The sequence below is a fragment of the Nocardia sp. NPDC004151 genome (assembly GCF_042874235.1).
In the GTDB taxonomy this organism is placed as follows: Bacteria; Actinomycetota; Actinomycetes; order Mycobacteriales; family Mycobacteriaceae; genus Nocardia.
Map to the genome: position 1 here is coordinate 1 of NZ_JBIAMR010000010.1, position 112,542 is coordinate 112,542.

General features: G+C 68.7%; 110 protein-coding genes, 1 tRNA gene and 3 pseudogenes (1 of these 114 only partly in view). 65 read left to right on the forward strand and 49 right to left on the reverse strand.

What is annotated here, in order from left to right; all coding sequences use genetic code 11:
- Positions 1–412: integrase core domain-containing protein (locus tag ACFYTS_RS22415; RefSeq protein WP_387306910.1), on the forward strand; the 412-nt coding region annotated here is incomplete at its 5' end.
- 7 nt (positions 413–419) lie between these two features.
- Here the strand turns inward: ACFYTS_RS22415 and ACFYTS_RS22420 are convergent.
- Positions 420–551: a hypothetical protein gene (locus ACFYTS_RS22420; protein WP_387306911.1), complete on the reverse strand. Its 132-nt coding sequence runs from the start codon at positions 549–551 to the stop codon at positions 420–422.
- Between the two features lie 265 nt (positions 552–816).
- Between ACFYTS_RS22420 and ACFYTS_RS22425 the strand changes: the two genes are divergently transcribed.
- Positions 817–1,152 carry a hypothetical protein gene (locus ACFYTS_RS22425; protein ID WP_387306913.1) on the forward strand — a complete coding sequence of 112 codons (336 nt, stop codon included), beginning with the start codon at positions 817–819 and terminating at the stop codon, positions 1,150–1,152.
- A 183-nt stretch (positions 1,153–1,335) separates the two neighbouring features.
- Positions 1,336–1,749, forward strand: coding sequence for a hypothetical protein (locus tag ACFYTS_RS22430; RefSeq protein ID WP_387306914.1), 414 nt, complete (start codon positions 1,336–1,338; stop codon positions 1,747–1,749).
- A gap of 166 nt (positions 1,750–1,915) precedes the next feature.
- Here ACFYTS_RS22430 and ACFYTS_RS22435 read toward each other — a convergent pair whose 3' ends face one another.
- From ACFYTS_RS22435 to ACFYTS_RS22445, 3 genes are all read right to left on the reverse strand, one after another.
- A complete protein-coding gene (locus tag ACFYTS_RS22435; protein WP_387306916.1) occupies positions 1,916–2,326 on the reverse strand; it encodes a DUF4189 domain-containing protein in 411 nt (136 codons plus the stop codon).
- A 541-nt stretch (positions 2,327–2,867) separates the two neighbouring features.
- Positions 2,868–3,257 (reverse strand): hypothetical protein, encoded by a 390-nt coding sequence (locus ACFYTS_RS22440; protein ID WP_387306918.1) that lies wholly within the window; start codon positions 3,255–3,257, stop codon positions 2,868–2,870.
- Between the two features lie 2 nt (positions 3,258–3,259).
- Positions 3,260–4,099, reverse strand: coding sequence for a MerR family transcriptional regulator (locus tag ACFYTS_RS22445; protein WP_387306920.1), 840 nt, complete (start codon positions 4,097–4,099; stop codon positions 3,260–3,262).
- A 461-nt stretch (positions 4,100–4,560) separates the two neighbouring features.
- On the opposite strand from ACFYTS_RS22445, the pseudogene ACFYTS_RS22450 reads away from it, so the two are divergent.
- Both ACFYTS_RS22450 and ACFYTS_RS22455 read left to right on the forward strand, forming a co-directional pair.
- A pseudogene (locus ACFYTS_RS22450) lies at positions 4,561–5,478 on the forward strand (IS30 family transposase); the annotation flags it as partial.
- Positions 5,479–5,500: 22 nt separating this feature from the next.
- Complete coding sequence (locus ACFYTS_RS22455) at positions 5,501–6,283, forward strand: dienelactone hydrolase family protein (protein ID WP_387306922.1); 783 nt, start codon at positions 5,501–5,503, stop codon at positions 6,281–6,283.
- Positions 6,284–6,331: 48 nt separating this feature from the next.
- Here the strand turns inward: ACFYTS_RS22455 and ACFYTS_RS22460 are convergent, their stop codons facing one another.
- Positions 6,332–6,571: a hypothetical protein gene (locus ACFYTS_RS22460; RefSeq protein WP_357283251.1), complete on the reverse strand. Its 240-nt coding sequence runs from the start codon at positions 6,569–6,571 to the stop codon at positions 6,332–6,334.
- A gap of 850 nt (positions 6,572–7,421) precedes the next feature.
- On the opposite strand from ACFYTS_RS22460, the gene ACFYTS_RS22465 reads away from it, so the two are divergent.
- The 3 genes from ACFYTS_RS22465 (at position 7,422) to ACFYTS_RS22475 (ending at position 9,662) form a co-directional block, all read left to right on the forward strand.
- Positions 7,422–7,934 carry a nucleoside deaminase gene (locus ACFYTS_RS22465; RefSeq protein ID WP_387306924.1) on the forward strand — a complete coding sequence of 171 codons (513 nt, stop codon included), beginning with the start codon at positions 7,422–7,424 and terminating at the stop codon, positions 7,932–7,934.
- 305 nt (positions 7,935–8,239) lie between these two features.
- A complete protein-coding gene (locus ACFYTS_RS22470) occupies positions 8,240–8,923 on the forward strand; it encodes a GNAT family N-acetyltransferase (RefSeq protein WP_387306926.1) in 684 nt (227 codons plus the stop codon).
- A 193-nt stretch (positions 8,924–9,116) separates the two neighbouring features.
- A complete protein-coding gene (locus tag ACFYTS_RS22475; protein WP_357283256.1) occupies positions 9,117–9,662 on the forward strand; it encodes a hypothetical protein in 546 nt (181 codons plus the stop codon).
- Here ACFYTS_RS22475 and ACFYTS_RS22480 read toward each other — a convergent pair.
- The gene (locus tag ACFYTS_RS22480) at positions 9,659–10,135 is read right to left on the reverse strand and encodes a hypothetical protein (RefSeq protein WP_357283257.1); all 477 of its coding nucleotides are present in this window, start codon (positions 10,133–10,135) and stop codon (positions 9,659–9,661) included. The genes ACFYTS_RS22475 and ACFYTS_RS22480 overlap by 4 nt on opposite strands.
- A gap of 149 nt (positions 10,136–10,284) precedes the next feature.
- Here ACFYTS_RS22480 and ACFYTS_RS22485 point away from each other — a divergent pair, with 149 nt between their 5' ends.
- From ACFYTS_RS22485 to ACFYTS_RS22500, 4 genes are all read left to right on the forward strand, one after another.
- Positions 10,285–14,151 carry a BTAD domain-containing putative transcriptional regulator gene (locus ACFYTS_RS22485; protein ID WP_387306929.1) on the forward strand — a complete coding sequence of 1,289 codons (3,867 nt, stop codon included), beginning with the start codon at positions 10,285–10,287 and terminating at the stop codon, positions 14,149–14,151.
- Between the two features lie 39 nt (positions 14,152–14,190).
- Complete coding sequence (locus ACFYTS_RS22490) at positions 14,191–14,835, forward strand: CHAP domain-containing protein (protein ID WP_387306931.1); 645 nt, start codon at positions 14,191–14,193, stop codon at positions 14,833–14,835.
- Between the two features lie 155 nt (positions 14,836–14,990).
- The gene (locus tag ACFYTS_RS22495; RefSeq protein WP_357283262.1) at positions 14,991–16,223 is read left to right on the forward strand and encodes a hypothetical protein; all 1,233 of its coding nucleotides are present in this window, start codon (positions 14,991–14,993) and stop codon (positions 16,221–16,223) included.
- A 286-nt stretch (positions 16,224–16,509) separates the two neighbouring features.
- The gene (locus ACFYTS_RS22500; RefSeq protein ID WP_387306933.1) at positions 16,510–17,235 is read left to right on the forward strand and encodes a DUF1906 domain-containing protein; all 726 of its coding nucleotides are present in this window, start codon (positions 16,510–16,512) and stop codon (positions 17,233–17,235) included.
- A 133-nt stretch (positions 17,236–17,368) separates the two neighbouring features.
- Here ACFYTS_RS22500 and ACFYTS_RS22505 read toward each other — a convergent pair whose 3' ends face one another.
- Together ACFYTS_RS22505 and ACFYTS_RS22510 are read right to left on the reverse strand one after the other, a co-directional pair.
- Positions 17,369–17,734, reverse strand: coding sequence for a hypothetical protein (locus ACFYTS_RS22505; RefSeq protein WP_357283263.1), 366 nt, complete (start codon positions 17,732–17,734; stop codon positions 17,369–17,371).
- A gap of 107 nt (positions 17,735–17,841) precedes the next feature.
- Positions 17,842–18,624, reverse strand: a complete 783-nt coding sequence (locus tag ACFYTS_RS22510) for a hypothetical protein (protein WP_357283265.1) — start codon at positions 18,622–18,624, stop codon at positions 17,842–17,844.
- A gap of 247 nt (positions 18,625–18,871) precedes the next feature.
- Between ACFYTS_RS22510 and ACFYTS_RS22515 the strand changes: the two are divergent.
- A pseudogene (locus ACFYTS_RS22515) lies at positions 18,872–20,101 on the forward strand (mannosyltransferase); the annotation flags it as partial.
- A 146-nt stretch (positions 20,102–20,247) separates the two neighbouring features.
- Positions 20,248–21,468, forward strand: a complete 1,221-nt coding sequence (locus tag ACFYTS_RS22520) for a mannosyltransferase (protein WP_387306936.1) — start codon at positions 20,248–20,250, stop codon at positions 21,466–21,468.
- On the opposite strand, the gene ACFYTS_RS22525 is transcribed toward ACFYTS_RS22520, so the two are convergent.
- Positions 21,410–21,703, reverse strand: a complete 294-nt coding sequence (locus ACFYTS_RS22525; protein ID WP_379273396.1) for a 4a-hydroxytetrahydrobiopterin dehydratase — start codon at positions 21,701–21,703, stop codon at positions 21,410–21,412. The two genes, ACFYTS_RS22520 and ACFYTS_RS22525, sit on opposite strands and share 59 nt — an antisense overlap.
- A 21-nt stretch (positions 21,704–21,724) precedes the next feature.
- Positions 21,725–21,901, reverse strand: coding sequence for a hypothetical protein (locus tag ACFYTS_RS22530; protein WP_357091493.1), 177 nt, complete (start codon positions 21,899–21,901; stop codon positions 21,725–21,727).
- A gap of 168 nt (positions 21,902–22,069) precedes the next feature.
- Here ACFYTS_RS22530 and typA point away from each other — a divergent pair, with 168 nt between their 5' ends.
- The 6 genes from typA to ACFYTS_RS22560 all read left to right on the forward strand — a co-directional run bounded on the left by typA (position 22,070) and on the right by ACFYTS_RS22560 (position 28,927).
- Positions 22,070–23,965 carry a translational GTPase TypA gene (gene typA, locus ACFYTS_RS22535; RefSeq protein WP_357283269.1) on the forward strand — a complete coding sequence of 632 codons (1,896 nt, stop codon included), beginning with the start codon at positions 22,070–22,072 and terminating at the stop codon, positions 23,963–23,965.
- A gap of 261 nt (positions 23,966–24,226) precedes the next feature.
- Positions 24,227–25,987, forward strand: coding sequence for an ABC transporter family substrate-binding protein (locus ACFYTS_RS22540; RefSeq protein WP_357283685.1), 1,761 nt, complete (start codon positions 24,227–24,229; stop codon positions 25,985–25,987).
- A complete protein-coding gene (gene mshB, locus ACFYTS_RS22545; RefSeq protein ID WP_387306939.1) occupies positions 25,984–26,874 on the forward strand; it encodes an N-acetyl-1-D-myo-inositol-2-amino-2-deoxy-alpha-D-glucopyranoside deacetylase in 891 nt (296 codons plus the stop codon). The genes ACFYTS_RS22540 and mshB overlap by 4 nt, the downstream gene beginning before the upstream one ends.
- Before the next feature lie 12 nt (positions 26,875–26,886).
- Positions 26,887–27,045, forward strand: a complete 159-nt coding sequence (locus ACFYTS_RS22550) for a hypothetical protein (RefSeq protein WP_167333469.1) — start codon at positions 26,887–26,889, stop codon at positions 27,043–27,045.
- Complete coding sequence (locus ACFYTS_RS22555) at positions 27,042–27,539, forward strand: hypothetical protein (RefSeq protein WP_387306941.1); 498 nt, start codon at positions 27,042–27,044, stop codon at positions 27,537–27,539. Before ACFYTS_RS22550 ends, ACFYTS_RS22555 begins: the two co-directional genes overlap by 4 nt.
- An 83-nt stretch (positions 27,540–27,622) precedes the next feature.
- Positions 27,623–28,927: an FAD-binding oxidoreductase gene (locus tag ACFYTS_RS22560; RefSeq protein ID WP_387306943.1), complete on the forward strand. Its 1,305-nt coding sequence runs from the start codon at positions 27,623–27,625 to the stop codon at positions 28,925–28,927.
- Positions 28,928–28,933: 6 nt separating this feature from the next.
- Here ACFYTS_RS22560 and ACFYTS_RS22565 read toward each other — a convergent pair whose 3' ends face one another.
- From ACFYTS_RS22565 to ACFYTS_RS22575, 3 genes are all read right to left on the reverse strand, one after another.
- The gene (locus tag ACFYTS_RS22565; RefSeq protein ID WP_387307183.1) at positions 28,934–30,475 is read right to left on the reverse strand and encodes a PH domain-containing protein; all 1,542 of its coding nucleotides are present in this window, start codon (positions 30,473–30,475) and stop codon (positions 28,934–28,936) included.
- Between the two features lie 116 nt (positions 30,476–30,591).
- Positions 30,592–31,098: a PH domain-containing protein gene (locus ACFYTS_RS22570; RefSeq protein ID WP_357283276.1), complete on the reverse strand. Its 507-nt coding sequence runs from the start codon at positions 31,096–31,098 to the stop codon at positions 30,592–30,594.
- A gap of 95 nt (positions 31,099–31,193) precedes the next feature.
- Positions 31,194–32,687: a hypothetical protein gene (locus ACFYTS_RS22575; RefSeq protein ID WP_387306946.1), complete on the reverse strand. Its 1,494-nt coding sequence runs from the start codon at positions 32,685–32,687 to the stop codon at positions 31,194–31,196.
- A gap of 174 nt (positions 32,688–32,861) precedes the next feature.
- Here ACFYTS_RS22575 and cofG point away from each other — a divergent pair.
- The 7 genes and pseudogenes from cofG to ACFYTS_RS22610 all read left to right on the forward strand — a co-directional run.
- Positions 32,862–34,211, forward strand: a pseudogene (cofG, locus tag ACFYTS_RS22580) (7,8-didemethyl-8-hydroxy-5-deazariboflavin synthase CofG); the annotation flags it as partial.
- Positions 34,212–34,320: 109 nt separating this feature from the next.
- Positions 34,321–34,644, forward strand: coding sequence for a ferredoxin (gene fdxA / locus ACFYTS_RS22585; RefSeq protein WP_040812194.1), 324 nt, complete (start codon positions 34,321–34,323; stop codon positions 34,642–34,644).
- A 9-nt stretch (positions 34,645–34,653) separates the two neighbouring features.
- A complete protein-coding gene (dapC, locus tag ACFYTS_RS22590) occupies positions 34,654–35,760 on the forward strand; it encodes a succinyldiaminopimelate transaminase (RefSeq protein ID WP_357283279.1) in 1,107 nt (368 codons plus the stop codon).
- Between the two features lie 70 nt (positions 35,761–35,830).
- Positions 35,831–35,904, forward strand: a tRNA-Asp gene (locus tag ACFYTS_RS22595).
- A 353-nt stretch (positions 35,905–36,257) separates the two neighbouring features.
- Complete coding sequence (locus ACFYTS_RS22600; protein WP_357283281.1) at positions 36,258–37,745, forward strand: GMC oxidoreductase; 1,488 nt, start codon at positions 36,258–36,260, stop codon at positions 37,743–37,745.
- Between the two features lie 231 nt (positions 37,746–37,976).
- Complete coding sequence (pruA, locus tag ACFYTS_RS22605; protein ID WP_387306949.1) at positions 37,977–39,611, forward strand: L-glutamate gamma-semialdehyde dehydrogenase; 1,635 nt, start codon at positions 37,977–37,979, stop codon at positions 39,609–39,611.
- On the forward strand, positions 39,611–40,570 hold the full coding sequence (locus ACFYTS_RS22610; RefSeq protein WP_387306951.1) for a proline dehydrogenase family protein: 960 nt from the start codon (positions 39,611–39,613) through the stop codon (positions 40,568–40,570). Before pruA ends, ACFYTS_RS22610 begins: the two co-directional genes overlap by 1 nt.
- Before the next feature lie 17 nt (positions 40,571–40,587).
- Here ACFYTS_RS22610 and ACFYTS_RS22615 read toward each other — a convergent pair whose 3' ends face one another.
- On the reverse strand, positions 40,588–41,451 hold the full coding sequence (locus ACFYTS_RS22615) for an oxygenase MpaB family protein (protein WP_357283286.1): 864 nt from the start codon (positions 41,449–41,451) through the stop codon (positions 40,588–40,590).
- Positions 41,452–41,599: 148 nt separating this feature from the next.
- Between ACFYTS_RS22615 and ACFYTS_RS22620 the strand changes: the two genes are divergently transcribed.
- Positions 41,600–42,232 (forward strand): TetR/AcrR family transcriptional regulator, encoded by a 633-nt coding sequence (locus ACFYTS_RS22620; protein ID WP_357283287.1) that lies wholly within the window; start codon positions 41,600–41,602, stop codon positions 42,230–42,232.
- Between the two features lie 13 nt (positions 42,233–42,245).
- Here the strand turns inward: ACFYTS_RS22620 and ACFYTS_RS22625 are convergent, their stop codons facing one another.
- Positions 42,246–43,100: an oxygenase MpaB family protein gene (locus tag ACFYTS_RS22625; protein ID WP_387306954.1), complete on the reverse strand. Its 855-nt coding sequence runs from the start codon at positions 43,098–43,100 to the stop codon at positions 42,246–42,248.
- Between the two features lie 157 nt (positions 43,101–43,257).
- Here ACFYTS_RS22625 and ACFYTS_RS22630 point away from each other — a divergent pair, with 157 nt between their 5' ends.
- The 3 genes from ACFYTS_RS22630 (at position 43,258) to ACFYTS_RS22640 (ending at position 45,485) form a co-directional block, all read left to right on the forward strand.
- Entirely contained in the window at positions 43,258–44,667 is a 1,410-nt protein-coding gene (locus ACFYTS_RS22630) for an acyl-CoA synthetase (RefSeq protein WP_387307184.1), read from the forward strand.
- 34 nt (positions 44,668–44,701) lie between these two features.
- Positions 44,702–45,073, forward strand: a complete 372-nt coding sequence (locus ACFYTS_RS22635; RefSeq protein ID WP_387306956.1) for a PPOX class F420-dependent oxidoreductase — start codon at positions 44,702–44,704, stop codon at positions 45,071–45,073.
- Positions 45,074–45,173: 100 nt separating this feature from the next.
- Positions 45,174–45,485, forward strand: coding sequence for a hypothetical protein (locus ACFYTS_RS22640; protein ID WP_387306958.1), 312 nt, complete (start codon positions 45,174–45,176; stop codon positions 45,483–45,485).
- Positions 45,486–45,562: 77 nt separating this feature from the next.
- Here ACFYTS_RS22640 and dapD read toward each other — a convergent pair whose 3' ends face one another.
- A complete protein-coding gene (gene dapD, locus ACFYTS_RS22645) occupies positions 45,563–46,525 on the reverse strand; it encodes a 2,3,4,5-tetrahydropyridine-2,6-dicarboxylate N-succinyltransferase (protein ID WP_357283294.1) in 963 nt (320 codons plus the stop codon).
- 109 nt (positions 46,526–46,634) lie between these two features.
- On the opposite strand from dapD, the gene dapE reads away from it, so the two are divergent.
- The 6 genes from dapE to ACFYTS_RS22675 all read left to right on the forward strand — a co-directional run bounded on the left by dapE (position 46,635) and on the right by ACFYTS_RS22675 (position 53,009).
- Positions 46,635–47,741 (forward strand): succinyl-diaminopimelate desuccinylase, encoded by a 1,107-nt coding sequence (gene dapE / locus ACFYTS_RS22650; RefSeq protein ID WP_357283295.1) that lies wholly within the window; start codon positions 46,635–46,637, stop codon positions 47,739–47,741.
- Positions 47,742–47,806: 65 nt separating this feature from the next.
- A complete protein-coding gene (locus ACFYTS_RS22655; RefSeq protein ID WP_357283297.1) occupies positions 47,807–48,610 on the forward strand; it encodes a TIGR00730 family Rossman fold protein in 804 nt (267 codons plus the stop codon).
- Positions 48,604–49,155 carry a TIGR00730 family Rossman fold protein gene (locus ACFYTS_RS22660; protein WP_387306961.1) on the forward strand — a complete coding sequence of 184 codons (552 nt, stop codon included), beginning with the start codon at positions 48,604–48,606 and terminating at the stop codon, positions 49,153–49,155. Before ACFYTS_RS22655 ends, ACFYTS_RS22660 begins: the two co-directional genes overlap by 7 nt.
- A gap of 99 nt (positions 49,156–49,254) precedes the next feature.
- The gene (locus ACFYTS_RS22665) at positions 49,255–51,024 is read left to right on the forward strand and encodes a long-chain-acyl-CoA synthetase (protein ID WP_387306963.1); all 1,770 of its coding nucleotides are present in this window, start codon (positions 49,255–49,257) and stop codon (positions 51,022–51,024) included.
- A 192-nt stretch (positions 51,025–51,216) separates the two neighbouring features.
- Positions 51,217–52,089 (forward strand): dihydropteroate synthase, encoded by an 873-nt coding sequence (folP, locus tag ACFYTS_RS22670; protein WP_357283301.1) that lies wholly within the window; start codon positions 51,217–51,219, stop codon positions 52,087–52,089.
- Positions 52,086–53,009 (forward strand): glucosyl-3-phosphoglycerate synthase, encoded by a 924-nt coding sequence (locus ACFYTS_RS22675; RefSeq protein WP_357283302.1) that lies wholly within the window; start codon positions 52,086–52,088, stop codon positions 53,007–53,009. Before folP ends, ACFYTS_RS22675 begins: the two co-directional genes overlap by 4 nt.
- 19 nt (positions 53,010–53,028) lie before the next feature.
- Here ACFYTS_RS22675 and ACFYTS_RS22680 read toward each other — a convergent pair whose 3' ends face one another.
- The 5 genes from ACFYTS_RS22680 to sigE are packed head-to-tail and all read right to left on the reverse strand — an operon-like array spanning position 53,029 to position 57,098.
- A complete protein-coding gene (locus ACFYTS_RS22680) occupies positions 53,029–53,868 on the reverse strand; it encodes a hypothetical protein (RefSeq protein WP_357283304.1) in 840 nt (279 codons plus the stop codon).
- Between the two features lie 59 nt (positions 53,869–53,927).
- A complete protein-coding gene (gene tatB, locus ACFYTS_RS22685) occupies positions 53,928–54,365 on the reverse strand; it encodes a Sec-independent protein translocase protein TatB (protein WP_357283306.1) in 438 nt (145 codons plus the stop codon).
- Positions 54,366–54,378: 13 nt separating this feature from the next.
- Positions 54,379–55,938, reverse strand: coding sequence for a S1C family serine protease (locus tag ACFYTS_RS22690; RefSeq protein WP_387306966.1), 1,560 nt, complete (start codon positions 55,936–55,938; stop codon positions 54,379–54,381).
- A 10-nt stretch (positions 55,939–55,948) separates the two neighbouring features.
- Positions 55,949–56,353, reverse strand: coding sequence for a hypothetical protein (locus tag ACFYTS_RS22695; protein WP_357283308.1), 405 nt, complete (start codon positions 56,351–56,353; stop codon positions 55,949–55,951).
- Positions 56,354–56,408: 55 nt separating this feature from the next.
- A complete protein-coding gene (gene sigE, locus ACFYTS_RS22700) occupies positions 56,409–57,098 on the reverse strand; it encodes an RNA polymerase sigma factor SigE (protein WP_387306969.1) in 690 nt (229 codons plus the stop codon).
- Between the two features lie 236 nt (positions 57,099–57,334).
- Between sigE and ACFYTS_RS22705 the strand changes: the two genes are divergently transcribed.
- The 6 genes from ACFYTS_RS22705 to ACFYTS_RS22730 all read left to right on the forward strand — a co-directional run bounded on the left by ACFYTS_RS22705 (position 57,335) and on the right by ACFYTS_RS22730 (position 62,451).
- The gene (locus tag ACFYTS_RS22705; RefSeq protein WP_357283310.1) at positions 57,335–57,982 is read left to right on the forward strand and encodes an O-methyltransferase; all 648 of its coding nucleotides are present in this window, start codon (positions 57,335–57,337) and stop codon (positions 57,980–57,982) included.
- A 205-nt stretch (positions 57,983–58,187) separates the two neighbouring features.
- On the forward strand, positions 58,188–58,820 hold the full coding sequence (locus tag ACFYTS_RS22710; RefSeq protein WP_387306971.1) for a TetR family transcriptional regulator: 633 nt from the start codon (positions 58,188–58,190) through the stop codon (positions 58,818–58,820).
- A gap of 43 nt (positions 58,821–58,863) precedes the next feature.
- Complete coding sequence (locus ACFYTS_RS22715; RefSeq protein WP_387306973.1) at positions 58,864–59,799, forward strand: ATP-binding cassette domain-containing protein; 936 nt, start codon at positions 58,864–58,866, stop codon at positions 59,797–59,799.
- Complete coding sequence (locus ACFYTS_RS22720; protein WP_357283315.1) at positions 59,796–61,457, forward strand: ABC transporter permease; 1,662 nt, start codon at positions 59,796–59,798, stop codon at positions 61,455–61,457. The genes ACFYTS_RS22715 and ACFYTS_RS22720 overlap by 4 nt, the downstream gene beginning before the upstream one ends.
- 214 nt (positions 61,458–61,671) lie before the next feature.
- Positions 61,672–61,908: a hypothetical protein gene (locus ACFYTS_RS22725; protein ID WP_357283316.1), complete on the forward strand. Its 237-nt coding sequence runs from the start codon at positions 61,672–61,674 to the stop codon at positions 61,906–61,908.
- Positions 61,909–61,968: 60 nt separating this feature from the next.
- Positions 61,969–62,451, forward strand: coding sequence for a hypothetical protein (locus tag ACFYTS_RS22730; protein WP_387306975.1), 483 nt, complete (start codon positions 61,969–61,971; stop codon positions 62,449–62,451).
- 33 nt (positions 62,452–62,484) lie between these two features.
- On the opposite strand, the gene ACFYTS_RS22735 is transcribed toward ACFYTS_RS22730, so the two are convergent.
- Complete coding sequence (locus ACFYTS_RS22735) at positions 62,485–63,675, reverse strand: hypothetical protein (RefSeq protein ID WP_387306977.1); 1,191 nt, start codon at positions 63,673–63,675, stop codon at positions 62,485–62,487.
- A 98-nt stretch (positions 63,676–63,773) separates the two neighbouring features.
- On the reverse strand, positions 63,774–64,988 hold the full coding sequence (gene glgC, locus ACFYTS_RS22740; protein WP_387306979.1) for a glucose-1-phosphate adenylyltransferase: 1,215 nt from the start codon (positions 64,986–64,988) through the stop codon (positions 63,774–63,776).
- A 211-nt stretch (positions 64,989–65,199) separates the two neighbouring features.
- On the opposite strand from glgC, the gene glgA reads away from it, so the two are divergent.
- Entirely contained in the window at positions 65,200–66,369 is a 1,170-nt protein-coding gene (gene glgA, locus ACFYTS_RS22745) for a glycogen synthase (RefSeq protein WP_387307186.1), read from the forward strand.
- Between the two features lies 1 nt (position 66,370).
- On the opposite strand, the gene ACFYTS_RS22750 is transcribed toward glgA, so the two are convergent.
- Positions 66,371–66,874, reverse strand: a complete 504-nt coding sequence (locus tag ACFYTS_RS22750; RefSeq protein ID WP_387306981.1) for a GNAT family N-acetyltransferase — start codon at positions 66,872–66,874, stop codon at positions 66,371–66,373.
- 69 nt (positions 66,875–66,943) lie between these two features.
- Between ACFYTS_RS22750 and ACFYTS_RS22755 the strand changes: the two genes are divergently transcribed.
- Positions 66,944–67,882 carry a LysR family transcriptional regulator gene (locus ACFYTS_RS22755; protein ID WP_387306983.1) on the forward strand — a complete coding sequence of 313 codons (939 nt, stop codon included), beginning with the start codon at positions 66,944–66,946 and terminating at the stop codon, positions 67,880–67,882.
- 7 nt (positions 67,883–67,889) lie between these two features.
- Here the strand turns inward: ACFYTS_RS22755 and ACFYTS_RS22760 are convergent, their stop codons facing one another.
- The 9 genes from ACFYTS_RS22760 to ACFYTS_RS22800 form a co-directional block, all read right to left on the reverse strand.
- A complete protein-coding gene (locus tag ACFYTS_RS22760) occupies positions 67,890–69,098 on the reverse strand; it encodes a methyltransferase domain-containing protein (protein ID WP_387306985.1) in 1,209 nt (402 codons plus the stop codon).
- Between the two features lie 62 nt (positions 69,099–69,160).
- Complete coding sequence (locus ACFYTS_RS22765) at positions 69,161–69,328, reverse strand: DUF3117 domain-containing protein (RefSeq protein WP_083869218.1); 168 nt, start codon at positions 69,326–69,328, stop codon at positions 69,161–69,163.
- A gap of 165 nt (positions 69,329–69,493) precedes the next feature.
- Positions 69,494–70,066 (reverse strand): DNA-3-methyladenine glycosylase I, encoded by a 573-nt coding sequence (locus ACFYTS_RS22770; protein ID WP_387306987.1) that lies wholly within the window; start codon positions 70,064–70,066, stop codon positions 69,494–69,496.
- Entirely contained in the window at positions 70,063–70,449 is a 387-nt protein-coding gene (locus ACFYTS_RS22775; protein WP_357283329.1) for a DivIVA domain-containing protein, read from the reverse strand. Before ACFYTS_RS22775 ends, ACFYTS_RS22770 begins: the two co-directional genes overlap by 4 nt.
- An 83-nt stretch (positions 70,450–70,532) precedes the next feature.
- Positions 70,533–71,669, reverse strand: coding sequence for an Mrp/NBP35 family ATP-binding protein (locus tag ACFYTS_RS22780; RefSeq protein ID WP_357283330.1), 1,137 nt, complete (start codon positions 71,667–71,669; stop codon positions 70,533–70,535).
- Positions 71,670–71,722: 53 nt separating this feature from the next.
- Positions 71,723–72,592 carry a lytic transglycosylase domain-containing protein gene (locus ACFYTS_RS22785; RefSeq protein ID WP_387306990.1) on the reverse strand — a complete coding sequence of 290 codons (870 nt, stop codon included), beginning with the start codon at positions 72,590–72,592 and terminating at the stop codon, positions 71,723–71,725.
- Positions 72,593–72,768: 176 nt separating this feature from the next.
- Positions 72,769–74,235, reverse strand: coding sequence for a lytic transglycosylase (locus ACFYTS_RS22790; protein WP_387306992.1), 1,467 nt, complete (start codon positions 74,233–74,235; stop codon positions 72,769–72,771).
- Between the two features lie 156 nt (positions 74,236–74,391).
- Complete coding sequence (locus ACFYTS_RS22795) at positions 74,392–74,979, reverse strand: DUF1003 domain-containing protein (RefSeq protein WP_387306994.1); 588 nt, start codon at positions 74,977–74,979, stop codon at positions 74,392–74,394.
- Positions 74,976–76,301 carry a magnesium transporter MgtE N-terminal domain-containing protein gene (locus ACFYTS_RS22800; RefSeq protein ID WP_357283334.1) on the reverse strand — a complete coding sequence of 442 codons (1,326 nt, stop codon included), beginning with the start codon at positions 76,299–76,301 and terminating at the stop codon, positions 74,976–74,978. Before ACFYTS_RS22800 ends, ACFYTS_RS22795 begins: the two co-directional genes overlap by 4 nt.
- 61 nt (positions 76,302–76,362) lie before the next feature.
- Here ACFYTS_RS22800 and ACFYTS_RS22805 point away from each other — a divergent pair, with 61 nt between their 5' ends.
- The 3 genes from ACFYTS_RS22805 to ACFYTS_RS22815 are packed head-to-tail and all read left to right on the forward strand — an operon-like array spanning position 76,363 to position 78,424.
- Positions 76,363–77,298 carry a CoA ester lyase gene (locus tag ACFYTS_RS22805; protein ID WP_357283336.1) on the forward strand — a complete coding sequence of 312 codons (936 nt, stop codon included), beginning with the start codon at positions 76,363–76,365 and terminating at the stop codon, positions 77,296–77,298.
- A 51-nt stretch (positions 77,299–77,349) separates the two neighbouring features.
- A complete protein-coding gene (locus ACFYTS_RS22810; RefSeq protein ID WP_357091391.1) occupies positions 77,350–77,844 on the forward strand; it encodes a general stress protein in 495 nt (164 codons plus the stop codon).
- A 4-nt stretch (positions 77,845–77,848) separates the two neighbouring features.
- Complete coding sequence (locus ACFYTS_RS22815; protein WP_357283338.1) at positions 77,849–78,424, forward strand: suppressor of fused domain protein; 576 nt, start codon at positions 77,849–77,851, stop codon at positions 78,422–78,424.
- A 16-nt stretch (positions 78,425–78,440) separates the two neighbouring features.
- On the opposite strand, the gene corA is transcribed toward ACFYTS_RS22815, so the two are convergent.
- Positions 78,441–79,517, reverse strand: coding sequence for a magnesium/cobalt transporter CorA (corA, locus tag ACFYTS_RS22820; RefSeq protein ID WP_387306997.1), 1,077 nt, complete (start codon positions 79,515–79,517; stop codon positions 78,441–78,443).
- Positions 79,518–79,579: 62 nt separating this feature from the next.
- Here corA and ACFYTS_RS22825 point away from each other — a divergent pair, with 62 nt between their 5' ends.
- From ACFYTS_RS22825 to ACFYTS_RS22845, 5 genes are all read left to right on the forward strand, one after another.
- Positions 79,580–80,434, forward strand: coding sequence for a PHP domain-containing protein (locus ACFYTS_RS22825; protein ID WP_357283340.1), 855 nt, complete (start codon positions 79,580–79,582; stop codon positions 80,432–80,434).
- A gap of 314 nt (positions 80,435–80,748) precedes the next feature.
- On the forward strand, positions 80,749–82,305 hold the full coding sequence (locus tag ACFYTS_RS22830) for an FAD-binding protein (protein WP_387306999.1): 1,557 nt from the start codon (positions 80,749–80,751) through the stop codon (positions 82,303–82,305).
- A gap of 468 nt (positions 82,306–82,773) precedes the next feature.
- Positions 82,774–83,991, forward strand: a complete 1,218-nt coding sequence (locus tag ACFYTS_RS22835) for an NADP-dependent malic enzyme (protein WP_387307001.1) — start codon at positions 82,774–82,776, stop codon at positions 83,989–83,991.
- A gap of 126 nt (positions 83,992–84,117) precedes the next feature.
- A complete protein-coding gene (locus ACFYTS_RS22840) occupies positions 84,118–85,278 on the forward strand; it encodes a sensor histidine kinase (protein WP_387307003.1) in 1,161 nt (386 codons plus the stop codon).
- On the forward strand, positions 85,275–85,919 hold the full coding sequence (locus tag ACFYTS_RS22845) for a response regulator (protein ID WP_387307005.1): 645 nt from the start codon (positions 85,275–85,277) through the stop codon (positions 85,917–85,919). Before ACFYTS_RS22840 ends, ACFYTS_RS22845 begins: the two co-directional genes overlap by 4 nt.
- 22 nt (positions 85,920–85,941) lie before the next feature.
- On the opposite strand, the gene ACFYTS_RS22850 is transcribed toward ACFYTS_RS22845, so the two are convergent.
- Together ACFYTS_RS22850 and ACFYTS_RS22855 are read right to left on the reverse strand one after the other, a co-directional pair.
- The gene (locus tag ACFYTS_RS22850) at positions 85,942–86,805 is read right to left on the reverse strand and encodes an Ig-like domain-containing protein (RefSeq protein ID WP_387307007.1); all 864 of its coding nucleotides are present in this window, start codon (positions 86,803–86,805) and stop codon (positions 85,942–85,944) included.
- A gap of 180 nt (positions 86,806–86,985) precedes the next feature.
- Positions 86,986–87,600: a TetR-like C-terminal domain-containing protein gene (locus ACFYTS_RS22855; RefSeq protein ID WP_387307009.1), complete on the reverse strand. Its 615-nt coding sequence runs from the start codon at positions 87,598–87,600 to the stop codon at positions 86,986–86,988.
- 118 nt (positions 87,601–87,718) lie between these two features.
- Here ACFYTS_RS22855 and ACFYTS_RS22860 point away from each other — a divergent pair, with 118 nt between their 5' ends.
- Positions 87,719–88,510, forward strand: a complete 792-nt coding sequence (locus tag ACFYTS_RS22860; protein ID WP_387307011.1) for a hypothetical protein — start codon at positions 87,719–87,721, stop codon at positions 88,508–88,510.
- Between the two features lie 60 nt (positions 88,511–88,570).
- On the opposite strand, the gene ACFYTS_RS22865 is transcribed toward ACFYTS_RS22860, so the two are convergent.
- The 8 genes from ACFYTS_RS22865 to ACFYTS_RS22900 form a co-directional block, all read right to left on the reverse strand.
- On the reverse strand, positions 88,571–88,906 hold the full coding sequence (locus tag ACFYTS_RS22865; RefSeq protein ID WP_357087298.1) for a hemophore-related protein: 336 nt from the start codon (positions 88,904–88,906) through the stop codon (positions 88,571–88,573).
- Positions 88,907–88,998: 92 nt separating this feature from the next.
- Positions 88,999–90,351 (reverse strand): sensor histidine kinase, encoded by a 1,353-nt coding sequence (locus ACFYTS_RS22870; RefSeq protein WP_387307013.1) that lies wholly within the window; start codon positions 90,349–90,351, stop codon positions 88,999–89,001.
- A complete protein-coding gene (locus ACFYTS_RS22875) occupies positions 90,348–90,872 on the reverse strand; it encodes a response regulator transcription factor (RefSeq protein WP_387307015.1) in 525 nt (174 codons plus the stop codon). The genes ACFYTS_RS22870 and ACFYTS_RS22875 overlap by 4 nt, the downstream gene beginning before the upstream one ends.
- 206 nt (positions 90,873–91,078) lie before the next feature.
- Positions 91,079–91,501 (reverse strand): CBS domain-containing protein, encoded by a 423-nt coding sequence (locus tag ACFYTS_RS22880; RefSeq protein ID WP_357283357.1) that lies wholly within the window; start codon positions 91,499–91,501, stop codon positions 91,079–91,081.
- A 50-nt stretch (positions 91,502–91,551) separates the two neighbouring features.
- The gene (locus ACFYTS_RS22885; protein ID WP_357283705.1) at positions 91,552–92,262 is read right to left on the reverse strand and encodes an ABC transporter permease; all 711 of its coding nucleotides are present in this window, start codon (positions 92,260–92,262) and stop codon (positions 91,552–91,554) included.
- Positions 92,259–92,900: an ABC transporter permease gene (locus tag ACFYTS_RS22890; RefSeq protein ID WP_357283360.1), complete on the reverse strand. Its 642-nt coding sequence runs from the start codon at positions 92,898–92,900 to the stop codon at positions 92,259–92,261. Before ACFYTS_RS22890 ends, ACFYTS_RS22885 begins: the two co-directional genes overlap by 4 nt.
- The gene (locus ACFYTS_RS22895; protein WP_357283363.1) at positions 92,897–94,042 is read right to left on the reverse strand and encodes an ATP-binding cassette domain-containing protein; all 1,146 of its coding nucleotides are present in this window, start codon (positions 94,040–94,042) and stop codon (positions 92,897–92,899) included. Before ACFYTS_RS22895 ends, ACFYTS_RS22890 begins: the two co-directional genes overlap by 4 nt.
- A gap of 16 nt (positions 94,043–94,058) precedes the next feature.
- The gene (locus ACFYTS_RS22900) at positions 94,059–94,955 is read right to left on the reverse strand and encodes an ABC transporter substrate-binding protein (RefSeq protein ID WP_387307188.1); all 897 of its coding nucleotides are present in this window, start codon (positions 94,953–94,955) and stop codon (positions 94,059–94,061) included.
- 404 nt (positions 94,956–95,359) lie between these two features.
- On the opposite strand from ACFYTS_RS22900, the gene ACFYTS_RS22905 reads away from it, so the two are divergent.
- Both ACFYTS_RS22905 and ACFYTS_RS22910 read left to right on the forward strand, forming a co-directional pair.
- Entirely contained in the window at positions 95,360–96,265 is a 906-nt protein-coding gene (locus tag ACFYTS_RS22905) for a glycine betaine ABC transporter substrate-binding protein (protein WP_387307018.1), read from the forward strand.
- 102 nt (positions 96,266–96,367) lie between these two features.
- Positions 96,368–97,114, forward strand: a complete 747-nt coding sequence (locus ACFYTS_RS22910) for a Crp/Fnr family transcriptional regulator (RefSeq protein ID WP_387307020.1) — start codon at positions 96,368–96,370, stop codon at positions 97,112–97,114.
- Between the two features lie 204 nt (positions 97,115–97,318).
- Here ACFYTS_RS22910 and ACFYTS_RS22915 read toward each other — a convergent pair whose 3' ends face one another.
- Complete coding sequence (locus tag ACFYTS_RS22915) at positions 97,319–97,945, reverse strand: TetR/AcrR family transcriptional regulator (RefSeq protein ID WP_387307022.1); 627 nt, start codon at positions 97,943–97,945, stop codon at positions 97,319–97,321.
- Between the two features lie 130 nt (positions 97,946–98,075).
- On the opposite strand from ACFYTS_RS22915, the gene ACFYTS_RS22920 reads away from it, so the two are divergent.
- The 4 genes from ACFYTS_RS22920 (at position 98,076) to ACFYTS_RS22935 (ending at position 103,314) form a co-directional block, all read left to right on the forward strand.
- Complete coding sequence (locus tag ACFYTS_RS22920; RefSeq protein WP_387307024.1) at positions 98,076–99,596, forward strand: flavin-containing monooxygenase; 1,521 nt, start codon at positions 98,076–98,078, stop codon at positions 99,594–99,596.
- A gap of 37 nt (positions 99,597–99,633) precedes the next feature.
- Complete coding sequence (locus ACFYTS_RS22925; RefSeq protein WP_357283374.1) at positions 99,634–100,464, forward strand: SDR family NAD(P)-dependent oxidoreductase; 831 nt, start codon at positions 99,634–99,636, stop codon at positions 100,462–100,464.
- Between the two features lie 27 nt (positions 100,465–100,491).
- Positions 100,492–101,406, forward strand: a complete 915-nt coding sequence (locus ACFYTS_RS22930; RefSeq protein ID WP_387307027.1) for an alpha/beta hydrolase — start codon at positions 100,492–100,494, stop codon at positions 101,404–101,406.
- Between the two features lie 111 nt (positions 101,407–101,517).
- The gene (locus ACFYTS_RS22935; RefSeq protein ID WP_387307029.1) at positions 101,518–103,314 is read left to right on the forward strand and encodes an AMP-dependent synthetase/ligase; all 1,797 of its coding nucleotides are present in this window, start codon (positions 101,518–101,520) and stop codon (positions 103,312–103,314) included.
- Positions 103,315–103,386: 72 nt separating this feature from the next.
- On the opposite strand, the gene ACFYTS_RS22940 is transcribed toward ACFYTS_RS22935, so the two are convergent.
- Complete coding sequence (locus tag ACFYTS_RS22940) at positions 103,387–104,256, reverse strand: alpha/beta fold hydrolase (protein ID WP_387307031.1); 870 nt, start codon at positions 104,254–104,256, stop codon at positions 103,387–103,389.
- A gap of 140 nt (positions 104,257–104,396) precedes the next feature.
- Here ACFYTS_RS22940 and ACFYTS_RS22945 point away from each other — a divergent pair, with 140 nt between their 5' ends.
- The 3 genes from ACFYTS_RS22945 to ACFYTS_RS22955 all read left to right on the forward strand — a co-directional run bounded on the left by ACFYTS_RS22945 (position 104,397) and on the right by ACFYTS_RS22955 (position 107,314).
- On the forward strand, positions 104,397–104,828 hold the full coding sequence (locus ACFYTS_RS22945) for a VOC family protein (protein ID WP_357087266.1): 432 nt from the start codon (positions 104,397–104,399) through the stop codon (positions 104,826–104,828).
- A gap of 66 nt (positions 104,829–104,894) precedes the next feature.
- Positions 104,895–106,448: a molybdopterin-dependent oxidoreductase gene (locus ACFYTS_RS22950; protein ID WP_387307033.1), complete on the forward strand. Its 1,554-nt coding sequence runs from the start codon at positions 104,895–104,897 to the stop codon at positions 106,446–106,448.
- 245 nt (positions 106,449–106,693) lie between these two features.
- Positions 106,694–107,314 (forward strand): Uma2 family endonuclease, encoded by a 621-nt coding sequence (locus tag ACFYTS_RS22955; RefSeq protein ID WP_357283386.1) that lies wholly within the window; start codon positions 106,694–106,696, stop codon positions 107,312–107,314.
- 108 nt (positions 107,315–107,422) lie between these two features.
- Here ACFYTS_RS22955 and ACFYTS_RS22960 read toward each other — a convergent pair whose 3' ends face one another.
- Together ACFYTS_RS22960 and ACFYTS_RS22965 are read right to left on the reverse strand one after the other, a co-directional pair.
- Positions 107,423–108,919, reverse strand: coding sequence for a DHA2 family efflux MFS transporter permease subunit (locus ACFYTS_RS22960; RefSeq protein WP_357283388.1), 1,497 nt, complete (start codon positions 108,917–108,919; stop codon positions 107,423–107,425).
- Positions 108,920–108,931: 12 nt separating this feature from the next.
- Positions 108,932–109,588: a PadR family transcriptional regulator gene (locus tag ACFYTS_RS22965; protein WP_387307035.1), complete on the reverse strand. Its 657-nt coding sequence runs from the start codon at positions 109,586–109,588 to the stop codon at positions 108,932–108,934.
- Between the two features lie 222 nt (positions 109,589–109,810).
- Here ACFYTS_RS22965 and ACFYTS_RS22970 point away from each other — a divergent pair, with 222 nt between their 5' ends.
- Together ACFYTS_RS22970 and ACFYTS_RS22975 are read left to right on the forward strand one after the other, a co-directional pair.
- Complete coding sequence (locus tag ACFYTS_RS22970; protein ID WP_357283393.1) at positions 109,811–109,939, forward strand: hypothetical protein; 129 nt, start codon at positions 109,811–109,813, stop codon at positions 109,937–109,939.
- Between the two features lie 86 nt (positions 109,940–110,025).
- Positions 110,026–110,874, forward strand: coding sequence for a GNAT family N-acetyltransferase (locus ACFYTS_RS22975; protein WP_387307038.1), 849 nt, complete (start codon positions 110,026–110,028; stop codon positions 110,872–110,874).
- Between the two features lie 58 nt (positions 110,875–110,932).
- Here the strand turns inward: ACFYTS_RS22975 and ACFYTS_RS22980 are convergent, their stop codons facing one another.
- A protein-coding gene (locus tag ACFYTS_RS22980; protein ID WP_387307190.1) for a multifunctional oxoglutarate decarboxylase/oxoglutarate dehydrogenase thiamine pyrophosphate-binding subunit/dihydrolipoyllysine-residue succinyltransferase subunit crosses the window boundary here: on the reverse strand, positions 110,933–112,542 show its end. It continues 2,068 nt past the right edge of the window; only the last 1,610 of its 3,678 coding nucleotides appear in the window; its start codon lies off the right edge, out of view — the gene reads right to left on this strand; its stop codon occupies positions 110,933–110,935.

The following is a 112,542-nucleotide window of genomic DNA, read 5'->3' on the forward strand; positions in this document are numbered from 1 at the left end:
CTCAATCGTCGACGAGCACACCCGCGAATGCCTCGGCGGCCTGGTCGAACGCTCGATCACCGCCGACCGGCTCATCGACGAACTCGACCGCATCGGCCTCGACCGCGGCTATCCGGCCGCGCTGCGCTGCGACAACGGACCCGAATTCGCGTGCGCGGCGATGGCCGATTGGGCCGGTGAACGGGTCGGTTTGGCGTTCATCCCACCCGGCCAGCCCTGGCGCAACGGCTACATCGAATCGTTCAACGGCCGCCTGCGCGACGAATGTCTCAACATCAACAGCTTCTGGTCGCTCACCCAGGCCCGCGTCGTGATCAGCGACTGGAAGGACGAATACAACCACCGCCGAAGACACTCCGCCCTGGGCTACAGCACCCCGGCCGGATACGCTGCAATCTGCATCCACCGATAACCGGCTCTCACACCCGGTGGACCGAATCACGGGGTCCCGTCACGCCCGCAGCGTTGAGGTACGCGGAATAGATTGCACGATAGGCGAACTCGTCCTGATCATCGTGAATCTGAGCTAGCCAGGCGTCGAACTTCTCCATGATCTGGATTAGACCATTCGGCTGCCCTGATCTGAAGCTGGCCAAACGTCCGCTACTGCCGCGTGGCGCGCCTGTTCGAACCGGCCAGCCCGCGGTCGCCAGAACGCACCATCCCGAGTTGCGTGCACTTCGATCCAGATGAACCCATACGGGGTGAACCTAGGATGCATTGGTGCGTTTCCATGCCATTGAGCCCGAAGTAGCTGGTGGGCACGGGCCTCGGACCGAGTACGACAGGTCGACAGTGCCGGTGACCGTTACGAGGTTGGAGTACGAGTTCGCCGACTGGCTGGGCGATGCGTTGGTCGAATCGAGCCCGTGCTTCATCGTCACTCAGGACCTTTCACAGCGCATTGAGCAGGAGGGCCTGACCGGTGTGTGCTTCGATGACGTACTTGTCTCGGTGTCAGCCAAGGGTGAGGAGCTGATCGACACCGAGCTCCCGCCCTGGAGATGGATGAAAGCCATTGGGCGGCCAGGTGAATCGGACTTCGGTGTGACCCGCGGCTTGTGCTTGGTGGTTTCAGACCGCGCTCTCGACTTACTCAACGATGCCGGGACTGCCAATGCCGACGTGACGGAGTTTCGAACATCCCAGTGAATACCGGGATGTAAGCAACGTGCTACGCACTCTCTGCCGCATACCGCGCTGACCGAACCGGCCGGCGCGAGGCGCCGACGGCCGGAACCTGGTGCGGCACAGAACGCACGCTCATGCCGATGAGCGTGTGAGCATTTGATCCGAGCGCGTCGCACAAGCCGCTTGTCGATTACCGTCTCGATCGTGTCTGTGAACATTGCGATCCACTTCCTCATTGCTGACCTGGCCGACGGCGCTCAGGCTGAAGCTGTGGAGGAAGCCATCGATGAGCTACTCGAGCAAGAGAGCATCGATGGTGACGTGGCGGTCTACCGTCACGAACTTGCCGAGGGCGGCTGGGCCGTCTTCGGCCTCTCTTACAGCTTGATCATCATGAGCCGCTTCTGGTCGTGGGAACCCGAGTTCGAAGAGTCGTTTGTTGACTGCGTGGGCGCCATCGCACCCGATGCCGAAGTGGATCTGCACATGTTTGACGTGGATGAAGAACGAGAGCAGCAAGAAGGAGCCGAAGCTATTCGCGGGCAGCTGATCTCGTGGTTGCCCGATGGCGAGAAGGCCTACTTCCGGGCCGCCCTCCGGTCGACTACTGGTAGCTGAGGGCTCGCGGCCTCTGCCGCCCGCATGCCACACCGATTTGAGCGCCGCAGACGTCCGCTACTGCCGCATACCGCGCTGACCGAACCGGCCAGCGCGGGGCGTCGGCGGCCGGATCCCGTTGCGGTGCAGAACGTCCGCTACTGCCGAGGACCGTGCTGGAACCGGATCAAGGCTGGGTGCAGGCATGTTCGCGATTGAACGAGCCGACGCTTCCGGTGCCGGTGGGGAGGTTGCGGGTGGCGTCTGCGTATGCCTCCGCCGGGGTCGCCCCCTTACCGAAGCCCACGATCGGGAACCCTGCGACGATCGCGAGCGGACTCGTCACGACTGCACCGCAGCCGTTCGCGAACGTCACCATCATCCGGCAGTCGATGATGCCTTGACCCTTGCACGCTCGGTCGGCGGCTCGAATAGCGTCGGCCTCCGTCGGGTGGTTGACCGAAAACGCGAAGACGTTGCCCCACGCGCTGAGGGAAACGGCGCCCCAATTGACCGGGTCGGCGGCGGCAGTCGGTGCCGCAAGAACGGCAGCGGCGCTCACCGAGAGGGCGGCGGCCGCAAAGGATTTGTTGAACAAGTGGCATGCTTCCTCTGCGCGCCGACCAGGGTGCGGCGATCGCATGGAAGATACCGCAGCGCATGGACTCGTGATCGCCCCAAGTCTTGGGGGCACGGCAAAGACCATCACGAACTGCGGTGTTCGTGACGGATCCACTGAAACCGATCTAGTCGCCCTTGACTGCGGGAGCGCCCTCGTCGGTGGCCATCGCCTCGCGCAGCGACGGACGCGGTCAACTATGACGACGTGTGGCCCGGGCGAGAGCCGTGGCTGCGGCGGATTCGGTCATCCCTCGACGAGGTCGCCTTGCCGAACACACTCTTCTGCCGCCATACCGCGCTGACCGAACCGGCCAGCGCGAGGCATCGGAAGATCAACTGGCCGCGCCGATCCGAGGCCGGCGGAACGTCCGCGACTGCCGAATGCGGTGCGCTGACCGCTACGCCCTCTCTGCTCGGCGGTATCGGTCCGGCGGTGAGTGGTTTGGGATCCGTGCTTGTATTTCACGGTCGTTATCGAACTGCCGCTGCTGGCGAGATCAACCGATGAAGGGATTACCTCAGCCCTCGAGGCATGCGGAGATGATCATTATTGTGCCGAAATAGCAGGGGATGATCCCGAACCCGGCCAAGAATCGAATCGTGGCGGAGTTCCAGCCTCGAAAGTGCATGCGTACTGTGCTGACGATCGCGGTCACTGCCCAAATAGCCAGCGCAAGAATCGATCCCACCGGTAGAGCCCAGAAGGACAGGAAGTCGACCAGCGCCAGGATGCAGAAGAAGAACAATGCGAACCCCGACACGACACCCAGGATCACATCCCAGCAGTACCGGATCCAGGTCAAGACCGTTTTTCGGGTGCCTACTCGCGTGCCCACCTGATCCTGTGGTGCTCGTTCGCCCCGTTCTTGGTCAGTGTTCGTGACAGGGGAGTTGAAGTGTGAGTTCATCACTACTCCTGGGCCCGATCGGCGGCCAGGAACTGGTCTACCGCTTCGATGTCGTCGTCGCCGGTTTCGAGCAGGCGCTCGTTGAGGATCGGTATCGAGCGGTCCAGCCATGCGGGGGGTTCGCCGTTTGCGGGCAGTAGTTCGTGTCGTTCGACGAATTGTTCAGCGAGGTGGCGGACCGATTCTCGTAAGGCGCTGACCACTACTCCTTCGGCCAGGTCAGTCAGTTCCTGTAGGAGTGCTCGGATTCGGTCGAGTTGGTCGGTCTCGGTGCTGTCGGCTTGGATGCGGGGCCACAGCGTGCGCTCGAAGATGTCGCCGAAGTCGGCTGCGATCTGATCAGTGTGTGCACGCAATCGGACGATCTGGTCGAGCACCTCGCTCGGCGGTATGTCCAGTTCGGCTACTCGCAGGCCGCTGGTGAGTGCCCAGCGTCGCGTCTGCGGTCGGCCGCGTCGCCATCGGATCAATCCGAGCTGAGTTGCCTTGCGCAGCAAGGTGGGCCGCAGGGCTTTGGGCTTGATCATCAGTCGGATATCGCCCAAGCCAAGTGGTACCCAGTCCTCGGGCCCGCCAGGCAACGCGAGCAGATCGGCGACTGTCGCCCCCTGCTCACGCGCGGTCAACAGTTCGGCGATCGAGGCGAGTGAGAAGCCGCGGTCCTGCAGACGCTGCACCAATTCGAGACGGTGCAGGTGTGAGCTGTCGTAGCGCGCGGTGCGGCCAACCCGGCGTGGTGCATGCAGCAACCCCTTCGACTGATACATGCGCACGGTGCTCGTCGGGACACCGGCCCGCGCGGCGACCTGCTCGACGGTGAGGTCGGTATCGGTCGTTCGCATGAGTCAAGCATCGCGAGATCTACTTCGCTAGTCAATACTGTTCTAGTAAATGCTTGAAGTGTCGCAGAGTTGAGGATTGCCGCAGGGGGCGGGATCCTGATACCTGTCCACCGCCAGTGGTTCGACCAGGATCAAACGTCCTGACATGCCGCATACCGCGCCGACCGCACCGGCCAAGACAGGCCGGCCAAGACACAGCTGAGCCCCGCCCGGAACTTGAGTTCTAGTGGTCGTCGCAACACCCCAGCTCGAGGGGTGCGATGGAGTTCAAGATTCGGGAGGACCGAACCAGGGATGCCGGACGCCGTCTGACGCGTGAGCCCGAGGCATACTTCCAGCTCATGCGTCAGGGTTACAGCAGCGTGGAAGCGTGCCGGATCGTGGGCATCAACCCGCGCACCGGCAAGAGATGGCGCAACGGCTGGCACTCGCCGCCCAACGGCCGCAAGCCGAAACCCCCGATCCATGTGGAGGTTTCGGCTTGCGGTCCGTCTCGCTACCTGCGCGAGGACGATCGCATCCATATCGCCGACCGGCTGCGAGAGAAAGCGACGATCCGGCAGATAGCCACGGAGCTGGGTCGCAGCCCCTCCACGATCAGCCGGGAGATCCGCCGCAACGGAATTCCGGTGCACGGCAACATATCCCGTTGGGCTTATCGGCCCCATGCCGCGCACCGCCGTGCCGAGGCACGTCGCCCCCGTCCCAAGCCCGGCAAGATCGGACAGAACCGGCAACTGCGTGATTTCATCGCCCACCACCTGCACCTGCGGTGGAGCCCCGAGCAGATCTGTCACGCTCTACGTGCTCGGTTTCCCAATCGGCCGGAGATGCACGTGGTCCACGAAACGATCTATCAGGCCCTCTACGTCCAGGGCCGCGGCGAGCTTCGCCGCGAGCTGACCAAGGCGCTGCGGACCGGCCGAGCGATGCGTCGGCCGCATCGCCAGTCCTACAAGCGCTTGCCCCACGCCATCAAGGACATGGTGATGATCAGCGACCGGCCCGCCGAGGCCGCCGACCGCGCCGTTCCGGGACATTGGGAAGGCGATCTCATTATCGGCAAGGACCACAAATCGGCCATCGCCACCCTGGTCGAACGCAGCACCCGCTACGTCATGCTGGCATATCTGCCCGGCGACCACACCGCAGCCAGCACCCGCGATGCCCTGGTCGAGGCCGTGAGAACACTTCCTCCGCACCTGCGGCGCTCACTGACCTGGGACCAAGGCTCGGAAATGGCCGCGCACAAGGCATTCACCCTCGCCACCGACATCCCGGTCTACTTCTGCGACCCCGCCAGCCCCTGGCAACGCGGATCCAACGAGAACACCAATGGCCTTCTGCGCCAATACTTCCCCAAGGGCACCGACCTATCGGTTACGACAGGAGGATTCGACGATGACTCACACGCGCGGTATGTCGGTCGACGTGCACACACCCGATGGTGTCGCCGACGCGTATCTCACCTACCCGGACGATGGCGCCGCCCATCCGGGAGTGCTGGTGATTCAGGACGGTTTCGGACTGCGGCCCAGCCTGCGGGCGCTGGCCGATCGGATCGCCGCCCACGGCTACACCGTCCTGCTGCCCAACGCCTACTACCGGCACGGGCGCGCACCGGTGATCGAGCTGCCCGACCTCATCGACCCGGTGCAGCGGCCCGAGATCTTCCAGCAACTCTTCCCCATGATCCGCGAGCTGACACCGGAGGTCCTGCGTTCGGATGTCGGCGCCTACCTCGCGTGGCTGGCGGCGTCGCCGCAGGTCACCGAGGGGAAGGTCGGCGTCACCGGCTACTGCATGGGTGCGCGGCTGGCGGTCATGGCCGCGGCCATGTTCCCGGGTGAGATCGCGGCGGTCGCCGGATTCCATGGTGGTCCACTCGTCACCGACACACCGGACAGCCCGCACCTGATGGTCGAAAACATCACCGCGGAACTGTATTTCGCCCACGCGGGCGACGACCACCACATGACCCCGGAGCACATCGCCCAATTCGACAAGGCGCTGGACGCCGCCGGCGTCCGCCACCGCACCGAGGTCTACGCGGGCGCCCAGCACGGCTACACCCAGGCCGACACCGCGGCCTACGACTCCGAAGCCTCCGAACGGCACTACCGCGAACTGCTGGCCCTGTTCGACCGCACTCTGATCCCGTCGCGGAGGAACCCGATCAGCTGAGCCCCGGCCCGGTGTCCGGGTCTGGGGTTCGGCTCCTGGTGGCCCGGTTCAGCGGTGGCCGCCCACGCCACCTTCGTCGTGACCGTTGCCCATATCGCCCTCGTTGTTGTGATCGTCGGGGAAGTTCGTGCAATACGGATTGTTCACATCGGGGTACGGGCAGAGCTCTGTGTCGGGGCCCGTGCCCGCGGTGCCGGGATCGTCGGGATCGGCGGCGGCGATGCCCGCGCCGAACGCAACCGCGAGAATGGCCGTGGCCAGTCCCAATGCCGCGCGCTTGGATCTCATGGGATGCCTCCTCGTGCCGAGTGCCCACAGTGAACGCACCCTTCGGAAGCTAGCCCAAAGTTCGCCGGATTGGCGTGGATGTTGCAGCACTGTGCTTCAAGCAGCCCAGGTCAGCGTCGACGCCGCGGCGTTCAGCGGGCGATGAGTCGCCCGGTCAGGCAGGGAAACAGGCGGTACTCGCCGATCGATCCCGGAGCCCGCGCCGGTGACGATCGCGACCCGCTTCAGCACGTGCTCGGGGTGAGCTCACCGGCGAAGCGGGCGGACGGGTAGTTCAGGGCCGCGGGCACTTCGGCGAAGGCCGACAAGGTGTGCGTCGGGACGCTCGAACGAACGCGCTGCACGGTCGCTCCATCGGCGCAGTACCCGGCGACCAGTGCGTCCGACCCCGTCGACCGTGACGACCTCGTCGGCGGTACCGCGATCGCTGAACCGACACCAGGATCATCGCGATTCCCGAATACGGTTGGACGCCAGCGTCTTCCGGGCGATGTATCACCGGCCCGGCGGCGTCTTACGCAGTCCGCGCACGGTGATCTCCGGGTCCGCAGGACGTAGCCGTTCGCGCGCCCGGCCAGGTCCGCCGGAGCAAATCGAACGAATCCGGTACCGGTGCAACAGGATCGGCAGCCGCCGGAGCTGCCGCGTCACTCGTGAACACGCGAATCGCCATGGCCGTCGAGACGAGCCGGGACGACAGAGCCATTCCCGAGTTCGATCGCATCCGCTCGAATCGTTCGATGAGTTCGCGAGCGAGGACGACTCCGGGCCCCCTCCGGTATCCGGCGCGGGGGGCTCGGACCTCGCGGGCGGAGCGACGCGCGCCGACCCGGTGGGTGATGATGGTGCGATGAACCCCGGTCCGCAGGAGAGCGTCCCGACCGACCTGGATACCCGTCTTCTCGCGGCCGCTGTCGCCATTGCCGGGCGGGCGCGGGAACGGGGCAATCACCCATTCGGGGCGTTGCTCACCGGGCCAGACGGGGCGGTGTTGCTGGAAGCCGAGAACACGGTGGTGACCGGACGGGACGCGACCGGGCACGCGGAGACGAATCTGGTGCGGGCGGCCAGTGCGGCTTATGATGCCGAGTTTCTGCGTGGCTGTACGGTTTACACCAGTTGCGAGCCCTGTGTCATGTGTGCCGGGGCGATCTATTGGGCGAATATCGGGCGGGTGGTTTATGCACTCGGGGAAGACCAGCTTCTGGGGCTGACCGGGGCGAATCGGGAGAACCCGACGATGGCGCTGTCGTGCCGGGCGGTATTCGCGGCGGGGCAGCGGGGGATCGCCGTGGTGGGGCCGGTCGAGCTCGCGGAGGCGTGGGCCGTGCACGGCGGGTTCTGGCGCGGAACGACGGCGTAGTAATACCTTCCAGCGCATAGGTATTCGACGTTTCCGGAGCTCGCGGCGGGGTCGCCGGATGGTAGCGGACGGTCGGCTCGGAATCGGCTGAATGACACCTGTGAAAATAGCGGCGCGACGCGCGGATAAGCGCTCGAAATTTACATGCCGCCTGCGGCGCGGTGCGCTGGTGTTCCGCTATCGTTCATCCCACTATCCGATGCTGCTACTGGCGCGCCAGGGCTGGTTCGTCGATTCCGGAGTGGGTGGCCGGGGCGGCCAATGCCTGACGCGACCCCCGACCGTCTCCGAAAGATCGAGGGAACGTGCCCGTACCCGTTACTCTGACCGGCCGTCTGGTACGGCTGGAACCCCTTGCGCCGCAGCATGCGTCGGGTCTCGCGGAGGCCGCGGCGGGAAATCGCGACGACTATGCGTTCACTCCTGTCCCGCACGGTGTGGACGAGGCGTTGGAATACATCGCCCAGGCACTGGCCGGACATGCCGCGGGCACCTCGGTGGCCTTCGCCATCGTGGCCATGGCCGGCGGCCGGATACTGGGCTCGACCCGGTTCACCCGCTTCGACTATTGGCAGGGTCCGGTGGTGTGGCCGCTGGTCCACGGTGCGCCCAGTGACGATCCGCTGCTGGCGGTGCCCGACGCCGCCGAGATCGGCAACACCTGGCTGTCCCGGGAGGCCCGCGGCGCGGGCATCAACCTGGAGTCCAAACTGCTGTTACTCCAACACGCCTTCGAGGTGTGGCGGGTGCGGCGCATCGCCATGCGCGCCGACGTCCGGAACCTGCGCTCCCGCATGGCGATCGAACGGCTCGGCGCCACCAGCGACGGGGTCCGGCGGGCGCATTCGCGCGGGCTGGACGGCGAGGTGCGCAGCACCGCGTTCTATTCGATCCTGGAGGACGAGTGGCCCAATGTCCGGGCCATCATCGAGGGCGAACTGGCGGCGCTGCCCGCACCGGGGACGCGCGGTCGTCTGGTCGGCGCGTAGACCGGAGAAGCGCCCGCGAACCCCGATCGGACCGGCCGAAAGACCGGTCGGTCCGATCGATGGCCGGCGACTATAATTCCGGGTGTTGCACCGGTCGGGCGTCGAGGAGAGATCTGTCCGAGTCTGGTCACTCGACGAGCCGGCACCACCTCGGATGACCATGCCAGCAACCCTTCTCCCGAAGGAGCGGCGCATGCCCGACCCCATGCGCACGAAAGTCTGCCTCTCCGACAGCGTGTCCGGATCCCCGGTCCTGAGCCTGTTCCTCGTCCCCGAACCCCGCGTGCCCGGAGCCGGAGTCCTGCACCTGGTCGAGCAGGCGCCGCTCGCCGCCGGACCCCGCTGGTCGCCCGACCCGATCCCGAGCCCCAACCCCCACCTCGTCGAGTGGTTGCACGCGCACGGCGCACCCAGCATCCGAACCCGATTCCTGGCCTTCACCGCCGGACAGCACGACCCGCACCGGATGCACGTGGTCCTGCACGATCACTTCATCGCCGATCCGGAGCCCCCCATGGGGCTGGACGCGGACGATCCCGACGAGCTGGCCCGGCTCGAACTGCTCCCCGAACACTGGCTCGGCCCGCGGCGCATCGACGACTTCCACAACTACGCCGTCCGGTCCGCCATGCTCGCCGTCTACCGGCATTTCGGCGTCGACCGGCGCATCCCGCTCATGTACCACGGATACGCCGAACCCGAGGACGGCTGGTTCGAGATCCCGGCCGCGGAGGCCTAGTCGAACGGGACCACGGTCAGCAGCCACCACGGCCGCTGCGGCGACCGGAACTCGAAGGTCTGCACGTACATCCGCCGCTCCTTGCGGGTCAGCGGATCATTCATCAGCACCGTGCGCTCGTAGGGCGCGGCCGGGACGACCCCGCTGTCCCACAGTCGATCCCAGTCGGGGGAGCGGCGGGCCAGATTGACGATCTCCTCGACCCGGTCCGGCCGCAGCTCGGGGGCGGCGGCACGGAACGCCGACACCATCACCTGCGCCTCGGCCTCCCAGTCGCCCAGCCGATAGCGGGCCATGGGTTCGAGCAGGATCGCGGTCATCAGATTCGCGCCCGGGCCGGTGCCGGGGAACAATTTCTTGAACGCGTCGTTGGCCGCGACCACGTCGTAGCCGCCGTCGTGCAGGCAGGCCGGATGCGGGAGGCTGTGTAGCACCGCGAGATCGGCGTCGGGCGGCGGAGAGGGGTCGAACACCCTAGGCAGTGTGCGGGATAGCTCTTCGGAATGACTTCGTATCGAGTTAAGCCGGATCACAAGACTGGGTACTGTCGCAGAATTTCTGCCATATTGAGAGCATCCTGTTTGGTTTTATTCGAAGTGGGTACGGGGGTCGGACACCGGCTATGGCGCTGATACGGATCGGGGTGCTGGGCCCGCTGCACATCAGCATCGATGGCCAGCGCGTGCCCCCGGGCGCGCCCATGCAGTGCGCGGTACTGGGCCGGCTGGTCGCCGCCGGCGGCCGCGTGGTGCCCACCGAACGGCTCATCGACGACCTCTGGCACGGCGACCCGCCCGCCAAAGCCGTTGCCGCGCTCCAGGTGTACATCCACAACCTGCGCCGCGTCTTCGAACCCGACCGGCCCCGCCGCGCCCACTCGCGCGTCATCGTGTCCGAATCCCACGGCTACGCGCTCAACCTGGAACCCAACCAGGTCGACTCCTGGCTCTTCGAACAACTCCTGCACGGCCACGAGGCCGCCATGCGCGATCCCGCCGGACGACCCGAACCCCTCGAACAGGTGCGGGTGCTCGACTCCGCGCTCGCCTGCTGGCACGGCGGCGCCTTCGAATCCTTCCCCGGCATGACCTGGGCGACCCAGGAGACCGCGCGGCTGCAGGCGCTCAAGATGACCGCGGCCGAACTGCGCGCCCAGGCGGCGCTCGAGATGAACCGGCCCGCCGAAGTGGTGCTGGCGCTGCGGCCCATCCTCGAGGAGCACCCCGGCCGCGAGGAGACCGCCCGGCTGCTGGCCCTCGCCCAATACCGACTGGGACAGTCGCTGGACGCGCTCGCCACGGTGCGCCGCAGCCGCGAATTCCTCACCCTCGAATTCGGGGTCGACCCCGGACCCGCGCTGCGCGACCTGGAAACCGCCATCCTCACCCACTCGGTGGACGCCGAGACCGCACCGCCCGCCGTGGTGGCCCGGCCCGCCGAACCCGAACCCCTGCCCGCCCCGGAACCCCTGCCGGACAGCGGATATGCCGCCCAGCGCGACGCCGTGCTGGCCGCCGCCGAAGCCGCCGCCGAAGGGCACGTGCGGCTGGTCTGGCTGTCCGGCGAGGCCGGGGCCGGAAAGACCACCCTCGCCACCACTATCACCACGCACCTGAGTGAACGCGGCTGGACCACCGTCTTCGGCCGCTGCCCCGAGGTCGACTCCGCGCCGCCCGCCTGGTCCTGGGCCGAAGTGCTCACCGGACTCGACGCCGCCGACCCCGAAACCTTCACCGCCGCCGACGCTTTCACCCTGGCCCGCCGCGTGGTCCGGTCCTGCCGGGAACGGTCCGCCGGAACACCCGTCGCCATCGTGCTCGAGGACGTGCACGGCGCGGACACCGCCACCCTGCAGGTACTGCGGCAGGTGGTGAACTGGCTGCGCGACAGCCCGATCCTCATCATCGCCACCCTGCGCGGCACCGAGGCCGGACCCGGCGTCCGCGACACCGCCGCCGCCCTGGCCCTGTTCACCGCCGACCGCATCGAACTCGACGGACTCGACATGGCCGGGACCCGCCGCGCCGCGGCCGCCGCCGGACTCACCGCCCTCGACGACCGCACCGTCGAACTGCTGCGCCGCCGCACCGGCGGCAACCCGCTGTTCGTGCGCGAACTAGCCAAACTCGTTGCCACCCAGGGCATCACCGACGCGCTGCCGGACAGCGTGCGCGACCTGCTCGGGCGCCGGATCGCCCAGCTGCCGCCGGACGTGGTGGACCTGCTGCGCCACCTGTCGGTCTGGGGCGACAGCGATATCGCCACCCTCGCGGGCTCCACCCGGCAGTCCCACGACACCGTCATCGACCTCGTCGCCACCGGCGAAACCGCGCGGCTGCTGCGCACCGACCGGGCCGGGCGCGTGACCTTCGACCACACGCTCGTCCGCGAAACCGTCTACTACGACCTGCCCGCGCTGCGCCGCACCCGAATGCACTGGGCCGCTTTCGAATACCTGCGCCACGACCCCGAGACCGAGGCGTCGAACCAGCCCTACGCCTCCGATGCGGGAAGACCGTCCGCTGACCATCGAACCGACGGCGCGGGCTTCCCCGTCGCGGCGGACCGGGCGCTGTCCGCGCTCCGCGGGGCCGACGAAGTGGTCGCCGCCCTGCTCGGAATGCCGCGGTACGCCAACGGATCTCGCATCGACCGCACGCTGGCGGCGCTGCGCGGAGCGAATGAGGTCGCCGCGACCACCCGCAACGACCCCGATCCGCACGCGCCGAAACCCGATCCCGCCGCGCTCTCGGCCGCTTCGCTGCGCATGGCGGGACTGTTCCAGGCCGGCATCAGGCACGCCGCCGGCGGCACGTACCGATCGTCCATGGCGGCCCTGAGTGCCTCGGGGGTCGGCGGGTACGTGGCCGAGTTTCCCTTCACCGGAGCGCATTCCGCTGCCGAGGAGATCGAAGTGCCGCACGGCCGGGATATCGATGAGCTGGCCCATCACGCCGCGCTCGGCGCCGACGGCGAGACCGCGACGGTGGCGCTGCCCTACGTGCGGGCGGCGGCGCGGCGGTGTGTGGAACGGCGCATGCGGGCCGATGCCGTACGGCGGTGGCGGTCGGTGCTGGCGTTGCACGATCTGGCGGGGCACACCGGGGAGGGCGCGGCGCAGCGGGATCGGCTGGCGGTGCTGGAGGCGCGGTGCGAGCTGGTGGTGGCGCTGGCCTACGACGGGCAGCACATCGCGGCGCGGGCGGCGCGGGCGCAGGCGCTGGATCTGGCCCAATCAGTCGGTGGGACAGCGGTTCTCGCGCACGCCGTCACCTGCTGGCCGACGCCGCTGATCTGGTCGGTGCACGACTGGCACACGCCGGATCCGGGGCTGCGGGGGCCGTTGCGGGCCGCGTCGGCCGATCCGGTGCAGCCGGTGCGGACCCGAATCATGTTGCAGGTCACCGCTGTTTTCGATCGCGCGGTCGAGGATCCGGCCGCCGCCTGCGTGCTGGCGGCCACCGCGATGGCGCTGGCCGAGCCGCTCGGCGATCCGGATCTGCTGTGCACGGTGCTCAACGCGCAGGCGTTCGCGGCCTTCGCGGCGGGCGGCTTCCTGCGTGCCCACGACCTGCGGCGCTACGCCACCCACCTGCTGCGCATCTCCACCGAGGCCGAGCTCACCGAATTCCGCGCGCTCGCACACTATCTGCTGTTCCGCGCCACCCTCGCCGACGCCGACCTGGTGGCCGCGGCCGAACACGCCGCCCAGGCGGGGGCCTACGCCACCGACGGGCAGCTGCGGCACCTGCTCGACGCCATCGCGCCCTTCGGCATGGTGCTGGAGTTGTTGCGCGGCAACACCGATGAGGTGCTGCGCCTGCTCGCCGAGGGCGGCGCGGACGTCGACGACCTGGTGGCGCACTCGCTGGAGGGCGCCGCCGAACCGACCCGCGACACCAACGCACTGCACGTCGGCATCGCCGTGTCCATCGGCTGGCTGCGCGGCGACATGTCGGAGTACCTGAACGACCTGCGCGAACGCACCGCGCTCAAACCCGAGCTGTTCGTCCACGGCTACGCGCTCGCGCTCGTGGACGCGGCCCGCCCCGAGGAGGCCCGCCGCACCCTCGCCGCCGCGCCACCCCTCGCCCCGCAGTTCTGGTCCACCTTCACCGCGGTGAAGGCCCGCCTGGCCATCGCCCTCGACGAACCCGCCGAGGCGCGCGACATCTACGCGAAGCTGCTGCCGTACGCGGGCACCGTCTGCGGGCTGGAATCGGGCGCCTCGGCCATGGGTCCGATGGACTTCGTGCTCGCCGAACTGGCCACCTACCTCGGCGACCACACGCGCGCCGCCGGACACCGGTCCGCTGGGACGGAACTCCAGGCCCGGCTGCGCACCCAGCTGGGCGAGCTCGCGCCCGCGGGCCTGGGCCTGATGCGGGCCGGGCGGCTGGGCGCGATCGGCCACGGCCGCCTCGAACCGTCCGCCGAATCGGCCGTGCGGGCGGGTGAGGGAACTTCCCACCGGTGTGAGACGTCCTAACCTTCGAAGGCCGATCACCGGCCGCAGGGGGAGGGCGACATGACGAAATGGGTGCGCGGCCGCCGGATGCTGGTGGCCGTGCTGGTACTGGCGGTGGTCGGCGGCCTCGTGGCCGGGGGAGTGGCCGGGGTGCGCTGGTGGCAGCACGGACACCCCGGAACGAATCCGTTCACCGGTCCGCGCAACCTGGCCGGCGGCCTGGTGCACGATTTTCCGGCCGTCGATTCCACCGGCTTGACCGCCGCGCAGAACCGCGTGGTGGATGTGCTGCGGCAACAATTCGAGGAACAGGACGGACGCGACAAATACTCCGAGGGTATTGCCGAACCGTGGTGCGCCGACTTCGTGAGCTGGGTGATGCGTGCCGCCGGGCAACCGCTGCACAATCCGAATTCCGGATCCTGGCGTATACCCGGCGTTTACACGTTGGAGGAGTACTACCGGGGTCAGCGCCGTTTCGAGGAGGCGAACGCGGGTTATCTACCGCGTGTCGGAGACGTTGTCCTGTACTCCGATTCCAGTGTGTTCCATCAGCACACGAATATTGTGATCGCGGTGGATTCGGATACCATCACCACGGTGGGTGGCAATGAAGCCGGAGAATCCGGTGGCGTCGCCATCCATGAATTCCGCCCATCCGGCACAACGGGGCTGGTCGGTTTCGGGCGATTGGGAACACGCTGATTCCACATTCTGGAAACACGCGGGGCGGGGTGTACAACCGAGCGCATCTTCCGCCTACGATGGTTTCGGCGGCGCCCGGCAGCGTCGCCGATTGATCCCTGTCCTGCTGCCCCCTCATCGGCAGGACAGGGGTCCCCGCCCGACGAAAGAGCTGGATGACGTTGCCCGACGCACCGACCTGGATCGATTACGCCGAATTCGGCGAACGTTTCGTGGCGGCGGCGGTGACGGAATCCCGGATCGAATCCGCGGTCTCCAGTGTGGCCGGGCGGGGAATCACCATCGGGCCCTTCGGAATCGGGCCCGCCGGACTGGCCCGCTTCGTGGCCAAGGGCAGCATCGGCAAGCCCACCATCATCCGGCGCGCCCCCCACGTGCACTTCGACGTCATGCTCCCGGTCACCCTGCGGGTCGACGTCACCCTCGGCGGACAGCGGCTACGGCTGGAGGCGGTCGTGGAGATCGACCTCACCATGCACGCGCGCACCGCCGCCCCGCTGCTCATCGTCATCGACATCCCCCCGGTCACCGGCCGCGACGTCAGCTTCGTCATGCGCGCGCAAGCCATCGGCACCGCCTGGGAAGTCCTGCTCAACCCGATCGCGCAGCTGGTGCAGCGCGAGGTCGCCAACCGGATCAACGCGATCCTGGCCGACCCGGACTCGCAGCGCGGCCGCACCTTCGACGTGCAGGCCATCCTGGACGGCACCCGCTCGCCCTACAGGGGCCGCCCCACCCATGAATGGATCGGCTACGACGAGTTCGGGCACCGATTCTTCGACCTGATCGTCACCGCGGACCGGGTCCGGCAGGTGGTGGAGTCGATGGCCGGAAAACCCATCGAGGTCGGGCCGCTGCGCACCGGTCCCGGCAACAAGGCCGAGGTCTGGGTGCAGGGCAGCGTGCGCCTGCCCAAGGTGGCCGCCGCCGCGCCGGTCGCCCCGGCGGCCCCGCCCGCGCCGCGGATCGCCGAATTGCCCAGGGCCGCCGCCGAATCCGCCGCGGCCGCGCAGGCCGCCGAAGCCGCTGCCGCCGAAGTCCACGATCCCGCGCTGGTGCGCTTCGACCTCACCATTCCGGTCAGCCTGGACATCAGCGTCGACGTGCTGAAGACCAACCGCTACCGGGCCGAGGTGAACGTGCCCGTGGCCCTCACCGCGCGCGCCGCCGAACCGTTGCTGATCGTCATCGACGCCGCCCCGCCCCGGGCTCGCGACATCGATCTGGAGATGATCGCCGAGGGCTGGCGGGCCGCCGCCCTGGGCAAGCTCGCGGGTATGCGCAAGCAGATCGCCGCGCAGGTGGCGATGGTCGTGCGGACCGAGGTCGCGGACGTATCGCGCCGGACCATCGATGTGGGCGCGCAGCTGAACAAGACCCGCGTCTGACGGCTGCCGGCGGCCACGAAAATTCATAGCTATTTGTTCGCTGTCGGCCGGTCGTTACCTGGTCTTCCATTGATGTGACATATGGTGCCGATGTGCTCGATGAGTCTGGCGATTCCAATGTGAATATGGTGAAATGAGGACACGTTCAGGGGCTCCCGGCGCACGGATGATCTTGTTGTCATCGGGGAAGGTGCGCCGGGCACGCCGCAGGTGGACCGAATAGGTCCAGAGCCAGACTCCTCCAGCACTCGATCGGAATGTTCGACCAGTGCGCGAAGGAGCCGTGATGAGTTCTGCCCCTGTCAACCGACGGAATTTCCTCTCCGGGGCGACGGCCCTGGCCGCCGGGATCACCGCTGGAATGGCCCTCCCACCCGCCACCGCCGCCGCCAAGGAATCCCTCGGCACCCTGCTCGACTACGCGGGCGGCGTCCCCGCAGCCCAATCCATCAGCGACGACGGCCATATGGGCGTCATCCGCTACGTCTCCGACCGGCGGCCCGGCGCGGAATGGATGGAAGGCAAACCGCTGCTGGCCCGCGAGGTCGACGCCCTGCGCGCCGCGGGCCTGTCGGTGGTGTCCTGCTACCAGTTCGGCAAGGGCCCGACCGCCGACTGGCGCGGCGGCTACCCGGCCGGATTGAAGCACGCCGCACGGGGATTGGTGCTGCACAAGGCCGCGGGCGGCCCGGACAGCGCGCCCATCTACGCCTCCATCGACGACAACCCCAGCGACGAGGAGTTCGAGTCGATGATCGAGCCCTACCTGCGCGGGTGGGAAACCGTCATCGGGCACGGGCGTACCGGCGTGTACGCCAACTCGCCGACCATCGACAACATTCGCGACGTCGGGCTGGGTTCGTTCTTCTGGCAGCACAACTGGGGCACCCCGAAGGGCTACGTCCACCCCGCCGCCACCCTGCACCAGTTCGAGATCGACGAGCGCGAAGTGGGCGGCATCTCCGTGGACGTCAACTCCGTCCTGGCACCGCAGTACGGCCAGTGGTGGTGACACCCCACTCTCGCGGCTCTCGTGTCCCGCTGCCGGTGGCAGCGGGACACGAAGGCGAACAGGAAGTGGGCCGGGAACACGGTGTCCGCGTAGTGGCCCGACTTCACGCAATCGACGAAGTTGGCAACGGTCTCTAGGTCTGGCAGTGGCAGGTGGGGTCCCGCACCAGATCGGGCTCTTCGGGGACGACCCGGAGCATCAGGTGGGGATCGTTGTGTTCCTCGTCGGAGCCATTGGCGAAGGCCTGCCCGTTGCCGTTCCAGGAGAACAGCGAGAAGCGGGACAGGCCGGAGAAGGCGGATCCCAGGCTGCCGAAGGACGCCGAGGAGATGAGAGAGCCGAACGAGCCCACCGACCCGATCGACAGCACCGAACCCACGCTGCCGATGGACAGGATCGAATAGGCCGAGCCGATCGACAGGATCGATCCCTCCGAGCGAATCGAGAGGATCGATCGGCGCGAATGCAGTCCCCGCAGAGGGTTGGAAACAGCGGCCATAGTTAGCGGTCTACCACAGGAATCCGCTCCTGCAAACGATTTCGCCCCCGCCGCTCCCTGGCTTTCGCTCGGGAGGGACGGGGGCGAATTCTCGGCGTGCGCCGAGACTAGACCGTGAAGAAGCCGATGGTCGGCAGGAAGGAGCAGGTGATCGGCTGCGCCTCCGGGTCGGACTGGGTGGTCAGCGAACCCGAGACGATGGCGACCACGCGACCGGCGCCGGTGTTGGCGATGGCCGACAGGGTGGCCGGGCCGTCCGGGTTGATCTTGGCGTCGTCGGTCAGGTTCATGGTGCCGGTGGCGCGGGTGTCCAGGTTCAGCCACTGCACCGTCATCGGGATGGGCTGCGGGTCGGTGGGCCGCTTGGTGCCCAGCGCGGTGAACACGAAACCGGCCTGGCCCTGCGCGGGTCCCGGCGGGGGCAGCTGCGCGGGACCGGCGACGGCCAGCGCGGTGCCCACCGAGTCGGCGGACGAGGAGATGCAGCCCTTGCCGATGGTCGGCCACAGGAACTGCGAGATGGCCGGGCCGTCCTCCGGAATGTCCGGGCCGCCACCGCCACTGCCGTCGAGGAACTTGATGACCGCGAGCAGCGTGGTCTTCACCTGCGGCGGCAGATTGCTGTTCTCCAGCAACTGCTTGGCCTGGGCGAGGATGGTGTTCTTCGGACCGGCATCGGCGATATCGGCGGGCCCGGCGGCCGCGCCCACGATGGCGGGGATCAGCGAGGCCAGGGCGTCGACCGGAACCCCTTCGGGGATCATCGGAATCGACACCGCGCTCAGGGCGGGCGCGGGCTTCGCCTCTGCCGCAGTCGGCACGGCGACGGTGGCGCAGGCCGCCAGGGCCAGCGCGGAGACTGTGAACCGCGTTCCTCGGGTGCGAAGCACTGGTGTAGCCGTCCTTACCTCGGGTACAACTAGCGGCGATGGAGCCCCATCGCTCCGCGCCACTCTAGGGACCGGGCTGCCGTGTTGTACAGCCAGCGTGTGATCTTGGCGAACTTGATCAGCTGACGCTATCGAACGACCGACCAGAATGCGTGTTACGAATGGGGCTGGTGATGCAAATGTTACGCAGTGCGTCCGATGCGCGGCGCATTTCGGGCTACGACTAGGCTGGCCGCGGCCGTAGACCGCCCGAGCTGAAAGACGTGCCGTGAAACGACACTTCCATATGGCCGCCGCGGCACTGGGTATTTCGGTGCTGGCCCGTCTGCTGTGGGTCCTGCTATTGCCCAATGGCATGAACTTCGTGGACCTCCACGTCTATGTCGACGGCTCGGCGAATCTCGGCAGCGGGCACCTCTACGAGTACACCGATGCCAGTAAGACGCCGGACTTCCCGCTGCCGTTCACCTATCCGCCGTTCGCGGCGCTGGTGTTCTACCCCCTGCATTTTCTGCCCTTCGGCGTGGTCGCCATCGGGTGGCTGCTGGCCACGGTGGCGGCGCTGTTCGGGGTGGTGTGGTTCGCGCTGGAGATGATCCTGGGGTCCGAGGCCATGCGCGAACAGCGTTGGCGCACAGCCGCGGTCGCGTGGACGGCGGTCGGGATGTGGCTCGAGCCGGTGCGCACCACGTTCGACTACGGCCAGGTCAATGTGTTCCTGGTGCTGCTGGCCATGCTCGCGGTGCGCAGCTCGCGGTGGTGGGTGTCGGGCACGCTGGTCGGCGTGGCGGCGGGCATCAAACTGACCCCGGCGGTCACCGGGCTGTACTTCGCGGCCCGCAAGCGCTGGTTCACCGCGCTGTGGTCGGCGGTGGTCTTCTTCGGCACCATCGGCCTGACCTACCTGCTGACGCCGGGGGAGACCAACAAGTACTTCCGGGAGCTGCTCGGCGACGCCAAGCGGATCGGCCCGGTGGGTTCGTCGACCAATCAGTCGCTGCGCGGAGCGCTCAGCCGCCTGCTCGGCCACGACGTGGTGTCGGGCCCGGTGTGGATCGCCGCGGCGCTGGTGACCGCGGTGCTCGCGTTCTTCGCCTGGCGCGCACTGCGTTCCGACGACCGGCTCGGCACGCTGATCATCGTGCAGCTGTTCGGGCTGATGGTGTCGCCGATCTCGTGGTCGCATCACTGGATCTGGCTGGTGCCGGTGATCCTGTGGCTGATCTACGGCCCGCTGCGCGATGCCCCCGGGGCGCGGGTGCTCGCGGGGTACTGGCTCGTGGTGACGTTGATCGGCGTGCCATGGGTGCTCGGGTTCTTCCAGGATTCGATCTGGACCATCTCGCGGCCGGGCATCCTGTCCTGGCTGGGCGCGGTGGATGTGATCGGCGTGCTGGCGCTGTTCGCCTGGATCATCTGGGCTGGTCGCCTCGCGAGTCGTAGCCAGGCCGACGCTGAAGTGAAAGTCGCGGTGTGAAATTCGCAATAGGCGGGTCCCGGTGCCCACGTTTCTTGGGGTGCGCGAGATATTCGTTACTACGGCTACGCTTATCCGCGCGCCGTCAGGCGAGATCGCCAGCCGTGAACTCCGGTCGGTGACCAATCCGACCCGAAAGTCCGTCTGTGAATCGACGTTTCCAGCTGGCTGCCGTCGCCCTCGGCATCTCGGTGCTGGCTCGTGTGGCCTGGGCGCTGTTCTGGCCCAGCAACCTGATCCTCGTGGACCTGCACGTCTATGTCGAAGGCGCCGCGAATCTCTTCGGCGGGAACCTCTACGAATGGACCGATTCCAGTCGGTCACCACAATTTCCGCTGCCGTTCACGTATCCGCCGTTTGCGGCGCTGCTGTTGTATCCATTGCATTTCCTGCCCTTCGGCGTGGTCGCCGTGGGCTGGTTGCTGGCCACCGTCGGGGCACTGTTCGGCATCATCTGGATCGCGCTGGAGATGATCCTCGGCTCGGAAGCCATGCAGGAACAGCGCTGGCGCACGTCCGCGGTGGCGTGGACCGCGGGCGGCATGTGGCTGGAACCGGTGCGGTCCACCCTCGACTACGGCCAGGTCAACGTGTTCCTGGTGTTCATGGCGATGGCCGCGGCGCGCAGCACCCGGTGGTGGCTGGCGGGCGCGTGGGTCGGTCTGGGCGCGGGCATCAAGCTGACCCCGGCGGTGACCGGGCTGTACTTCGTGGCCCGCAAGCAGTGGCTCGCGATCGCCGCCTCGGTGGGCGCGTTCGCCGGGACCATCGGGCTGACCTACCTGCTCACGCCCAACGAGACCAAGAAGTACTTCGGCGAGCTGGTCGGCGACCCGCACCGCATCGGGCCGGTCGGTTCGGTGGTCAACCAGTCGCTGCGCGGCGCGCTCAGCCGCCTGGCCGGGCACGATATCGGCGGCGGGCTGCTGTGGAAGGCGGCGGTGCTGGCCACGGCCGTGCTGGCCTTCTTCGCTTGGCGCGCACTGCGTTCCGACGACCGGCTGGGCACCCTGCTCATCGTGCAGCTGTTCGGCATGATGGCCGCGCCCATCTCCTGGTCGCACCACTGGATCTGCCTGGTCCCGCTGGTGCTGTGGCTGCGCTTCGGCCCGCTGCGCGACGCGCCGGGCGCGGGCCTGATGCGCGCGTTCTGGCTGTTCAATACGATCGTCGGCATCCCGTGGCTGCTGGGCACGGTGCAGACGAACATGTGGGAGATCTCCCGGCCCTGGTACCTGGCCTGGGCGGGTACGGCCAACGCGGCCGGGGTGCTGGTGCTGTTCGGCTGGATGATCGCGGTGAAGCGGCTCAGCCCTGCTCCCGCAGTCGATCGATCTCCCGTGCGAGAGCCATATCCAGTGGCGTGAGGCCGCCGGCGGAATGGGTCGAGAGCGTGAAGGTGACCCGCCGCCAGCGGATGTCGATGTCGGGATGGTGGTCGGCGGCCTCGGCCGCGGCCGCCACCCGGCGGACCAGCTCGATTCCGGCCAGGAACGAGTCGGCCTGTACGGTGCGGCTGATGCTGTCGCCCGTTCGGGTCCATTCGGGCAGGTCGGTGAGGGCCTTGGCGATCTCGTCGTCGGAGAGCAACACAGGACTCATAAGTCCTGGTCTACTCCGATTTCAGGCGGCGCGTGCGGCTTTGAGGCACTTCTTGAGTTCCTTGCCGCAGCAGCCCGCGGCTTCCGCCTTCTTCATCTTCATGATGACCACAGGGCATTTCATGCACCGCGTTTTCTTGCGGCAGCATTTCTTCTTCGGCTTGAGACGCGAGACGTCCTTTGCCTTGACCTTGCCCATGTTGGTTAGCTTAACCTAACCTCTGGCCGTTGAACAGGTGACCCACGTCGCCCGGTAATGTGTAGCTCGCCGCATGCCCGGTGGAGTTCGCCATGTCTCGTCGTAGGCAGCCCCACGCATGAGACCCATCCGGGTCGGCAACAGACTTTTCACCAGGAGGAATCAAACGTGTCGTCTGTCGAGTTCCGCAACGTCGCCATCGTGGCGCACGTCGACCACGGCAAGACAACACTGGTCGACGCCATGCTCCGGCAATCCGGTGCGTTCGCCGAACGCGCCGAACTCGTCGACCGAGTGATGGACTCCGGTGACCTCGAGCGCGAGAAGGGCATCACCATTCTCGCCAAGAACACCGCTGTTCACCGGCATAATGCCGACGGATCGGTCACCGTCATCAATGTCATCGACACCCCCGGCCACGCCGACTTCGGTGGTGAGGTCGAGCGCGGCCTGTCCATGGTGGACGGCGTCGTGCTGCTCGTCGACGCGTCCGAGGGCCCGCTGCCGCAGACCCGCTTCGTGCTGCGCAAGGCCCTCGCCGCCTCGCTGCCCGTGATCCTGGTGGTCAACAAGACCGACCGCCCGGACGCCCGCATCGAAGAGGTCGTCGAGGAATCCCACGACCTGCTGCTGGACCTGGCCTCCGACCTCGACGACGAGGCCTCGGAAGCCGCCGAGCTGGCCCTCGACCTGCCGGTGCTCTACGCCTCCGGCCGTGCGGGCGTCGCCTCCACCAGCCGCCCCGAGAACGGCCAGGTGCCGGACGCGGAGAACCTCGACGAGTTGTTCGAGGTCCTCATGAAGTACGTCCCGGCTCCGAAGGGCGACGCGACCAAGCCGCTGCAGGCCCACGTCACCAACCTCGACGCTTCCCCGTTCCTGGGCCGCATCGGCCTGGTGCGCATCCACAACGGCACCCTGAAGAAGGGCCAGACCGTCGCGTGGATGAACGGTGACGGCGTCAAGTCGGTCCGGATCACCGAGCTGCTCAAGACCGTCGGCGTCGAGCGTCAGCCCGGCGAGGAGGCCGTGGCCGGTGACATCGTCGCCATCGCGGGCATCCCGGACATCATGATCGGCGACACCCTCGCCGACCCGGAGAACGCGGTCGCGCTGCCGCGCATCACCGTCGACGAGCCGGCGATCTCGGTCACCATCGGCACCAACACCTCGCCGCTGGTCGGCCGGGTGCAGGGCCACAAGCTGACCGCCCGCATGGTGAAGCAGCGCCTGGATCAGGAGCTGGTCGGCAACGTGTCGCTGCGTGTGCTCGACATCGGCCGCCCGGACGCCTGGGAGGTCCAGGGCCGTGGTGAGCTCGCGCTCGCCATCCTGGTCGAGCAGATGCGCCGCGAGGGCTTCGAGCTCACCGTCGGCAAGCCGCAGGTGGTCACCAAGGTCGTCGACGGCAAGACCCACGAGCCGTTCGAAGAGCTGACCATCGACTGCCCCGACGAGTACCTCGGCGCCGTCACCCAGCTGCTGGCCGCCCGCAAGGGCAAGATGGTCCAGATGAGCAACCACTCCGCCGGGTGGGTGCGCATGGAGTTCATCGTGCCGTCGCGCGGCCTGATCGGTTTCCGTACCGACTTCCTCACCGAGACCCGCGGCACCGGTATCGCCAACGCCGTGTTCGACGGTTACGCGCCGTGGGCCGGCGAGATCCGCGCCCGCCACACCGGTTCGCTGGTCTCCGACCGCAACGGCTCGGTCACCCCGTTCGCCATGATCCAGCTGGCCGACCGCGGTCAGTTCTTCGTGGAGCCGGGCGCCGACACCTACGAGGGCCACGTGGTCGGCATCAACCCGCGTGCCGAGGACCTCGACATCAACGTCACCCGCGAGAAGAAGCTGACCAATATGCGGTCCGCCACCGGTGACGTGCTCGAGACCCTGGCCAAGCCGCTGCAGCTGGATCTCGAGTCGGCCATGGAGTTCTGCACCGACGACGAGTGCGTCGAGGTCACCCCGGAGATCGTGCGCGTGCGCAAGGTGACGCTGAGCGCCACCGACCGCCAGCGCGAGATCTCCCGCCGCAAGGCCCGCGACCGCGCCGCGCAGTAACAGCAAACACGCCACGCCCGAGGCCGATGGCAAGCCAGCACACTGGCTTGCCGTCGGCCTCGGCTGCGCTGTGGTGATGTGCCGACCACGAACCGAGGGCCTCACCGGCCTGGTCAGGCCCGCCTCGGTGTTCGCGGCCCGCTCCGGTCTGAATTGACGGAGCGGGGGGAGCGAAGCGGAGGAGCGAAGACCGGGGTTACGAGGCCCGCGAACCGCCCGGAGCGAAGCGGAGGGCCGATTGGATATAGAGTGCCGAACGTGATGACGGGGGCCCGGAGGCGCGCATCGGTGCGCGCGGTGCTGTTGATGGTGGCGACCCTGCTGGCGGTCGCGACCGGCTGCACCGCGAATCCGCCGCCGCCCATCGAGTCCACGGACTCTCCCAAGACGCAGCCCGCCAAGCCCGGCAAGAATTCGGTCGTGGTCGCGGTGGACGACATCGGGATCGGGTTCAATCCGCATCTGCGGTCGCAGCAGTCGCCCGCGACGGCGGCGGTGGCGTCCATGGTGTTGCCGAGCCCGTTCAAGGCCGCGCCGACGCCAGGGGTGCCGGGTGCGACCGACTGGATTCTGAATCCGGCGCTCATGGTGTCGGCGGACGTGAGCTCGCAGGAGCCGTTCACGATCAGCTACCAGATCAAGAACGAGGCGTCCTGGTCCGATGGTGCGCCGATCGCGGCCGAGGACTTCAAATACCTGTGGCAGCAGATGATCACGCAGCCGGGCACGGTGGATCCGGCGGGGTATCGGCTGATCTCCGATGTCAGTTCCGCGGCGGGCGGCAAGACCGTGAATGTCACGATGACGCAGCCGTATCCGGCTTGGCGGCAGCTGTTCACGGATCTGCTGCCGCAGCATCTGGTGAAGGACAGCGGTTTCGAGCAGGGCCTGGTCGACACCATCCGGATCTCGGGCGGTCAGTTCCGGATCAAGCAGGCCGATCGCGGCCGCGAGGAGATCCTGCTGGAACGCAATGACCGGTACTGGGGTCAGCCCGCAGTGCCGGATCAGATCCTGTTGCGGCGCGGCGGAACTCCCGCGCAGGTGGCGGAGTCGCTGCGGGTCGGGGACGCGCAGATGGCGCTGGTACACGGCGGGGTGGCGTTGCAGGCGCAGCTGGCGGCGATCCCCTCGGTGCGCACCGCGGTGATGGCGCAGTCGCGGGAGATGTCGCTGGTGCTCAACGGGCGCAGCGGGGATCTCGCCGATGTGCGGGTCCGGCGCGCGGTGCTGGCGCTGCTGGATCCGGTGCTGCTGGCCACGGTCGGCGCGCAGACCGGCAGCTGGGTGGAACCGGTTCGGGCGCAGGTGCTTTCGCCGTCTGATCCCGGGTACGCGGCCACGCAGCCGCCGCGGCCGCCGGTGGAGGAGGCGTTCGCGCTGCTCGCGGAGGCCGGTTTCGCGCGGGCCGCGGAGGCGCCCGCGGTGCCGTCGGCGACGTCGCCCGCGCCGCAACCGCGTCCGCTGGCCAAGAACGGCAAATCCCTGACGGTGCGGATCGGCGCGGTGGACGGCGACACCACCTCGCTGGCGGTGGCCAATACCGCGGCCGACCAATTGCGCAGTGCCGGAATCGATGTCATTGTCCGCAGTGTCACCGCGGCGACGCTGTACGGCAAGGAACTGACCGACGCCGGGATCGACGCGGTGGTCGGCTGGGAGCGCACCGGCCAGGATCCGGCCACCGTGCTGGCCTCCCGGTACGGGTGCGCGCCGGTGGCCCCGCCGGGCGACAACGGCGACACCACGGTCGCGGACGGCGCGAAGAAGTCGCCGTCGAATCTGTCCGGGGTCTGTGACGCGGCTTTGCAGCCCGCTATCGACGCCGCGCTGCGCGGCCTGGATCCCGGCAAGGTGATCGCCGAGGCCGAGCCCCGGCTGTGGGAGATGTCGACCGTGCTGCCGATCGTGCAGGACACCCAGGTGGCCGCGGCGGGCCCGCGGGTGGACGGGGCCTCGCTGAGCGGCGCCATCCAGACCGGCATCTTCGCGGATGCCGCCAATTGGCGGAGGTTGCCGTGACCATCGATTCCGCGCGCCACGGCCTGCTGCTGGTGCACGCGCACCCCGACGACGAATCCATCACCACCGGCGGCACCATCGCCCACTACCGCCGCCGCGGCGTCCCGGTCACCGTGGTGACCTGCACGCTCGGTGAGGAGGGCGAGGTCATCGGCGAGGAGTTCGCGCAGCTGGTGGCCGGGTCGGCCGATCAGCTGGGCGGCTACCGGATCGCCGAATTGACCAGGGCCCTGGACGCGTTGGACGCGGGCACGCCGCATTTCCTGGGTGGCGCGGGCCGCTGGCGGGACTCCGGCATGGCCGGGTCACCGTCGGCGCGCGATCCGCGGGCCTTCGTGAATTCCGGGACCGCCGCCACCGACGCGCTGGTGCGGGTGCTGCTGGAGCTGCGTCCGCGGGTGGTGATCGGCTACGACCCGCGCGGCGGGTACGGGCATCCCGATCACATTCGCGCGCACGAGATCACCATGGCGGCCGTGGACGCGGCCTCGGACTGGGGCTGGACGGTCCCGAAGGTGTACTGGACGGTCACCGACGCCGCGGTGCTGGCCATGCACACCGAGGCGTTGAAGCGCCGCACCGTGGATCAGCTGCCGGGTGCGCTGCCACACGGCTGGCGGCTGCCGCACGACGGCGAATTGGCTTGTGTCCCGGCGGAATCGGTCACCACCGCGGTGGACGTGTCCGATGTGCTGACGGCCAAGCGGGCGGCGCTGCGGGCGCACGCCACCCAGGTGACGGTGGCGCCCTCGGGCCGGGAGTTCGCGCTCTCGAACGATGTCGCCCAGCCGGTGCTGCCGGAGGAGCATTACATTCTGGTGCGGGGTGAGCGCGGCCCACTCGGCCCCGACGGTCGGGAACATGATCTCTTCGGCGGGCTGGAATGAGAGACTGAGGCGATGTACAACTGGGACCTCCAGAACGCCATCGCGGCGTTCGTCGAGAGCCAGCGGCCCTACTTCGAGTGGCAGCACGAGCTGTATCTGTCGGTGCTGTACGGCTTCGTGGACATGCAGAGTCACCTGCTGACGCTGCTCGGTTTCCCGCCGGTGCCGTGACGGCCGCCGTCGGAGCCCGCACGGGTGACGCGGTGGCGGGCCCGGGCCCGGGCCGCGTCGTGCTGAACGCGGTGATCGCCGGGCTGCTGCTGATCGACGCCGTGATCACGCTCGGCCTGGAGGTGCTGTTCCTGCCCCTCTACGCCGGGCAGGCGACCATTTCCGAGCCCGCTCCCGTGCTGGCGGCCGGCTCGCTGGCCTCGAACATGACCTCGGGCGCGATCCCGGTGCCGGTGGCCGCCCTGGCGGCCGCGGTGGTGAACGTGCTGCTGGTGATGGGCATGGGCGTGGCGACCGATCGGATCGGTGTGATGGCGCTGCCGATCCTGGTGTGGGCGTTGGGCTTCCTGATCTGCGCGGGTTTCAGCCCGAGCGGCTACGCGCTGCTCATGGGCGACTGGCCCACCATGCTGCTGCTGATCTGCGGTCTGCTGCCCGCGGGCATGTACCTCTACTACCGCGCCACCGCGCGTCTGGCGTCGGCCGGAGCCTGAGTCTCCGGGGCGCTGTCACACTTCGTCGTCGTGTCTCGTCCTTCTTGCGGAATCGCGTTCGCGAGAGAGACGAGGGGAAGACGATGGGATTCGACGAACTGCGCAACACCGTCCGGGGCCGGGTCCTGGAGGCCGGTGACGCGGACTTCGATCAGGTCGCGCGGCCGTGGAGCCTGGCGGTGGCGCAGCCGGTCGCGGCGGTCGCCGAGGCCGCCGACGCCGAGGACGTGGCCGCCGTGGTGACGTACGCGCGCGCCGCGGGCCGTCCGGTGGTGACCCAGCCGACCGGGCACGGCGCGGCGGGCGGCGTCGAGACCGCCATCCTGCTGCGCACGGGCGCGCTGGATCGCCTGGAGATCGATCCGGCGGCCCGGGTGGCGCGGGTCGGCGCGGGCGTGCAGTGGGGCCGGGTGCAGGCGGCCGCCGCCGAGCACGGGCTCACCGGTCTGGCGGGCAGCAATCCGGTGGTCGGGGTGACCGGCTACACGCTGGGCGGCGGCGCGGGCTGGTTCGGCCGCAAGTACGGGTGGGCGTCGAACGCGGTGCGCGCCTTCGAGATCGTGGACGCCGACGGCCGCCCCGCCCGGGTGACCGCCGACAGCGATCCGGACCTGTTCTGGGCGTTGTCCGGCGGCGGTGGCGATTTCGCGGTGGTGACCGGGCTCGAATTCGAGCTGTTCCTCGCGCCCGAACTGTACGGCGGCCGGGTGATGTGGCCCGCCGAGCGGCTGCCCGAGGTGTGGGACGCCTTCCGGGCGTTGACCGCGCACGCGCCGGACGAGCTGTCGGTGTGGTTCCAGCGCTTCCAGTTCCCGCAGTCGCCGGAGCTGGTGGCCCTCGATGTCGCCTACCTCGGTGACGCCGGCACGGGCCGGGACCTAGTGTCGGCGCTGGAACGGATCGGCGGCGCGGTCTCCGATTCGCGGGCGCCCATGACGGTCGCGGAGATCGGGACCATCACCTCCGAGCCGACCGATCCCAGCCCGGCCATCGGCCGCACCGAGCTGCTGCCCGAGCTGACGGCGGAGGCGGAGAAGATCCTGCTGGGCGAATCCGTTGCGCCACTGGCCAATATCCAGGTGCGCGGCCTCGGCGGCGCGTTCGCCGGACCCGCCGCGGGCGCGCGCGGTGCGCTGTCCGACGGGTACCTGGTGTATCTGCTGGGCATCGGACTGCCGCAGCTGCGGGACGCGGTGCACGCCAAGGTGGACACGCTGGTCGCGCAGCTGGGGGATCAGGTCACCGGGCGCAAGCCCTTCACCTTCCTGTCCCCGGGCGAGTCGGCGGCCGCCGCGTTCGACACGGCGACCCTGGACCGCCTGCGGGCCGTCAAGCGAGAGCGCGACCCGCACACCGTGATTCGCGCCAACTACCCGGTCCAGGGCTGAGCCGGATCACCGCCGAGCCGGGAGACCCAGCTGTCCCGGCGTGACCGCCTCGATCAGCTCCCACGCCCGCTCCAGCGGCAGATCGATGACGTGATACCGCTTCTTGCCCGCCGCCGACGCCGCCACCACGGTGGCGACGCCCGCGCGGCGCTGGAAGAAGGTCTGGCGCACGGTCCAGCCGATGACGCCGGGGGCTTCCAGGCAGTCGCGGTCGCGGTCCAGGCAGCCGCTGCGGGTGATGAGCCAGGCTGGCTTGCCGTCCGTGGCGGGGAGGACGGCGTGGCCGAGTCCGCGGTACCGGTCCCACGCGAGGGCTACGGCGAGCGGCACGGCTACGGCGAACGCGATCCAGACCCACGGCGGAACATGCCCTCCCGCAAGGGAGATCACCAGGAGGACCGCGGCGGCCGCCGCGAGCGGCCCCAGCGCGCGGGTGTAGCGGCGGCGACGGGCGGCGGGTCCGTGGGGGAGCAGCGGCACGGTGACAAGCGCGGGGGCATCGGCGGCGCCCACCGCCGACACGGCGGAGATCGGTTGTGTGGCAGACGATGTCGTGTTGGTCGTTCCGGCCCGGACGGCGCCGAGCAGGTGGGCGAGCGTCCGGTGCACGGCGGCGCGCGGAGCCTGCGGCAGGATCTTCTGCCGCGGGCTGGTGCCGGTCATGATGGCCTCGAGCTCGGCGGCCCCGGCCAGGCGCAGCAGCAGCGGCTCGTTCACCGTCGCGCCGCGCAGGCGGGCCAGGTCGAGGGTGGTCTGGCGGGTGGTGAGCAGGCCGTGCCGGATCGTGAGGGTCTTGCCGTCGTCGTGGACCTGGAGCCCGAACCAGGTCAGCAGGTAGCGGGCGCAGGCGGCCACGCTGACCACGACCACGAGCAGCACGATCAGCAGTGCGATGACGCCCGCGATGACGCCCGCGCTGCGGTGGCCGACATCCTGGACGGTGCCGGACTTCAGGAAGATCTGCGCGAAGCCGTACTGGAAGGCCAGACCGACGACCGGGGCGATGATGGCGAAGCCGGTCAGTGAGAGTGGGGCGTACCGCACCCACTCGGCCTGCCAGTGCGCGATCTCCACGGCGTCACCGGCCACGGCCGGGGCGGCGGCTTCGGGCGTGATCGACTGCGGGGCAGCCGATTCCGTGCCCGCCCGGGTGTGTGCCAGCAGTGTCGTCCGCAGGTCCGGCACCAATTTCGCGTCCAGGGAGTCCAGCTTGAACTGTTCCCGTTTGTCCGTGTGCTGCCCGGTGCCGATGGACAGCACGGCCAGTCCGAGCGCCCGGTGCAGCAGGTCGGCCTCCACGTCCACCGAGCGGACTCGGTTGCGCGGGACGGAGAGTCGTTTGCGCTGGATCAGGCCGGTGCGGAGTTCCACATTGTCGGGGGTGATGCGGTAGGTGGTGGTGAACCAGCGGGTGAGCGCGAAGGCCACGATCACGCCGACCACGGTGAGGCTCCAGAGCGGGCTGTCGGCGCGGGCGCCCGCGACCAGCGTGGCGATCAGCACCGGGATGAAGCGGATGAGTTCGGTGACCGGGTGCACCAGCAGCATGCGCTTGTCGAGCCGCTGCCAGCCCGCGCCGGCCGGTTCGAGTCTCGCGGGCAGCGGTGAAAGCTGTTCTGTCGGATAGGAATCGGAGAAGTCGTCCGGCTGGTGGGGCGGCTTGCTCACGTGGCGTCCCCGCGGTGCTGGGCGGCGATCGCGGTCAGCTGGGTGACGGTGTCCCGCGCGTCGGCCAATGCCAGTGCGCTGATGTGCACCGCCCCCGCCGAGGAGGCGGTGGTGACGGTGACGGTGGCCAGCCCGAGCAGTCGCTCGAGCGGCCCGCGATAGGTGTCGACCGTCTGCACCCGGGTGATCGGCGCGACCCGGCTCTCCTGGGTGAACCAGCCGGTCCGGGTGTAGACGGCCTCGTCGGTGATCTCCCACCGGTGCACCGCGTACCGCCACAGCGGAATCACCACGATGCTGAAAACCGCTGCCAGCAGCACGATTCCGAGCACCAGGCCCTGGAGCCCGCGCCGGTGCGTGTCGAACAACGCCCAGACCCCCACTCCAAGGACCGGCACCACCCAGGACAGGGCGGCACTCAGCGCCCACAGCAGTTTGGCGCGGGGGCTGGGCCGCCGGGCCGGGTCGGCCAGCAGGCCGCCGGGAGCGAGGGGCTGGGACATGGTGCCCATGCTTGCATGAATCGGGCCGCGGAGGCGGTTGTTGCGAGCGAGTACCGGACGCTCGGTTCTTTCGCCTCCGCCCCCGCGGCAGACGCCTACTTGGGTGTGACGCGGTACAGCCCGGTCGTGGTGCCCTGGTACTGGATTCGGCCGGGCGCGATGGTGCCGACCATTTCCAGGGTGTCGTTGATCGTGGTCGCGCCGACGAACTGCTCGGAGTCGACCTTGCCGGTATCGGCGTCGATCACCGCGAAGCTGTAGTTGTCGGTGACGCCCGCGCTGCCGCTGCCCAGACCCGCGCTGCCGCTGCCGAGCGCGGAACTGCCGCTGCCGAGCGCGCTGCTGCCGCTGCCGAGCAGCGAGTGCCGGGTGAAGGTGTAGATCTTGCCGTCCGCCACGGACAGTCGCGGCACCGCCGAGGACGGCACGGTGTTGGTCCACACCACGGTGCAGCCGGAGCCGGTGACGTCGATGCGGGTCATACCGCCCGAGATCGGCGCGCTGGCGGGCTGGCTGGTGCCCGCGTTGGGCGGCAGTGCCGGGTACGGGTAGCCGTAGGTGCTGGCCACGAACACGCTGTTGCCGGATCCGATGGGGGAGTTCTCGGTGCCGTCGATGGCGGGCACCGAGCAGACGGGCGTGCCGGTGGCCGTGTTGTAGACGAGCAGGTTCTCCTTGGTGGCGGCGTTGTCGGTGATGGCCAGGTATTCGGTGCCGTCGCCGGGGCCGAAGAAGGTCGGGGTGGCGCCGGTGCCCCAGCTCAGCTGGCCGGGTTTGCGGGCGGGGCCGCGGTCGTAGGCCTGCCGCCAGACGATCCGCGGGTTGCCGCCGCCGTCCACATCGAGCAGGTAGAGGGCGTGGTCGGTGGCGACGGCCATGCCCTGGGGTCCGGTGGCGATGCTGTTGGCCACGTTCTCGCCCGGCGCGAGCACGATGGAGCGCGCACTGCCGTCGAGGTTGACGAATCCGGCGGCCGCGCCGTCGGTGGCGAACCAGACTCGGCCCTGGTAGTCGGGGGAGACGGAGCTGACCGCGTCGCAGTCGCCGCCCCCGCAATGCCCGGTGACCGCCTGTGTCACATCGGTTTTGGACGCGATGGACAGCGACCATTTGCCGTCGGAGCCGCGCTGGTGCCCGATGCGCAGCAGATTGCCGGAGCCGTCGACGGTGACCATCCGGTCCTGGTTGTCGAGGTAGGCGTAGACGCCGCCGAGCAGGCTGCCCTTGGTGAGGTCGAGCTTGGCGAGGGCGTTGCCGTTGCTCGGATCCAGCAGCAGCACCTCGGGCGCGCGGTCGGTGATCTTGGTGCACAGCGCCTGCGGGAGGCCGTCCGCGCCCTGCAGGATGGTCGGGCAGGCCGCGCCCTGTTCATGGAAGTCGGCGTTCACCCCGCCGGTGCCGACGCCCGGCAGCGGAGTGGTGTCGGAGGCTTCCGAATCGCCGTGCATGGTCGCGGTGCCGACCGGTCCCAGATAGGGATTGGCCGGTGGGAGCGGCCCGAAGGCCGATGCGGTGCTGGTGGCGACGGTGAGCAGGGCGGTGGCGCCGAGGCCGGCGACGACGGCGGCACGTCGGATTTGCGCGAGCACGAAGATCTCTCCCTTTTCTGCTGGGAAGTAGTCGCCCGCGAGGCTATGGGATCGTTTCCGAGATTTGAATAGATGTACTCGAGGATGCAAGTAATTGCATTGGAATAACCTCGGCGGGCTCGCGGGTTGCCCCGTTCCATGGCACCCGAGTCGGATCAGCGGGATGGATGGCGCATGATCGTGGACGTGACGGATCTACCCACCCCGAGCCTGCCCAGCGCGCCGCGGGAGCAGGTGACACCCGATGCCGAGGCCATGCGGGCCGCACTGGGACGGGCCCGGGACGGCGCGACGCTCGACCTGGACGCGGCCGTGGTGCTGCTGCGGGCGCGCGGCGCGGACCTGGTCGAGCTGTGCGAATCGGCGGCGCGGGTGCGCGACGCCGGGCTGCGGGCATCCGGGTACGCGGGCGAGACCCTGCCGATCACTTACTCGCGCAAAGTGTTCATCCCCATTACCCACCTGTGCCGCGACCGCTGCCACTACTGCACCTTCGTCACCGTGCCCGGCAAGCTGCGCGCCCAGGGCAAGGGCATGTACATGGAGCCCGAGGAGATCCTCGACGTCGCCCGGCAGGGCGCCGAACTCGGTTGCAAGGAAGCGCTTTTCACGCTCGGTGACCGTCCCGAGGACCGCTGGCCCGAGGCCCGGCAGTGGCTCGACGAACGCGGCTACGCCTCCACCCTGGACTACATCCGCGCCATGGCGATCCGGGTGCTCGAGGAGACCGGGCTGCTGCCGCACCTGAACCCCGGCGTGATGAGCCATGAGGAACTGGCGTGGCTCAAGCCGGTGTCGCCGTCCATGGGCATGATGCTGGAGACCACCTCCACCCGGCTGTTCACCGAACCCGGTCAGGCGCATTACGGTTCGCCGGACAAGGATCCGGCGGTGCGGCTGCGGGCGCTGACCGACGCCGGTCGCCTCTCGGTGCCGTTCACCACCGGCATCCTGGTGGGCATCGGCGAGACCATCGTCGAGCGGGCCGAGTCCATTCTCGCGATTCACCAGCTGCACAAGGCTTTCGGGCACGTGCAGGAGGTCATCGTGCAGAACTTCCTGGCCAAGCACGACACCGCCATGCGGCACAGCCCCGACGCCGGGATGGAGGAGTTCCGTGCCGCCATCGCGGTGACCCGCCTGGTGATGGGGCCGGGGATGCGCATCCAGGCCCCGCCGAACCTGGTGTCGCTCGAAGAATGCCGGGCGCTGCTGGGGGCGGGCATCGACGACTGGGGCGGGGTCTCGCCGCTGACCCCGGACCACGTGAACCCGGAACGCCCGTGGCCGAACCTGGACACCCTGGCGCGGATCACCGCCGACTGCGGCTACGTGCTCACCGAGCGCGTCACCGCCCATCCGGAATACGTGCTGGCCGGCGAGCCCTGGATCGATCCGCGCATCGCGGGCCACGTGGCCGCGCTGACCGATCCGGTGACCGGCCTGGCCGCCGACGTGCGGCCGAAGGGCCTGCCGTGGCAGGACTGGGACGACCTCCCGCGGCCCAGCCTGGGGCCCGAGGTGACCGCGCGAAGTTAGGGCAGGCTGTGCAAGAGTAATGTTGGCTGGCCGGGATAGGGTTTCGCCGGGGGGAGGTATCCCCCTCAGGTGTGGACAGACTAGGAGAGCGGCAGTGCCGTACATCATCGCTGAACCGTGCGTTGACGTGAAGGACAAGGCGTGCATCGAGGAATGCCCCGTGGACTGCATCTACGAGGGCGGACGCATGCTGTACATCCAACCCGACGAGTGCGTGGACTGTGGTGCGTGTGAGCCGGTCTGCCCGGTGGAGGCCATCTTCTACGAAGACGACACCCCGGATCAGTGGGCCGGCTACGTGAACGCCAACGTCGACTTCTTCGACGACCTGGGTTCCCCGGGCGGCGCCACCAAGGTCGGCAAGGTCGACTACGACCCGCCGTTCATCGCCGCGCTGCCGCCGATGGCGAGCGAGTAGGACCGAGATTTGACCGCGCGTGGCCGGGTCAGCGCACTGCTACCCGATTTTCCCTGGGACACCATCGCTTCGGTGAAGGCGAAGGCCGCTTCGCATCCGGACGGCATCGTCGACCTGTCGGTCGGAACCCCGGTCGATCCGGTGGATCCGCTGATCCGCGAGGCGCTTTCGTCGGTGGCGGAGGTTCCCGGGTACCCGACCACGCACGGCACGCCCGAATTGCGTGAGGCCGTCGTGGCGGCCCTGAAGCGGCGATTCGGGATCACGGGGGTGGACCCCGCGGCGGTGCTGCCGGCAATCGGCACCAAGGAGCTCATCGCCGGGCTGCCGCGGCTGCTGGGGCTGGGCGCCGCGGATCTGGTGGTCATCCCCGAGGTCGCTTACCCGACCTACGAGGTGGGCGCGCTGCTCGCCGGTACCCGGTATCTGCGCGCCGACAGCACCGTGGCGCTGGGCCCCGAGCGGCCCGCGCTGATCTTCCTGAACTCGCCGTCCAACCCGACCGGCAAGGTGCTCGGCGTCGACCATCTGCGCAAGGTGGTGCGGTTCGCCCGCGAGCGCGGCGCGATCGTGGCCTCCGACGAGTGCTACCTGGGCCTGGCCTGGGAGGGCCGCGCGGTCTCGATCCTCGATCCCGAGGTGTGTGACGGTGATCACACCGGCCTGCTGGCCATCCACTCGCTGTCCAAGACCTCGAACCTGGCCAGCTACCGCGCGGGTTTCGTGACCGGTGACCCGGAGCTGGTGGCGGAGCTGCTGGAGGTGCGCAAGCACTCCGGCATGATGCTGCCCTTCCCGATCCAGGCGGCCATGACCGCGGCGCTCGGCGATGACGCGCACGAGGTCGAGCAAAAGGACCGCTATCGTGCCCGCCGGGTGGTGCTGCGAGATGCGCTGCTGCGCGCGGGATTCCGGATCGACGATTCCGAGGCGGGCCTGTACCTGTGGTCGACGCGCGACGAGCCGTGCCGCACCACCCTGGATTGGCTGGCCGCGCGCGGCATCCTGGCGGCCCCGGGCGAGTTCTACGGACCGCGCGGGAATCAGCATGTGCGCATTGCCCTCACGGCCACCGACGAGCGCATCGCGACCGCGGCTGATCGTCTGACCAGCTGATTTTCGGTTACCCGGGCTCGCGTGATACCGTCTACGACGTCGCCAGGCCGGATGGCCGAGCGATTCGTAAGGCCCTGTGGCGCAGTTGGTTAGCGCGCCGCCCTGTCACGGCGGAGGTCGCGGGTTCGAGTCCCGTCAGGGTCGCAAGTACACAGCCTCCCCACCGATTTCGGTGGGGAGGCTTTTTGCTGCCCGCCCCGCTTGGCGCGTCCCCGGTTGCTCTCGGTTAGCGAGATATGTTGTCAGCTCTCGTTTTGTGAAAACTGACACACGTTCACTCCAGAACATCTATAACAAGTTCTCATCGCAACTCGATGAGGAGTATTTCAGTGCGTGGATTGTCTTATGAAACCCCCGGCAAGAGTGTCTATGGCAGCAATGTCAGCCGACGAGGGTTCCTAGCTGCAACGGGGGTTGTTCTCGGGGCGGCCGCGCTACTAGGGAAGCTCCCAGCGGCCCGGGCCTTACCCGCCGGGTCCATCAATGACGGCGACCAGATGCCGGTCCTGGTAATTGGAACAGGTTATGGCGGCGCGGTGGCGGCCCTGCGGCTCGCGCAGGCCGGGCAGAACGTGGTCATGGTCGAGAAGGGCATGTCCTGGAGCCAGCCCGGCTCCGACGGCAAGGTCTTCTGCACCATGCTCAAGCCGGACGGCCGCTCGTTCTGGCTGCGCACCGAGACCGACCAGCCCGTCAACCACTTCATGGGCGCGCCCTACAACAAGTCCATCTCCCGGTACACCGGCGTGCTGGATTCCGAGCAGTTCAGCGGGATTCGCATCTACCAGGGCCGCGGCGTCGGCGGCGGCTCGCTGGTCAACGGCGGTATGGCGGTGACGCCGCAGCAGAGCTGGTTCCCGACCATCCTGCCCTCGGTGGACCCGGGCGAGATGTACAGCACCTACTACCCGCGCGCCAATGCCGGGCTGAAGGTGAACAACATCGACTCGAACTGGTTCGAGAGCGCCGACTGCTACCAGTTCGCGCGCGTCGGCCGGAAGCAGGCCGAGCGGTCCGGCTTCAACTGGACCTTCGTCCCCAACGTCTACGACTTCAACTACATGAAGCAGGAGCAGGCCAACACCGCGCCGCGCTCCGCCCTCAACGCCGAGGTCATCTACGGCAACAACTACGGCAAGAACTCCCTCGACAAGACCTATCTCGCGGACGCCTCGGCCACCGGCAAGGTGACCATCGTCCCGCAGCACGTGGTCACCACCGTGTCCCCGGCCAACGGCGGCGGGTTCTCGGTCGTGATGAACCAGATCGACACCAGCGGCAACACCGTGAAGTCGAAAACGGTTACGGCGCAGAAGGTCTTCTTCGCGGCCGGTAGCGTGGGCACCAGCAAACTGCTGGTCACCCAGAAGGCCACCGGCAAGCTGCCCAACCTGCCCGACTCGGTCGGCGCGGGCTGGGGTAACAACGGCAATGTCATGGTGGCCCGGCAGAACCAGGCCTGGGACGCCACCGGCAGCCTGCAGTCCTGCATCCCCTGCCTGGGCATCGACAACCTGGCCGACACCGGTGGCCCGGCCTTCGCCGAGGTGTCGCCGTTCCCGGCCGGGATCGAGACCTTCGCCAGCCTGTACCTGGCCATCACTAAGAACCCGAACCGCGCCAAGTTCACCTACAACTCGGGCAGCGGCGGCGTCGACCTGAACTGGCAGACCGCCTGGAACCAGCCCGGCATCGACGCGGCCAAGCGGATCTTCGACAAGATCAACAAGAAGGAAGGCACCATCTACCGGACCGACCTGTTCGGTACCTACAAGACCTGGGGCGACGACTTCGCGTATCACCCGCTGGGCGGCTGCGTGCTCAATGTGGCCACCGACAACTACGGGCGCCTCTCGTCCTACCCGGGCCTCTACGTCATCGACGGCTCGCTGATCCCCGGCTTCACCACCGTCAACCCCTTCGTCACGATTACGGCGTTGGCGGAACGCAACATTGAGAAGATCATCGCCGAGGACTTCCACTGAGTCGAAAGATGACATCTGATCTCGAACCGTGGGGGTAACTCCCCAGGTACGGCCAGAATCGGTTCGGTTCCTACCGCAGCCCGGGGCGGTATCGGCGGACGGCACCCAGTCGGCCGCGGAAGTCCCGGGGAGGCGGGGGAGTGGACTTTCACTGACGTAAAAATTCCTCTGTAGCGGCCGCCGGGGCGTGTTCTGTCCGGCCGGGCGGGGACGATCGCGATAGTGTTGGATATGGACGCTGTCACGGTTGTCCCCGCTCCCGTCAATGAACCGGTGCACACCTACGCCCCCGGCAGCCGCGAACGCGAGCTGCTGGCCGGGCGGCTGGCCGAACTCTCCGCCGAAGCCGTTGAAGTGCCGCTGGTGATCGGCGGCAAACATCAGCCCGGCGCGGGTGAACGCCGCGAAATCGTGATGCCGCACCGGCGCCGGCACGTACTGGGGACCTACGCCAACACCACCCACGACGAAGCCCGGGCCGCCATCGCCGCGGCGACCGCGGCCGCCCCCGGCTGGCGGGCCATGCCCTTCGAGGAGCGGGCCGCCATCCTGCTCCGCGCCGCCGACCTGCTGTCCGGACCCTGGCGTGAGACCATCGCCGCCGCCACCATGCTCGGACAGTCGAAATCGGTGCAGCAGGCCGAGATCGACGCACCGTGCGAACTGGTCGACTTCTGGCGGTTCAATGTGGCCTTCGCGCGGGGGATCCTGCGGGAACAGCCGCAATCCTCACCGGGCGTGTGGAATCGGATGGACTACCGGCCCCTCGAAGGGTTCGTGTACGCCGTCACGCCCTTCAACTTCACCGCCATCGCCGGGAACCTGCCCACCGCGCCCGCGCTCATGGGCAATACGGTCGTGTGGAAACCCTCTCAGACACAGACGCTTTCGGCCTACTACACCATGAAATTGCTGGAGGAGGCCGGCCTGCCGCCGGGTGTCATCAATATGCTGACCGGTGACGGCGCGCAGCTGTCGGAGGCCGTGCTGGCCGATCCGCGGCTGGCGGGCATCCACTTCACCGGATCGACGCGCACCTTCCAATACCTGTGGCAGACGGTGGGCTCGAATATCGGCCGATACCACGGCTATCCGCGGCTGGTGGGCGAGACCGGCGGCAAGGACTTCATCCTCGCGCACCCCTCCGCCGATCCGGACGCGCTGCGCGTGGCCATGATTCGCGGCGCCTACGAGTATCAGGGCCAGAAGTGCTCGGCCGCCTCGCGCGCCTACATTCCGAAATCGGTGTGGCGGCGGATGGGCTCGGACTTCCTGGCCGAGGTGGAGTCGCTGACCTACGGGGATGTCGCCGACCTCTCGAATTTCGGTGGGGCCGTGATCGACGACCGCTCCTACGCCAAGTGCGTGGCCGCCATCGGGCGTGCCCGCGAGCAGGGCGTGTCGATTCCGGCGGGCGGCGGCTACGACGACAGCGAGGGCTGGTTCGTGCGGCCGACCGTGCTGCTCAGCGACGACCCGGGCGACGAATCCTTCGAGACCGAGTACTTCGGCCCGATCCTGTCGGTCTACGTCTACGACGACGGCGCGCCCGACGCCTTCGAGGAGATCATGGACGTGGTGGACGGGACCTCCCCGTACGCCCTCACCGGCGCCATCTTCGCCCGCGACCGCCAGGCCGTCGAATCCGCCACCGGCACACTGCGATTCGCGGCCGGGAACTTCTACATCAATGACAAGCCCACCGGCGCGGTGGTCGGCCAGCAGCCCTTCGGCGGTGCCCGGGCCTCGGGCACCGACGACAAGGCGGGCTCCCACCTCAACCTGTTGCGCTGGGTCGCGCCCCGCACCCTGAAGGAGACGTTCGTCCCGCCCACCGAGTACCGCTACCCCCACATGGAGGCGTGATGAACCCACTGCGCCCGGCGATCCTGGCAGCCGCCGGGTCGTCCCGGATCAAGGACGTCATCACGAAGGTGCCGGCGACCGCCGCCGTGGTGCGGCGGTTCGTCGCGGGGGAGACCCGCGCGGACATGGTGCCGGTCGCGCGGGCGCTGCTGGAGAGCGGGCGCTCGGTCAGCGTCGATTTCCTGGGCGAGTACACCACCGACCGCTCCCAGGCGGATGCCGCTGTGGCGGAATACTTCTCGCTCATCGACGACCTGGCCGAGGCGGACCGGACGGCCGCCGGGGTGCTCACCGACATCCCGCGGGTGGAGGTCTCGCTCAAGCTGTCGGCGCTGGGCCAGTCCCTGGGGCAGGACGGTCCGGCCATCGCCGCGGAGAACCTGCACAAGCTGTGCGCGAAGGCCGTCGAACGCCACGTCTGGGTGACCGTCGACGCCGAGGACCACACCACGACCGCCGACACCCTCGCAGCGGTCCGCAATGCCCGCACCGAATTCCCGTGGCTGGCGGTAGCGTTGCAGACCTACCTGCGTCAGGCCGAGCGCAATGCCCGCGACCTGGCCGCCGACGGCACCCGAATCCGCCTGTGCAAGGGCGCCTATCAGGAACCCGGCACCGTCGCCTACCAGCGCCGAGCCGAGGTGGACGCCTCCTACCTGCGCTGCCTCGAGGTGCTGTTGCGCAACGCCTGGTACCCCATGATCGCCTCACACGACCCGGCCATGATCTCCGCAGCGCTCGCGCTCGCCACCGAAAACCACCGCAAACCAGGCGATTTCGAGTTCCAGATGCTCTACGGCATCCGCGACGCCGAACAGCGCCGCCTGGTCGACGACGGCCACTCGCTGCGGGTCTACATCCCCTACGGCACCCAGTGGTACGGCTACCTCATGCGCCGTCTCGCCGAACGCCCGGCCAATCTCGGCTTCTTCCTGCGCGCGTTGGCCGAGCGCGGCTGAGGCCGACTTCGTCGGGCTCAGAGCAGCGGACGGCCGAAGCGGCGGCGCAGGCGCATGTCCGCCAGGAAGAAGTTGTAGGGGAACAGCCGCAGCATCGTGGGCATGCGGGTCCAGACCGCGGAGATCACGCGCAGGAAGCCGGTGAAGACGCGCTCGTCGCGGGCGCTCCAGGTCATGGACATCTCGTCGCGCAGGTGCTGGGGGAGCAGCGCGGTGACGATGAAGCGGTGCAGGCCGCCCAGGGCGAACTGCACCGGCCACGACACCATCTTCAGATCGGTGAGGTCGTTGAAGTACTTGCGGGTGGGTCCGTCGATGGACTTGGTCGCGAGGTTCTCGTCCCAGTAGGCGTAGAAGTCCTCGCGGGTGGCGGGCCACATCTCCGGGCGCATCTGCAGCGTGGTGCCCAGGCGGGCGCAGTACTGGTAGAAGGCTTCGGCCAGTTCGGGATCCATCGGGCCGCGCATGCGGTGGTACAGGTCGTCGACACCCCAGTACAGGCAGGCCGCCACCCACAGTTGGAGCTTGGGGTCGAAGGCGTTGTACTTGACGGGTCCGCCGGGCTTGGAGTGGACGCTGCGGTGCGCGCCGTTCACGGCCTCGCGGTAGGTGGTGCGGTCCAGGTCGTTGCCGAGCAGGGCGACCGAGAGGTAGGTGAGAGTGGTGCGCAGCCGCTTGACCGGGTGCAGGGTCACCTTGCCGCTGTCGACGTCGCTCTCCATGACGCCGTAGGCGACCGGCTTGAGCGAGAGCTGCATGACGACGTTGGCGGCACCGCCGAGGAACGCCGCGACGCCGTCGATGTGCTCACGGATGTCCGCGGGGGTCAACGGCTGATAGGCCGGGGGAAACTCGTCGAACTTGCGCAGCGGGGCGGTCATCGTTGACTCGACTCCTCGGTCGTCACTCCTCGCCGGGTGAGGAGAGTGTGAGAAATTTCGCCACTCACCTTCTCATCGTGGGGTGCCGGTGTCAATGTGCGAAGATTAGTGCCTCACCGTTTCTTTGCGACCGGAAAGGGCCCGGACCATGGCCAAACTGGCCAAACTGCTGCCGCTCGTCCGCGGATCCGGCCCCGAGGACCGCAATCAGGCCAAGGTCCTCGACGCCGCCCTGCTCGCCTTCCTGGACTTCGGTATCAAACGCACCAGCATGGTCGAGGTCGCCCGGCGTGGCGGACTCTCGCTGGCCACCCTCTACCGGCGCTTCGCCGGGAAGAACGATCTCATCCAGGCCGTCGGGCTGCGGCAGGCCCGCCAGTTCATCGACGACGTGGACGCCGCCGTGCAGGGTCCGATCGAGGCCGACGCCAGCGCCGAAGAACAGATCGTCGCGTTGTTCGTGGCCTTCACCGAGGGGCTGCGCCGCAACCAGCTCCTGGATCGGCTGCTGAAGACCGAACCCGAGATCGTGCTGCCCTACCTGACCGTGCGGGGCGCGCCCGTGATCGAGCTGGGCCGCGACTACCTGGCCGAATTCATCGCCCGGTTACAGGCGGAAGGCAAACTGCCGCAGTACGATCCGCTGCCGCTGGCGGAGTTCACCGCCCGAGCCGCGCTGTCGCTGGCCTTGACCCCGCAGACCGTCATCCCGCTCGACGATCCGGCGGCCCTGCGGCAGTTCGCCCGCGACCACGTCATCCCGAGCTTCCGAATCCTCTGACCGGCAGGCGTTCTCACACCAGCCGCAGGCCCAGTCTGCGGCGCAGTCGCATATCGGTGAGATAGACATTGAGCGGGAAGGCGCGCAGCGTGGGCGGCACCACGGATTCGACCACGCCCGCGGTGCGCAGCATCGCGGCCAGCGCCCGGTCCTGACGCGGCGTCCAGGTCATACCCATCTCGTCCCGGAGGTGTTGCGGCAGCAGGCCGGTCACGAAGAAGCGGTGCACGCCGGCGAACGGCGGGCGCAGGGGGCGGGGCAGCATCTTCAGGTCGATGAGATCGTCGAAGTAGGCCTTGATCTTCGGGTCGATGCGCGTCCTGGCGAGATTCTCGGCCCAATACCGGTCGAAGGCGGCGCGGTCGGCGGGCCACATCTCCGGCCGCACCTGCAAGGTGGTGCCCAGCCGGGCGGCGTGGTGATAGAAGGCGTCGGCGGCGTAGTCGTCCATCGGGCCGTGCATGCGCTCGTAGAGGTCGCGCGCGCCCCAGTACAGGCAGGCCGCCACCCAGAGTTGGAGTCTCGGATCGAAGGCGTTGTACTTCACGGTGCTGTCCGGGCGGGACCGGACGTACTTGTGCACGGCGTCCACGGCCTGGCGGTAGGCGGCGCGGTCCTCCTCGGTGCCCAGCAGCGCGACGGCCAGGTAGGTCAGGGTGGTGCGCAGCCGCTTGAACGGGTGGATCATGACGTTCCCGGACTCCACCGGGCTCTCTACCACGCCGTGGCCGACCGGGGGGTTGGAGAGCTGCATGATCACGTTCGCGGCCGCGCCGAAGAAGCCGGCCGCGCCGTCGAGGTAGCGGCGGACATCGATCTCCGGTGCGGGCGCGGCGGATTCGCCGGGGTGGGGCAGCGGCCTGGTCATCGTTGACCACATCCTCGGGTGAGAAGGTTGTATAGAAACTGTCTTACCCACTCGGGTGGTCTGTCAACCGGCGCGACGGCTTCGCAAGCGAACCGTTGCGCGTCGCGGCAGCGGGTCGGCGGACCGCGGCCTCGGGTAGCGTGAGCCCGTGTCGCCGCTGTTGCTGAGTTCGCTGAATCCGGCCGCCATCGCCGCCGGAGCCGATATCCCCGATGCCGTCACCATCGACGGGGAGACCCTGTCGCGCAGTGATCTGCTCGGCGCGGCCACCTCGGTCGCCGAACGCGTCGCCCAGGCCCGCCGGGTCGCGGTGCTGGCCGAGCCGACCGTCGCCACCGTGCTCGCGGTGGTCGGCTGCCTGATCGCCGGGGTCACCGTGGTCCCGGTCCCGCCGGACGCGGGCAGCGCGGAACTGGCCCACATCCTGCGCGACTCGGAGGCCCAGGCCTGGCTGGGCAAGGTCCCCGAAGGCTCCGACCTGCCGGTGATCCCGGTCCGCAAGCACGCCCGATCCTGGCATCGGTACGCCGAACCCGCCGGGACCGCAACGGCTTTCGTGCTCTACACCTCAGGCACCACGGGCGCGCCCAAGGGCGTGATGCTGAGCCGCGGCGCCATCGCCGCCGGGCTGGACGCCCTGATCCAAGCGTGGGGCTGGACCTCGAACGACATTCTGGTGCACGGCCTCCCGCTGTTCCACGTGCACGGCCTGATCCTCGGCCTGCTCGGCCCGCTGCGGGCGGGCAGCCCGCTGGTCCACACCGGCAAGCCCACCCCGCGCGCCTACGCCGACGCGCGCGGCACCATGTACTTCGGCGTCCCCACCGTGTGGTCGCGGATCGTCGAGGAGCCGGACGCCGCACGGGAATTGGCGAAAGCGCGCATCCTGATCTCCGGCAGCGCCCCGTTGCCCGTGCCGGTGTTCGAGCGGCTGGCCGACCTCACCGGGCACGCCCCGATCGAGCGCTACGGCATGAGCGAAACCATGATCACCCTCTCCACCCGGCCCGACGGCGAACGCCGCCCCGGCTGGGTGGGCACCCCGGTCGCCGGGGTGGAGACCCGGTTGCGTGACGAGTCCGGCGCGCCGGTGCCGCACGACGGGGAAAGCGTTGGCGGACTTCAGGTTCGGGGACCCATGCTGTTCGACGGCTACCTGGGCAAGCCGGAGGTGACCGCCGAGAACTTCACCGCCGACGGCTGGTTCAAGACCGGTGACGTGGCCGTCATCGACGCCGAGGGCTTCCACCGCATCGTGGGCCGGGAATCGGTGGACCTGATCAAATCCGGCGGCTACCGGATCGGCGCCGGTGAGATCGAGACCTCCCTGCTGGGGCATCCCGCGGTGGCCGAGACCGCCGTCATCGGCGTCCCGGACGAGGACCTCGGGCAGCGCATCGTCGCGTACGTGGTGCCGCGGGACAGCGCCGACGAAGCCCTCGCCGACGAGCTCATCGCCCATGTGGCGGGGGAACTCTCGGTGCACAAGCGGCCCCGCGAGGTGCGCCTGGTGGACGCGCTGCCGCGCAATGCCATGGGCAAGGTGCAGAAGAAGCTCTTGTCTTGACCTGAAGCGCGGTCGAGGTTCTAGCGTGATCGCCATGACCGTATCCCTGTCGCCCGCCCAGATCGACTACCTGAACAGTCAGCGGCTCGGACGGCTCGCCACCGTCCGGCCCGACGGCTCCCCGCAGAACAATCCGGTCGGCTACCGCTACAACGCGGCGCTCGGCACCATCGACATCGGCGGCCACCAGATGGGCGCCAGCCAGAAGTTCCGGAATCTGTCGAAGGAGGACCGGATCGCCTTCGTCGTCGACGACGTGCCCTCCGTCGACCCGTGGACCGTGCGCTGCCTCGAAATCCGCGGCACCGCACAGGCTCTGCGTGATGTCGAACCGTTCTACCCCGGCCTGTCCCCGGAGATCATCCGCATCACCCCGGAGCGCGTCATCGCCTTCGGCATCGACTGACACCGAGGTTCTGCTGCCGAGGGTTTCGGGGTCTGGCCGCGGCTCGGGGCCGCCCCTAGCGTCCTGGAGGTTGTTTCCCGTCATCCAGGAAGGCCGAACGATGCCCACCGCACTGCGCACCACCATGGCCGCCACCGCCGTCCTCGCCGGACTGCTGGCCCCCGCCGCCGCGGCGACCGCCGCGCCACTGCCGCTCACCTCGATGCCGCAGCCCGCCGAGCCCGTCGCCGGACCCACCGGCACCGGATCGGTGAACACCGGGCCCACCGGCACCGGATCGTTCGATCCGTCGGCGGCCGGTTCCTCGAACCTGATCAAGGCTCTCCAGACCGGCTCGGGCCAGTGCAACAACACCAGCCCGATCCCGCCGCTCGACGGACAGCCCGCTCCGTGGTGCGCCCTGTACAAGTGAGCGCAGCCCGCGGCTGAGCCCGAAAATGACGAAAACCCCTGCGGCCCGAGCCGACAGGGGTTTTCGTTTGTTACATCTCAGTCGTTGGCGTGCAGGGCCGCGTTCAGTTCGATGCCGGTGCCCTTGCGCGGGCGAACCTCGACCGCGCCGGTCAGCGAGTTACGGATGAACAGCAGGTTCGACTTGCCGGACAGCTCACCGGCCTTCACGATCTGGCCGTCGGGCAGCGCCACCTTGGTGCCCGCGGTGACGTAGAGGCCCGCCTCCACCACGCAGTCGTCGCCGAGCGAGATGCCCAGGCCCGAGTTGGCGCCCAGCAGGCAGCGCTCGCCCAGCGAGATGACCTGCTTGCCGCCGCCGGACAGGGTGCCCATGATGGACGCGCCGCCGCCGACGTCGGAGCCGTCGCCGACCACCACACCGGCCGAGATCCGGCCCTCCACCATGGAATTGCCGAGCGTGCCGGCATTGAAGTTGACGAAGCCCTCGTGCATGACGGTGGTGCCCGAGGCCAGGTGCGCGCCCAGGCGTACGCGGTCGGCGTCGGCGATACGGACACCCGAGGGCAGCACGTAGTCCACCAGGCGCGGGAATTTGTCGACGCCGTACACGGTGACCTGGCCGCGGGCCCGCAGCTTCAGGCGGGTCAGCTCGAACTCCTCGGTCGAGCACGGACCGTGGTTGGTCCACACCACGTTCGCGAGCAGCCCGAAGATGCCGTCGAGGTTCGCGCCGTGCGGGCGGACCAGGCGATGCGAGAGCAGGTGCAGGCGCAGGTAGGCGTCGTGGGTGTCGATCGGCGCGGCGGCCAGGTCGGCGATGACGGTGCGGACCACCACGGTCTCGACCCGCCGGTCCTCGTCGACACCGGCCGAGGCGGCGAACTTGGCGTACTCGGGATCGGAGGCGTCCAGCCGCACCGTGCCCACCTCGTCGGCGGAGAATTCACCGAGCGTCGGGTACGGGTACCAGGTGTCGAGGACCGTCCCGTTGACGGTGATGGTGGCGAGGCCGACTGCTGCTGCTCCCTGAGTACTCACGTCCCCACACGTTACCGGGCTGCGAATTCATACCGCATGCGGTGCCGATTTGTGCCAACGCAGCGACCGTGCGAAGAACTGCGGTTATTCCTCCTTTAGGGTGGATCGAGTGACCATCGATCTGAGAGCCGACCCGATTTCACTCACCGCCGCGCTCGTGGATATTCCGAGCGTCTCTCGGAACGAGAAGGTCATCGCCGACATCGTCGAAAAGGCCATGCGCGAGCAGACCACCGGATTCGAGATCCTGCGCCACGGCAATACCGTGCTGGCGCGGACCAATCGGGGCCTGCCCAGCCGGGTGATCCTGGCGGGGCACCTGGACACCGTGCCGATCGCCGACAATGTGCCCGGCCACTTCGAGACCACCGCCGACGGCGAACGGCAGCTGTGGGGTTGCGGCACCGTCGATATGAAGTCCGGCGACGCGGTCTTCCTGCACCTGGCCGCCACCGTCGCCGACCCGGTGCACGACCTGACCCTCATCTTCTACGACTGCGAGGAGATCGCCGCCGAGTACAACGGGCTGGGCCGCATCGAACGCGAACTCCCCGAATGGCTCGAGGGCGACCTGGCGATCCTCGGTGAGCCGTCCGGCGGCTGGATCGAGGCGGGTTGCCAGGGCACCCTGCGGGTCCGGCTGACCACCGCCGGCGTCCGCGCCCACACCGCGCGAGCCTGGCTGGGGGACAACGCCATTCACCGCCTCGCCCCGATCCTGGAGCGGCTGGCCGGATATCAGGCCCGCGAGGTCGAGATCGACGGCTGCACCTACCGCGAGGGCCTGTCCGCGGTCCGCGTCGAGGGCGGCGTGGCGGGCAATGTGGTGCCCGACGTCGCCACCGTGGACGTGAACTTCCGCTTCGCCCCCGACCGCACCCTGGACCAGGCCACCGAGCACGTGCGCGAGGTGTTCGCCGGACTGGAACTGGATTTCGAGCGCACCGACGGCGCGCCCGGCGCCCTGCCCGGCCTGTCGAATCCGGCCGCCAAGGACCTCATCGAGATCGTGCACGCGCACGGCTCCGGCGGGGTGCGCGCCAAGTACGGCTGGACCGATGTCTCGCGATTCGCCGCCCGCGGCATGCCCGCCGTGAATTTCGGTCCCGGCGACCCGAACCTGGCGCACAAGCGCGACGAGCACCTGCCCGTCGACCAGATCACCCAGGTGGCCTCGATGCTGCGCAGCTACCTCACCGGCGAGAAGAGCCGATGAACTGTTCAGCACCACGCTGAACGAGCGACCGACAACGACCATTCGCTCGCTGTACGGTTGCCATTATGTCTGCTGACGGCGAAAACGAGGGTGTGGCTTTGTCGAAGACACCACGGTTCCGGGGCCCGATCATGTTGCGGCGGGACCGCAAGAAGGGGATCGGGACCACCGATCAGCATCTGCTCGACGAGCGCGGTCCGGCGGACTGGGTACACACCGACCCGTGGCGCGTCCTGCGCATCCAGGCCGAATTCGTCGAGGGCTTCGGCGCTTTGGCGGAGGTGCCGCGCGCGGTGGCCGTCTTCGGCTCCGCCCGCACGCCCGCCGACTCGGCCGAGTATCGAGCCGGGGTCGCGATCGGAAGCGCTTTGGCCCATGCCGGTTTCGCGGTCATCACCGGCGGCGGGCCGGGCGTGATGGAGGCGGCCAACCGGGGCGCGTCGGAGGCGGGCGGCTATTCGATCGGCCTCGGCATCGAGCTGCCGTTCGAACAGCACCTCAACGAGTGGGTCGACCTCGGCATCAACTTCCGGTACTTCTTCGCGCGCAAGACCATGTTCGTGAAGTACTCCCAGGCGTTCGTATGCATGCCCGGCGGCTTCGGCACCCTCGACGAGCTGTTCGAGGCGCTCACCCTGGTGCAGACCCACAAGATCACCCGCTTCCCGATCATCCTGTTCGGCACCGAATACTGGGCGGGACTGGTGGATTGGATGCGCCACTCGCTGCTCGGCTCGGCCAAGATCGCGTCCGGTGACCTGGGGTTGCTGCACGTCACCGACAGCGTCGACGAGGTGGTGGAGATCGTCACCCTGGCCGCGCGGGCACGCCGGGAGATGAACGAGACAGGGGCGGAGGAGCAATGGTGAGCGATGCCTACGCGGTCTGCGTGTACTGCTCGGCCAGCGTCGACGATCCGGTGGCGCTGGACCTGGCCACCCGGGTCGGCACCGAGATCGGTCGTCGCGGTTGGCAATTGGTGTCCGGCGGCGGCAACGTCTCCATGATGGGCGCGGTCGCGCAGGCGGCGCGGGCCGCCGGGGCGCACACCGTCGGCGTCATCCCCAAGCACCTGGTGCACAAGGAGGTCGCCGACACCGACGCCGACGAGCTGATCGTCACCGACACCATGCGCGAGCGCAAACAGGTCATGGACGAGCGCGCCGACGCCTTCCTCACCTTGCCCGGCGGCATCGGCACGCTCGAGGAGCTCTTCGAAACCTGGACCGGCGCCTACCTGGGCGTGCACGCCAAACCGGTGGTGGTGCTCGACCCGCAGGACCACTACCGCGGACTGTTCGACTGGATCGGTGAGCTGCGGGTGCGCGGCTACGCCGGGCTGGAGGCCATCGACCGGGTGCTGGTGACCAAGAGCTTCGACACCGCCTTCGCCGGGCTGCGTCCCACCCGCTGACCGGAACTCCTCGGTTTCACTCGACAAGATCGGACAAATCGGTCAGGGTAGGCACACGAGAGCGGGGCGTTCGCACGACCCGGTGAGGAGCACAACGAAGTGAGTACCGACGCCCGATCGACGGTCAGCCTGCTCGACCTGGTTCGCGCCCTGCCCGGCATGGCATTGCAAGCACCCGGCATGATCCGCAATGTCGGGCGCCTGGCGGTGAAAGCCGGCGACAAGGCGTCGATCGGACTGTTCTTCCAGCGCGGCGCGGCCAAGCACCCGGACCGGCCCTTCCTGAGATTCGAAGGGCGCGAATACACCTGGGGCGAGGCCAACGCGCTGGTCAATCGGTACGCGAAGGTGCTCGCGGCGCACGGCGTCACGCGCGGCGACGTGGTCGGCATCCTCATGGTGAACCGGCCCGAGGCGCTGTTCACCGTGCTCGCCACGGTGAAACTCGGCGCCACCGCGGGCCTGCTCAACCACAACCAGCGAGACGTGGTGCTGCGGCACAGCTTCGGGCTGCTGAACTCGGTGCTCGACGTCATCGGCGAGGAGTGCGCCGACGCGCTGGAGACCCTCACCGAGACCCGGCCCGCCCTGCTGTGGACCGAACAGCTGGAGGCCGAGGCCGCCACCGCCGACCCCTCGAATCCCGCTGTCACCGAACAGATCACGGCCAAGGAACGCGCCTACCTGATCTTCACCTCCGGCACCACCGGCCTGCCCAAGGCCAGCGTCATGACCCACATGCGCTGGACCAAGTCCATGGCCGGGATCGGCGGGCTCGGAGTGCGATTGGACGGCAAGGACACGCTCTACAGCTGCCTGCCGCTCTATCACAACAACGCCCTCACGGTGGCCTTGTCCTCGGTGATCGCGGGCGGCGCCACCTTCGCGCTGGGCCGCAAGTTCTCGGCCACCCGCTTCTGGGACGAGGCCATCGCCAACCGGGCCACCGCCTTCGTCTACATCGGCGAACTGTGCCGCTATCTGCTCAACCAGCCGGCCAAGCCCACCGACCGGCAGCACACGATCCGGTTGTGCGTCGGCAACGGCCTGCGCCCCGAACTGTGGGACGAGTTCCAGCAGCGGTTCGGCATCGCGCGGATCGTCGAGTTCTACGGCGCCAGTGAGGGAAACGTCGCCTTCATCAACGCCTTCTCCGTCGCCCGCACCGCCGGATTCACCCCGCTGCCCTTCGCCATCGTGGAATACGACGACGCCACCGGCAAGGCGCTGCGCCACCCCGATGGCAGGCTGCGCCGGGTGCCCGCGGGCGGGGTCGGGCTGCTGCTGGCCAAGGTCACCGACCGCTCGCCGTTCGACGGCTACACCGATGCCTCCGCCACCGAATCCAAGCTGGTGCGTGACGGTTTCGCCGACGGCGACTGCTGGTTCGACACCGGCGACCTGGTCCGCGACCAGCGCTTCGGTCACATCGCCTTCGTGGACCGGCTCGGCGACACCTTCCGCTGGAAGGGCGAGAACGTGGCCACCACCGAGGTCGAGGGCGCGTTCGACGGCATCGGCGAGGTCACCCAGGCGGTCGTCTACGGCGTCGACATCCCCGGCACGGACGGCAAGGCGGGCATGGCCGCGGTGACCCTGCACGAGGACGCGCACTTCGACGGCAAGGTCGCCGCCAAGGCCCTCTACGACCGCCTGCCCACCTACGCGGTCCCGCTGTTCATCCGCGTGGTGCCCGAACTGGAGCAGACCTCCACGTTCAAGAACCGCAAAGTGGAACTGCGCAAACAAGGCTGTTCGCCGGACGCCGAGAGCGCTCTCTACGTCCTCGCGGGCCGCGCAGAAGGCTACGTCCCGGCCTATCCCGAATACGTTGCTGATGTCGCCGCGGGGCGCGCGCCCGGCAACTGAATATCGCACCGTCGGTCGCTCTCTCCAAATCCCTTTACAGCCAGGTCAACCCGGTGTTCGCGGCCCGCCCCGATCTGGACTGACGGAGCGGGGGAGCGAAGCGGAGGAGCGGAGGAGGGAAGATCGGGGTTACGAGGGCCGCGAACCGCCGCAGCGAAGCGGAGGCAAATTAGACGCAGTACAGTCGGGGGCATGTGTGCGCCGTTGCCGACATTGTGCGGGAAGCCGGTGGCGACGGATCGGGCGCTTGTCATGGCGATCGTGAACCGGACGCCGGACTCCTTCTATGACAAGGGCGCGACGTTCACCGACGAGGCCGCCCTGCGGGCCGTGGACACCGCGGTCGCCGGCGGCGCGGATCTGGTCGATATCGGCGGGGTGAAGGCCGGGCCCGGGTCGGAGGTGGACGCCGCGGAGGAGTCGCGCCGGGTGGTGCCTTTCGTGGCGGCTATCCGCGAGCGTTATCCCGAGCTGCTCATCAGCGTCGACACCTGGCGCGCCGATGTGGCGCGGGCCGCGGTCTCCGCGGGCGCCGACCTGATCAACGACACCTGGGCGGGCGCGGATCCGGAACTGGTCGGCGTGGCCGCCGAACTGGGTGTGGGAATCGTCTGCTCACATACCGGGGGCGCGATTCCGCGAACCCGTCCGCACCGGGTGCGGTACGCCGATGTAGTGACCGAGGTCACCGAGACGGTGGTGGCCGCGGCCGAAAATGCTGCGGCGGCCGGGGTGGCGAAGGACTCGATTCTGATCGACCCGACCCATGATTTCGGGAAAAATACCTACCACGGGCTCGAATTGTTGCGGGCGATAGACGTTCTTGTGAAAACCGGATGGCCCGTCTTGATGGCGCTGAGCAATAAGGATTTCATCGGAGAGACTCTTGGTGTCGAGCTGTCCGAACGATTGGAGGGCACATTGGCAGCGACTGCTTGGTCGGCAGCCGCGGGTGCTCGCGTCTTTCGAGTGCACGAGGTGGCCCAGACCCGCCGGGTCGTGGACATGATCGCCGCCATCCAGGGTCACCGCCCACCCGCCCGTACTTTGCGAGGTCTCGCATGAAAACAGACTGGGTGAACACCAACACCTTCGACCGTCCCGACTGGTCGGTCCCCGAACTCGTCGCGGCCAAGGGTGACCGCACCGTCTCGGTGGTCCTGCCCGCCCTCAACGAGGAGGCCACCGTGGCCGCCGTGGTGGCCAGCATCCGGCCCCTGCTCGGCACGCTGGTGGACGAACTCGTCGTCCTGGACTCCGGGTCCACCGACGCCACCGCCGCCCGCGCACAGGCCGCCGGGGCCCGCGTGGTCACCCGTGAACAGGCCGTCCCCGAACTCGACCCGGTCCCCGGCAAGGGCGAATGCCTGTGGCGGTCGCTGGCCGTCACCAGCGGCGACCTCATCGCGTTCGTCGACTCCGACCTCATCGATCCCGATCCGAACTTCGTGCCCAAGCTGCTGGGCCCGTTGCTCACGGTAGACGGCATGCACCTGGTCAAGGCGTACTACCGCCGCCCGCTGCGCACCGGCGAATCCGTCGACCACCACGGCGGCGGCCGCGTCACCGAACTGGTGGCCCGCCCGCTGCTGGCCGCGCTGCGCCCCGAACTCTCGAATGTGCTGCAGCCCTTGGGCGGCGAGTACGCGGGCACCCGCGAACTGCTCACCGCGGTGCCCTTCGCCCCCGGCTACGGCGTGGAGATCGGCCTGCTGCTCGACACCTACGACCTGCTCGGCCTCTCGTCCATCGGACAGGTGAATCTCGGTGTCCGCCAGCACCGCAACCGCCCGCTGGCCGACCTGGGCGTCATGAGCCGCCAGATCCTGGGCACCGTCCTGGGTCGCAGCGGGATCCAGGACTCGGGCGCCGCGCTGACCCAATTCCCCATGGTGGCAGGCGAATTCATCGCGAACACGACCGACGTCTCGCTCGCCGACCGCCCGCCCATGAACACCCTGCGCTCCGAGGAGGCCGCGGCCTGACCCGCCGCGGCAGCCGCGATCAGGCTCGGTCGTGGCGATAGATCGGAGTGAGCAGGTCCGCTTCGATCGGCTCTCCCGTGGAGCGGTCGTAGCGGACGCCCACCACCGTCGAGAACGGGTGGGTGGCCGCCCGCTCGTGCAGGGTCGCGAGCCGGGTGGCCAGCAGCCGGATCGCCCCCAGGGAGGCGGGCGGGTGCAGGCCGTCGATGACCAGCACGCTGCCCTTGCCGTCCGGGCGGGGGAGGCGGGCCAGGTAGGCGATGTCGTAGGGCTCGGTGCCGCCCGGGCGGTAGACCCGCCGCGCGGCCCGGTCCTCGATGCCCCGCCGCACCCGGCCGGCCCGCGCCACCGTGCGGCGCAGCCGGGGATCGGCGGCCACCAGATAGCGCAGACTGGGCGACAATTCGGGCCCGCCCAGCACGATCAGGCCGTCCCGGTCCAGATCGAGCGGGCGGCCGGGTAGGAACCGCTGGACATTCGCGGTGAAGCCGAGTTCGCGCAGCAGCTCCACCAGCCGGTGCGGCGCGGCCGCGTCGGGTGCGCCGACCAGGGCCATGGAGCGGGTGGTGCTGCGCACGTCCGGCGTGAGGATGGTGAGCGGACCGTGACCGAAGAACAGGCCCTCGGGCACCGGGCCCTGCGTGCTCACCTGATGGATGCGGGCGCGGGAAAGACCCGCGGCCGCACCGATTCTGGCGAACGTCCAGCCCTCGGCATGTAGTTCGCGGATGACTGCGCGGCGGATGCGCGTCAGCTCATTGATCTGCTGCTGCGCGGCTGCCACGCCTTCGGTGGCGGCTTTCAGGCGTTCGACCTTGTCCTCGATCGCGAATACCCGGGCCACCTCGTCGGCCGACATGTGCGCAGTCTAGATAGCTGGACAGCATCATGCGTCAAGTCCGGTAGACAGAATTGATCTCAGGTGGCGTCGGGATCCACCGGCGGACGTTCGTTGCGCTCCAGTGGTTTCTGTTCCGCCGGCATGGAAATGGGGCCGTATCCCGTATTGCTGGAACCGTTTCCGCTGTTCGCGGGGCTGCCCGGCTTGTCGAATTTGGTCAGATCGGTGAAGCTGTTCAGGATCGAGTCGTCCCCGTCCAGCAGGTGTTTGGTCACCATGGACCGTGGATTCATACCCCGCAGTTCGTTCAACTGCTCCAATGGTTTACGGATCTCGTCGAATTCCGGGCCGAGCTCATTGCGCAATTGCTGGGAAGCGCCGGTCGCGTAATCGCGGGCCTGTTTCAAGGCGTGCGCGGTCCAGCGAACGGCGCCCGGCAGTCGCTCCGGACCCAGAATCACGAGGGCGGCGACAAGCAGAATGAGCATCTCGCCCCAGCCGATATTGCTGAACACGAGTACAGGCTACCTACTCGTTCTTTCTATCCGTTTCCAGCGTCACCGGAACATCCACCTCACGACCGTCGCGAATGAGTTTCACGTTCACGGTCTGACCGATCTCGTGGGACTGCACCGCCACGGTGAGCTCCTCGGGACCCGCCACGTCGCGGTCGCCGACCTTCACGATGACGTCGCCCTCGACGATGCCCGCCTTGGCCGCCGGGCTTCCGGCCTGCACGTCGGCCACCGCCGCGCCGCTCATCACGTCATTGGCGACCAGCTTGGTCTTGGCGCTCACGCCCAGCATCGGGTGGTAGACCTTGCCCTCGCGGATCAGCGCCTGCGAGATGCGCTTGACCTGATCGACCGGGATCGAGAAGCCCAGGCCCACCGAACCGCCGCTCTCGGACTTGATGGCCGAGTTGATGCCGATCAGCCGGCCCTGCATGTCCACCAGCGCGCCACCGGAGTTGCCGTGGTTGATCGCGGCGTCGGTCTGCACGGCGTCCAGGGTGGCATCGGTGTCGGTGCCCTCGCCGCCCACCTTCACCGGCCGGTGCAGCGCCGACACGATGCCGGAGGTGACCGTCTTCTCCAGGCCCAGCGGGGAGCCCAGCGCCAGCACCTCGTCGCCGACCTGCACGTCGCCGGAACTGCCGAGCTGGATCACCGACAGGTTCTTCACGTCGACCTTGAGCACCGCCAGATCCGTCTTCGTGTCGCGCCCGACGATGCGGGTCGGCACCCGCTGGCCGTCGGAGAACACCACGTCCAGCTTGGCCTTGCCCGACTTGTCATTGGCGGCCAGCGAGATCACGTGGTTGTTGGTGACGATGTAGCCCTCGCCGTCGATCACCACGCCCGAACCGGTGGAACCGGTGTCGCCCAGCCAGGCGCGGACCGTCACCACTGCGGGCATCACCGCGTTGACCACCTTGGTGATCTGGTTGTGTGATTCGGGGGCCGCGGGCGCGGACTGCAACGACACCTTGCGGGAGGTCAGTACTGACGCCGACGAACCCGTGAAGGCCCCGACGACCCCACCGATCAGGCCGATCACCGCGGCGATGGCCGCCAGCAGCGACAGCGCCCGCCACGACACCCGGCCACCGAACAGCACCTCGCGCGCACCCAGCTTGGGTCCGGGGGCGAGCGGCGGCGCCGGGGGCTGCGGCACGGCCGGAGTGCCCAGGCGCGCGGCCGAATTCGGATCCCGCCACGGGTCGGCGGGCGCACTCGGCGCGGCGCTCTCGCCCTTGGCTTCGGGATCGCGCTGCAACAGCTCGGACGAACCCTCCGGGCGTCCGAACGCCTCTGCCAGCACCGCGTCCGGCGGCCGGTTCTGAATCTCGGAGCCCCCCGGCGCCGCCGCGGCCGCGGCACCCGCGGTGCGGGCCGCGAACGAGCCGTTCTGGCCGTTCGGGCGGCGGAAAGCGCGCGCGGTGTGATTGTCCACGTGCGGCCGGTACACCGGCCGCGGCCCCAGCACCGGTGCGTCCGACGGCCGCAGGTTCCCCCGATCGGCCGCCGAATCGGAGGTCGCCTCCCGTTCGGGCTCGGGCCCGGTGTTCTTCGATTCGGTGGTCACGCTATGGACTCTACTTGCGCCACCATGAGGTCCACCGTCTGCTGTCGAACGAATCTTGGCGCAGCCCGAAGGAACTCATGCCGCGCGCCAGCGGGCCCCGATCCCGATCGGCCGGATCCGGCGCGGGGTGATTGGCGCACTCCTGCAACAGCGCCCGCGGAATGCGGCTCAGCGTGTCGTGCAGGCTCAGCGGTGCGGAGATCTGATCCGAGGACTGCCGCAGCGCGATCCGCGCCTGCTGCTGGGCGTCCACCTCGGCCGCGCACTCGCGGCACACGGAAATGTGGTGGGCGGCACGCAGATACGCGTTCATCCGTAGTTCGCCGTCCACGTAGGCGGCGATGGCCTCACTGGCCAGATGCTCGGTGGGGGCGAAACGCGGGGGACGACGGTGCGGTCGGTCCTCGCCGTTCATACGCTGCACACCCTTCCGGACGATTCGAGGTCTTCGGGCGAGCGCTGCCCGCGGGTCACCCGATCTGCTCGGCGGCGATGCGCCGCTCCACCCCATTATGCTCGAGTTGCTCGCGCAGTGCCTGACGTCCTCGGTGGATGCGGCTGCGCACGGTGCCCAGCTTGACGCCCAGCGTCGCGCCGATCTCCTCGTACGACAGGCCCTCGATGTCACAGAGCACCACGGCGGCACGGAACTCCGGGGCCAGCGAGTCCAGCGCGGACTGCAGATCCGGATCCAGGTTGGCGTCGTGGTAGGCCTGCTCCGGATCGGGACCCTCGGACGGGACGCGGTCGTAGTCCTCGGGCAGCGCCTCCATGCGGATGCGGTTGCGGCGGCGGACCATGTCCAGGAACAGGTTGGTGGTGATGCGGTGCAGCCAGCCCTCGAAGGTGCCGGGCTGATAGTTCTGCAGGGAACGGAAGACCCGGATGAAGGTCTCCTGGGTCAGATCCTCGGCGTCCTGCGGATCACCGGTGAGGCGATAGGCCAGGCGGTACACGCGGTCGGCGTGCTCACGGACCAGTTCGTCCCAGGTGGGCATGACATTGCGGTCGCCGGTGGCGTCGAAGGCGGCGGTCCCGGTGAGGGCGGCCTCGTCGTCGGCAGGGGACAGCAGCAGAGCACTGTCCAGCGGGGTGTCGCTGTCGTGCGGCTGGATCTGCGGGTGCAGGGTGTTGGCGTGTTCACGCGCCGCGTCGACCATGTGGATGGGGTTACCTCCTACTCGGGACCGTGAACCTCGGTTACCGGTGTCAACCCATCCGTTCGATCGGCTGTTCCCGTTCCCCGAGACCGCGGTCGCTGGCCTGGCGTGAGCATTACTCTGGTCGGTCGTGATGAGGCAGCCGTATGCAGAGGCTGAGGGACACCTGAGAAAAATCGCCACACCGGCCGGTCACCGCCACGCCTTACCGGTGTATCGCCATTAGCCTCTACTGCGTGAGCCTGACTCCCGCGGCACAGAACCTGCAGCGCAACCTCGAATACGTCGAGGAATCCGTCGCCGAGGACGACATCCTCGTCGGCGCGCGCGAACGCGCCCTCGAACTCGGCGCCGCCCCGGTCGCGCCGGCCGTCGGCGCGCTGCTCAGCATGTACGCCCAGTTGCTCGGGGCGCGGGCCGTGGTCGAGGTCGGCACCGGGGCGGGGGTGAGCGGGCTGTGGCTGCTCGACGGCATGCGCGAGGACGGCACGCTGACCACCATCGACTCCGAGCCCGAGCATCAGCGCGCGGCCCGTGAGGCGTTCCGGTCGGCCGAGATCGCGCCCGCGCGCACCCGGCTCATCAACGGCCGCGCCCTCGACGTGCTGCCGCGGCTCGCCGACGGGGCCTACGACCTGGTCTTCATCGACGCCGCGCCGCTCGAGCACCCGCAGTACGTGGAGCAGGCGGTCCGGTTGCTCCGCGAGGGCGGGGCGATCCTGCTGCACAACGCGCTGCTCGGCGGGCGCGTGCCGGATCCGAACCAGCGCGACCCGCAGACCACGGCCGTGCGCGCCGCGACCCGGGCGATCGCCGAGGATCCGGATCTGACCAGCGTGCTGATCCCGGTGGGGGACGGCCTGCTCTGCGCCTCGCGCGGCTGAGAACGCAACGCCCGATGCGGATTTCGATCCCATCGTAGCGTTCCGTTCGTCGATATTCCGCGTCGCAACCAGTGCCGACGCGATGTTATCCGCGCACGGAAAGTCCCGATGCGCGGCATGGCGGGTATTTGGATTCCGTAAATCCTTGCGATCCGACCCGTTGGACCCTTGCGCTCTCGTTGAACGCGCGTTTAATGTATTGAACATGCGTTCAACCGACGATCTGACAACCCGGGCACGAATTCGCGATGCCGCGATCACCGTTTTCGGGGAGCAGGGTTTCGGGGTCGGCGTGCGGGCCATCGCCACGGCGGCCGGGGTTTCTCCGGGACTGGTCATCCATCATTTCGGGTCCAAGGACGGACTCCGGGAGGCGTGCGACGACCAGGTCCGCGAAACCGTCCGGGCCGCGAAACTGGAATCGGTGCAAAGCCCCTCGCCGACCACGACGATGCGGCAACTGGCCGAGATCGAGGACTTCGCGCCACTGATGGCCTACCTGATGCGCAGTCTCCAATCGGGCGGGCCGCTACTGCGGAACTTCTTCGAGCACATGGTCGAGGACACCGAGCAATACCTGCGCGCCGGGATCGCCTCCGGCAGTGTCCGCGAGGTGCGCGACATCGCGGCCATGGCGCGCTATATCGCCACCCAGAACGGCGGCGGCATGATGATGTTCCTGCAGCTGTACGCCGCCGAGCACGACGGACCCGTCGATTACCGGAAGGCGTTGCGCGAGTATGCCGATCGCATGATGCTGCCCGCGCTCGAGATCTACAGCGGCGGGCTGCTGGCCGACAGTTCGATGCTGGACGCTTACCTCGAACAGGCCGGGTAATTCCCGGCTGTTGACAGAAGTCGTTTTCCTACAAGGAGATTCGATGAACAATCCTGCCACTCCCGCGATCGAAGTCCGGGACCTGCACAAGAACTTCGGGCAGGTGCGCGCCCTGGACGGCCTCGACCTCGAGGTCGCGCACGGCGAGGTGCACGGCTTCCTCGGGCCGAACGGCTCCGGGAAGTCCACCACCATCCGCGTCCTGCTCGGCATCCTGTCCCGCACCTCGGGCGAGGCCCGGGTACTGGGTCGGGACCCGTGGACCGACGCCGTCGCGCTGCACCGTGACATCGCCTACGTGCCCGGCGATGTCACGCTGTGGCCCTCGCTGTCCGGCGGCGAGACCATCGACCTGCTGGCCCGCATGCGCGGCGGCATCAACCAGGACCGGCGCGCCGAACTGATCGAGCGCTACGAGCTGGACCCGACCAAGAAGGCGCGCACCTACTCCAAGGGCAATCGGCAGAAAGTGGCTCTGGTGTCGGCTTTCTCGTCGGACGCGCGACTGCTGCTGCTCGACGAACCCACCTCCGGCCTGGACCCGTTGATGGAGCAGGTGTTCGGCGAATGCGTGGCCGAGGCGGTGGCGCGCGGCACCACCGTGCTGTTGTCCAGCCACATCCTGTCCGAGGTGGAGAAGCTGTGCCAGCGGGTCACCATCATCCGGTCCGGCAAGACCGTCGAGACCGGCACGCTCGCGCAGATGCGGCACCTGTCGCGCACCTCCATCACCGCCGAGATGATCGGCAGCCCGGGTGATCTCAGCCGGGTGCCCGGTGTCGAGGACATCAGCGTCGAGGGCAACACCCTGCACTGTCAGGTCGACAGCGAACACCTCGGCGAACTCATCCGGGTGCTGGGCGACGCGGGGGTGCGCAGCCTGGTCAGCCAGCCGCCGACCCTGGAAGAACTGTTCCTGCGCCACTATTCGCTCGACGGCGGCGCGCCCGCCGGCGAGCGCGAGAAGGTGTCGAAATGACCGCCGTCACCGCCACCGCGCCCCGCATCGCCGAATCACCGTTGCGCGCTGCCGATTTCACTGGCACCGGCCAGCTGCTGCGGTTGTACCTGCGGCGCGACCGGATCGTGCTGACGCTGTGGGTGCTGCTGCTGTCGCTGCCCCTGGGCAGCGTCTACATCAAGAGCGTGGAGAAGGTGTACAGCACACCGGAGGATCTGGCGCACCTCGCGACCAGCATCCTCGCCAGCCCCGCGCAGCTCGCCATGTACGGGCCCGTCTACAACCCCACCGACCTGGGGGCCGTGGGCATCTGGAAGGCGGGGATGTTCCACACGCTCATCGGCATCGCCACCATCCTCACCGTCATCCGGCACACCCGCGCCGACGAGGAGACCGGCCGCACCGAACTGCTGGCCGCCACCCGGGTGGGACGCTTCGCGGGCCTCACCGCGGTGCTGATCATGACCTACGGTGCGGCACTGGCCACGGGACTGCTCGGATTCGTCAGTCTCGCGGGCACTTCGGTGCCGAGGACCGGGTCGCTGGCGTTCGGGCTGGCGCTGGCCGCGTCCGGCATCGTGTTCGCCTCGGTCGCGGCGGTCACCGCGCAGCTGTCGGTGAGCGCGCGGGTGGCGCGCGGGCTCGCCTTCGCGGTGCTGGGCGTCACCTACACGCTGCGGGCCATCGGCGACGCACGCGCCGGAGACGGGCCGACCAGTCCGCTCACCTGGCTCTCGCCGCAGGGCTGGTCCCTGCAGGTGCGGCCGTACGCGGGCGACCACTTCGCCATCCTGCTGCTGCACCTGGCCGCCACCGCGGTGCTGACGGTGGCCGCGTATTACCTGCTGGCACACCGGGATATCGGCGCCGGCCTGATCGCCGAGCGACCCGGCGCGGCCGGCGCGGGGCCCGCCCTGAGCGGTCCCTTCGGACTCGCGTGGCGGTTGCAGCGCGGCACCCTGCTGGCCTGGACCGTCGGGCTCGGGCTGTACGGGCTGCTGATCGGCAGCGTGATCCACGGCATCGGCGACGAGCTCGGCACCAGCCAGACCATCAAGGACCTGATCACCCGCATGGGCGGCTCGGACTCGCTGGAGAAGGCGATGGTGAACTACGCGTTCACCATGGTCGCGGTCGGCGCGGCCGCGTACGCGGTATCGGCCACGCTGCGGCTGCACGCCGAGGAGAGCACCGCGCACGCCGAGACCCTGCTCACCGGTGCGGTATCGCGAACCCGCTGGGTGGCATCGCATCTGGCGTACGGGCTGCTCGGTCCGCTGCTGGCCCTGGTGGTGTCGGCCGGGCTCGCCGGGCTGGTCTACGGCCGTGCCGCCGGGGACGTCGGCGGCAAGCTGGGGCAGACCCTGGCCGCCGCCCTGGTGCAGGTGCCCGCGGTGTGGACCTTCGCGGCCATCACCGTGGCCCTGTTCGGGCTGCTGCCGCGCTGGAGTTCCGTCGCCTGGGGTGTGCTGACCGCCGCCATCGCCGCGTTCCTGCTCGGCTCGCTGTCCGGTGCGCCGCAATGGCTGCGCGACCTGAACCCCTTCGAGCACGCGCCCAAGGTGCCGGGCGCGGCGTTCACCGCCACCCCGATCGTGGTGCTGCTGCTGGTGGACGTGGCCTTGATCACGGTGGGGCTCATCGCATTCCGCCGCCGGGACCTGCGCTCGGCCTGACGGCGACCGCCCCGCGAACGGCCGCCCCGGACATCCGGGGCGGCCGTTCGCGTGCCCGGGACACCCGCGAACCGGCAGCGAATCCTCAGCTGCCGGTGCGGGTATGGCGGGAGGGCAGCGGTGGCGGTGCAGGGGCAGTGTCCAGGGGTGGATTCGGGCCGGGCCGGGGGTGTACCCCAGAAAGGGATCGATTTATCGCTAGGAGGTGGGGGAGATGTTCGAGGGACTGGCCCTCGGGGTGCACCTGCCGACCGGATGGCTGTGGCCGGCACTGGTCGTCTTCGGCGGCATCCTGGGCGCGGCGCTACTGGTGCTCATGCTGGTGAGCGGCGCCCGGTTCGACGACCGCGAATCCCGCTACGTGCCGACCACGACGGGCTCGTGTCAGCCGTTCTGTGGCACCGGCACACCCGCGCCCGGGCTCCCGATGAGACCCGGAATCACGAACTGATCGGTTGCGTAGAGGTTTCCGGTCGGCGTCGCCGGATACTCCACGAGAATAGTTCGACGAGTGGGGGTTCCCATGGGTCAGCGGGTACCGGCCGTGGTCGGGTTGTACTTCCGCGACGGCGGGCAGTGGCGGCGCATCGCCGAATTCCGGCTCGCCGCGGACGGCCGCGTCACCTTCCGGGCGGTGGATCCGATGGAGGGCCTGGTCGCGCGGGTCTGGTATCACCAGGGCGTCGACATACTCGGCGGGCAGCGTACCGTGCTGCCCGCCGACGGCGCGGAATTCCTGCGAGCGCTGCTGCAGCCGTTCGGTTTTCGCGATTACCGGTTCCGGGACGACAGCACGCCGCGCGGCGGGCTCACCCGGGCCCGGCACACCGTCTCCCGCAGCGCGGCCGCGCCGTGTCCGGCCGACAATGAAACCGACTGCGCGGTAGTGGAATCGGAGTGTCGCCACTGCGACGAGCCGGAACCCGCCACCGGCGACCGCGCCCGTCGACCCGCCGCCTGGCGACTGCTGGACACGGATCGCATCCGCTTCTGAGATGCGGCGCCCTGAGCGCCGCACCCGGATTCGCTACAGGCTGTTGGCCAGCAGGGCGTACTGCGCGACCGCCTTCTTCTTCGCCTCGGCGTCATTGGCCCCGTCCGCTACGCCCACGTACTGCTTGTAGCGGACATAGCAGCGGCTGGGCTTCTTGTCCGAGGACCGGTGCACGCACTGGGAATCCGGCACCTTGTCGTCCACGGCGGTCGTGGTGGTCTCCTGCAGATTCCGGATCATCCCGGCCATCAGATCCGCGCCCGCCTGCGTGTCGCGCACCCGGATCACGAAACTGCCGTCCGCGACCGACATCTCGCTCGCGCCGGTATCGGCCACCAGCTTGGTCCAGAAGCCCAGATCATCCGACGGCAGCACCAGCCAGTTGGCCGGGAACACCGCGAACTTGTCCGGATCCACCGTGCGGTGGTCGCGGTCCATCACCAGGGTGCGGGCCAGCAGGCGATCCGGATCCACCGGCAGCTGCGCGATCTGATCGTTCGGGGTCGCCGCGAACGCGTCCAGCACCGGGACCTCCGCGTCCAGGGTCTTCTTGGACCAGGACAGCAGGCTCTGCAGATCGGCCGTGGGGCGCAGGATGAACAGCGAGATCACGAAATCCTTGTGCGCCATCGCGACTCCGATGGTGGGCACGCCCGGCCGCCAGTGCGCGTACGCGTCCGGATAGTCGGGCAGAGTGAGTTTCTGATTGACGTTCAACGCCACGGTGAAGTCGGCGTCCTCCAGCTCGCGGGCCGCCAGCTTCGCGGCATCCGCGGTCGGGAAGCGCAGCACGCGGGTGGTGATGGTGGTGCCGTTCGGGTCCGGATTGTCGTTGACGTCCTCACGATCGGAGCCGCTGGCCGCGAAACCGGCCACGAAGCCGCGATTCACCAGCACGTTCTTCACCGCGGACGCCAGGTGACTGACATTGAGCACATCGTCGACGCTGGCCAGCACCGCGCCGCCGCGGCCGATGTTCAACGCCGGATCGATCTTCACCGCGGGAGCCACCGCGGCGGTCATGCGAATGCCCTCGAGCGTCGCGCCCTTGCCGCCGTTGTTGCGGTCGTAGGTGTAGCGGTTCACCGGATAGGTCCCGGTGTCGAGGGTCCGGACATCCAGTTCGCCGGGGACGGCGGTGCCCGAACGGCCGCAGCCGGAGGCCAGTGCGGCGATCAAGGCGAGACAGGTGAGTGCGGTGACGACACGCGCCGGACGGCCCATGATGATCCCTCCCGCGCGGCCCTGCGTCGGCAGCGCTCCCTATCGAAAGATTTTCGGGCCAACGACCGCCGACTGTCCACTCCTATACCGTGTCGCGATCAGACCCAGATGCCCTTGCCCACGGTCACGACGCCGCCGTTGCTGACCGCGAAGCGTTCCCGATCGCGCTCCAGGTCGACGCCGATGATCTCGCCCTCGGTCACCACCACGTTCTTGTCCAGGATGGCGTGCCGCACCACCGCGCCCCGGCCGATCCGGGTTCCCGGCATGAGCACGCTGCCCTCCACCGTCGCGCCGTCCTCCACCAGCACGTTGGAGAACAGCACCGAATTGCGGACGGTCGCCGCCGACAGGATGCTGCCCGCGCCCACGATCGACTCCTGGGCCAGCCCGCCGCGGCCGAACTTGGCGGGTGGGAGGTTCTCGGCCGCACCGCGAATCGGCCAGTGCTTGTTGTAAAGGTCGAACACCGGATCCACCGACACCAGATCCATGTGGGCGTCGTAGAAGGCGTCGATGGTGCCGACGTCACGCCAGTAGCCGCGGCTGCGGTCGGTCGTGCCGGGCACCACATTGGTGGAGAAGTCGTAGACCGCCGCCGCACCGCCGCGCACCAGGGACGGGATGATGTCGCCGCCCATGTCGTGGTCGGAGTCGTTGTCGTCGGCGTCGGCGCGGATGGCGTCCACCAGCACCTTCGTGGTGAAGACGTAGTTGCCCATGGAGGCGAAGGTGACGTTCGGGTCGTCGGGGGTGCCCGGCGGGTGCACCGGCTTCTCCAGAAAGCCGACGATGCGGCCGGATTCGTCGGAATCGATGCAGCCGAAGGCGCTGGCCGAGCTGCGCGGGACCCGGATGCCCGCCACCGTCACGCCCGCCCCGGACTCGATATGCGCCTGCACCATCTGCTCGGGATCCATCCGGTACACGTGGTCCGCGCCGAACACCACGATGTACTCGGGGTCCTCGTCGTAGATCAGATTCAGCGACTGCATGATCGCGTCCGCCGAGCCGGTGTACCAGCGCGGCCCCAGCCGCTGCTGCGCCGGCACCGGGGTGATGTACTCCCCGCCGAACCCCGACAACCGCCAGGTCTGCGAGATGTGCCGGTCCAGGGAATGCGACTTGTACTGCGTCAGTACACAAATCCGCAGGTAACCGGCGTTCACCAGATTCGACAGCACGAAGTCGATGAGCCGGTACGCGCCCCCGAACGGCACCGCGGGCTTGGCGCGGTCCTTGGTGAGCGGAAAGAGTCGCTTGCCCTCGCCACCGGCGAGCACGATCCCGAGTACGTGCGGCTGGCTCCTCACACCACTGAAACTACCGGGTGCACCCGAACGTGGAATGTCCAGCATGTGCCGTGTTCATCGCGATCTTGCTGGCCACGTCGATTGGATGGTTCCACGATGAGCGTTTACGTTGGACCCGTGCACACGTCGCGATGAACTGCCGGGGATGAGAGACCCCGGGGCCGCGAACAGCCGGAGCGAAGCGGAGGCCATGGACAGAGCATCTCGTGGACTGCGAGTGGCCATGATGACCCGTGAATACCCGCCCGAGGTGTACGGCGGGGCGGGGGTGCACGTCACCGAACTGGTGCCCAGGCTGAGGGAACTGTGCGACGTCACCGTGCACTGCATGGGGGTCGCGCGCCCGGATGCGGTGGTGCATCAACCGGATCCGATGCTCTACGCCGCCAATTCCGCGGTCCAGATGATGTCGGCGCAGTTGCGGATGGCCGACGCCGCCAGCTTCGCCGACGTGGTGCACTCGCACACCTGGTACACCGGGCTGGCCGGGCATCTGGCCGCGCAGCTGTACGGGATTCCGCATGTGCTGACCGCGCATTCGCTGGAACCGCGGCGGCCATGGAAGGCCGAACAGCTCGGCGGCGGCTACCGGCTCTCGTCGTGGTCCGAGCACAATGCCGTGGTCTACGCCGACGCCGTGATCGCGGTCAGCGCGGGCATGCGGGCCGACGTCCTCGACGCCTACCCCGACATCGACCCCGGGAAGGTCCACGTGGTGCACAACGGCATCGACGCCCGGGTCTGGCATCCGGGCGGGCCCGCCCTCGGCTCCCGTGACGTGCTCACCGAACTCGGGGTGTCACAGGACCGGCCGATCGCCGCCTTCGTCGGGCGCATCACCCGGCAGAAGGGCGTGCCGCACCTGCTGGCCGCCGCCCGGCACCTCGACCCCGACATCCAGCTCGTCCTGCTGGCCGGTGCCGCCGACACCCCCGCCATGGAGGCGGAGGTCGCGACCGCGGTCCGCGCGCTGCGCGACGATCGCGACGGGGTGTTCTGGATCAAGGAGATGCTGCCGACCGAACTGGTCCGGCAGGTGCTCGCCGCCGCAACGGTTTTCGTGTGCCCGTCGGTGTACGAGCCGCTGGGCATCGTCAACCTCGAGGCCATGGCCTGCGGGACCGCCGTGGTCGCCTCCGACGTCGGCGGCATTCCGGAGGTGGTGGCCGAAGGGGAGACCGGGCGGCTGGTCCACTACGACGAGCACGCGCCCCACGACTACGAACGCGGCCTGGCCCGGGCCGTCAACATGGTGGCCGCCGACCCCGTCACCGCCGCCGCCATGGGGACGGCCGGGCGGGTCCGGGCCATCGACCACTTCGACTGGACGCAGATCGCGGCCCGCACCGCGCGGATCTACGACCAGGTTCGCAAGGGCTGAATCAGAGCGGGTAGCGCATGAACACGTCGGCGCGGTCGTAGGGGCTGGGCGGCAACTCCGACGGCGGGACGTGGACGAAACCCATCGACTCGTACAGGTGCACGGCGCTCGCCAGGCGGGCATTGCTGGCCAGGAAGAACTGCTCCGCCCCCAACTCGCGGGCCTGGTCGATGGCCGCCTGCAACACCACGCGGCCGATGCCCCGGCCCCGGAAGCGCGGCGACACAGCCATTTTCGACAATTCGAAGACTCCCGGATGCTCCTGGACCAGGGCCACGCAGCCGACGGCCGCACCGCCCAGCCGGGCGATGAGCACCTCGCCGCCGTTCGCGACGATGGCCTCGGCATTGTCCAGGGTGGCCAGATCGGCGGCCTCGACCGTGAAGAAGGCCTCGATCCACTCCAGATTCAGGTCCCTGAAGGCGCGCGCGTCCTCGGGTCCGGCCATCGGTGCGACCACGATCGAATCGAGCTCGGGGGCTTCGGCGTCCGTCTGCTGAGTCACCCCGAAAGCATGTCGGACTTCGAACCATAACGTCCAATACTTGATAGCTGATATCGATATCATCAGCTTATGAACGCTGGGGTGGAGCTGCGGCACCTGCGCTATTTCCAGGCCGTCGCCGAGGAACTGCACTTCGGGCGCGCCGCGGCCCGCCTGCACATCGCCCAGCCCGCCCTCACCCAGCAGATCCAGCGCCTGGAGACCCTGCTCGGCACCCGGCTCCTCGACCGGACCTCCCGCACCGTCGCCCTCACCCCGGCCGGGATCGTGCTGCGCGACCGCGCCGTCGCCCTGCTCGGCCACGCCGATCGCGACCTCGCCGAGGTGATCCGCATCGGCCAGGGCGGCCAGGGCACCCTGCACCTCGGCTTCGTGCCCTCGGTCCTGCCCCTCGAACCCCTGCGCGGCGTCCGCGAATTCCGTGCACGCTTCCCCCTCGTCCACGTCGACCTGACCGAAGGCTTCACCAGCCACCTGATGGCCCGCCTCGCCTCCGGCACCCTCGACATGGCCATCGTCCGCGACCCCGACGACCAGCCCGGCACAGTCACCACCCCGCTCATCACCGAACCGTTCGTAGCGGTCCTGCCCGCCGACCACCCCGACGGCGCCCGCCCCACCCTGACCGGCGCCGAACTCGCCGACGACCCCGTGGTCTTCTTCCCCCGCGCGGCAGGCGAACTCGCCTACGAGAAGAACCTCACGCCGCTCCTGGAATCCGGCCGCCGACCCCACATAGTCCAGGAAGCCACCAATTGGACGATCATCCTCTACCTGGTGGCCGCGGGCCTCGGCATCACCATCGCCCCGCGCAGCGCCACCTTCACCGCCCCCGACTCGGTCCGCATCATCCCTCTGACCGGAACCGAGGCCGCCACCACCATCTACACCGCGACCCGCGTGGGCGACGACCGGCCGCTGGTCCACAATCTGCTCGCCCTGCTCCCGCACCGCCCGACCGCACCACGCGAACAGCCGTGGGCGCCAGGCTCTTCCGGGACCGGATAGGCCAGGCTCAGCGTGGCCGGTACGCCGAGACCGTCACCGAAGCGGTCACCGCCACCGGATCGGGCAGCGCCGCAATAGCTTCGGCGCGGCCCTCGTCCCCGTGGAACGCCGACGGTCCCATCGCCACGACTCGCGCCACATCCTCGTGCGTGAGCGACATGGTGTACTCGACGGCCTCGCGCCCCACCAGCTCGAAACGCTCCCCGAGGGATTCGGCGAGCCGATCCTCCTTGGCCGCGTCCACGCTCACCATCCCCAGCGGCTCGATCAGCTCCCGCAGATGCCTCGAGGTCGGAGTCACCACCACGAACCGCCCGCCCTCGGCCAGTACCCGAGCGACCTCGTCCGCATTCCGGGGCGCGAACACCGACACGACCGCGCTCATCACCCCGTCGGGCACGGGCAGCCCGCGCCACGCGTCCGCCAGCACCGACCCCGCCCGCGCATGCGCCCGAGCCGCCCGACGGGCCGCCGCCTTCGACACATCCAGGGCGATGCCGCGTGCTCCGGGCAGCGCGTCCAGTACCGCGGCCACGTAATAGCCGGTGCCCGCGCCTATCTCGAGGACCGCGAGGCCGCGATCGGCCGCTTCGGTCCGAACGGGCGTCGACGATTCCGCGGCGGGGTCCGGCCCCGCCCAGGATCGGCTGGCGACCGGACTCTCCGGCGTGCCGGGGGCCTCGGTGCGCCCGCCGCTCGTCGCGGCCGGGTCGGCGGACAGGAGCGTGGCGGCCAGCCGTGCGGCGGAGGCCGTGGCGACGGACATCCCGGGCGTGGCGATACCGGCGCGGGCTCGATGGTGGCGGGCGTCGGTGGTAGCGGCAGCCGGGGGCGAGTCCGCTCCGAATAGTGAGGAGTCGGCAGCGCGGCCGGGTAGGGGCGTCGCGATCGCGGCGGCCAGGGCGGTGGCGATCGGGGTGAAGTGGCCGGCGGATTGGAAGGCGGCGCGGGCGTCGAGCATGGCCGGGGTGTCGCCGGTCATCTTGGTGGACGCGCCGGTGAGGAGACTGACGTAGCCCTGTTTGGCCAGGTCGTAGCTGTGGCCGAGCCGACAGCGCAGGGTTCGGGCCGGCGAGTCGTCGGCAGCCGGGTCGACGCCGGCCGTCAGGGGGTGGCCGCACTGTGGGCAGGCCAGCAGGTCGGCGCAAGCCAGGAGCCGATCCGCGGGGGAGGGCTGGGCCGTGCCGACTACGGGGTTCTGTGTGTTGTCGTTCACCGCGATACCGGTAAGCCGGGGGCTCCGGGGAGGAGCCCCCGGGTTGGGCTCACCGGCAGCGATCAGCTGGTGACCTTGACGAGTTCGTCACCGAGCGCCGCGGCTTCATCCGGCGTGAGCTCGACGACCAGACGCCCGCCACCCTCGAGTGGAACCCGCATCACGATTCCACGCCCTTCCTTGGTTGCCTCGAGGGGACCGTCCCCGGTGCGGGGCTTCATGGCCGCCATCCTCTGCTCCCTCCAGATCTGCGCGGTCTGCTGCGCACTTTCATGGAACTCCAGTTGTCACCAACCAGGCAGCCCGCCGGTATGTGGCGGGCTACACCTTGCCCATTCTTCCCTATCGCGGATCGGGGCGGGTACCTGAGTTCCAAAAACCGACCGACGTGGCGTTCAGCGTGTCCCCACATTCACCCAGCAATCGGCGATGTGATCGTCTACCATCCCTGTCGCTTGCATGAGTGCGTACGCCGTGGTGGGTCCCACGAATTTGAACCCGCGCCGCTTGAGTTCTTTTGCGAGAGCGGTGGATTCGGGCGTGACAGCGGGTACATCGGACATTTTCCGCGGCCGCTTCCGCGGGGCCGGGGCAAAGCTCCAGAGCAGCGTGTCGAGACTCTCGTCGAGATCCCGGGCAACCCGCGCATTGTGGACGCTGGCCTCGATTTTGGCTCGATTGCGAACAATGCCCGGGTCGGTCAGAAGGCGTTCCACATCGGTCTCCCCGAACCCCGCCACCCGCTCGATGGAGAAGCCCGCGAATGCCGCCCGGAACGCGGGCCGCTTGCGCAGAATCGTGATCCACGCCAGCCCCGATTGGAAGGCCTCCAGGCAGACCCGTTCGAACAGCGCGTCATCGCCGTGCAGCGGGCGGCCCCACTCCTGATCGTGGTAATCCCGGTACAGCTGCGAGCCCTCCGACCAACCGCACCGAATTCGTCCGTCGGATTCCACGGGCACGGTCATCGAGTGGCCTCGGGGCCCGGCTCGGCGGGATCGGCCGTCAGCACTTCGGGAACTTCCCGTTCGCCGTCCGGGCGTGGCGTCTCCTCGGACGCGACCTCCGGGGCCGTCGCCCGCGCCAGCTCACCCTCGAGTTCGTCGATGCGGGCGGCGAGCCGGGTCAGCGCCCAGTCGACCTCGCCGGCCTTGTACCCCCGGAACACCTGCTGGAAGCGCAGCGACCGCACATCGGTCCCGCTGATGCCCGCCACGGGCAGCACGGTCACCGTGGTGCCCTCCGGTAGCGGCCCGAGCTCCTCGGACCGCCCGAAGATCGCACTGGCCACCAGGAACAGCAGGGCGGCGACCAGTCCGACGATCAGCACGTACAGCAGCATGGTGAGCATGCCCCGAGCTTAGGGGTCACCGTCGTGGGCGGCTGCCCACACCCCGGCGGAATTCGGCCGTCGAATTCCGCACCGCCCCTTCGCTACAGGTGGCGGGTGGTGTCGATGGACAGCGACATGCCCGCCAGGCCGCGGCGGCGGACCGAGAGCTTCTCGGCGATGTCCAGCAGCGCCTTGCCCGAGGGGCTCTCGGGCGCGCGCAGCACGATCGGGGTGCCCTCGTCGCCGGCCTCACGCAGCTGCTGCTCGATCGGGATCTGGCCCAGCAGCGGCACATTCGCGCCGATGGTGCGGGTCAGGTTGTCGGCCACGGTCTGACCGCCGCCCGAGCCGTACAGCTCCATGCGCGAGCCGTCCGGCAGATCCAGCCAGGACATGTTCTCGATGACGCCCGCGATCCGCTGCCGGGTCTGCAGGGCGATGCTGCCCGCGCGCTCGGCGACCTCGGCGGCGGCCAGCTGCGGGGTGGTGACGACCAGGATCTCGGCATTGGGGATCAGCTGGGCCAGCGAGATGGCCACGTCGCCGGTGCCCGGCGGCAGGTCCAGCAGCAGGATGTCGAGGTCGCCCCAGAAGACGTCGGCCAGGAACTGCTGCAGCGCGCGGTGCAGCATCGGGCCGCGCCACACCACGGGCGTGTTGCCCTCGGTGAACATGGAGATCGAGATGACCTTCACGTCGTGCGCGATGGGCGGCATGATCATCCGCTCGACCTGGGTGGGCCGCTGCTCGGTGCCCAGCATGCGCGGCACGCTGTGGCCGTAGATGTCGGCGTCGAGCACACCCACCGAGAGGCCCTTCGCGGCCATGGCGGCGGCCAGATTCACGGTGACCGAGGACTTTCCGACGCCACCCTTGCCGGAGGCGACCGCGTACACGCGGGTGAGCGATCCGGGCTGGGCGAACGGGATGACCGGCTCGGCGGCGTCACCGCGCAGCTTGCGGCGCAGCTCGGTGCGCTGCTCGTCGTTCATCACGTCCAGGTCGACGCTGACGGCGCCGACTCCGGGCACGTCGTTGACGGCCTTCGTGACCCGTTCCTGGATGGCGGATTTCATCGGGCAGGCCGAGGTGGTCAGGTAGATCACGACCTTGACCGCGCCGTCCGCGCCGACGTCGACGCTCTTCACCATGCCCAGCTCGGTGATCGGTTTCCGGATCTCCGGGTCGTTCACCTTCGCGAGCGCGCCCCGCACATCCGATTCCGTAACCACTGGCATGGGCCCAAGTCTAGGAGCGCCGGTTTCGCGCCCCGATGCGGGGCACACTCATGTCAGATGCGGGGGAGGGCGGCGGCCGAGGGAGTGATGCCCGAGCCATACGCGGTCTCCCACGCCATCACGTTGGCGACGTAGGCCATCGAGTTGTTGTAGCGCAGGATGGCCCGCGTCTGCTGGCCCGGGTCACGCATGTCGAGGCCGCCCGAGCACAGGTACTTGCCCGCGGTGAGCGTGGCGTCGTAGATGTTCTGCGGATCGGCGATGCCGTCCCCGTTGCCGTCGGCCGCGTACTTGCGCCAGGTCTCGGGCAGGAACTGCATGGGCCCGACGGCGCGGCGATAGCTGCCGGACAGGCCGTCCAGGTCGCCGCCGTCGGAGGTCTGGATGACGTTGTTGCCGTAGAGGCTTCCGTCGAGCACCGGGCCGTAGATGGGCTGCAGCGGATTGCCGTCCTCGTCGACCTTGCCGCCGAAGCCGTGCGTGGATTCCACCCGGCCGATGCCGGCCAGCAGGTTCCACGGCATGTTGCAGGTCGGGTTCTCCACGGCCAGCACGCGTTCGGCGTTCTGGTAGGCGTCGTGGGCGATGCCGGGCATGCCGAGCGGTCCGGCGGCGCGGGCGGCGGGCACCCGGCCTTCGGGGAGGGCGACGGACTTGATCTCCGGCGGGCCCACGGGCGCAACCTGTTTGGCCTCGTGCAGCAGGGGTTCGGGGGCCGGGGCGGCGGGCGGGGCCGCCTCCGGTTCGGGTAGCTGGTCTTCGTCGCCGCCGAACTGGTGCTGGAAGGTTGCCGCGAGCTTGTCGGTGATGTGGCCATCACCCGCTCCGGTAACTGTGGCGAGCCCTGCGGGCACGAGCCCGGTCAATGCGATGACCGATCCACGACGAACTCTGGGGACCGGGGGTTTACGGTGACGACCCACTGTGTGGTGACCCTCCATTGCCATCGGTTGATACCGGGGAGATGCAACACAGGTCACGTTACCTCATCCGAGACCTTCTTGTTACATCTTCGTGATCAACTTTCAGGTTTTGAAGGAATGCCTAGTCAAACGCGAGTTCCGGAGCGGCGCGCCGAAACTCGCGAATCACACCTTCGTTACGGAACCGGCGCGGGGGCCGGAGCCGGGAGCGGGATCGTGATGCCGAACGGCAGCGTGATGCCGGGCGCCGGAGTGATCGGATCGACGGCCTCCGGGGCGGTGTCCGCGGGCGGTTGCGGCTGCGGCTCCGGCGTCTTGGAGGGCGTCACCGTTTGCTGGTCCTGCGGTTGCTGGACACCCGGCTGCGGCTGATCCTGCGGCTTGTTCTCGGCCTGCTGCACCGGCGCGGTGCAGGTGGTGATGATGGGCTGATCCTTCGGCAACGGCTTGCCGTCGGGGCCCAGCTTCTGGTCGGCGGGCTTGGTGTCGGCGGGCTGGGCGTCGGTGGGCTTGGTGTCGGCGGGCTTGGCCGGATCCTCGGCGGCCGGGTCGGTGGCCGCGTCGGCGGGCTTCTGATCCGGCGCCGGCGCCGGAACCGCCACCTGCTCACAGGGATTGGCGGGCACGGCCGGGGTGGCCGGGCAGAAGATGCCGCACGGGATCGGCGGCAGGCCCGCGATGGTGATCATCACCTGGGTCGCGCCGGGCGTGGTGGTCACGACCGTCTGCTGGGTGCGCTCCGGCGCGGGCCCGGCCGGAATCGTGGTGGAGGCCACCGTGATGTCCGGGCCGTTGACCGGAACGTAGTTGTTGGGCACCAGATCCGGCGAGATGCTCACCTGCTGCGGCGCGCCGCCGGTCCGGTAGGCGTTTGCCCAGCTGAGCACATTGGCCGCGTAGGAGATCGAATTGTTGTAGCGCAGCACCGCCCGCAGCTGCTGCTGCGAGTCCGCCAGATCCAGGCCGCCCGAGCACAGGTACTTCCCGGCCGCCAGCGCGGCGTCGAAGACGTTGTTGGGATCGGGTGTGCCGCTGCCCTTTCCGTTGGCGGCGTACAGCGACCAGGTGCTGGGCAGGAACTGCATGGGCCCGACGGCGCGCACGTATTTGCCGTCGGCGGCCTTGATGATCTCGTTGCCGGGCAGTGTCCCGTCCAGCGCCGGACCATAGATCGGGGTGACCGTGGTGCCCGCGGCGTCGGTGCGGCCGTTGTTGGCGTGGTTGGACTCGATGCGGCCGATACCGGCCAGCAGGTACCACGGCAGATGGCAGTTGGGGTCCGAAGACTGCAGTGCCAGTTCGGCATTGCGGTAGGCGGCCAGCACGATCTCTGGGATGCCGAGCAGTCCGCCGCCGCCAGGCAGGGCGATGTCGCGCAGCGGGACGGTGCCGCCGAAGAGCGGCATGCCGTCCGCGGGCGGGGTCATTGCGCTGAGTTTGCGGGGCGCCTCCGGAGCCGCCGGAACCAGTCCGACGAGCCGATCCGACGGCGTGTCGACGGGAGTGTTCAGACTCGCGTCGGTCGCGGCGGAGGCCGCGAGCAACGCATCGGGCGCGGCCTGCGGGGCGACGGGGTGGACCGTCGTGTTGGTGGCGGAACCGGCGGTGACCAGGCCCGCTATCAACAGCGCAGACGCTGTCACCGGAGCAGAAATTCTCTTCGCCACCACACAATCCCCTCAGTCGTGCGGCCGGAGCCCCGTGGTGACACGTGTGCTGCGGCAGTGTCTGGGTCGGTCGCTCGGAACAACGTGATCCAGGTTACCCATGAGTCAGCTTGTTCGGTACAGCTTCTGTGGTCAGTCGCCATCTTTCTGTGCCGAAATCGGGACCTCGGTAGCCTTTCGATCGGTACCCCTCTTTGCTTTCCGCGATTGGACGATCTCCCCGTCGACGGCCAGTTTTTCCAATCTGACCAGGGTTTCCTTGATGTCGTCCAGTTCCCTGCGCACGTAGTCGCGCGTGGCGACCTCACCCACGGCGAGTCGCAGGGCGGCCAGCTCCCTTGCCAGGAACTCGGTGTCGGCCTTCGTCTGGGCCGCTCGGGTCCGATCCTCCTCGAGCGAGACCCGGTCGCGGTTGTCCTGCCGGTTCTGCGCCAGCAGGATCAGCGGCGCGGCGTAGGCGGCCTGGGTGGAGAACGCGAGGTTCAACAGGATGAACGGGTACGGGTCCCACTGCAGCCGCAGCGCGAACACGTTGAGCAGGATCCACACCGCCACGATGACGGTCTGGATCACCAGATAGCGGCCGGTGCCCAGGAATCGGGCGATCCGCTCGCTGGTGACCGCGAGTGCCTCGGCGTCCCAGTCCAGGCCGCGGAAGCGATTCTCGAGAGGCGTCTCCAGGCGTTGGCGCGCACTGGATTTGTCGAGCCGTTCGCTCATGAGCGGCCTCCCGTCCCTTCGATCACGGGCATCCCGTGCGCGTCGTGATTGTCCTCGTCCTGCTCACGCCAGTCCTCGGGGAGCAGATGGTCGAGCACGTCGTCGACGCTGACGGCGCCCAAGAGATGATTCTCCGCGTCCACCACCGGTCCGCACACCAGGTTGTAGGTGGCGAAATATCGGGTGACCGCGGTGAGCGGGGCATCGGGGCGCAGCTGCACCAGATCGGTGTCCACGATGCCGCCGACCAGGTTCGCCGGCGGTTCCCGCAGCAGTTGCTGGAAGTGCACGCAGCCCAGGTACCGGCCGGTCGGGGTGGCGGTGGGCGGGCGCACCACGAAGGCCATGGAGGCCAGCGCCGGGGTGAGCTCCGGATCTCGGATCCGGGCCAGCGCCTCGGCGACGGTGGTGGAGGCGGTCAGCACCACCGCGTCCGGGGTCATCAGACCGCCCGCGGTGTAGGGCGCGTGCTCGAGCAGGCGGCGGACCGGTTCGGAATCCTCCGGATCCATCAGCGCCAGCAGCGATTCCGCCTCGCCCGCGGGCAGTTCGCCCAACAGGTCGGCCGCGTCGTCGGGGTCCATGGCCTCGAGCAGGTCGGCGGCGCGTTCCACGCCGAGCTGTTCGAGCAGCTCCACCTGGTCGTTCTCGGGCAGCTCCTGGACCACGTCGGCGAGGCGTTCGTCGTCGAAGGCCGCGGACACCTCGATGCGGCGCTTGGGCGGCAGTTCCCGCAGCATGTGCGCGACGTCGGCGGCCCGCATGCCCTCGAACTGTCCCAGCAGCTGGGTGACGTCCTGACCGGGCATGTTCAGTTCGGTCTGGGTGAGCCCGCGCACCTGCGCCCAGTCGACCACGTGCACCGCGCCGCGGCGGCCGAAACCCACACCGAGGCGGCGGCGTTCGCGCACCGCGACCCGCGACACCACCCAGTCGCGGGTGCGGCCCTTGTCGATGCCGAGGTCGACCACCACGACGTCCACGCCCGCCAGATGCTCGAGCTCGGGGTCGGCGACGCGCACGGTGGAGTCGAGAATCTGTGCGATGGCGAGCAGTTCGCCCGGCCGCTGCTCGAAGCGGCGCACACTGATGGTTCCGGTGGTGAGGGTGATCGCGCCGGGTTCGATGGCCTGCACCCGCAACATGGGCACGAAAATCCGCTTCCGGGTGGGCAGTTCGACGAGAATGCCCAGTACCCGGGGCTGCTGCCGGTCGTATCGGATGGAGATCACGATGTCGCGGACGCGGCCGATAGACTCGCCGTCCGGTCCCAGTACCACCAAGCCCGCCAACCGGGCGGCGAAAACCTTCGTCGCTGCCATGTTTGATAAGGCTAGTGGGTCCAGCGCGTCGGAATCGCCGCGCCACGAGAAGGAGTGACCCATGACATCGCGTCGATCGGTGCTGGCCGTACCCGGCAGTAACCCGCGCATGATCGAGAAGGCCAAGGGGCTGGGCGCCGACGAGGTGTTCCTGGATCTCGAGGACGCGGTCGCACCGGCGGCGAAGGCCGCCGCGCGGGCGAACATCGTGGCGGCTCTCAACTCCGGCGGCTGGGGTTCCCAGATCCGCGTGGTGCGGGTCAACGACTGGACCACCGAGTACACCTACGCCGATGTCATCACGGTGGTGGAGGGCGCGGGCTCCGAACTCGACGCCATCCTGCTGCCCAAGGTCACCGACGCCGGCCAGGTGCAGGCGCTGGACCTGCTGCTCACCCAGCTGGAGAAGGCCAACGGCCTGCCGGTCGGGCGGATCGGCATCGAACCGCAGATCGAGAACGCGCTGGGCCTGCGCAATATCGACGCCATCGCCACCGCGAGCCCGCGGGTGCAGACCCTGGTGTTCGGCCCGGCCGACTTCATGGCCTCGATCAATATGCGCACCCTCGTGGTGGGCGAGCAGCCCGAGGGCTACGAGCCCGGCGACGCCTACCACCACATCTATATGACGATCCTGCTCGCGGCCCGCGCCCACGGCCTGCAGGCCATCGACGGCCCCTACCTGGCGGTCCGTGATATCGACGGCTTCCGCCGCAACGCCTCCCGCACGGCGGCGCTGGGATTCGACGGCAAGTGGGTGCTGCACCCGGACCAGATCACCGCGTGCAACGAGATCTTCAGCCCGCGCCAGGCCGACTACGACCGGGCCGAGGAGATCCTCGACGCGTACGCCTTCCACACCTCCGTCGAGGGCGGCGCACGCGGCGCGGTCATGCTCGGGGACGAGATGATCGACGAGGCCAGCGCCAAGATGGCTCAGGTGATCGCTGACAAAGGTCGGGCCGCTGGAATGGCGCGAACCGCGCGAGCTCTGTGAATCCGGCACGGCGATCGGGCGGGTGTCGGCCGGAAATAGCATGATGGAGTCATGACGAATCCCATGGGGAATGCGAGCCGGGGCCGGCAGCCCGCCCTGCCGACGCCGCCGTCGGGCTGGCCGATCGGCTCCTACCCAACCTACGCGGAGGCGCAGCGGTCGGTCGACTATCTGGCCGACAACCAGTTCCCGGTGGAGGGCGTGACCATCGTCGGTGTCGACCTCATGCAGGTCGAGCGCGTGCTGTACCGGCTGACCTGGGGCAAAGTCATTGGCGGCGGCATGGTTTCGGGCGCCTGGCTGGGCCTGTTCCTAGGCTTGCTGCTGAGCATGTTCACCACCGGCGGCACCCTGGGCCCGCTGGTGGTCGGCCTGGTCGGCGGCATCATCTTCGGTCTCATCTCCGCGTCCATCCCGTACGCGGCGACCCGGGGCCAGCGTGACTTCGCCTCCACCATGCAGCTGGTGGCGGGCCGTTACGACGTGTTGTGCGATCCGAAGACCGCCGAGCAGGCGCGCGACATGCTCGCCAGACTAGCCATCTGAATCGATGGAGGTATTGGACAAGGTCCGGGCCGCGGTGCTCGGTCACTTCGGCGTGGAGTCCGCGGACGCGGCGTCGGTGACGTTCCTGGGTCTGGAGCCCATCGACATCCTGCGCATCCCGGACGGCGAGTTCGTGCACTATTCGACGTTGGGTGGGTCCCGGCATCCGATGACCGATCCGGCGGCGGCGCTGGCCGATCCGGTGCGCGGGCCGCGCGCGGAGCTGGTACTGACCCTGCGCGGCGGCGCGGGCGCGGGTTCGGGACTGACCCGGACCCTCGGCGTGCTGGTGGCCGCGCCCGCGGTCGAAGGCGTTGTGCTGCAGGCGGACGCGTTGCTGGACCTGGGCGAGCCGATCTGGGCCAACGCGCCGTTCACGGCGGTCCTGCTGGGCGACAGCGAGATCCCGGAAGTGGTGCTGCCCGATCCCGCGGACCCGGTGCGCTTCCTGACGGTCGCGCCGATCACGGCGACCGAGGCGGCGTGGGTGCGCATCCGCGGCGCGGCGGCGCTGCGCGACGCGTGGGCCGAGGCGGGCATCGACGTCCGCGACCCGGCCCGCCCGGCTGCGAGCCTCTAGCGCGCCGCGGGGTTGCTCAAAGCCATTTGTTCCGACGGAAATTCACGTAGAGCATCGTGCACAGCAGCACCATGACACCGATCACGATCGGATAGCCGTAGTGCCATCGGAGCTCCGGTAGGAAGTCGAAATTCATGCCGTAGATCCCCGCGATGGCGGTCGGCACCGCAGCCATGGCCGCCCACGCCGAGATCTTGCGCATGTCGGTGTTCTGCTGGACGCTCACCTTGGCCAGCGCCGCATTGATGAGGGCGCTGAGGGATTCGTTGAAGTCGAGGATCTGTTCGGTGACCGCGGTGTGGTGGTCGGCGACGTCGCGCAGGTAGCGCCGAATCTCCTTGGGCAGGGGCAGGGTGGTGTCGTGGGTGAGCACCTGCAGGGGTAGCTGGAGGGGCTTCACGGCCCGGCGTAGTTCCACCACTTCGCGTTTGAGCTGGTAGATCGCCTCGATCTGGAGTTTGTTGGCGGGGGTGAAGACCTCTTCCTCCATCGCGTCGACGTCTTCCTCGATGTCGGCGGTGACGGTGACGTAGGTGTCGACGACGTGGTCGGCCACCGCGTGCAGCACCGCGCCCGGGCCGAGCGCGAGTTGCGCGGGGTCGGCTTCCAGGTCCTTCCGCAGTCCGGCCAGTCCGCCGTGCTCGCCGTGGCGCACGGTGATGACGAAGTCGGGTCCGGTGAAGACCATGATCTCGCCGGTATCGACGATCTCGGCGACGGTTTTGAGTTCGTGCTCGAGGTACTGCACGGTGCGCATGACCAGGAACAGGATGTCGTCGTAGCGTTCGAGTTTCGGGCGCTGGTGGGCGTGCACCGCGTCCTCGGCGGCCAGCGAGTGCAGGCCGAAGGTCTCGGCGACGTCGGTCATCAGCTCCTTGCCGGGCTCGAGCAGACCCAGCCAGACGAAGCCCGCCTTGCGTTCGCGCACTTCGGCGAGGGCGTTCTTGTAGGTGCACCGGTCCCACAGCCGCTGTCCGTCCACGTAGACGGCGCAGTCGACGATCGCGCCGTGCGGTACGGCCGGTTTGGCGGGCGTCGGTTCGCCGGGCCGCCCGGGCCAGTGGAACGAGGGCAGCGGCGGTAGGGAGGACACATCAACGATGCTAATCGTCCCGGGTCGGGGTGATCGTTTGCGCCGCAGGCAAGATAGGTGGGGTGCGCATCGATCTCCACACCCATTCCAACGCGTCCGACGGCACGGACACCCCGGCCGAACTGATCGCGAAGGCTGCCGCCGCCGGTCTCGACGTGGTGGCCCTCACCGACCATGACACCACGTCCGGCTGGGCCGAGGCCGTCGACGCCTTGCCGCCGGGTCTGACGCTGGTCCGGGGCATGGAGATGTCGTGTGTGGGGCTCGGCGAGGACGGTTACCCGGTGCCGGTGCACCTGCTGGCCTACCTGTTCGATCCGACCGACGAGTCCTTCGCGCAGGAGCGGGAGCGGCTGCGCGCCGAGCGGGTGGTGCGGTTGCGCGCCATGGCCGAGCAGATGGCCGCGGACGGCCTGCCCATCGATCCGGAGGAAGTGATGGCCTCGGTGGGCCCGTCGGCGGGCCGCCCGCATCTGGCCCGGGCGCTGGTGGCCGCGGGCGTGGTGCCGACGGTGGACGCCGCGTTCCAGGATCTGCTGGCCCCGCACGGCCGGTACTACGTCGAGAAGGCCGACACGCCGCTGCGGCGGGCGGTCGAGATGGTGGCGTCGGCGGGCGGGGTGTCGGTGGTGGCGCATCCGCGCGCCCGCAAGCGGGGGCGGCTGCTGGCGCTGGACCACATTCGCGAGCTGACCGAGTTCGGGCTGGGCGGTCTGGAGATCGACCACATCGATCACAGCGAGGCCGACCGTGAGGTGCTGCGCGGGCTGGCCGCGGAGCTGGGGCTGCTGACCACCGGATCCTCCGACTACCACGGCGCCAACAAGACCATTCGGCTCGGTGAATTCACCACCGACCCAACACAATTCGAGGAAATTGTGGGCAAAGCCAGTGGGGTTCCGGTGATCACCGCGTGAAGGTGTTCCGGGGTCTGAGCGGGATCGTCGCCGGAGGCACGGTGGTGTTGGCGGTCACGGTCGCCGGGGCCGCGAGCATCGGTGCTCGGCGCGGTTTTCCGGGCCCCGGAGCGGAGTCGGTGACATGGCATGTGGCCGCCGCGCTCGCGGTTGTCGCCGCCCAGATATATGCGGATAGACGTCAAGGTTTTGCCGCTTTTTTCGGATGCTTGGTAGTTTTCGGGATAGCGGGATATCTGCTGTGGGCGCAGTGGTGGAATTGAAATACGCATAACGGTTGCGGCGAGTTGAACTGTCGTCGAACATTTGTCGTTATGACCGAATTCGACGCCGATGTGCTGGTGCTGGGAGGTGGCCCGGCCGGATCCTGGGCCGCCCTTGCCGCGGCCGCCGCGGGCGCGCGGGTATTGGTCGTCGACAAGGGCCGCTGTGGATCCAGCGGGCCGACGGCGCGGGGCGGGGTCACCCTGTGGAACATCCCGTCGGGCGCGGCCCGCGAGGACGCCGTGCGGCAGAACTTCGCGCACGGCGGCGGGCTGGGCGAACCGGACTGGATGTACCGCGTGCTGGAGGAGACGCATCGGCGGGTCGGCCAGCTGGTGCACGGCGGCTTCCGCTTCCAGGGCGAACACGCGGAGCGTCCGGCGCGGGTCTACCTCGACGGCGCGAAATATCTGGGCAGGCTGCGGCGCAGCATGGTGATCGCGGGGGTCCGCATCCTCGACCACCATCCGGCATTGCAGCTGATCACCGACAAGGACGGCGTGGTGTCCGGCGCGGCGGGCGTGGCGCTGCACGGCGAGTCGCCCAACTGGATCGTTCGTGCTCGCGCGGTGGTGCTGGCGACCGGCGGCTGCGCGTTCCTCTCCGGCGGCGCGGGCACCGATGTGGATACCGGGGACGGCCTGCTCATGGGCGCGGAGGCCGGGGCCGAACTGTCGGGCATGGAGTTCTCCAACGCGTATTCGCTGGCTCCGGTGGCTGATTCCCGGCCGCTCGGGGGTCGCCCGGTGTCGGCGGTCTTCGCCTCGGATCAGGTCATGCATTTCGCGACCCTGTACGACGAATCGCGGTCGGTGCTGTGGGGTCAGGGATGCGGTTCGCGGGCACAGGCTTTCGCGGCCATCGCCGATGGCCGGCGGGTGTATGCCGCGCTGGACGAGCTGCCCGAGGCGGTCCGCGCCGAGCTGCTGCGGCTGGGCCCGAGCCCGACCGGTCAGGTGCCGATGGGCGCGGTGCTGGAGGGCACGGTGCGCGGTACGGGTGGATTGCGCCTGGTGGGACCGGATTGCGCCACCACCGTGCCGGGCCTCTACGGCGCGGGGGATGTCACCACCCGGGAGCCGATCACCGGCGCGGTCAGCGGTTTCGGTGGCCAGAACGGCGCGTGGTCCATTTCGTCGGGGGTGTGGGCGGGTGCCGGTGCGGCCGGTTTCGCGGCGTCGCGGCGCAAGCTGGGCAAGGCGCGGCCGGTGCCGGGGGTGGGCCTGGGGGACAAGTCCCGCCTGGATCCGCGCGCGGTGGTGGGGCTGGTTCAGGAGCACACTCTGCCCTTGCGCCGCAGCTACTGGCGCAGTGACGGCAGTCTGCGCGACAGCATCGGCGAACTGGACGGCCTGTGGCCGGGTGCGGAGTTGGCGCTGGGCGGAAAAGGTCCCGATCGGTTGTGGGCCCGGCAGGCCGCGGCGCTGCTCGCGGTGGCGCGTTGGACGAAATATTCGGCACTCGCCCGCACCGAGACACGGGGAATGCATCGGCGTACCGACCACCCAGGCGCGGGAAATGACTGGCGGGTACGGTTGCTCTCCGGCGGTCTCGAATCCGTGTGGGTACGACCGCAACCCGTGGTAGCCGAGGCGGCGCCGGCGTGAACCGGGCGGTAGGTTACTGATCGGTCGTGCAGCCCCTTTGACAACCTCACAGCCGTCCCCGCGACCGGGTTGTGACAGTTCTCCGAGTTCGGGTTCCCACCAGCGAGTTTCCGTTCACCTGCGCGTGACGCGGCTGACTTACTCTTCAACGATGGTGAGGCGACGCGACAGACCCGGGGTCGATTTGGCACCCCGTCGCAGCGACTGGCAGAATGGGCCGATCCCGGCCGCAGCCACCGCCCGGCCCGGGACACTCGGTGATCACGAACTCCGACTCGCGGGTTCACCCGGGATCACCCCGACTGTCTCGTCCGGACACACCCCTCCGGTTCTCGCTCGACGATCTGTGCCGCCGTCGACCATTACATCGCGGCGAAAAGATATATATGAGCACCGAAACCATAAAAACAGCTATTACCGAACGGTAACCGTCAAACGGTTGAGTCCGAACCGATCAGGAGTGAAAGCGTGTCACCCGTGACTGAAGCAGTGAATGCCACCGAGGCCCCCGCGTCCAATGGCGCGAACCTGTCCGACATCACCACGGAAGAAATTTTCGCCGGGCATCTTGGCGGCAAGCTTTCGGTCGAACTCACCGCACCGCTGGAGACCCAGCGGGATCTGTCCATCGCCTACACCCCGGGCGTCGCGAAGGTCTGCCTCGGCATCGCCGAGGACGAGTCCCTCGCCAAGACCTACACCTGGGCCGAGCGCCTGGTCGTCGTCGTCTCCGACGGCACCGCCGTGCTGGGTCTGGGCGACATCGGCCCGCGCGCCTCGCTGCCGGTGATGGAGGGCAAGGCGGCGCTGTTCAAGAAGTTCGCCGGGCTGGACTCGATCCCGCTCGTGCTGGACACCAAGGACCCCGACGAGATCGTCGAGACCCTGATCCGCCTGCGCCCGAGCTTCGGCGCGGTCAACCTGGAGGACATCTCCGCCCCGCGCTGCTTCGAGATCGAGAAGCGCGTCATCGAGGCGCTGGACTGCCCGGTCATGCACGACGACCAGCACGGCACCGCCATCGTGGTGCTGGCCGGCCTCAAGGGTGCGGCCGCGGTGCAGGGCCGCGACATGTCCGGCATGAAGGTCGTGGTCTCGGGCGCTGGCGCGGCCGGTGTCGCGTGCACCGACATCCTGCTGGCCGCGGGTGTTTCCGACATCGTGGTGCTCGACTCCAAGGGCATCGTGAGCGGGGACCGTGGCGACCTGAACGAGTACAAGACGGCGCTGGCCGAGCGCACCAACCCGCGTAATGTGACCGGCGGTCCGGCCGAGGCGCTGGCGGGCGCGGACGTGTTCCTGGGCCTGTCGGCGGGCACCATCGCCGAGGAGCTCATCGCGTCCATGGCGCCGGAATCCATCGTGTTCGCCATGTCGAACCCGAACCCGGAGATCCACCCCGAGGTCGCCGCCAAGTACGCGTCCATCGTGGCCACCGGCCGCAGCGACTTCCCGAACCAGCTCAACAACGTGCTGGCCTTCCCGGGCGTCTTCAAGGGCGCGCTGGATGCCGGCGCCCGCCGCATCACCGAGGGCATGAAGGTGGCCGCGGCCGAGGCGATCTTCAATGTGGTCGCCGGTGAGCTGTCCGCGGACAAGATCATCCCGAGCCCGCTGGACCCGCGCGTGGCCCCGGCGGTCGCCGAGGCCGTGGGCAATGCCGCCCGCGCCGAGGGTGTCGCGTAATCGCACGCTGAACCGAGCCTGAAGGGGCGCTTCGTCATCGACGAAGCGCCCCTTCCGCGTTCGCGGGCGCGGGATTCGGTCGTCCCCCACACGGGGGAGGAGGGGGCCGGACGGTACCGTGCGGCCATGGATGTGACCAGGTCACTGGCCCGGCAGTCGCTGCTGGTGGCCGCGGTGGCGGCCGTGCTGGACGGCGCGCAGATGGTGATGTGCGGCGGCTTCGGCCTGGCCCCGGTGGCGGCCACCGTGCTGACCGTGGCCACGGTGGCCGCGGATCTGGCGCTGGCGGCTCCGGCGGCGACGGCGGCCGCGGTGGCGGTGGCGCAGGTGGTGGTGAAGGTGTCGGTGGCGGTGTTCGCGCACCATTACGGGCTCACCGCCAGGGTTTTCGATGTCGGGTTCCTGGTAGCCGGGTATCAGGCGGGCGCGTGGCTGAGCGGGGTGGTGTCGGTGCTGACCGTCACGCTGCTGGCGGGCGGCGCGTTGACGGTGAACGCGATGGCGGCGCTGGCGGGTACGAACAATCCTGTGCGGCTGGTGATCTCGGCGCTCGGGGCGGGGGTGGTGCCGTGGCTGGTGGGCCGGTACACGGCGGCGCGCGGGGCCTATATCGCGGAATTGGAGCAGCGGGAGCGGCTGCGGCGGCAAGAGCAGCGGGCGGCGCTGGATCGGGCGCTGGCCGATGAGCGGGAGGCGATCGCGCGGGATCTGCACGATGTCATCTCGCATCATGTGAGCGCGATCGGGATTCATGCGGGAGTGGCGCGAATGGCTTTGTCGCGCAGTGATTCCGAGTCGGCGGCCCGGTCGGTCGATGCGGTGGAGTCCAGTAGCCGGGCGGCGATGGTGGATCTGCGGCGGCAGCTGGATCTGCTGCACGGCCGCGAGGACGACGGTGAGCGGCAGCCCGGGCTGGCCGATATCGACGATCTGGTGCACCGGGTGCGGGATGCCGGATTGACTGTGGGCGTGACCTTCTCGGGGGATGCGCCGGTGCTGCCGGAGTCGCTCGACGTCATGCTCTATCGGGTCGTGCAGGAGATGCTGACCAACGCGCTGCGTCATGGCGGCGAGCGGGCCGAGCTCGAAATCGTCTACCGGCCCGGCTCGGTGGAGATCCGCGAGACCAATCCGATCACGGCCAGAGCGCCGGGTGTGAATGTGCATCGCGGTCTGGACGGGATCCGCCGCCGTGCCGAACTGTTCGACGGGACCGTGGTCCACGGTTCCGATTCCTCCGGAACCCGTTGGGATATCCGGGTTTCCGTCCCGATCGGAGTCGCATGAGCATCACGGTCCTGATCGCCGACGATCACACGGTCTTCCGTTCCGGCCTGCGCGCGGTGGTGGACGCTCACCCCGATCTGGAGTGTGTGGCCGAGGTGGGTGACGGCCGCGCGGCCATCGAGGCGGCCGCTCGGACGCATCCCGATGTGGCGATTCTCGATGTCCGCATGCCCAGGCTGGACGGTTTGGCCGCGACCGAGGCGATCATCGCCGCGGGCGGCACCCGGGTGCTGCTGCTCACCACGTACGACAGCGAGGCGAATCTGCATCGGGCCCTGTCGGCGGGCGCGAGCGGATTCCTGCTGAAAAGTCTTCCCCCGGAGGAGCTCGTGGCCGCGATCCGGGTCGCGGTGCGTGGGGACGCGGTCATCGACCCGTCCATGACACGCAGGCTCGCAACGCGTTTCGCGCTCGGCATCGCGCCGCCGGTGGAGTCGCCCGCGCTGGCGCAGTTGACCGCCCGGGAACGGGAGGTGCTGTTGTTGCTGGCGGATGCGCGCAGTAACGGCGAGATCGCGGCCGCGCTGGGTGTCGGCGAGGAGACGATCAAGACGCACGTGTCCCGGGTGCTCGCCAAACTCGGTGTGCGCGATCGCATTCAGGCGGTGGTGTTCGCGCACCAGCACGGACTCGGCCGGTAGCCGGCCGAGTCCGTGGCGGGGATCAGAATCCGAAGGATCCGGTGCTCGGCTTGGGGGTCGGGGTCGGGGTGGGGGTCGTCACGTCGGCGACGGTGACCACCTTGGTGGTCGACGAGGCGGCGACGCCGGTGCGGCCGGAGAAGTTCGCGCCGATGGTGTACGAGCCCGCCGCGCCCGGGGTCCACACGATGGTGGCCTTGCCGTTCGCGTTGACCGGGATGTCGCCGAGGATCTGGTCGCCCGCCTTGAACTGGACGGTGCCGCCCGCGGCCGCCGGGGACACGGTGGCCTCCAGGGTGACCGGCGTGTTGATCTTGGCGCCGCTCACGTCGGTGAGCACGGTGGTCGACACGGCGTCGCTGGACACGGTGATGGCCGGGCCCTTGTCGGTGTAGTTGCCCGAGCCCAGGGAACCGCTGTAGCTCATGGAGGTCGCCAGCGGGGTGTCGCGGGCGCAGTTGACGCCCACGGTGTACTGCACCTCGAAGGTCTGCGACTTCGGCGAGATGTTCGGGTACACAGGGTATTTGACGATGCTGAACGAGGCGCTGACGGCGTCCGGCGTGGTGTCGATGGAGACCTGGTCGCCGCCCATCTTGGCCGAGCCCGCGACCGGGGTCAGGCAGGTCGGGTGCTCATCCTTGATCGAGTAGATGTACTCCACCGGGATGCCGGTCCGCTCGAACTTCGTCGACACGGTCACGACCTCGCCGGCGATCGGGTTGGTGTTGGACACCGTCCGGGTGAACTTGCTGTTCCCGTCGTTCCAGGTCACCGTTCCGGACGCGGCCGAGGCCATGCCGGGCATCGCCGCGACCGCGAACCCGGCCGCCACCGCAAACGCGGCAACCGACCCGGCCGCCCGCTGCATACTTCTGTCCACCATCGTTTCTCCCACGCACCGGGCGCCCTCGATATCGTCATCGAGGCAGGATTCACCCGAGTTGGCGGAATTAGATCACGCCGTTTACTTCTATGGACCCAATTCCGAAATGAACCCATGTCAGATGGGCCTTCGATCATCCGTTTCCTGGTCAAACGACCATCTGCGGCGTGCCCACCCCGGCTATTTCGGGGTGGCGTAGAGGGTGATGGTGTGGGCGATGCAGCGGGCGATGAAAGGGGGGTCGAGGGGCTGGTTGCCGGTGAGGAGCCGGAAATAGAGGGGGGCGGAGAGGGTTTCGATGAGGTCGTGGGGGTTGGTGTGGGGTGGGAGGTCGCCGCGGGCGATCGCGCGGTGGACGATGGCGGCGCTCTGGGTGAAGCGGGTGGTCCAGAAGTGATCGCGGGCGGCTGATACTTCCGGGTCGGGGGAGAGGGCGAGGGCGGTGCCGAGCAGGCGGGAGATGCCGGGGCGGGTGATGAGGGCGGAGATCTGGGCGGCCAGGTGGTGGAGGTCGTCGTGGAGGGTGCCGGTGTCGGGGATGGGGTTGGCTTCGGCGGTCAGTTCGGTGACGGCGTCGGCGATGAGGGCGGTGCGGGTGCCCCAGCGGCGGTAGATGGTGGTTTCGGCGACGGCGGCTCGGGCGGCTACCGCGGTGATGGTCAGGCCCTCGATGCCGTTGTCGGCTATCTGGTCGAGGGTGGCGGCGAGAATGGCCTGGCGGACTCGCGCGGATCGGCCTCCGGTCCTGCGGCGGGGGCTCGAGTCCGGGTTGTCGCGGTCTCCGGGCTGGTCCATGCCCTGTTCATAACAGGTTCCGAGATTGAAAGCTAACAATCCTGGCTTTAGCATTCCCCTCGAACCGGGCTTAATGCTAGGTTCGCTTGCGTTAAGGATGGGGATGAGAGGACACGATATGGCCGAGCCCATCGAGATTCGTGCGGACCTGGGGGGACGGCGGATCACGCGAGATCAGGTGCGGGCGTGGGAATCGCGGCGTGCCGGTGCTGTTCTGAGAAAGCTCGCCTCCCGGCTCGGGGAGCGTGCTGTCGCTGAACTGCTGCCGGATCGCACGATGGCGGAGTTGCTCGACGCGCCCCTCTCTGGGCAGCGAGTCACATTGACGGACTTGAAGGTTCGACTCGGGCATGCCGGGATCTACGCGCTGCTCGAGCGGGATCTGGTCATGTCGGAGCGGATGGCTCGCGTTGGGATGGCGATGAGCCGGGGCCGGACGAAACACTCCGTGATTCGTCTGGAGGTCCCGGGCTACTCCGCGGAACGGTTCGCCGCGTGGTTCGAGAACCTGGTCGTCGACAACCGTGAGGCCGAGATGGTCGACGCCTGCCCGGATCACTATCTGCTCCGAGGGCTGCCCGACGGACGGCAGGAAGTCGTCGAGACCACCGGCGGATCGCCGATGCCGACGCGGTTCCTGGTCGACTACACCACGACCGATGCCCTGACCGTTCCGGTCGACCCGCGATATCCGATTCAGATCGCGGGGCAAGCGGTTCTCGATGATGGTGTGGTCATCGGCGGCGTCCGCCATCAGTTCGGCGATCGGGGCGGCGCTGTGAATGCGCTTCTCACCGTTCAGTTTCCGGCGAGCCTGCCCGGGAGGTTCATCCGGCAGCATCGGTGGCATCTGGCCGCGGAGTTCAGCAACTGGCTGATCGCGGCCGCACCCGTGGCCGCGACGGTGTAGAAGTCCCGAAACGCGTGTGGGGCCCGGTCGTTTCGACCGGGCCCCACACGCGATGACCGACTACTTGTGCTGCTTGCCGCAAGCCTTGTGGTAGTCGATGACGGCCTGGCGCGCCGCCTTCAGATCCTGCGCCTGCTGCGGGTTGGCCTCGCGCCAGGCCTTCAGCTCCGCCCGCCGCTGATCCTTCGGCAGCGCCTTGACCTTGGCGATCTCGGCGGCGACATCGGGATGCGCGGCCAGGTAGGCGGCGACCTTGGGGGCGGAGTCGGCGCGCGCGGCGGCCGCGGCGGCGGGGCCGCAGGTGGGGGTGTCGGCGGAGGCGGTGCCCGGGATCGCGAGGGCGATGGCGGCGGCTCCGGCGGCTCCGGCGAGGGCCACGGCGAGGGTGCGTTTCATGCTCACTCCAGGTTGTGTGGGTGGGTTCGCCGTCGAATCTGCCCGCCGAACCTGAAGCCTCCCTGAAGCCGGCGGGCTTCTTCAGGTGATCTTCAGGCGGGGAGGGTGAGACGAAAGACCGCGCCCTGCGCGCCGTGGGACTCGGGGGCGATACAGGCCAGGTCGCCGCCGTGGGCGCGGGCGAGACCGCGCGCGATGGCCAGGCCGAGACCGGACCCGTCGGGACGGGTGTCGCGGGCGGAGTCGAGGCGGACCAGGCGGTCGAAGACGCGTTCGCGGGCTGCGGCGGGGATGCCGGGCCCGGTGTCGGAGACGGTCAGTTCGACTGTGCTGGAACCGGATTCGGACCGTCGCACGTCGACGGTGGCCGAGCCGTGGTCGCGCATGGCCTGGCAGGCGTTGCTCAGCAGATTGGTGAGGATCTGCGTGATCCGTTCGGGATCGGCGGAGACGGTGACGGCGTCGCCGGTGAGACGGAATTCGGTGTCCGGGTACAGCATTCGCATGCTGTCGAGCTGGGCGGCGGCGAGTGCGCGCAGGTCCACGGGTTCGCGCCGGAGTTGGAGCCCGGCGTCGATGCGCGCCAGGTCGAGCAGGTCATCGACCAGCCTGCCCGCGCGATGCGTTTCACGGACCAGCAGGAGCAGCATGCGCTGTCGATCCTCGGGATCGGTGTCGGTGGGTTGTTGCAGGACCGCTTCGGCGAGCGAGCGGACCCCGGTGATGGGTGTGCGCAACTCGTGGGCGGCGTCCCCGACGAATGCGCGGATCTGCTGTTCGGAGGCGCGAGCCCGGGCCTCGGCGGCCGCGGTGTCGCGCAACGCCCCTTCCAGCGCGTCCAGCATTTCGTCGAATGCCGCGGCCGTGCGCCCCAATTCGGTGTCGGTGCGGGAGGGTTCGAGCCGTCGTCCGAGGTGACCGCGGGCGATATCGCGGGCGAGCCGGGTCATGGCGTCGAGTGGTTCGAGGGCGCGGCGCACCCCGAACCAGAGCGCGAGGGAGATGATCGCGATGGCGGAGGTGGTGGCGACGGTCAGCAGCACGCCCAGCCGCGACTGCACCCGAGCCAGCAGGGGAGTGTCGATCTGCAGGGTGAGCCGGCCGCCGTCGAGCGCGCCGGACCCGGTCAATCGGATGAGGCGGGTCTTGGTGGTGCTGTCCTCGGCGAGCCGGTGATCGAGGCTGCCGAAGGTGCGGCCGTCGGCGAGCACGAGCCGCACCCGCACGGATCGGGTGTCGACGTGGGCGACGAGATCTTCCGGTGTCACCCCGTTCTGCGCGAGCTCGCGGGCCAGCTGCGCCCGGTCGGTGAGCACCGTGTTCTCGCTGCGGTTGACGACCAGCCCGAACAACGCGTGCACGCTCAGCGCGACCAGCACCAGCACGATGCCGGAAACCAGTGCGGCGGTGAGGGTTACCCGCCCACGCAGCGAGACCGTCTTCACTTCGGCGCCCGCAGGGTGTAGCCCAGCCCGCGCACCGTGTGCACGACCCGCTCCCCGTGTTCCTCGAGCTTGCGACGCAGCGCGCTGACGTGCACCTCGACCAGGTTCGGGTCGTAATCCTCGTATCCCCACACCGCCGTGAGGATCTGGGTCTTGGTCACCACGCGATCCCGTTGCGCGGCCAGATACGCGAGCAGCTTGAACTCGGTCGCGGTGAGCGTGAGTTCCTGTCCGCCCCGGCGCGCGGTGCCGGTGTCCACGGTCACCTCGAGGTCGCCGATCACGGTGCGGCGCTGGAGTTTCCCCATTCGCCGCAGCAGCGCGTCCACGCGTGCCACGAGTTCGGTGAGGTCGAACGGCTTCACCAGGTAGTCGTCGGATCCGGCGCGCAGCCCCCGGACCCGGTCCTCGACGCCGTCGCGGGCGGTGAGCATGACCACCCCCGCCGCGGAGCGCGCCCGCACCGCTTCGAGTAGCGCGAACCCGTCCCGCCCGGGCAGTCCGACGTCGAGCACCACCACGTCGGGCCGGTAGCGGTGAGGTCTTGTTCCAGCAGCGCGCCGTCGCCTCGCGCGAGCACGTCGTGCCCGGCGGCGGTGAGCCCGGCTCCGACCGCGGCGCGAATGGCCTCGGCGTCTTCGATGACAAGAATGCGTCCCGGTTGCACCCGGCAATTCTCCGGTCGCTGCCTGTGAATCCGCTGCGAACCGGGACGCTTCCCGTGGATTTAGTGCGGCACCGCCACGGCACTGATGAACGTGGCGAGCTGCTTGTCGCTGACGTTCTTGGCGAGGTCGGATTCGCAGATCATGCCCGCGAGCTTGTTGCCCTTGCGCATGTCGAGGACCGGCATGCGTTTGATCTGGTTCTGCTCCATGACGTCCAGGACGGTGCCGAGGTCGGTGTCGACGTCCACCGACCACACCCGGCCCTGGGCCAGGTCTCCGGCGCGGACCTTGCCCGGATCGTGTCCCATGGCGATGCAGTTGACCACGATGTCGCGGTCGGTGAGCATGCCGATCATCTGGTCGCCGTCACAGATCGGCAGGGCGCCGACGTCCATGTTGCGCATCATCTGGGCGGCGCGGTCGAGCGTCTCATCAGCGGGGATGCATTCCGCATTCCGGTGCATGATGTCGCGAGCCTTCACTGCGAACCTCCTGTCTCGGATGGGTGTGCCACGAGACATCGTGACCCCGATCACACCGGAAGGTCAATGCGCCTGTTTCGGATCCGGGCGGTGAGCTGGGCGAATCGTCCGGTCCCGGGCGCGCTCAGCCACACCACGAAGGCCAGTAGCCCGTCCAGGGCGAGCGCCAGCGCGGCCACCAGGATCGCGCCGACCAACACCTTGTCGTACCGGTAGAGGCTGATGCCGTCGAAGATGTACCGGCCCAGCCCGCCCAGGTTCACGTAGGCGGCGATGGTCGCGGTCGCCACTACCTGCAGGGTGGCCGCGCGCAGGCCGCTGAGCAGCACCGGCAGCGCGTTGGGGAGTTCGACGCGAAGCAGCACCCGCGGCTCGCTCATGCCCATGGCGCGGGAGGCGTCGACCACGATCGGGTCCACGTTCGCGATGCCCGCGTACGCGCCCGCCAGCAGCGGCGGAATGCCGACGGTGAGCAGCGCCAGCAGCGGCGGGGTGAGCCCCAACCCCATGAGCAGCACCACGAAGGTGAGCACGCCCAGGGTCGGCAGGGCGCGCATGGAGTTCGCGAACCCGACGATGAGCGCCGATCCGCGCCGGGTGTGCCCGATCAGCAGTCCGATCGGCACCGCGATCACGGCCGAGAGTCCCACGGCCAGCAGGCTGTACCAGAGGTGTTCGAGCAGCCGCCGCCCGATCCCGGCGGGCCCGGACCAGTTCGCGCCGTCGGTGAGGAAGTGCCAGGCGTCCACGAAAAGGTTCACCGCGCAGCCCCTTTCAGCCACGGCGTCGCCACCTTGCCCAGCAGGTACAGCGCCCGGTCCACGATCAAGGCCAGCACCAGTACGACGATGACGCCCGCCACGATCTCGTCCGGATAGTCACGCTGATATCCCTGCGTGAACAGCTTGCCGAGCCCGCCCACCCCGATCAGCGCGCCGACGGTCACCATCGAGATATTGGTGACGGCGACGACTCGCAGGTTGGCGAGGAAGACGGGCAGCGCGAGCGGGAAGTCGACGGTGAGCACCCGCCGCCAGCGCGGGTAGCCGATGGCGTCGGCAGCGTCGAGGGTGGCGTCGGGCACCGAGTCCAGCGCCGCCGGAACCGCCGTCACCAGCAGCGCGACCGAGTAGATGGTCAGGGCGATAACGACATTCAGTGGATCGATGACCCCGATGCCGAGCAGCGGCGGCAGGATCACGAACAATGCCAGCGACGGAATCGTGTAGGCGATCCCGGCCGCGGTGGTGGTGATCCGCCGCAGCCAGCGCGCCCGGTGCGCGAGCGCACCCGCCGGGATCGCGATCACCAGTCCGAGCGCCAGCGGCAGCAGCGCCAGCCACAGGTGGGTGCGGGCGTATCCGGCGATCTCGCCGAAATTGTCCAGCAGGTACTTCACGTGGTCTCCTCGAAGAAGACCCGATTGCGTTCGGCGTCCTCGGCGGTGCGCTGCCGGTGCAGCTGTTCGAGCACGTCGCGGGCGTAGATGGCGCCGCGCACGCCGCCGGAATCGTCCACGGCGACACCGATTTCCGCTGGCGAGGAGATGGTGGCGTCGAGTGCCTGCCGCAGGTCGCCGCCGGGCGGGAACAGGGAGCCGCCCGAGGCCATGCTGTCGGCGAGCGCGTGCCCGGCGCGGACGCCTTCCACGCCGGTGGTGTCGATCCAGCCCATGGGCTTCTTGGCCTCGTCGATGACGAGCCGCCATTCGCCCTCGTCCAACCGGATGCCTGGCACCTGTTCGGGGGAGACGGTGGAGAGGTCGTGCAGGGGTACGGCGTCGGCGGGCCGGAAGGACAGTTCGCGGTAGCCGCGGTCGCGGCCCACGAATCCGGCCACGAAATCGGTGGCGGGCCGGGCGAGTACGGTCTGCGGGACGTCGTGTTGTTGCAGGCGCCCGCCGGGTCCGAAGACGGCGATGTGGTCGCCGAGTTTGATGGCCTCGTCGATGTCGTGGGTGACGAAGACGATGGTCTTGTGCAGTTCGGCCTGCAACCGCAGCATCTCGTTCTGGAGTTCGGTGCGCACGACGGGGTCGACGGCGCTGAACGGCTCGTCCATGAGCAGGATGGGCGGGTCGGCGGCCAGCGCCCGGGCGACGCCGACGCGCTGCTGCTGGCCGCCGGAGAGTTGCGCCGGATAGCGTTGCGCCAGACCGCGATCCAGTCCGACGCGGTCCATCACCTCCAGCGCCGCCTGCCGGGCCGCGCGCCGGGACTGCCCGCGCAGCACCGGCACGGTGGCCACATTGTCGACGACGGTGCGGTGCGGCAGCAGGCCCGCGCTCTGGATCACGTACCCGATGCCGAGCCGCAGTTCGACGGGGTCGACACGGGAGATGTCCTGTCCACCTACGGTGATGGTGCCGCGGCTGGGGCTGATCATCCGGTTGATCATGCGCATGGAGGTGGTCTTGCCGCAGCCGGACGGTCCCACGAACACGGTGAACGACCCGGATTCGATGCGCAGGCTCAGGTCGTGGACGGCGGTGGTGCCGTCCGGGTAGGTCTTGCTGACGCCGGTGAATTCGATGTCGGACACCGTGTTCCGCCTCTCCTTACGCGATCGGCTTGTCGAGCCCCTGCGCGGCGACCCACTGGCGGGCGGCGGCGGCCGGTTCGGTCTTGCTGCTGCCGGAGACGGCGGTATTGAGCGAGATGAGCTCGGCGGTGGTGAGTTTCGCGGACGTCGCGTCGAGCACCTTGGTCAGCTTGTCGCTCTTCTTGGCGGTGTTGTAGAGCGGCACCACGTTCTGCGGCGGGAAGTTGTGCTTGGGGTCGGTCAGCACCACCAGGTTGTTGGCGGCGATGGCGGGGGAGGTGGTGAAGATGTCGGCGGCGGTGACCTGGCCGTCGGTCAGCGCCTTCACGGTGGCGGGGCCGCCGCCGTCGGCGATCGGCACGAAGTTGGCGGCGGCGATGTCGAGTCCGTAGTTCTTCTTCAGGCCCGGTAGCCCGCCCGGCCGTTCGGAGAATTCCGCGGGCGCGGCCAGTTTCACCTCGGCCGAGTGCGCGGCCAGGTCGGTGATGCTGGTGAGATTCCATTTCTCGGCGGTCGCCTTGGTGACGACGACGGCGTCGGAGTCCTCGCCGGGTGCGGGCGTGCCGATGGCGAGCTGATCGCCGAGCGCCTTGGCGAGTGCGGTGTTCACCTCGTCGGGCGTGGTGGCGGTGCTCGATTTGTCCAGGTATTGCAGCAGATTCCCGGTGTAGTCCGGGATCAGGTCGATGGCGCACTGCTTCAACGCGGGCACGTACGCTTCACGGCTGCCGATATTGAGTTTGGCGTCGACGCTGAACCCGTTGGCCCGCAACGCTTCCGCGTACACGTCGGCCACGGTCTCGGATTCGGGGAAGTTGGCGGACCCGACGGTCACCTTGTTCGCGTCGCCGCCGCAGCCGCCGCCCCCACCGAGCGGATTGGACTTGTTGTCGCCACAGGCGGACAGTGCCATGGCGGCGGCCAGCGCGACCGACGCGGCCAGGATTCGGAGTACGGTCCGGGAGATGCGCTTGCCATCGGCGCGCGTGGTGATGAGCGATTGCACTGTCGTCCTTCCGAGCGGAATGCCTGCAGCGGGCGGGGTGTCTCCACCCCTGGAACAGACCTAACTGCCCATATTGCCCGTCTCATCCCGCGAACGGTGCCTACCTACGGTCGGTTTCGCGCTTCCGGCGGAAACGGCACGCCCGATGTCCGGCCCGGTTTCACCGCCGCGAGGGTCGGCGCGGCAGACTGTTGCGCGTGTCCGGCACTGACTCCCACCCCTCGCAGGCGCTCGGCCGTCGCGCCGCCCATCGTCGCCCGTCGCGTCGCTCGCGCACGTCCGGGACCGGATCCAACCGATTGGTTTGCGCCGTGCGAACACTGGGCCGGGGCGCGCTCGTCACCGCGATCGCGGTGGCCGCGGTGGCCTGCGGCGGCAAGGACACCGGTCCGGTTGTGACGGTGGGAGCGGGAGATTCGCCCCAGTCCCGGATCATCGCCGAACTCTACGCGGGCGCGCTGGCCCGCACCGGCCTGCACACCCGCGTCGAGGAACGGGTGGGCTCCCGCGGCGATCTGCTCGCCGCCCTCGACTCCGGCGACCTCGCCCTTTTCGGCGACATCACCGGCGACATCCTCACCGCCCTCGACTCGACCGCCACCGTCACCAAGCCGGACGCGGTGAATGCGGCCCTCGCCAAAGCCCTTCCGCAGGGCGTCACCACCTCCGACCCCGCCGACGGCACCGACCTGCGCCCCACCGTGGTCGCCTCCGCCGCGCACCCCACGACCCTCCCGTCCTCCCTGAAGGACCTCGGTCCCCGCTGCGACGACCTCATCGTCGGCATCGACACCGGCGCCCCGGTGGACGCCCAGCGCGCCCCCCTCGACCCGGACCGCGACGTCCTCACCCCCCTGCGCGCCACCTACCACTGCGCCATCACCCGCACGGTCACCTTCACCACCCCCGCCGACCTCCGAAAAGCCCTCTCCGAAGGTGAGATCCAGCTGGCCGTCCTCCCCGGCCCCGCTGCCTTCCTCCCCGGCGACGGCGCCGACCTCACCGCCCTGGCCGACCCCGACTACGCCTTCCGCGCCGCCATGGTCGCCCCCATCCTCCGCAAGTCCGCCCTCACCGACCCTCAGCTCCGCAAACTCAACTACGTGGCAGGCGAACTCACCACCACCGAGCTCGCCGACATGGTCCACCAGATCCGCGACCAGAACGCCATCCCCTCCGCCGTGGCCCGAACCTGGCTCGACGCCCACGCCCTCTGATTCGGGTCCGCCATCGCCGCGCTGTGCCACAAACCCTTTCGGTCGCTTACCGTGGAGGGTTCGGGGGCAGCTTCCAACGGCGGTACGGAACTGGATACGACGGTGAACTCACCTGGCGACGATCATCTGGGCAATTGGCCCTGGCCCACAGGCACTTTCATGGAGCGGCTGTGCCCGCGATCCCGGAGGTCGCTGCTCCGGCTCGGGACGCGGACGTACGGCCCGCCGGGCACGGTTCTCATGCGGCAGGGCGATCCCGGCAGCATGGTGTATCTGCTGCGCTCGCGCGACCGCTCGGTGTCGGCGTGCGTGAAGATCACCACGGCCGACGGCCGGCTGCTCGCGATCCGGGTCAGCGGTGACGTGATCGGTGAACTCGGTGCGCTGGTGCCGGATTCGCTGCGCTCCAACACCGCGATCGTGTGCACGCCCACCATCGTGCACCGCATCCCGGGCACGGCGTTCATGACCTTCCTGGAAACCCATCACGACGGTTCCCTGGTGCTGTGCCGTTCCCTGGCCGACCGGCTGGCCTGGTCGGATCAGCGCCGCCTGGATTTCGGCGACCATCAGGTGCGGGTGCGGCTGGCGCGCCTGCTCGTCGAGTTCGTCGAATCGTACGGTCGGCGGGTGGAGTCGGGGTGGGAGCTCACCGTGCGGCTGTCCTACGAGGAGCTGGGCAATCTGGTCGGGGCGCGGGTGGACGCGGTGGGCAAGGCGATGAAGGAACTGGGCGCGGACGGTTCCGTGTGCCTGATGAAGCGGCGCGTCATCGTCCGTGATCTCGAAAACCTGCGGCGGGCAGCCGAGTTGACGGATGTTTTCGTGAAAGACGCCCGGGTGACCTGATTTTTCAGGCGTGCTCGCATCCGGCGCGTGCGACTCTCGGGAAGAAGTCTCCCCACCATCCGGTTCGGGGCACGACCCACGGGAGGTGACCGATGCCGGCACCCGCATCACCGTCCGGATGTATCGCGGTCGACGAGCTGTATCGCCGATTGCTGGTGGTCCACAGTCAGCTGGCGGCCGAGCTCATGCTCGCCGCGGTGGCGCTCACTGCCGAAGGGCGGCGGCCAGATCTGCGTTGAGGGCGAGGGCGGGCAGTGAGGTCACGAGCATGTCCACGAGGGCTTCTCGGGGGATGGGTTCCTCGCGGAGCCAGGTGAGCGTGGTTTCCTCGACGAACGCGATCCAGCCTCGGACCGCCAGGGCGAGGCGGGGGCGGTCGGGGTCGTCGGCCTGGATCGGGGCCTCGGTGAGGATGCGGTTGACGAGGGCCATGCGGGTGGCGTTGACGAGGGCCACGAGTTCCGGGCTGGCGCTGGCGGGGCCGCGGAGCAACGCCAGGTACGAGGTGCGGTTCTCGGTGACGTAGGCGATGTAGCGCTCGATCGCGTCCTGCAGCATGTCGAACAGCGACAGGGTGGGGTCGGGTGTGGTGCGTTCGAGGAGTTCGGCATTGGCGTGGTTGACGATCGCCAGGTGGAAGTCGTGCTTGGTGGGGAAGTAGTGGAAGAGCAGGCCGCGGGAGATGCCTGCCCGGGTGGCGATCTCGCCGATGGAGATGTCCTCGAGGGCGCGTTCGCGCAACATGCGGGCGCCGAGGGTGATCAGCTGCTCGCGGCGTTCGCCGGGGCTGAGGCGCACGCGTTTGGCCCGGCTGTCCGGTCTGCTGCTCACGGCGCGCTCCTTGGTCACTTGTCCGATAGTGCTGACTGGGGTCGACAGTTACTGAACACGAGTCAATAATATTGACCAGCGCTCAATAAGAGTATTGACTCCCACTCAATAAGACCATATTCTCGGGTACATGAGTCGCAAGGTTACAGACAAAGCTGTCGGCAACCGGCCTGCCCGGCACTCCCACGTGATCATCGTCGGCAGCGGGTTCTCGGGCCTGGGCCTGGCCATCCGGCTGAGCAAGCAGGGGCGGACCGACTACCTCGTGCTGGAGCGCGGCAGCGATGTCGGCGGCACCTGGCGCGACAACACCTACCCGGGTGCGGCCTGCGACGTCCCCTCGCAGCTGTACTCGTACTCCTTCGCCACCAACCCGGAGTGGTCGCGCTCGTTCTCCAAGCAGCCGGAGATCCAGCGCTACATCCAGGGCGTCGCCGACAAGTACGGCGTGCGCGACAAGCACATCTTCGACTGCGAGATGACCGGCGCCCAGTGGAACGCCGCCGAGGCGCGCTGGGAGATCCAGACCAGCCAGGGCCCGTTCACCGCGGACATCCTGGTCTCCGCCGTCGGCGCGCTGTGCGAGCCCAACCTGCCGGACATCAAGGGCATCAACGACTTCCAGGGCGAGATCTTCCACTCCGCCCGCTGGAACCACGACTCCGATCTGGCCGGCAAGCGCGTCGCCGTCATCGGCACCGGCGCCTCCGCCATCCAGATCGTCCCGAACATCGCGGCCGAGGTCGCGCACCTGGACGTCTACCAGCGCACCGCTCCCTGGCTGCTGCCCCGCGTCGACCGCGAGTACCTGGCCCCGGAGAAGTTCGCGCTCAAGCGCATTCCCGCGTTGCGCAGCCTCTACCGCGCCGGCATCTACGCCGCCCGCGAGACCCAGGTGGTCGGCCTGGCCAAGTTCCCGCCCGCCATGCTCGCCCTCGAGACCGTGGCCCGCGCCAAGCTGTTCGCCGAGGTCCGCGATCCGGAACTGCGCAAGAAGGTCACCCCGAACTTCCGCATCGGCTGCAAGCGCATGCTGATCTCCAACGAGTACTACCCGGCCCTGAGCCGCGACAACGTGGACGTCGTCACCGACGGCATCAAGGAGATCCGCCCGAACGCCATCGTCACCAAGGACGGCGTCGAGCGCGAAGTGGACGCGATCATCGTGGCCACCGGCTTCCATGTCACCGACTCGCCGGTCTACGACACGGTTTCCGGCCGTGACGGCCGTACCCTGTCCGAGGTGTTCGACGCCATCGGCCAGCAGGGCTACAAGGGTTCGGCGATCAACAACTACCCCAACATGTTCTTCATGCTCGGCCCGAACGTCGGCCTGGGGCACACCTCGATGGTGTTCATGCTGGAGTCGCAGATCAACTACATCTCCGACGCCATCGCCCAGTTCGGCAATCTGCGCCTGCGCACTGTCGAGGTCCGCAAGGACGTGCAGGACGAGTACAACGCGGGTCTGCAGCGCAAGCTGGAGGGCGCGGTGTGGAGCACCGGCGGCTGCGCCTCCTGGTACCTGGACAAGCACGGCAACAACACCACGCTGTGGCCGGACTTCACCTTCCGGTTCCGTAGTCTGCTCGAGCACTTCGACGTCGCGGCCTACGAGACCACCGGCCGGCCTGTCACACAGGCCGTTTAATCACACCCCCACTCCTGACGAACCGAAAGCGGTAACCGTGAGCAACGACGCTTACTTCAAGGACAAGGTCTGCGTGATCACCGGTGCGGGTTCCGGCATCGGCCGCGCGCTGGCGGAGAACCTGGCCAAGCGGGGCGCGCACCTGGCGCTGTCCGACATCGACACCGAGGGCCTCGCCGAAACCGTGCGGCGCTGCGAGAAGTTCGGCGTCAAGATCAAGTCCGATCGCCTGAACGTGGCCGAGCGCGAGGCCGTGCTGCTCTACGCCGACGAGGTGAAGAAACACTTCGGCAAGGTCAACCAGATCTACAACAACGCCGGTATCGCCCACCACGGCAATGTCACCGACACCGCGTTCAAGGACATCGAACGCATCATGGATGTCGACTTCTGGGGTGTCGTCAACGGCACCAAGGCGTTCCTGCCGTACCTCATCGAATCCGGTGACGGCCACGTGGTGAACGTGTCCAGCCTCTTCGGCCTGATCGCGGTCCCCGGCCAGAGCGCCTACAACTCGGCCAAGTTCGCGGTCCGCGGCTTCACCGAGGCGCTGCGCCAGGAAATGCTGATGAGCGGCACCCCGGTCAAGGTCACCTGTGTGCACCCCGGCGGCATCAAGACCGCCGTCGCCCGCAACGCCACCGTCTCCGAGGGCCTGGACCAGAAGAACCTGGCCAGCCTCTTCGACAGCAAGCTCGCCCTGCACACCCCGGAGATGGCCGCGCAGACCATCACCGAGGCGGTCCGCAAGGGCTACGGCCGCGTGCTGATCGGCTGGGAGGCCAAGGCTCTCGACCTGTTCGTGCGCACCACGGCTTCGTACTACCAGCGGATCTCCGCGGTCGTGCAGAAGCGGTTCCTGCCGTAATACAGCGATTCTGAAGGACATTCGGACATGCCCGATGTGACACTGCCGTTGCCCGTCGTCCGAGCCGTGCTGAACCCGGTCTTCCGGGTCATGCTCCATCACCGGCTCCCGTTCGGTGTCCAGCGGGCACTGATGGACTGGGGTTCGGCGGCGCCGCGCGCGCCGCGCGGCACCCATGTCGAGCACGTCCGCCTCGGCGGCCGCCCGACCGAGCGGGTCTCGGTCGGGCCGGTCTCCGACAGCGCCACCGTGCTGTATCTGCACGGCGGCGGCTACACCGTCGGCTCGCCGCTCACGCACCGCTCGCTGGCGGCCTACCTGTCCCGCGAAACCGGGTGCGCCGTGCAGGTTCCCGACTACCGGCTGGCCCCCGAGTACCCGTTCCCGGCGGCGCTCGAGGACGCCGAGGCCGCGTTCCTGGAACTGGTGGCGGCCGGTTTCCGGCCGGAACGCATCGCGGTGGCCGGTGATTCGGCCGGTGGCGGGCTGTCGCTGGCTTTGGCCGAGCGGCTGCGCGACCGGCACGGCCTGACCCCGGCCGCCCTGGGCCTGATCGCGCCGTGGACCGACCCGAACGAGGTCCCCACCCGCAACCGCGATCTGGTTATCAACAAGCCGTGGTCGCGGGCCTGCGCGGCGGCCTACCTGGGTGGCGGCGACGGCCAGGACGCCGGGTACGCGCCGCTGCTGGGCGACCTGCGCGGACTGCCGCCCACCTATGTCCAGGCCGACAAGGCCGAGCTGCTGCACGACCAGTGCACGCGGCTGGTGGCGCAGCTGCGCGCGGCGGGGGTGCCGACCGAGTTCACCGAGACCGAAGGTCTCTGGCATGTCGCCCAGTTGCAGGCGGCTCTGGTGGCGCCGGCCGCCGCGGTCACCGTCGAACTCGGGCAATTCCTGCGCCAGGCGCTTCGACCGGCGCAAACTCGGTCAATAGGATAGAGACGAGTCACAGCGCGAGACCGTCCGGGAACAGGTTCGGGCGGTCCGCGGAGAGTTACCTGTGAGCGTGGCGTAAATTACCCGCCAGTAAACCTCTGTGGAAGGGCAGCGATGCGAGAGTTCGAAGTCCCGGCTACCTACACCATTCCGGAAAACGCCAACATGTCGGACGGCGCGTTCCGGCATGCTGAGAAGACCCCTGAGCTGGTGGTCTTCAACACCCCGAATGGCAAGGGCGGCTGGAACGACGTCACGGCGGCGACGTTCGCGAAGACCGTGACCGACGTGGCCAAGGGACTGGTGGCCTCCGGTATCGAGCTCGGCGACCGCGTCGCCATCATGGCTCAGACCAGCTACGAGTGGGTCGTGCTGGACTTCGCCATCTGGGCGGCCGGCGGCTGCACCGTCGCGATCTACGACTCCTCCTCCGCCGAGCAGGCGCGCTGGATCCTCGAGGACTCCGCCACCAAGCTCACCATCGTCCAGAACGACAAGCACCGCGCCACCATCGCCGAGATCGAAGCCGGGCTCGACAGCCTGCGCGAGGTGCTGCAGATCGACAAGGGCGCGATCGCCGAGCTCACCGCGCGCGGCAAGGATCTCGACGACGCCGTGGTGCACGAGCGTCGCGCCCAGGTGAAGGCCGCCTCCCCGGCCACCCTGATCTACACCTCCGGCACCACCGGCCGGCCCAAGGGCGTCATGCTCTCGCATGCCAACCTCTACGCCGAGTCGGCCGCCGACCGCTCCTCCATGAGCGAGTTCCTGCAGCCCGGCCGCAAGTCGCTGCTGTTCCTGCCGCTGGCCCACGTCTTCGCCCGCGCGGTCGCGCTGGCCGCCTTCGACGCCGGCGTCACCGTGGCCCACACCGCCGACTGGTCCACCCTGGTCGAGCAGTTCGGCCAGTACAAGCCGAACTTCATCCTCTCGGTGCCCCGCGTGTTCGAGAAGGTGTTCAACGGCGCCAAGCAGAAGGCGCACGACGGCGGCAAGGGCAAGATCTTCGATTACGCCACCGAGATCGCCATCCAGTACAGCCAGTCGCTCGAGACCGGCGGCCCCGGCATCGTGCTCAAGCTGCAGCACGCGGTGCTCGACAAGCTGGTGTTCAGCAAGCTGCGCGAGGCCATGGGCGGCCAGTGCTCCTCCGCCGTCTCCGGCGGCGGCCCGCTGGGCGCGCGCCTGGGCCACTACTTCCGCGGCGCCGGCGTCACCATCTACGAGGGCTACGGCCTGACCGAGTCCACCGCGGCCGTCAGCGTCAACACCCCCAAGTACATCAAGGTCGGCTCGGTCGGCCGCCCGCTGCCCGGCCACGGCGCCAAGGTCGCCGACGATGGCGAACTGCTGATCCGCGGCCCGGTCGTGTTCGGCGGCTACTGGAACAACCCGGAGGCCAGCGCCGACGCGTTCGACGCCGACGGCTGGTTCAAGACCGGCGACCTGGGCGCCATCGACGAGCAGGGCTTCATCGCGATCACCGGTCGCAAGAAGGAAATCCTGGTCACCGCGGGCGGCAAGAACGTCTCCCCGGCCATGCTCGAGGACTCGCTGCGGCAGAACGCGCTGATCAGCCAGGTCATGGTGGTCGGCGACGGGCAGCCCTTCATCGGCGCGCTGGTCACCCTCGACCCCGAGGCGCTGCCGGCGTGGAAGACCCGCAACGGGATTCCCGCCGACACCCCGATCGAGCACCTCATCGAGAACCCGGCCCTGGTCGGCGAGATCAATGACGCGGTCGCGGCCACCAACAAGCTGGTCTCGCACGCGGAGGCGATCAAGAAGGTCCGCATCCTGTCGGTCGACTGGACCCAGGAGGGTGGCGAGCTGACCCCGAAGCTGTCGCTCAAGCGGGCCGTCGTCATGAAGCAGTACGCGGCCGACGTGGACGCGATCTACAACTCCTGATCGGAGTCGACTCCTGATCCGAGTCGAAAGCGGCGCTGCCGGTGGAATTTCCACCGGCAGCGCCTTTTCCGTTCAGGCGGGCAACCGGTCCAGGAAGTCCGCGATCAGCCGGGCGATCTCGGCTGCATGCGTTTCCAGTGCGAAGTGGCCGGTGTCGAACAGGTGCAGTTCGGCGTCGGGAACATCCGCGAGATACGCGTGCGCGCCCGGGGCGGGAAAGAACATGTCGTTCGCACCCCAGGTGATGAGGGTCGGGGGAGTGTATTTGCGCAGCCACGCTTGCCATTCGGGGTAGCGGGCCACATTCGACTTGTAGTCGTAGGCCAGGGCCAGCTGCGCTTCCTTGCGGCCGGGGAGGTCCAGGTAGTGCTGGTCCAGGGTCCAGGCGTCGGGGTTCAGCAGGCTCGGATCGGGAACCCCGCCCTCGTACTGGCCGCGGGTGCCCTCGAGGGTGAGCAGGCCGAGGATGACGTCCTCGTCGCCCTCGTGATCGGGCCGCAACGCGACGAAACCCTGTGCGGCCTCGGACAGTCCGGCCTCGTAGGCATTGCCGTTCTGGACCACGAGCCCGGCGATCCACTCCGGATGGCGGGCGGCCACGCGCAGGCCGATCGGCGCGCCGAAGTCGAAGATGTACATGGCGAACCGGGTCAGGCCGAGCCCCCGCACGAATCCCTCGGTGATATCGGCCAACCGGTCGAAGGTGTAGTCGAAATCCGCCGGCGCCACGGTGTTTCCGAAACCCGGGTAGTCCGGCGCGATCAGCCGGTAGCGGTCGCCGAGCGCGTCCATGAGCCGCCGGAACTGGTGCGAGGCGGTGGGAAAGCCGTGCAGTAGCAGCAGGACCGGGGCATCGGCGCGGGTGGGGACCGATTCGCGGTAGAACACGTCGACGCCGTCCACCTCGAGGTGACGGTGCTGGACCCGGGGCAGTTCGCTCATAGCTAGGTCAACCGGGGGACGCACCGAATATTTCTCGCATTCACCGAAATTTCCCGGCCGCGACCGATGATTTCCGGGCGGCCCCCGCGTCCTACCTGTCGGGTGCCGCCGCACCCGCCACACCGACCGAGGAGGAACCCATGCCCGCACTGAACCCGTACCTGGTCTTCAACGGCAATGCCGAGGAGGCGATCACCTTCTACCAGTCCGTCTTCGGCGGCGAGGCCACCATCGTCCGCTTCGGTGACATGGGCGGCGACACCCCGGGCGACCTGCCCCCGGAGATCGCCAACCGGGTCGCCAACGCGCAGCTGCCGCTGAGCGCCACCAATATCCTCATGGTGTCCGACACCCCGCCCGGCAACGACATCGACAACTCCAACCCCGGCTTCGCCGTCCAGGTCGAGGTGGAGTCCGCGGCCGAGGCCGAGCGCCTGTTCAACGAGTTCGCCCCCGGCGGCACCGTCACCATGCCGCTCGGCAAGGTCGAGTGGGCCGACGCGTTCGCCATGGTCACCGACAAGTTCTCGGTGCCGTGGATGATCAACTACACCGGTTCCGCCACCATGTGACGACGTCACCGGATCGTCATTTCTCGCGCGGGTTCGCGCGGCGGTTCCCGCAGTAGGGTCGGTTTCGTGGCCGATCGCGAAGTACGAATCGCCGGCGGCATCGTCGCGGGCCTGGTCACGCTCGGTGTGGCCGAAGTGGTGTCGGTGCTGGTCAGTCCGGACAGCACCCCCTTGCAGGCCGTCGGGGCGTGGGTCGTCGATCAGACGCCGGACGGGTTCCGGGAATGGGTGATCGGGCTGGTCGGCACCAACGACAAACTGCTGTTGTTCGTGTCGATGGGCGTGGCGGCCGTCGTGCTGGCGGCCGTCGCCGGACTCGCCGAGCGCGTCCGGCGGCCCTGGGGATCGATACTGTTCGGGGTCTTCGGACTGCTCGCGATGTCGGCCGCGGTGGGACGACCCGCTGCCGCCTGGACCTGGGCGATACCCGCGCTGCTCGGCACCGTGGCCGGAATTCTCGTGCTGCGCAGCCTGATTCGCCGACTCGAGGAGTCCGCGGAACGCGCCGGCGCGACACCGGCCACCGCGGAGTCCGCCGCGGAACAGACCACGCAACGGCGGCAGGTGATGCGCTGGCTCGCCATCACCGGAGCCGCCGCGGTCGCCGGTGGCCTGGCCGGACGGATCATCGGGCTGCGGTCGCGGGACGTCTCCGCGGAGCGGGCCGACGTCGAATTGCCCACGCCGACCAGCGTCGAGCCGCCCGTCGATCCGGGCGCGGACCTGAAACTGCCGGGCCTCACGCCCTACCTCACCTCGAACTCCAGCTTCTACCGCATCGACACGGCGCTGACCGTGCCGCAGGTCAGCAAGGACGACTGGTCCCTGCGCATCCACGGCATGGTCGATCGCGAGATCCGGCTCGGTTACGCCGATCTCGCCGCCCGCACCCCCATCGAGCGGCTGGTCACCCTGGCCTGCGTCTCCAACCCGGTCGGCGGCGAACTGGTCGGCAATGCCCGCTGGCTCGGCTACCGGCTCGACGAACTGATCGCCCAGGCCGGGCCGCACCCCGACGCCGACATGGTGCTCTCCCGCAGCGTCGACGGCTTCACCGCGGGCAGCCCCCTCGCCGTGCTCACCGACGGCCGCGACGCCATGCTGGCGGTCGGCATGAACGGTGAACCGCTGCCCACCGCGCACGGCTATCCCGCGCGGCTGGTGGTGCCGGGCCTGTACGGGTACGTGTCGGCCACCAAGTGGGTGACCGAACTCGAGATCACCAGATTCGATCGCGCGGAAGCGTTCTGGACCAAACGCGGCTGGTCGGCATACGGCCCCATCAAGACCGAATGCCGCATCGACACCCCGCGCGGCCGGACCCTCGCGCCCGGCAAGGTCACCATCGCGGGGGTGGCGTGGGCACAGCATCGCGGCATCCGCGGCGTGGAAGTCCGTATCGACCAAGGGGACTGGCAGCCCGCGCGCCTGGCGACCGCCCCGTCCATCGACACCTGGGTGCAGTGGGCCTTCGACTGGGACGCGCCCGCGGGCAGCGGCGTGCACACCGTCTGGGCGCGCGCCACCGACGGCACGGGGGAGACCCAGACCGAGCGGCGACAGGACGTCGTGCCCGACGGCGCGACCGGATATCCGTCGTTGACCGTGCGAATCGGCTGAAAAAGACTGTTCCGCCCCAAGAATCGGCGCCGCGTCACGCACGCCGCCGATCCAGTGCGCGAAACACCTCGTGCCCGACCATCGTCCGCGCGGCTCGCCGGTCCGGCGCGGGCGAACGTTCCGAACAACCGTTTCGGCGGCCCGCGCGGATTAAGATCATCGCGGCAGTCGTGGCTCGGTCCGGCCGCTCGGGGGCATCCGCTCGCCCGGGGGCACAACTCGTTCGGGGAATGAGGGGAGCGCGCATGTTCGGCGTACTCGAATGGGCGCGGGCGGAAAACCTGCAGCCCGAACCGATCACGCTCGACATCTGGAAGCAGCTGCCCCCCGACTTCTGCCGGCTCGTCGAGGTGGTCAACGGTGACGTGGTGCGCGCCGAAACGCCCGCCCTGCCCCACCGCAACGCCACCCGCCGGCTGGCCGCCATGCTGGAGTCCGGGGCCGAGCACCATATGAGCCGATACAACGACGGCTCGCTCTACGTCGGCGTCGACCAGGACGTGCTGCTGTGGGAATCGCCGCGCCTCACCATCCGCCGCCCCGATATCATCCTGTTCTCCTGTGCGCCCGCCGATGTCGGCCCGCTGCGGGCCGAGCGGGTGAAGATCGCCGTCGAGGTGGTGTCCCCGGCGACCGAACGCGTCGACACCGCGGACAAGATGGCCGAGTACGCACTGGCCGGAATCCCCTGGTACTGGCTGGTCTACATGGATCGCGATCGAGTGCGCGCCATCCAGACCCACGTCCTGGTACTGGGCCACTACCGGCCGCTGCGGCGGCTGACCGCCCACATCGGCGAGACCCTGACGGACATGCCGATCGACATCCGCATCGACTGGACCCGCCTCATCGGCCTGCTGCTCTGACCGCGACCCGCAGGGGACGGAAACAGCGCTGCCCGCCGGGAAGCCCTGGCGGGCAGCACCTTTGGATTCGAGCCCATCGACCAGCGGCCGATCAGGCCCTGCGATAGGTCAGTGCGCTCCGATGTTCGCCTTCGCCATATCGTCCTGCTTCCCGTCGCCCTGCTTGCCGAAGCCGATGAACATGGCCGAGGCGACCACGCCGATCAGCAGGATCGCCGCGGGCAGGTACATGGACTGGCTCAGCGCGGTGCTGAGCTTCTCCAGGATCGGATCCCGCACCTGTGCGGGCAGATCGCTCAGGCTCTTACCGCCCGAGCCCTCGCCGATCGGACCGCTCTGCAGGCCCTGCGCCGAGATCCGCGCCGACAGCAGCGCGCTGATCGCCGCCGAACCGAGCACCGAACCCACCTGGCGGGTGGTGTTGTAGACGCCCGCGCCCGCACCGGCCTGCTGCACCGGCAGGTTGTGGGTGGCGGTGGAGGCCAGCGGCGCCCAGATGCAGGCGTTGGCGATACCGGCGAAACCGCCGACGATCATGAACAGCGGCAGCGAGCCGTCCGGCTTCATCAGCACGGCGAAACCGAACAGGGTGGCCGCGAACATCGCGAAACCGAGGGTCGGGATGACCCGCGGCGCGACCTTGTCCGAGATCTTGCCGATGATCGGCGCGAACACACCGGTCAGAACGGCCATCGGCGCGAAGATCAGCGCCGAGCGGGTCGGCGACAGCTCGTGCACCTGCTGCAGGTAGAAGTAGGCGGGCACGAACACACTGGTCACCGCCGCGCCCATGGCTGCGATCCCCACATTGGACAGCGCGAAGTTGCGGTCCTTGAACAGGCTCAGCGGCACCAGCGGCTCACCGGTATTGCGAGCTTGGTTGACCACGAACAGCGCCAGCACCACCACACCGGCGGCGATCATGGCCCAGATCTGGGCGTCCCAGTCGTGGGTGTTGCCCTCCTGGATACCGAACACCAGCAGGAACATGCCGACGCCCGACAGCGCCACACCGACCAGGTCGAACTTGTGCTCGTGCGTGGGCAGCGAGGGGACCAGCCAGAACGCCAGCGCGAAGGCGATGATGCCGATCGGCACGTTCACGTAGAAGATCCACTGCCAGCCCTGCCAGTCCACCAGCACGCCGCCCAGGATCGGGCCGACCAGGGTGGCCAGACCGGCCACACCGCCCCACAGGCCCATGGCCGCGCCGCGCTTGTCCGGCGGGAAGGTGCGGGTGATGACGGCCATGGTCTGCGGCGTCATCAGCGCCGCGCCCAGGCCCTGCACGGCGCGGGCCGCGATCAGCATGTCGATGCTGGTCGACTCGGCGCACCAGAGCGAGGCGAGGGTGAATACGACCAGGCCGCCGAGGTAGATGTTCTTGGGGCCGAAGCGATCCCCGAGCCGGCCGGTGACCAGCAGCGGCACCGCGTAGGCCAGCAGGTAGGCGGAGGTGACCCAGATGACCTGGGAGACATCGGCGTTCAGGTCCTTCATGATCGCCGGATTGGCCACCGCGACGATGGTCATGTCCAGCAGGATCATGAAGAACCCGACGACCAGCGCGTACAGCGCGAGCCACGGGTTGCGTTGAGTGGACATGGATTCGGGTTCCTATCCCTGGGAGTGGGTTCTGGTGTCGACGCGCTCGCCGGACTCGGAGTCGAAGGTTTCCCATTCGAGTTCGCCGCTGCGGAGCTCGTCCATGAGTCCGCGCAGCCAGGTGACTTCGGCGGTGCTGTGCGCGCGTATGTAGTCGACCCGCATCCAGTAACGGCGCGGGACATCGGAGGCGGCGGCCAGGTCGCGGAGCGTGGTCAGCTCGGCGACCCGCGCCTCGATCGAGGCGACGCGTTCGCGGAGGGCATCGATGACCTCGTCCACGGGCAGATTGTGCGCTTCGGCCAATCCGGTCACGAACGCCGGGTACTCGTGGACCGGTTCCCGCAGCAGGTCCCGGACTCGTTCACGCAGCGCCGCGTGCCCGGCCGTGCGAATGCGATAGGTGGTCCGTTCCGGCCGGTTACCGGCCCGATCGGTGCTCTCCGCCGCGATCAGTTCCTGATCGGTCAGTCGCGCCACCGTGTGATACAGCGACCCCGGCTTGATCTTGGTGAACCGGTCCTCATGGCGGCTCAATAACAGCTGATACATCTCGTACGGGTGCATCGGACGTTCCTCCAGCAGTGCGAGAACCAGCAGCGCCATCGGCGTGAGCGCTGGAGCCGACTGCTTCTTGATCACCACGACCTCCGTTTCGAGTGACGCCATCACCGCCACCACCATCCTCCGGACCAAATATTCCACGTGGAATATACGACGCCGAACACCCCGCCCACAACCCCTCCCTGGCGACCGGCTCCCCGGCATTTGTGACCCCTGTCACGTATCTGTGAAATCGCTTGTCGCAGGCCATTTCTCGGCGCGCGGCAACTGAAACCGACCGGTAACATCAACCTTTCGTCAGGGAAGTAGCAGAAAGAGGTACCCGCCATGTCGGACCAGGAATCGACCACTCAGGACACCGCCGCCGCGGACGGCCTCGCCGCGATGATGGCGGCCTGGGACATCAAGGGCACGGCCGATTCCACTGCGGAGCAGGCGGATTCGGCGGGCGAGTAACTCGTCCCGGCACCGGACACCGAACAGCCCGCCGAGTCGTTCTCGGCGGGCTGTTCCGTTCCCGTCGTCTGCGCCATGATGGACGCATGGGGTGGACGATTACCGAGGAGCTGTCGGCGTACGAGCGGGCGGCGGGCGAATTCCTGCGGTCGGATCCGATCCGGAACACCGTGCTGCTCACGGTGCTGGATCGATTGCGACGGCAGGGGCCGACGATCTACGGGGACGCCCCACCCCACTTCGGATGGTGGACCACGACCGGAGGCGAGGTCGCAGCCGCGCTCTTCCGGACACCACCCTTCGGAATCGTGGTGTCCCCGTTGCCGTCCGAGGCGATCGTTCCACTCGTGCGCGACTACTCGGCGATCGATCCGGCGCTGCCCGCGGTGTCCGGCCCCTCCGACTCGGCCCGTCCCGTCGCGGAAGCCTGGGCGCGGTCGCACGGCAGGTCGGTCACCCTGAGCCGCGCCGATCGCCTCTACCGGCTGGGCGATCTGATCCCGCCCGATCCGATGCCGGACGGCATTGCACGCCTCGCGACCGACCGTGACCGGGAACTGGCGATCGAATGGCTGCTCGAATTCACCCGGGATATCGGCGACCCGCCCCCGGCGCACCTGGACCGCATGGTCGACGAACGCCTCACGCGGGGCGGCCTGTCACTGTGGGAAGTGGACGGCACCCCGGTGTCGATGGCCGGAACCGGCCCGGTCGTAACCGGAACCGTCCGCATCGCCCCGGTCTTCACCCCGAAACCCCTGCGCGGCAAGGGCTTCGCGGCCGCCGCCACCACCTTCGCCTGCCGCCACGCTCTCGCCTCCGGCGCGCGAGATGTCATGCTCTTCGCTGATCTGGCGAACCGCACCAGCACGGCCCTCTATCAGCGACTCGGCTTCCGGCCACTCGGCGACTACGACATCTACCGCCTCGACTGAGAAACGGCGCGGGGCCGGATCTCGGTGAGAGATCCGGCCCCGCACTGGGATTCGGTGGCTAGACGGTCGGGGAGAACGCCTCGTCGATGATTTCCTGCTGCTCCACGGCGTGCACCTTGGACGAACCCGAGGACGGGGCCGACATGGCGCGGCGGGAGATGCGACGCAGCTTGCCGAAGCGGGCCGGGAGGATCTCCGGGAGGTTGAGGCCGAAGAAGGGCCAGGCGCCCTGGTTGGCCGGTTCCTCCTGGACCCACGCCAGATCGGAGGCGTTGGGGTACTGCTCCAGGGCCTCGTTGAGGCGGAACTTCGGAATCGGGTACAGCTGCTCGACGCGGACGATGGCCACGTCGTCGCGGTTGTGCTTGTTCTTCTCGGCCACCAGCTCGTAGTAGATCTTGCCGGAGGTGAGCAGCACGCGCTTGACCTTGGCGCGGTCGCCGTTGCCCGACTCGTAGGTGGGCTCCTCGAGTACGGTGCGGAACTTGTTGTCGGTGAAGTCCTCGACCTCGGAGACCACAGCCTTGTTGCGCAGCATGGACTTCGGGGTGAACACCACCAGCGGGCGGCGGATGCCGTCCAGGGCGTGGCGGCGCAGCAGGTGGAAGTAGTTCGACGGGGTGGAGGGGACCGCCACCGTCATCGAACCCTCGGCGCACAGCTGCAGGAAGCGCTCGATACGACCCGAGGTGTGGTCCGGGCCCTGGCCCTCGTGACCGTGCGGCAGCAGCAGCACGACCTCGGAGAGCTGACCCCACTTGGCCTCACCGGAGGAGATGAACTCGTCGATGATGGACTGCGCGCCGTTGACGAAGTCACCGAACTGCGCCTCCCACAGGACGAGCGCGTCCGGGTTGCCCAGCGAGTAGCCGTACTCGAAGCCGACCGCCGCGTACTCCGACAGCGCCGAGTCGTGCACCGCGAACCAGCCCGGGTTGGCCGAGCCGATGTTGTGCAGCGGGGTGTACTCGTCGCCGTTCTTGCGGTCGATGATGACCGAGTGGCGCTGCGAGAAGGTACCGCGACGCGAGTCCTGACCGGTCAGGCGGACGGCCTTGCCTTCGTCGATGAGCGTGCCGAAGGCCAGCAACTCGGCCATGGCCCAGTCGACCTTGCCCTCGTAGGCCATCTCGCGGCGCTTCTCCAGCACCGGCTTGACGCGCGGGTGCACGGTGAAGCCCTCGGGCACGTTCAGGAACGCGTCGCCGATGCGCTGCAGCACCGTCTTGTCCACGGAGGTCACGAGATTCGGCGGCAGCTGCTGCTCTTCCTCGATCGACTCCGACTTTTCCGGCGGGAACTTCTCCAGTTCGCGCACCTCGTTGAAGATCCGCTCCAGCTGACCCTGGTAGTCCCGCAGGGCGTCTTCGGCTTCCTTCATGGAGATGTCGCCACGGCCGATCAGCGACTCGGTGTACGCCTTGCGGACCGAACGCTTGGTGTCGATCACGTCGTACATGCCCGGCTGGGTCATCGACGGGTCGTCGCCCTCGTTGTGACCGCGGCGGCGGTAGCAGATCAGGTCGATCACGACGTCGCGCTGGAACTTCTGCCGGTAGTCGACGGCCAGCTTGGCCACCCACACACAGGCTTCCGGGTCGTCGCCGTTCACGTGGAAGATCGGGGCACCGATGAACTTCGCGATGTCGGTGGAGTATTCGGTGGAAC

What these genes read in the sequence shown, in the direction of transcription:
- ACFYTS_RS22420 (WP_387306911.1), bottom strand. Translation starts at nt 551, where the DNA reads ATGGAGAAGTTCGACGCCTGGCTAGCTCAGATTCACGATGATCAGGAC.
- ACFYTS_RS22440 (WP_387306918.1), bottom strand. Translation starts at nt 3,257, where the DNA reads ATGAACTCACACTTCAACTCCCCTGTCACGAACACTGACCAAGAACGG.
- ACFYTS_RS22445 (WP_387306920.1), bottom strand. Translation starts at nt 4,099, where the DNA reads ATGCGAACGACCGATACCGACCTCACCGTCGAGCAGGTCGCCGCGCGG.
- ACFYTS_RS22455 (WP_387306922.1), top strand. Translation starts at nt 5,501, where the DNA reads ATGACTCACACGCGCGGTATGTCGGTCGACGTGCACACACCCGATGGT.
- ACFYTS_RS22460 (WP_357283251.1), bottom strand. Translation starts at nt 6,571, where the DNA reads ATGAGATCCAAGCGCGCGGCATTGGGACTGGCCACGGCCATTCTCGCG.
- ACFYTS_RS22465 (WP_387306924.1), top strand. Translation starts at nt 7,422, where the DNA reads ATGAACCCCGGTCCGCAGGAGAGCGTCCCGACCGACCTGGATACCCGT.
- ACFYTS_RS22475 (WP_357283256.1), top strand. Translation starts at nt 9,117, where the DNA reads ATGCCCGACCCCATGCGCACGAAAGTCTGCCTCTCCGACAGCGTGTCC.
- ACFYTS_RS22485 (WP_387306929.1), top strand. Translation starts at nt 10,285, where the DNA reads ATGGCGCTGATACGGATCGGGGTGCTGGGCCCGCTGCACATCAGCATC.
- ACFYTS_RS22490 (WP_387306931.1), top strand. Translation starts at nt 14,191, where the DNA reads ATGACGAAATGGGTGCGCGGCCGCCGGATGCTGGTGGCCGTGCTGGTA.
- ACFYTS_RS22495 (WP_357283262.1), top strand. Translation starts at nt 14,991, where the DNA reads ATGACGTTGCCCGACGCACCGACCTGGATCGATTACGCCGAATTCGGC.
- ACFYTS_RS22500 (WP_387306933.1), top strand. Translation starts at nt 16,510, where the DNA reads ATGAGTTCTGCCCCTGTCAACCGACGGAATTTCCTCTCCGGGGCGACG.
- ACFYTS_RS22505 (WP_357283263.1), bottom strand. Translation starts at nt 17,734, where the DNA reads ATGGCCGCTGTTTCCAACCCTCTGCGGGGACTGCATTCGCGCCGATCG.
- ACFYTS_RS22525 (WP_379273396.1), bottom strand. Translation starts at nt 21,703, where the DNA reads ATGAGTCCTGTGTTGCTCTCCGACGACGAGATCGCCAAGGCCCTCACC.
- ACFYTS_RS22530 (WP_357091493.1), bottom strand. Translation starts at nt 21,901, where the DNA reads ATGGGCAAGGTCAAGGCAAAGGACGTCTCGCGTCTCAAGCCGAAGAAG.
- ACFYTS_RS22540 (WP_357283685.1), top strand. Translation starts at nt 24,227, where the DNA reads ATGACGGGGGCCCGGAGGCGCGCATCGGTGCGCGCGGTGCTGTTGATG.
- ACFYTS_RS22550 (WP_167333469.1), top strand. Translation starts at nt 26,887, where the DNA reads ATGTACAACTGGGACCTCCAGAACGCCATCGCGGCGTTCGTCGAGAGC.
- ACFYTS_RS22560 (WP_387306943.1), top strand. Translation starts at nt 27,623, where the DNA reads ATGGGATTCGACGAACTGCGCAACACCGTCCGGGGCCGGGTCCTGGAG.
- ACFYTS_RS22565 (WP_387307183.1), bottom strand. Translation starts at nt 30,475, where the DNA reads ATGCTGCTGGTGCACCCGGTCACCGAACTCATCCGCTTCATCCCGGTG.
- ACFYTS_RS22570 (WP_357283276.1), bottom strand. Translation starts at nt 31,098, where the DNA reads ATGTCCCAGCCCCTCGCTCCCGGCGGCCTGCTGGCCGACCCGGCCCGG.
- ACFYTS_RS22600 (WP_357283281.1), top strand. Translation starts at nt 36,258, where the DNA reads ATGCCGGTCCTGGTAATTGGAACAGGTTATGGCGGCGCGGTGGCGGCC.
- pruA (WP_387306949.1), top strand. Translation starts at nt 37,977, where the DNA reads ATGGACGCTGTCACGGTTGTCCCCGCTCCCGTCAATGAACCGGTGCAC.
- ACFYTS_RS22610 (WP_387306951.1), top strand. Translation starts at nt 39,611, where the DNA reads ATGAACCCACTGCGCCCGGCGATCCTGGCAGCCGCCGGGTCGTCCCGG.
- ACFYTS_RS22615 (WP_357283286.1), bottom strand. Translation starts at nt 41,451, where the DNA reads ATGACCGCCCCGCTGCGCAAGTTCGACGAGTTTCCCCCGGCCTATCAG.
- ACFYTS_RS22620 (WP_357283287.1), top strand. Translation starts at nt 41,600, where the DNA reads ATGGCCAAACTGGCCAAACTGCTGCCGCTCGTCCGCGGATCCGGCCCC.
- ACFYTS_RS22625 (WP_387306954.1), bottom strand. Translation starts at nt 43,100, where the DNA reads ATGACCAGGCCGCTGCCCCACCCCGGCGAATCCGCCGCGCCCGCACCG.
- ACFYTS_RS22635 (WP_387306956.1), top strand. Translation starts at nt 44,702, where the DNA reads ATGACCGTATCCCTGTCGCCCGCCCAGATCGACTACCTGAACAGTCAG.
- ACFYTS_RS22640 (WP_387306958.1), top strand. Translation starts at nt 45,174, where the DNA reads ATGCCCACCGCACTGCGCACCACCATGGCCGCCACCGCCGTCCTCGCC.
- ACFYTS_RS22655 (WP_357283297.1), top strand. Translation starts at nt 47,807, where the DNA reads ATGTCTGCTGACGGCGAAAACGAGGGTGTGGCTTTGTCGAAGACACCA.
- ACFYTS_RS22660 (WP_387306961.1), top strand. Translation starts at nt 48,604, where the DNA reads ATGGTGAGCGATGCCTACGCGGTCTGCGTGTACTGCTCGGCCAGCGTC.
- folP (WP_357283301.1), top strand. Translation starts at nt 51,217, where the DNA reads ATGTGTGCGCCGTTGCCGACATTGTGCGGGAAGCCGGTGGCGACGGAT.
- ACFYTS_RS22675 (WP_357283302.1), top strand. Translation starts at nt 52,086, where the DNA reads ATGAAAACAGACTGGGTGAACACCAACACCTTCGACCGTCCCGACTGG.
- ACFYTS_RS22680 (WP_357283304.1), bottom strand. Translation starts at nt 53,868, where the DNA reads ATGTCGGCCGACGAGGTGGCCCGGGTATTCGCGATCGAGGACAAGGTC.
- ACFYTS_RS22695 (WP_357283308.1), bottom strand. Translation starts at nt 56,353, where the DNA reads ATGAACGGCGAGGACCGACCGCACCGTCGTCCCCCGCGTTTCGCCCCC.
- sigE (WP_387306969.1), bottom strand. Translation starts at nt 57,098, where the DNA reads ATGGTCGACGCGGCGCGTGAACACGCCAACACCCTGCACCCGCAGATC.
- ACFYTS_RS22710 (WP_387306971.1), top strand. Translation starts at nt 58,188, where the DNA reads ATGCGTTCAACCGACGATCTGACAACCCGGGCACGAATTCGCGATGCC.
- ACFYTS_RS22715 (WP_387306973.1), top strand. Translation starts at nt 58,864, where the DNA reads ATGAACAATCCTGCCACTCCCGCGATCGAAGTCCGGGACCTGCACAAG.
- ACFYTS_RS22720 (WP_357283315.1), top strand. Translation starts at nt 59,796, where the DNA reads ATGACCGCCGTCACCGCCACCGCGCCCCGCATCGCCGAATCACCGTTG.
- ACFYTS_RS22725 (WP_357283316.1), top strand. Translation starts at nt 61,672, where the DNA reads ATGTTCGAGGGACTGGCCCTCGGGGTGCACCTGCCGACCGGATGGCTG.
- ACFYTS_RS22735 (WP_387306977.1), bottom strand. Translation starts at nt 63,675, where the DNA reads ATGGGCCGTCCGGCGCGTGTCGTCACCGCACTCACCTGTCTCGCCTTG.
- ACFYTS_RS22755 (WP_387306983.1), top strand. Translation starts at nt 66,944, where the DNA reads ATGAACGCTGGGGTGGAGCTGCGGCACCTGCGCTATTTCCAGGCCGTC.
- ACFYTS_RS22765 (WP_083869218.1), bottom strand. Translation starts at nt 69,328, where the DNA reads ATGGCGGCCATGAAGCCCCGCACCGGGGACGGTCCCCTCGAGGCAACC.
- ACFYTS_RS22770 (WP_387306987.1), bottom strand. Translation starts at nt 70,066, where the DNA reads ATGACCGTGCCCGTGGAATCCGACGGACGAATTCGGTGCGGTTGGTCG.
- ACFYTS_RS22775 (WP_357283329.1), bottom strand. Translation starts at nt 70,449, where the DNA reads ATGCTCACCATGCTGCTGTACGTGCTGATCGTCGGACTGGTCGCCGCC.
- ACFYTS_RS22780 (WP_357283330.1), bottom strand. Translation starts at nt 71,669, where the DNA reads ATGCCAGTGGTTACGGAATCGGATGTGCGGGGCGCGCTCGCGAAGGTG.
- ACFYTS_RS22795 (WP_387306994.1), bottom strand. Translation starts at nt 74,979, where the DNA reads ATGAGCGAACGGCTCGACAAATCCAGTGCGCGCCAACGCCTGGAGACG.
- ACFYTS_RS22800 (WP_357283334.1), bottom strand. Translation starts at nt 76,301, where the DNA reads ATGGCAGCGACGAAGGTTTTCGCCGCCCGGTTGGCGGGCTTGGTGGTA.
- ACFYTS_RS22805 (WP_357283336.1), top strand. Translation starts at nt 76,363, where the DNA reads ATGACATCGCGTCGATCGGTGCTGGCCGTACCCGGCAGTAACCCGCGC.
- ACFYTS_RS22810 (WP_357091391.1), top strand. Translation starts at nt 77,350, where the DNA reads ATGACGAATCCCATGGGGAATGCGAGCCGGGGCCGGCAGCCCGCCCTG.
- ACFYTS_RS22815 (WP_357283338.1), top strand. Translation starts at nt 77,849, where the DNA reads ATGGAGGTATTGGACAAGGTCCGGGCCGCGGTGCTCGGTCACTTCGGC.
- ACFYTS_RS22830 (WP_387306999.1), top strand. Translation starts at nt 80,749, where the DNA reads ATGACCGAATTCGACGCCGATGTGCTGGTGCTGGGAGGTGGCCCGGCC.
- ACFYTS_RS22840 (WP_387307003.1), top strand. Translation starts at nt 84,118, where the DNA reads ATGGATGTGACCAGGTCACTGGCCCGGCAGTCGCTGCTGGTGGCCGCG.
- ACFYTS_RS22845 (WP_387307005.1), top strand. Translation starts at nt 85,275, where the DNA reads ATGAGCATCACGGTCCTGATCGCCGACGATCACACGGTCTTCCGTTCC.
- ACFYTS_RS22850 (WP_387307007.1), bottom strand. Translation starts at nt 86,805, where the DNA reads ATGGTGGACAGAAGTATGCAGCGGGCGGCCGGGTCGGTTGCCGCGTTT.
- ACFYTS_RS22855 (WP_387307009.1), bottom strand. Translation starts at nt 87,600, where the DNA reads ATGGACCAGCCCGGAGACCGCGACAACCCGGACTCGAGCCCCCGCCGC.
- ACFYTS_RS22860 (WP_387307011.1), top strand. Translation starts at nt 87,719, where the DNA reads ATGGCCGAGCCCATCGAGATTCGTGCGGACCTGGGGGGACGGCGGATC.
- ACFYTS_RS22865 (WP_357087298.1), bottom strand. Translation starts at nt 88,906, where the DNA reads ATGAAACGCACCCTCGCCGTGGCCCTCGCCGGAGCCGCCGGAGCCGCC.
- ACFYTS_RS22900 (WP_387307188.1), bottom strand. Translation starts at nt 94,955, where the DNA reads ATGGCACTGTCCGCCTGTGGCGACAACAAGTCCAATCCGCTCGGTGGG.
- ACFYTS_RS22920 (WP_387307024.1), top strand. Translation starts at nt 98,076, where the DNA reads ATGAGTCGCAAGGTTACAGACAAAGCTGTCGGCAACCGGCCTGCCCGG.
- ACFYTS_RS22930 (WP_387307027.1), top strand. Translation starts at nt 100,492, where the DNA reads ATGCCCGATGTGACACTGCCGTTGCCCGTCGTCCGAGCCGTGCTGAAC.
- ACFYTS_RS22935 (WP_387307029.1), top strand. Translation starts at nt 101,518, where the DNA reads ATGCGAGAGTTCGAAGTCCCGGCTACCTACACCATTCCGGAAAACGCC.
- ACFYTS_RS22940 (WP_387307031.1), bottom strand. Translation starts at nt 104,256, where the DNA reads ATGAGCGAACTGCCCCGGGTCCAGCACCGTCACCTCGAGGTGGACGGC.
- ACFYTS_RS22945 (WP_357087266.1), top strand. Translation starts at nt 104,397, where the DNA reads ATGCCCGCACTGAACCCGTACCTGGTCTTCAACGGCAATGCCGAGGAG.
- ACFYTS_RS22955 (WP_357283386.1), top strand. Translation starts at nt 106,694, where the DNA reads ATGTTCGGCGTACTCGAATGGGCGCGGGCGGAAAACCTGCAGCCCGAA.
- ACFYTS_RS22960 (WP_357283388.1), bottom strand. Translation starts at nt 108,919, where the DNA reads ATGTCCACTCAACGCAACCCGTGGCTCGCGCTGTACGCGCTGGTCGTC.
- ACFYTS_RS22965 (WP_387307035.1), bottom strand. Translation starts at nt 109,588, where the DNA reads ATGGCGTCACTCGAAACGGAGGTCGTGGTGATCAAGAAGCAGTCGGCT.
- ACFYTS_RS22970 (WP_357283393.1), top strand. Translation starts at nt 109,811, where the DNA reads ATGTCGGACCAGGAATCGACCACTCAGGACACCGCCGCCGCGGACGGC.
- ACFYTS_RS22975 (WP_387307038.1), top strand. Translation starts at nt 110,026, where the DNA reads ATGGGGTGGACGATTACCGAGGAGCTGTCGGCGTACGAGCGGGCGGCG.